This window comes from Paucidesulfovibrio longus DSM 6739 (assembly GCF_000420485.1).
In the GTDB taxonomy this organism is placed as follows: Bacteria; Desulfobacterota; Desulfovibrionia; order Desulfovibrionales; family Desulfovibrionaceae; genus Paucidesulfovibrio; species Paucidesulfovibrio longus.
On record NZ_ATVA01000015.1, the window covers coordinates 56079 to 171421 of the forward strand.

At 64.3% G+C, this 115343-nt stretch carries 103 protein-coding genes and 2 tRNA genes (2 of these 105 cut by a window edge); 58 read left to right on the forward strand and 47 right to left on the reverse strand.

Annotated features, from left to right (window positions below; translation table 11 throughout):
* Window positions 1-1083: the 3' portion of a carbon starvation CstA family protein gene (locus tag G452_RS0111325; protein ID WP_022662376.1), read on the forward strand. Its footprint begins 339 nt before the window's first position; the window shows 1083 of its 1422 coding nt (coding positions 340-1422); its start codon lies beyond the left edge, outside the window; the stop codon is at window positions 1081-1083.
* Between the two features lie 92 nt (window positions 1084-1175).
* On the opposite strand, the gene G452_RS0111330 is transcribed toward G452_RS0111325, so the two are convergent.
* Genes G452_RS0111330 through aroL form a run of 5 tightly spaced genes read right to left on the reverse strand, consistent with a single transcriptional unit; the run spans window position 1176 to window position 5737 of the window.
* Window positions 1176-2039, reverse strand: coding sequence for an SDR family oxidoreductase (locus G452_RS0111330; RefSeq protein WP_211213496.1), 864 nt, complete (start codon window positions 2037-2039; stop codon window positions 1176-1178).
* A 27-nt stretch (window positions 2040-2066) separates the two neighbouring features.
* Window positions 2067-3137, reverse strand: coding sequence for a chorismate synthase (gene aroC, locus G452_RS0111335; RefSeq protein WP_022662378.1), 1071 nt, complete (start codon window positions 3135-3137; stop codon window positions 2067-2069).
* A 3-nt stretch (window positions 3138-3140) separates the two neighbouring features.
* On the reverse strand, window positions 3141-3797 hold the full coding sequence (locus tag G452_RS0111340; protein WP_022662379.1) for a potassium channel family protein: 657 nt from the start codon (window positions 3795-3797) through the stop codon (window positions 3141-3143).
* A gap of 12 nt (window positions 3798-3809) precedes the next feature.
* Window positions 3810-5177, reverse strand: a complete 1368-nt coding sequence (locus G452_RS0111345) for a TrkH family potassium uptake protein (RefSeq protein ID WP_022662380.1) — start codon at window positions 5175-5177, stop codon at window positions 3810-3812.
* A 44-nt stretch (window positions 5178-5221) separates the two neighbouring features.
* Complete coding sequence (aroL, locus tag G452_RS0111350; protein WP_027189203.1) at window positions 5222-5737, reverse strand: shikimate kinase AroL; 516 nt, start codon at window positions 5735-5737, stop codon at window positions 5222-5224.
* 108 nt (window positions 5738-5845) lie between these two features.
* On the opposite strand from aroL, the gene G452_RS0111355 reads away from it, so the two are divergent.
* A complete protein-coding gene (locus G452_RS0111355) occupies window positions 5846-6853 on the forward strand; it encodes a DUF933 domain-containing protein (RefSeq protein WP_022662382.1) in 1008 nt (335 codons plus the stop codon).
* 170 nt (window positions 6854-7023) lie between these two features.
* On the opposite strand, the gene G452_RS21850 is transcribed toward G452_RS0111355, so the two are convergent.
* The 5 genes from G452_RS21850 to G452_RS0111380 are packed head-to-tail and all read right to left on the reverse strand — an operon-like array spanning window position 7024 to window position 11851.
* Window positions 7024-7824 carry an ABC transporter permease gene (locus tag G452_RS21850; RefSeq protein WP_235619613.1) on the reverse strand — a complete coding sequence of 267 codons (801 nt, stop codon included), beginning with the start codon at window positions 7822-7824 and terminating at the stop codon, window positions 7024-7026.
* Window positions 7821-8708: an ABC transporter permease gene (locus tag G452_RS21855; protein WP_027189205.1), complete on the reverse strand. Its 888-nt coding sequence runs from the start codon at window positions 8706-8708 to the stop codon at window positions 7821-7823. The genes G452_RS21850 and G452_RS21855 overlap by 4 nt, the downstream gene beginning before the upstream one ends.
* Entirely contained in the window at window positions 8695-9909 is a 1215-nt protein-coding gene (locus tag G452_RS0111370; RefSeq protein WP_022662383.1) for an ABC transporter substrate-binding protein, read from the reverse strand. Before G452_RS0111370 ends, G452_RS21855 begins: the two co-directional genes overlap by 14 nt.
* Window positions 9906-10892 (reverse strand): ABC transporter ATP-binding protein, encoded by a 987-nt coding sequence (locus G452_RS19230; RefSeq protein ID WP_022662384.1) that lies wholly within the window; start codon window positions 10890-10892, stop codon window positions 9906-9908. Before G452_RS19230 ends, G452_RS0111370 begins: the two co-directional genes overlap by 4 nt.
* Entirely contained in the window at window positions 10877-11851 is a 975-nt protein-coding gene (locus tag G452_RS0111380) for an aminoglycoside phosphotransferase family protein (protein ID WP_235619614.1), read from the reverse strand. The genes G452_RS19230 and G452_RS0111380 overlap by 16 nt, the downstream gene beginning before the upstream one ends.
* 156 nt (window positions 11852-12007) lie before the next feature.
* Here G452_RS0111380 and G452_RS0111385 point away from each other — a divergent pair, with 156 nt between their 5' ends.
* The gene (locus tag G452_RS0111385; protein WP_022662386.1) at window positions 12008-12217 is read left to right on the forward strand and encodes a ferredoxin; all 210 of its coding nucleotides are present in this window, start codon (window positions 12008-12010) and stop codon (window positions 12215-12217) included.
* Window positions 12218-12615: 398 nt separating this feature from the next.
* Here the strand turns inward: G452_RS0111385 and G452_RS21140 are convergent, their stop codons facing one another.
* On the reverse strand, window positions 12616-13167 hold the full coding sequence (locus tag G452_RS21140; RefSeq protein ID WP_022662387.1) for an HU family DNA-binding protein: 552 nt from the start codon (window positions 13165-13167) through the stop codon (window positions 12616-12618).
* Between the two features lie 610 nt (window positions 13168-13777).
* Between G452_RS21140 and G452_RS0111395 the strand changes: the two genes are divergently transcribed.
* A complete protein-coding gene (locus G452_RS0111395; protein WP_022662388.1) occupies window positions 13778-15256 on the forward strand; it encodes a cation transporter in 1479 nt (492 codons plus the stop codon).
* Between the two features lie 162 nt (window positions 15257-15418).
* Here the strand turns inward: G452_RS0111395 and G452_RS0111400 are convergent, their stop codons facing one another.
* The 17 genes from G452_RS0111400 to G452_RS0111480 form a co-directional block, all read right to left on the reverse strand.
* Window positions 15419-16180 (reverse strand): 4Fe-4S double cluster binding domain-containing protein, encoded by a 762-nt coding sequence (locus G452_RS0111400; RefSeq protein WP_022662389.1) that lies wholly within the window; start codon window positions 16178-16180, stop codon window positions 15419-15421.
* Window positions 16181-16191: 11 nt separating this feature from the next.
* A complete protein-coding gene (locus G452_RS0111405) occupies window positions 16192-16758 on the reverse strand; it encodes a type I restriction enzyme HsdR N-terminal domain-containing protein (RefSeq protein WP_022662390.1) in 567 nt (188 codons plus the stop codon).
* Window positions 16759-16863: 105 nt separating this feature from the next.
* Window positions 16864-18291: an NADH-quinone oxidoreductase subunit N gene (locus G452_RS0111410; RefSeq protein WP_022662391.1), complete on the reverse strand. Its 1428-nt coding sequence runs from the start codon at window positions 18289-18291 to the stop codon at window positions 16864-16866.
* Window positions 18292-18303: 12 nt separating this feature from the next.
* The gene (locus G452_RS0111415) at window positions 18304-19842 is read right to left on the reverse strand and encodes a complex I subunit 4 family protein (RefSeq protein WP_022662392.1); all 1539 of its coding nucleotides are present in this window, start codon (window positions 19840-19842) and stop codon (window positions 18304-18306) included.
* A 26-nt stretch (window positions 19843-19868) separates the two neighbouring features.
* Window positions 19869-21656: a Na(+)/H(+) antiporter subunit D gene (locus G452_RS0111420; RefSeq protein ID WP_022662393.1), complete on the reverse strand. Its 1788-nt coding sequence runs from the start codon at window positions 21654-21656 to the stop codon at window positions 19869-19871.
* Window positions 21640-21909, reverse strand: a complete 270-nt coding sequence (locus tag G452_RS0111425; protein ID WP_022662394.1) for a hypothetical protein — start codon at window positions 21907-21909, stop codon at window positions 21640-21642. The genes G452_RS0111420 and G452_RS0111425 overlap by 17 nt, the downstream gene beginning before the upstream one ends.
* A 9-nt stretch (window positions 21910-21918) precedes the next feature.
* Complete coding sequence (locus G452_RS0111430) at window positions 21919-23409, reverse strand: monovalent cation/H+ antiporter subunit D family protein (RefSeq protein ID WP_022662395.1); 1491 nt, start codon at window positions 23407-23409, stop codon at window positions 21919-21921.
* 2 nt (window positions 23410-23411) lie between these two features.
* A complete protein-coding gene (gene nuoK / locus G452_RS0111435) occupies window positions 23412-23720 on the reverse strand; it encodes an NADH-quinone oxidoreductase subunit NuoK (RefSeq protein ID WP_022662396.1) in 309 nt (102 codons plus the stop codon).
* A complete protein-coding gene (locus tag G452_RS0111440; protein ID WP_022662397.1) occupies window positions 23717-24226 on the reverse strand; it encodes an NADH-quinone oxidoreductase subunit J family protein in 510 nt (169 codons plus the stop codon). Before G452_RS0111440 ends, nuoK begins: the two co-directional genes overlap by 4 nt.
* A 6-nt stretch (window positions 24227-24232) precedes the next feature.
* Entirely contained in the window at window positions 24233-24823 is a 591-nt protein-coding gene (locus tag G452_RS0111445) for a 4Fe-4S binding protein (RefSeq protein ID WP_022662398.1), read from the reverse strand.
* Between the two features lie 18 nt (window positions 24824-24841).
* On the reverse strand, window positions 24842-25813 hold the full coding sequence (nuoH, locus tag G452_RS0111450) for an NADH-quinone oxidoreductase subunit NuoH (protein WP_027189208.1): 972 nt from the start codon (window positions 25811-25813) through the stop codon (window positions 24842-24844).
* 9 nt (window positions 25814-25822) lie between these two features.
* Window positions 25823-26995: an NADH-quinone oxidoreductase subunit D gene (locus G452_RS0111455; protein WP_027189209.1), complete on the reverse strand. Its 1173-nt coding sequence runs from the start codon at window positions 26993-26995 to the stop codon at window positions 25823-25825.
* Window positions 26996-27014: 19 nt separating this feature from the next.
* Window positions 27015-27548, reverse strand: a complete 534-nt coding sequence (locus G452_RS0111460) for an NADH-quinone oxidoreductase subunit C (protein ID WP_022662401.1) — start codon at window positions 27546-27548, stop codon at window positions 27015-27017.
* A 1-nt stretch (window position 27549) separates the two neighbouring features.
* Window positions 27550-28104: an NADH-quinone oxidoreductase subunit B gene (locus tag G452_RS0111465; RefSeq protein ID WP_022662402.1), complete on the reverse strand. Its 555-nt coding sequence runs from the start codon at window positions 28102-28104 to the stop codon at window positions 27550-27552.
* Window positions 28080-28460 (reverse strand): NADH-quinone oxidoreductase subunit A, encoded by a 381-nt coding sequence (locus G452_RS0111470; RefSeq protein ID WP_022662403.1) that lies wholly within the window; start codon window positions 28458-28460, stop codon window positions 28080-28082. Before G452_RS0111470 ends, G452_RS0111465 begins: the two co-directional genes overlap by 25 nt.
* A gap of 196 nt (window positions 28461-28656) precedes the next feature.
* Entirely contained in the window at window positions 28657-29979 is a 1323-nt protein-coding gene (locus G452_RS0111475; RefSeq protein ID WP_022662404.1) for a GGDEF domain-containing response regulator, read from the reverse strand.
* Window positions 29976-30698, reverse strand: a complete 723-nt coding sequence (locus G452_RS0111480) for a 2-phosphosulfolactate phosphatase (protein ID WP_022662405.1) — start codon at window positions 30696-30698, stop codon at window positions 29976-29978. The genes G452_RS0111475 and G452_RS0111480 overlap by 4 nt, the downstream gene beginning before the upstream one ends.
* A 133-nt stretch (window positions 30699-30831) precedes the next feature.
* On the opposite strand from G452_RS0111480, the gene G452_RS0111485 reads away from it, so the two are divergent.
* Together G452_RS0111485 and G452_RS0111490 are read left to right on the forward strand one after the other, a co-directional pair.
* Window positions 30832-31785: a UDP-glucuronic acid decarboxylase family protein gene (locus G452_RS0111485; protein ID WP_022662406.1), complete on the forward strand. Its 954-nt coding sequence runs from the start codon at window positions 30832-30834 to the stop codon at window positions 31783-31785.
* A complete protein-coding gene (locus G452_RS0111490; protein WP_027189213.1) occupies window positions 31782-32333 on the forward strand; it encodes a D-glycero-alpha-D-manno-heptose-1,7-bisphosphate 7-phosphatase in 552 nt (183 codons plus the stop codon). Before G452_RS0111485 ends, G452_RS0111490 begins: the two co-directional genes overlap by 4 nt.
* A 13-nt stretch (window positions 32334-32346) precedes the next feature.
* On the opposite strand, the gene G452_RS0111495 is transcribed toward G452_RS0111490, so the two are convergent.
* On the reverse strand, window positions 32347-32769 hold the full coding sequence (locus G452_RS0111495; protein ID WP_022662408.1) for a PaaI family thioesterase: 423 nt from the start codon (window positions 32767-32769) through the stop codon (window positions 32347-32349).
* Window positions 32756-33892, reverse strand: coding sequence for a glycosyltransferase family 4 protein (locus tag G452_RS0111500; protein WP_022662409.1), 1137 nt, complete (start codon window positions 33890-33892; stop codon window positions 32756-32758). The genes G452_RS0111495 and G452_RS0111500 overlap by 14 nt, the downstream gene beginning before the upstream one ends.
* A 131-nt stretch (window positions 33893-34023) precedes the next feature.
* Between G452_RS0111500 and G452_RS0111505 the strand changes: the two genes are divergently transcribed.
* The 3 genes from G452_RS0111505 to G452_RS0111515 are packed head-to-tail and all read left to right on the forward strand — an operon-like array spanning window position 34024 to window position 36301.
* The gene (locus G452_RS0111505) at window positions 34024-34665 is read left to right on the forward strand and encodes a carbonic anhydrase (protein ID WP_022662410.1); all 642 of its coding nucleotides are present in this window, start codon (window positions 34024-34026) and stop codon (window positions 34663-34665) included.
* Window positions 34629-35630, forward strand: a complete 1002-nt coding sequence (locus tag G452_RS19240) for a DUF1848 domain-containing protein (protein WP_235619615.1) — start codon at window positions 34629-34631, stop codon at window positions 35628-35630. The genes G452_RS0111505 and G452_RS19240 overlap by 37 nt, the downstream gene beginning before the upstream one ends.
* 41 nt (window positions 35631-35671) lie before the next feature.
* Window positions 35672-36301, forward strand: a complete 630-nt coding sequence (locus tag G452_RS0111515; protein WP_022662412.1) for a phosphatase PAP2 family protein — start codon at window positions 35672-35674, stop codon at window positions 36299-36301.
* A gap of 3 nt (window positions 36302-36304) precedes the next feature.
* On the opposite strand, the gene G452_RS19245 is transcribed toward G452_RS0111515, so the two are convergent.
* From G452_RS19245 to G452_RS0111530, 3 genes are read right to left on the reverse strand one after another with little or no spacing between them, the layout of a single operon-like run.
* On the reverse strand, window positions 36305-37018 hold the full coding sequence (locus G452_RS19245; protein ID WP_022662413.1) for a TVP38/TMEM64 family protein: 714 nt from the start codon (window positions 37016-37018) through the stop codon (window positions 36305-36307).
* On the reverse strand, window positions 37015-37305 hold the full coding sequence (locus G452_RS19250; RefSeq protein ID WP_022662414.1) for a lipid-A-disaccharide synthase N-terminal domain-containing protein: 291 nt from the start codon (window positions 37303-37305) through the stop codon (window positions 37015-37017). Before G452_RS19250 ends, G452_RS19245 begins: the two co-directional genes overlap by 4 nt.
* Before the next feature lie 2 nt (window positions 37306-37307).
* On the reverse strand, window positions 37308-38033 hold the full coding sequence (locus tag G452_RS0111530) for a glycosyltransferase family 2 protein (protein WP_027189214.1): 726 nt from the start codon (window positions 38031-38033) through the stop codon (window positions 37308-37310).
* 250 nt (window positions 38034-38283) lie between these two features.
* Between G452_RS0111530 and G452_RS0111535 the strand changes: the two genes are divergently transcribed.
* The 4 genes from G452_RS0111535 (at window position 38284) to G452_RS0111550 (ending at window position 40671) form a co-directional block, all read left to right on the forward strand.
* A tRNA-Met gene (locus G452_RS0111535) sits at window positions 38284-38360 on the forward strand.
* 222 nt (window positions 38361-38582) lie between these two features.
* Window positions 38583-38659: transfer RNA gene (locus G452_RS0111540), tRNA-Met, on the forward strand.
* Between the two features lie 144 nt (window positions 38660-38803).
* Entirely contained in the window at window positions 38804-40480 is a 1677-nt protein-coding gene (locus tag G452_RS19255) for an MBL fold metallo-hydrolase (RefSeq protein WP_022662416.1), read from the forward strand.
* Window positions 40477-40671, forward strand: a complete 195-nt coding sequence (locus tag G452_RS0111550; protein WP_022662417.1) for a YwbE family protein — start codon at window positions 40477-40479, stop codon at window positions 40669-40671. Before G452_RS19255 ends, G452_RS0111550 begins: the two co-directional genes overlap by 4 nt.
* A gap of 47 nt (window positions 40672-40718) precedes the next feature.
* On the opposite strand, the gene G452_RS0111555 is transcribed toward G452_RS0111550, so the two are convergent.
* The gene (locus G452_RS0111555) at window positions 40719-41843 is read right to left on the reverse strand and encodes a LeuA family protein (RefSeq protein WP_022662418.1); all 1125 of its coding nucleotides are present in this window, start codon (window positions 41841-41843) and stop codon (window positions 40719-40721) included.
* 317 nt (window positions 41844-42160) lie between these two features.
* Here G452_RS0111555 and nifH point away from each other — a divergent pair, with 317 nt between their 5' ends.
* The 12 genes from nifH (at window position 42161) to G452_RS0111615 (ending at window position 53397) form a co-directional block, all read left to right on the forward strand.
* Window positions 42161-42988 carry a nitrogenase iron protein gene (gene nifH / locus G452_RS0111560; protein WP_022662419.1) on the forward strand — a complete coding sequence of 276 codons (828 nt, stop codon included), beginning with the start codon at window positions 42161-42163 and terminating at the stop codon, window positions 42986-42988.
* A gap of 61 nt (window positions 42989-43049) precedes the next feature.
* Window positions 43050-43400 (forward strand): P-II family nitrogen regulator, encoded by a 351-nt coding sequence (locus G452_RS0111565; protein ID WP_022662420.1) that lies wholly within the window; start codon window positions 43050-43052, stop codon window positions 43398-43400.
* Window positions 43397-43771: a P-II family nitrogen regulator gene (locus G452_RS0111570; protein ID WP_022662421.1), complete on the forward strand. Its 375-nt coding sequence runs from the start codon at window positions 43397-43399 to the stop codon at window positions 43769-43771. The genes G452_RS0111565 and G452_RS0111570 overlap by 4 nt, the downstream gene beginning before the upstream one ends.
* 18 nt (window positions 43772-43789) lie before the next feature.
* A complete protein-coding gene (gene nifD / locus G452_RS0111575) occupies window positions 43790-45430 on the forward strand; it encodes a nitrogenase molybdenum-iron protein alpha chain (protein ID WP_022662422.1) in 1641 nt (546 codons plus the stop codon).
* 47 nt (window positions 45431-45477) lie between these two features.
* Window positions 45478-46857 carry a nitrogenase molybdenum-iron protein subunit beta gene (gene nifK, locus G452_RS0111580; protein ID WP_022662423.1) on the forward strand — a complete coding sequence of 460 codons (1380 nt, stop codon included), beginning with the start codon at window positions 45478-45480 and terminating at the stop codon, window positions 46855-46857.
* Window positions 46858-46922: 65 nt separating this feature from the next.
* Window positions 46923-48155 (forward strand): NifB/NifX family molybdenum-iron cluster-binding protein, encoded by a 1233-nt coding sequence (locus tag G452_RS0111585; RefSeq protein WP_022662424.1) that lies wholly within the window; start codon window positions 46923-46925, stop codon window positions 48153-48155.
* A gap of 60 nt (window positions 48156-48215) precedes the next feature.
* Window positions 48216-48518 (forward strand): (2Fe-2S) ferredoxin domain-containing protein, encoded by a 303-nt coding sequence (locus G452_RS0111590; protein ID WP_027189215.1) that lies wholly within the window; start codon window positions 48216-48218, stop codon window positions 48516-48518.
* A gap of 12 nt (window positions 48519-48530) precedes the next feature.
* Entirely contained in the window at window positions 48531-49043 is a 513-nt protein-coding gene (locus tag G452_RS19260) for a GNAT family N-acetyltransferase (protein ID WP_022662426.1), read from the forward strand.
* The gene (nifE, locus tag G452_RS0111600) at window positions 49040-50422 is read left to right on the forward strand and encodes a nitrogenase iron-molybdenum cofactor biosynthesis protein NifE (RefSeq protein ID WP_022662427.1); all 1383 of its coding nucleotides are present in this window, start codon (window positions 49040-49042) and stop codon (window positions 50420-50422) included. Before G452_RS19260 ends, nifE begins: the two co-directional genes overlap by 4 nt.
* Window positions 50419-51777: a nitrogenase component 1 gene (locus tag G452_RS0111605; protein ID WP_022662428.1), complete on the forward strand. Its 1359-nt coding sequence runs from the start codon at window positions 50419-50421 to the stop codon at window positions 51775-51777. The genes nifE and G452_RS0111605 overlap by 4 nt, the downstream gene beginning before the upstream one ends.
* Window positions 51778-51789: 12 nt before the next feature.
* A complete protein-coding gene (locus tag G452_RS0111610) occupies window positions 51790-53067 on the forward strand; it encodes a radical SAM protein (protein ID WP_022662429.1) in 1278 nt (425 codons plus the stop codon).
* A 78-nt stretch (window positions 53068-53145) separates the two neighbouring features.
* On the forward strand, window positions 53146-53397 hold the full coding sequence (locus G452_RS0111615; protein WP_022662430.1) for a hypothetical protein: 252 nt from the start codon (window positions 53146-53148) through the stop codon (window positions 53395-53397).
* Between the two features lie 115 nt (window positions 53398-53512).
* On the opposite strand, the gene nifA is transcribed toward G452_RS0111615, so the two are convergent.
* The gene (gene nifA, locus G452_RS0111620) at window positions 53513-55099 is read right to left on the reverse strand and encodes a nif-specific transcriptional activator NifA (RefSeq protein WP_022662431.1); all 1587 of its coding nucleotides are present in this window, start codon (window positions 55097-55099) and stop codon (window positions 53513-53515) included.
* A 562-nt stretch (window positions 55100-55661) separates the two neighbouring features.
* Between nifA and G452_RS20675 the strand changes: the two genes are divergently transcribed.
* Entirely contained in the window at window positions 55662-57704 is a 2043-nt protein-coding gene (locus G452_RS20675; protein WP_162141304.1) for a sensor histidine kinase, read from the forward strand.
* 23 nt (window positions 57705-57727) lie between these two features.
* Here G452_RS20675 and G452_RS0111630 read toward each other — a convergent pair whose 3' ends face one another.
* Window positions 57728-58783 (reverse strand): TOBE domain-containing protein, encoded by a 1056-nt coding sequence (locus tag G452_RS0111630; RefSeq protein WP_022662433.1) that lies wholly within the window; start codon window positions 58781-58783, stop codon window positions 57728-57730.
* Window positions 58784-58939: 156 nt separating this feature from the next.
* On the opposite strand from G452_RS0111630, the gene modA reads away from it, so the two are divergent.
* The 15 genes from modA to G452_RS0111705 all read left to right on the forward strand — a co-directional run bounded on the left by modA (window position 58940) and on the right by G452_RS0111705 (window position 75913).
* Entirely contained in the window at window positions 58940-59674 is a 735-nt protein-coding gene (gene modA / locus G452_RS0111635; protein WP_022662434.1) for a molybdate ABC transporter substrate-binding protein, read from the forward strand.
* 4 nt (window positions 59675-59678) lie between these two features.
* Entirely contained in the window at window positions 59679-60335 is a 657-nt protein-coding gene (gene modB, locus G452_RS0111640) for a molybdate ABC transporter permease subunit (RefSeq protein WP_022662435.1), read from the forward strand.
* On the forward strand, window positions 60332-61021 hold the full coding sequence (locus tag G452_RS0111645) for an ATP-binding cassette domain-containing protein (RefSeq protein WP_022662436.1): 690 nt from the start codon (window positions 60332-60334) through the stop codon (window positions 61019-61021). Before modB ends, G452_RS0111645 begins: the two co-directional genes overlap by 4 nt.
* A gap of 382 nt (window positions 61022-61403) precedes the next feature.
* Window positions 61404-62423 carry a molybdopterin-binding protein gene (locus G452_RS0111650; RefSeq protein WP_022662437.1) on the forward strand — a complete coding sequence of 340 codons (1020 nt, stop codon included), beginning with the start codon at window positions 61404-61406 and terminating at the stop codon, window positions 62421-62423.
* Window positions 62424-62496: 73 nt separating this feature from the next.
* The gene (locus G452_RS0111655; protein ID WP_022662438.1) at window positions 62497-65220 is read left to right on the forward strand and encodes a molybdopterin-dependent aldehyde oxidoreductase; all 2724 of its coding nucleotides are present in this window, start codon (window positions 62497-62499) and stop codon (window positions 65218-65220) included.
* An 81-nt stretch (window positions 65221-65301) separates the two neighbouring features.
* Complete coding sequence (locus G452_RS0111660; protein ID WP_022662439.1) at window positions 65302-67590, forward strand: pyridine nucleotide-disulfide oxidoreductase/dicluster-binding protein; 2289 nt, start codon at window positions 65302-65304, stop codon at window positions 67588-67590.
* A complete protein-coding gene (locus G452_RS0111665) occupies window positions 67587-67802 on the forward strand; it encodes a DVU_1557 family redox protein (protein WP_022662440.1) in 216 nt (71 codons plus the stop codon). Before G452_RS0111660 ends, G452_RS0111665 begins: the two co-directional genes overlap by 4 nt.
* Window positions 67802-68494 carry a DVU_1556 family methyltransferase gene (trsM, locus tag G452_RS19270; protein ID WP_022662441.1) on the forward strand — a complete coding sequence of 231 codons (693 nt, stop codon included), beginning with the start codon at window positions 67802-67804 and terminating at the stop codon, window positions 68492-68494. The genes G452_RS0111665 and trsM overlap by 1 nt, the downstream gene beginning before the upstream one ends.
* The gene (locus tag G452_RS0111675; protein WP_022662442.1) at window positions 68487-68951 is read left to right on the forward strand and encodes a DVU_1555 family C-GCAxxG-C-C protein; all 465 of its coding nucleotides are present in this window, start codon (window positions 68487-68489) and stop codon (window positions 68949-68951) included. Before trsM ends, G452_RS0111675 begins: the two co-directional genes overlap by 8 nt.
* Window positions 68944-70350 (forward strand): radical SAM (seleno)protein TrsS, encoded by a 1407-nt coding sequence (trsS, locus tag G452_RS0111680; protein WP_022662443.1) that lies wholly within the window; start codon window positions 68944-68946, stop codon window positions 70348-70350. Before G452_RS0111675 ends, trsS begins: the two co-directional genes overlap by 8 nt.
* Window positions 70331-71716, forward strand: a complete 1386-nt coding sequence (locus tag G452_RS19275; RefSeq protein WP_022662444.1) for a DVU_1553 family AMP-dependent CoA ligase — start codon at window positions 70331-70333, stop codon at window positions 71714-71716. The genes trsS and G452_RS19275 overlap by 20 nt, the downstream gene beginning before the upstream one ends.
* The gene (locus G452_RS0111690) at window positions 71713-72843 is read left to right on the forward strand and encodes an XdhC family aldehyde oxidoreductase maturation factor (protein ID WP_022662445.1); all 1131 of its coding nucleotides are present in this window, start codon (window positions 71713-71715) and stop codon (window positions 72841-72843) included. The genes G452_RS19275 and G452_RS0111690 overlap by 4 nt, the downstream gene beginning before the upstream one ends.
* Window positions 72840-73967, forward strand: coding sequence for a DVU_1551 family NTP transferase (locus G452_RS0111695; protein ID WP_022662446.1), 1128 nt, complete (start codon window positions 72840-72842; stop codon window positions 73965-73967). Before G452_RS0111690 ends, G452_RS0111695 begins: the two co-directional genes overlap by 4 nt.
* Window positions 73964-74653, forward strand: coding sequence for a histidine phosphatase family protein (locus G452_RS19280; protein WP_022662447.1), 690 nt, complete (start codon window positions 73964-73966; stop codon window positions 74651-74653). Before G452_RS0111695 ends, G452_RS19280 begins: the two co-directional genes overlap by 4 nt.
* Window positions 74654-75013: 360 nt before the next feature.
* Window positions 75014-75913: a CBS domain-containing protein gene (locus G452_RS0111705; protein WP_022662448.1), complete on the forward strand. Its 900-nt coding sequence runs from the start codon at window positions 75014-75016 to the stop codon at window positions 75911-75913.
* A gap of 328 nt (window positions 75914-76241) precedes the next feature.
* Here G452_RS0111705 and G452_RS0111710 read toward each other — a convergent pair whose 3' ends face one another.
* From G452_RS0111710 to G452_RS0111745, 8 genes are read right to left on the reverse strand one after another with little or no spacing between them, the layout of a single operon-like run.
* On the reverse strand, window positions 76242-77333 hold the full coding sequence (locus G452_RS0111710) for an FAD:protein FMN transferase (protein ID WP_022662449.1): 1092 nt from the start codon (window positions 77331-77333) through the stop codon (window positions 76242-76244).
* Between the two features lie 18 nt (window positions 77334-77351).
* Window positions 77352-79466: an RnfABCDGE type electron transport complex subunit B gene (locus G452_RS0111715; RefSeq protein WP_022662450.1), complete on the reverse strand. Its 2115-nt coding sequence runs from the start codon at window positions 79464-79466 to the stop codon at window positions 77352-77354.
* Between the two features lie 47 nt (window positions 79467-79513).
* Complete coding sequence (locus G452_RS0111720; RefSeq protein WP_022662451.1) at window positions 79514-80089, reverse strand: electron transport complex protein RnfA; 576 nt, start codon at window positions 80087-80089, stop codon at window positions 79514-79516.
* 24 nt (window positions 80090-80113) lie between these two features.
* Window positions 80114-80842, reverse strand: a complete 729-nt coding sequence (gene rsxE, locus G452_RS19285; protein ID WP_022662452.1) for an electron transport complex subunit RsxE — start codon at window positions 80840-80842, stop codon at window positions 80114-80116.
* A gap of 9 nt (window positions 80843-80851) precedes the next feature.
* Window positions 80852-81433 carry an RnfABCDGE type electron transport complex subunit G gene (gene rnfG / locus G452_RS0111730; protein WP_022662453.1) on the reverse strand — a complete coding sequence of 194 codons (582 nt, stop codon included), beginning with the start codon at window positions 81431-81433 and terminating at the stop codon, window positions 80852-80854.
* A complete protein-coding gene (locus G452_RS0111735; protein ID WP_022662454.1) occupies window positions 81426-82418 on the reverse strand; it encodes an RnfABCDGE type electron transport complex subunit D in 993 nt (330 codons plus the stop codon). Before G452_RS0111735 ends, rnfG begins: the two co-directional genes overlap by 8 nt.
* 40 nt (window positions 82419-82458) lie before the next feature.
* Window positions 82459-83613 carry a 4Fe-4S dicluster domain-containing protein gene (locus tag G452_RS0111740; protein ID WP_027189219.1) on the reverse strand — a complete coding sequence of 385 codons (1155 nt, stop codon included), beginning with the start codon at window positions 83611-83613 and terminating at the stop codon, window positions 82459-82461.
* Window positions 83614-83618: 5 nt separating this feature from the next.
* A complete protein-coding gene (locus G452_RS0111745) occupies window positions 83619-84098 on the reverse strand; it encodes a cytochrome c3 family protein (RefSeq protein ID WP_022662456.1) in 480 nt (159 codons plus the stop codon).
* 82 nt (window positions 84099-84180) lie between these two features.
* Here G452_RS0111745 and G452_RS21515 point away from each other — a divergent pair, with 82 nt between their 5' ends.
* The 4 genes from G452_RS21515 to G452_RS0111760 all read left to right on the forward strand — a co-directional run bounded on the left by G452_RS21515 (window position 84181) and on the right by G452_RS0111760 (window position 90039).
* A complete protein-coding gene (locus tag G452_RS21515; protein WP_155887687.1) occupies window positions 84181-84510 on the forward strand; it encodes a hypothetical protein in 330 nt (109 codons plus the stop codon).
* A gap of 42 nt (window positions 84511-84552) precedes the next feature.
* Window positions 84553-85746: a FecR family protein gene (locus tag G452_RS20680; RefSeq protein ID WP_022662457.1), complete on the forward strand. Its 1194-nt coding sequence runs from the start codon at window positions 84553-84555 to the stop codon at window positions 85744-85746.
* Between the two features lie 149 nt (window positions 85747-85895).
* Entirely contained in the window at window positions 85896-88592 is a 2697-nt protein-coding gene (locus tag G452_RS19295) for a hybrid sensor histidine kinase/response regulator (RefSeq protein WP_022662458.1), read from the forward strand.
* Between the two features lie 4 nt (window positions 88593-88596).
* Window positions 88597-90039 carry a sigma-54-dependent transcriptional regulator gene (locus G452_RS0111760; protein ID WP_022662459.1) on the forward strand — a complete coding sequence of 481 codons (1443 nt, stop codon included), beginning with the start codon at window positions 88597-88599 and terminating at the stop codon, window positions 90037-90039.
* Between the two features lie 85 nt (window positions 90040-90124).
* Here G452_RS0111760 and G452_RS19300 read toward each other — a convergent pair whose 3' ends face one another.
* Window positions 90125-91969, reverse strand: a complete 1845-nt coding sequence (locus G452_RS19300) for a methyl-accepting chemotaxis protein (protein ID WP_162141305.1) — start codon at window positions 91967-91969, stop codon at window positions 90125-90127.
* Window positions 91970-92479: 510 nt separating this feature from the next.
* Here G452_RS19300 and nifJ point away from each other — a divergent pair.
* From nifJ to G452_RS20685, 12 genes are all read left to right on the forward strand, one after another.
* The gene (gene nifJ / locus G452_RS0111770) at window positions 92480-96091 is read left to right on the forward strand and encodes a pyruvate:ferredoxin (flavodoxin) oxidoreductase (RefSeq protein WP_022662461.1); all 3612 of its coding nucleotides are present in this window, start codon (window positions 92480-92482) and stop codon (window positions 96089-96091) included.
* A gap of 252 nt (window positions 96092-96343) precedes the next feature.
* Complete coding sequence (locus G452_RS0111775) at window positions 96344-98056, forward strand: L-lactate permease (RefSeq protein ID WP_022662462.1); 1713 nt, start codon at window positions 96344-96346, stop codon at window positions 98054-98056.
* A 98-nt stretch (window positions 98057-98154) separates the two neighbouring features.
* The gene (locus tag G452_RS0111780; protein WP_022662463.1) at window positions 98155-99540 is read left to right on the forward strand and encodes an FAD-binding oxidoreductase; all 1386 of its coding nucleotides are present in this window, start codon (window positions 98155-98157) and stop codon (window positions 99538-99540) included.
* A 10-nt stretch (window positions 99541-99550) separates the two neighbouring features.
* Entirely contained in the window at window positions 99551-100849 is a 1299-nt protein-coding gene (locus G452_RS0111785) for a (Fe-S)-binding protein (protein WP_022662464.1), read from the forward strand.
* Between the two features lie 24 nt (window positions 100850-100873).
* The gene (gene pta / locus G452_RS0111790) at window positions 100874-102982 is read left to right on the forward strand and encodes a phosphate acetyltransferase (protein WP_022662465.1); all 2109 of its coding nucleotides are present in this window, start codon (window positions 100874-100876) and stop codon (window positions 102980-102982) included.
* Between the two features lie 8 nt (window positions 102983-102990).
* Window positions 102991-104205: an acetate kinase gene (locus G452_RS0111795; protein ID WP_022662466.1), complete on the forward strand. Its 1215-nt coding sequence runs from the start codon at window positions 102991-102993 to the stop codon at window positions 104203-104205.
* A gap of 18 nt (window positions 104206-104223) precedes the next feature.
* Window positions 104224-104841: a LutC/YkgG family protein gene (locus tag G452_RS0111800; protein ID WP_022662467.1), complete on the forward strand. Its 618-nt coding sequence runs from the start codon at window positions 104224-104226 to the stop codon at window positions 104839-104841.
* Between the two features lie 2 nt (window positions 104842-104843).
* Window positions 104844-106997 (forward strand): L-lactate dehydrogenase (quinone) large subunit LdhH, encoded by a 2154-nt coding sequence (ldhH, locus tag G452_RS0111805; protein ID WP_022662468.1) that lies wholly within the window; start codon window positions 104844-104846, stop codon window positions 106995-106997.
* 94 nt (window positions 106998-107091) lie between these two features.
* Window positions 107092-108108, forward strand: coding sequence for an alpha-hydroxy-acid oxidizing protein (locus G452_RS0111810; RefSeq protein ID WP_022662469.1), 1017 nt, complete (start codon window positions 107092-107094; stop codon window positions 108106-108108).
* A 65-nt stretch (window positions 108109-108173) separates the two neighbouring features.
* Entirely contained in the window at window positions 108174-108476 is a 303-nt protein-coding gene (locus G452_RS0111815; RefSeq protein ID WP_022662470.1) for a Dabb family protein, read from the forward strand.
* 143 nt (window positions 108477-108619) lie between these two features.
* The gene (locus G452_RS0111820) at window positions 108620-108988 is read left to right on the forward strand and encodes a hypothetical protein (protein ID WP_022662471.1); all 369 of its coding nucleotides are present in this window, start codon (window positions 108620-108622) and stop codon (window positions 108986-108988) included.
* A 176-nt stretch (window positions 108989-109164) separates the two neighbouring features.
* On the forward strand, window positions 109165-113046 hold the full coding sequence (locus G452_RS20685) for a class I adenylate cyclase (protein ID WP_155887689.1): 3882 nt from the start codon (window positions 109165-109167) through the stop codon (window positions 113044-113046).
* Window positions 113047-113071: 25 nt separating this feature from the next.
* On the opposite strand, the gene G452_RS0111830 is transcribed toward G452_RS20685, so the two are convergent.
* Both G452_RS0111830 and G452_RS0111835 read right to left on the reverse strand, forming a co-directional pair.
* Window positions 113072-113941 carry a DNA polymerase III subunit delta' gene (locus G452_RS0111830; RefSeq protein WP_022662473.1) on the reverse strand — a complete coding sequence of 290 codons (870 nt, stop codon included), beginning with the start codon at window positions 113939-113941 and terminating at the stop codon, window positions 113072-113074.
* Between the two features lie 3 nt (window positions 113942-113944).
* A complete protein-coding gene (locus G452_RS0111835) occupies window positions 113945-115225 on the reverse strand; it encodes an adenylosuccinate synthase (protein WP_022662474.1) in 1281 nt (426 codons plus the stop codon).
* An 85-nt stretch (window positions 115226-115310) separates the two neighbouring features.
* On the opposite strand from G452_RS0111835, the gene G452_RS19310 reads away from it, so the two are divergent.
* Window positions 115311-115343: the beginning of an MltF family protein gene (locus G452_RS19310; RefSeq protein ID WP_022662475.1), read on the forward strand. 1479 nt of this gene lie beyond the right edge of the window; 33 of the gene's 1512 nt are visible here — the first part of the coding sequence; the start codon lies at window positions 115311-115313; its stop codon lies off the right edge, out of view.

The window sequence follows — 115343 nt, forward strand, 5'->3', positions numbered from 1 at the left end:
GTGGTCGGCGAATACATGGGCATGTCCGCCCGCCAGGTCATGCGGATCTTCTCCTTCGTGCTGCTGATGCTCGTGGGCGTGGTCTTCGTGCTCAGCCCGGCCAAGCTGCTCAACGGCATCACCGGCATCGACACCCCGATCCTGGTGGCGGTCATCTTCGCCTACTACTTCCTGGCCACGATCCTGCCCATCGACAAGATCATCGGCCGCATCTACCCGCTGCTCGGCCTGCTGCTGCTGAGCATGACCACGGCCCTGGCCGTGGCGCTGTTCGTCAGCCCCCACGCCATCCTGCCGACCCTGGACTTCGCCACCAACTTCCACCCGGCGGACAAGCCCATCTGGCCCCTGCTGTTCATCACCATCTCCTGCTCTGCCCTTTCCGGCTTCCATTCCACCCAGTCGCCGCTCATGGCCCGCTGCGTCAAGAACGAACGGGAAGGCCGCTCCGTGTTCTACGGCTCCATGATCATCGAGGGCATCATCGGCCTGATCTGGTGCACCCTGGGCCTGTCCTTCTACGACAACCCCCAGGCCCTCCAGGCCGTGATCAGCGCCGGATCCCCGGCAGCCGTGGTCGCGGAGGTGTCCAACTCGCTGCTCGGCGCGGTCGGCGGCACCCTGGCCATCATCGCGGTCATCGTCCTGCCCATCACCAGCGGCGACACCGCGTTCCGCTCCACCCGGCTGATCGTGGCCGAGACCTTCAAGATGGAACAGAGCAAGGCTTCCAAGCGTCTTTTGATCGCCGTGCCCCTGTTCGTCCTGGGCTACATCATCTCCACCCAGAACTTCTCGACCATCTGGCGCTACTTCGGCTTCGCCAACCAGAGCCTGGCCGCCCTGGTCCTGTGGACCTCCGCGGTGTATCTGGCCCAGCGCGGCAAGCTGCACTGGATCGCCACGGTTCCCGCGACCTTCATGACCGCGGTCTGCGTGGCCTTCATCGCCAGCGCCCAGATCGGCTTCAACCTGGACTTCACCACTTCCACGGTCATCGGCGTGGTCTTTGCCGCGGCGTCCTTCATCCTCTTCATGGTCAAGTACGCCCACGGCGGAAAGCTCGCGTCCGACAACGCCTGACGCTGCTCCGCACCGAATTCCGAAAACGAAAAGGGCCGGCATGATGCCGGCCCTTTCTCTTTTCCGTTTCCGGACAGCAGGCAGGAGCAAGATCAGGAGGCTTCGCGCCCGAGCGTTGCGGCGCGTTCGCGATAATGCGCGGCCAGCGTCCAGCTGCCGAAGGTCGGCGCGACCATGTCCCGGCTGAAGACCGTGAGGAAGAACTCCAGAGGTCCGTACACGGAGAGCGGCGTCAGGCGGCGCAGCAGCCAGAGCAGCGGAGGAACGAGCCAAAGGGGCAGGAAGGAAATGCGCACGGGCTTGCCCAGTGCGGCGAACGCGGCCCCGGCCATCTCGTCGTGGCGCAGAACCTCCGGCCCGCCCACGGTCCGTTCGGGTTCGGCGTCCCGCAGCTGGCGCACGCAGGCCTCGGCCAGATCCGAACCATGCACCGGGTTGGCCCGGAAGCTCCCGTCGCCGAAGAGCCAGACCCGCCCGCACCCGGCCAGCCGCAGCAGGTCGTCCATGTCCGAGAAAAACCCCGTCGGTCGGACCACGCAGCCCTGAATCGGGGCGGCGCGCAGCTCCTCCACGAAGCGCTCCTTGGCGGCTGTGATGGCCAGATGCCGCAGGCGGTCGCCGTGCAGCACCGAAACATAGAGGAAACGCTTTGCTCCGGCCCGCAACGCCTCGTCCAGCAGGTTGCGGTTGCCCCGGTAATCCACGTCCATGTAGGTCAGGCCGTCCTTCTGCCGGGTGATGCCCACGCTGCTGAAGATCCAGTCCACGCCGTCGCAGACCCCTTGCAGGGTTTCAGGCCGGGTGACCTCGGCCACGACCCGCTCGTCCGAAACCTCCCGCAGCAGATCGGCCTGCTCCGGGGTGCGGACGAGCACCCGAACGCGGTAGCCCTGCCGGTGCAGCTCCCGGACGACGTGCCCGCCGAGATAGCCGCTCGCCCCAGCCACCAGCACCATTTCAGCACGCCCGGCCATGACCGGGCCTTACCGCTCGCGCCCGAGCCGCCGATCCAGCAGCAGCAGGTCGGCCAGGACCAGGGCGGCCATGGCCTTGAGCACGGGGACGATGCGGGGAATGGCCGCGATGTCGTGCCGCCCGCCGATCTGAATCGTGGTCTCGCTTCCGTCGGTGGTCACGGTCCGCTGCTGCAGCGCGATGGAGGGAATGGGTTTGACCGCCGCCCGGACGACCACGTCCTGGCCGGAAGAAATACCGCCGAGCACGCCGCCCGCGTTGTTGGAAAGAAATCCGTCCGGGGTCATGGGGTCGTTGTTCTCGGAACCGAGCATGCGCGCCGCGGCGAAGCCCGCGCCGATCTCCACGCCCTTGACCGCGCCCACGCTCATGAGCGCCCCGGCCAGCCGCGCGTCGAGCTTGCCGAACACGGGTTCGCCCAGGCCCGGCGGCAATCCCACGGCCCGCACCTCGACCACGCCGCCCAGGGTGTCGCCCCGCTTCTTGACCTCCAGCACCCGCTCCTCCCAACGCTCGGCGTCGCGGGGGCCGGCGGCGAAGAACGGACGCTCCTGGGCTTCGATCCAGTCGCGGGGATCGTCGAGCCGGGCCGGAATGCCTCCGAGTTCCACGGTGTAGGCATGCACGGCGATGCCCTCGGCCAGGAGGAGCTGCTGGGCAACGGCGCCGCCCGCAACGCGCGACACGGTTTCCCGGCCGGAAGAGCGGCCGCCGCCGCGATAGTCGCGCAGGCCGAACTTGGCCTGGAATCCGAAATCCGCATGCCCAGGCCGGAACACGTCCTTGATCTTGGAATAGTCCCGCGAACGCTGGTCCTCGTTGGCGATGTGGAAGCCGATGGGCGTTCCCGTGGTCACGCCCTCGAACACGCCCGAAAGCAGCCGCACGGAGTCGGACTCCTTGCGCGCCGTGGAGGCCGGGCCTTGGCCGGGCTTGCGCCGGTCCAGTTCGGCCTGGATCGCGGCCTCGTCCAGGGGGATGCCCGCCGGGCAGCCGTCGATGACCCCGCCCAGGCCGGGACCGTGGGATTCGCCGTAGGTGGTCAGCCGGAAGATCTCGCCGAAAGTATTGCCGCTCATCGCTTACCCCGTCACCTTGATGACGTCCTCGGCATCGCCGAGAACCACGAGTACGTCGCCCTTGTTCAAGGGTTCGTCGGCGCTGGGCACGAAGCTGAACCGCCGTTCCCCGACACGCTTCCAGGCCACGACCTGGGCGCGGCGGCTGGCCGGCAGCTGAAGCTCGCGCAGCGTCTTGCCGCTCCACTTCTCCACCACGACCTCGCGCACGAGCACGCCCTCGCCCAGGGCGAGGTAGTCGAGCAGGCCGGGCACGGCCAGTCTGTGGGCCAATTGGCGGGCCACGAACTGCTCCGGAAAGACGACGAAGTCCACGCCGAGACGCTTGAGCACCTTCTCGTGCTCGGGGCTCACGGCCTTGACCCAGATGTTGTCCACGCCGAGATCCTGAAGGTTCAGGGCCACCAGGATGCTGGCCTCCATGGAACGGCCGATGGACACGACCACGTAGTCGAAATCCTTGAAGCCCAGTTGTTCCAGGGCCTTCTTGTCCGTTCCGTCGGCCTGGAAGACCTGGGTCAGCTTTTCCTGGGCATGGCGCACCCGGCCGCCGTCCATGTCCACGCCGACCACGTCGTGCCCCAGCTCCGCCAGGGCCTCGCCCAGCGAGAACCCGAACTTGCCGAGCCCCACGATGCCGACTTCGATTCGCTTGCTCATGGCGTCTCCCCCCTACCCCAGGGGCAGGTCTTTCTCAGGAATTTGATAGCGGGGCAGCTCCTGCCAGCTCGCCAGGGCCGACAGCAGCCAGATCGGGCCGAGACGGCCGACCATCATCAGGAGAATGCCCACGGTCCGCCCCACCGGCGAGAGCGTGCCGGTCATGCCCGTCGTCAGGCCAACGGTGCCGAATGCGGACATGGCCTCGAACATGGTTTCCAGAAATATGCCGCGGGCCTGGTCGTGGGGGGCGTCTCCGCCCTCCGTGATGTTCAGGGCCAGGGTCGCCGCGCAGACCAGCACTCCGGCCAGGACAACCAGGGTGAAGGCCCGGCTCATGGCCTGGCGGTCCAGGGCGAAGCGTCCCACGCGGACCTGCTCGCCGCCCCGGAACTGCGTGACGATGAACCCCCACATCACGCGGGCCGTGGTCGTCTTCACGCCTCCCGCGCAGGAACCGGGCGAGCCGCCCACGAACATCAAGCCGATCATGAACAGCAGGGAGACGTTGGTCATGCCCCCGATGTCCACGGTATTGAACCCGGCGGTGCGGCAGGAAACGGACTGGAAAAGCGCAGAAAGCAGAGCCTCGCTCCAGGAGCCGACCTGATAGCCGCCCATTTCCTCAGCTGCGAAGATGGCCACGGTGCCCGCCGCCACCAGGAAAAGACTGGTGGAAAGCACGATGCCCGTGTGCCAGGAAAGACGCGGCTTGGCCGTGATCCGGCCGCGCAGCGCGATGCGCTTGCGGATGTAGATCGAGCAGTCGTGCAGGACGTAGAATCCGAGGCCGCCCAGGGTGATCAAAATGATGAAGGCCAAGTTCACGCCCCAGTTGGTGCGCCACTGCATCAAGCTGTCCTGGTACAGTCCGAACCCCGCGTTGCAGAAGGCGGAAACGGAATGGAACAGCGCGGACCAGGGGCCGAAGCCCACGGGATCGAGAGCATAAAGCGTCAGCGCCCCCACGGATTCCACGAACAGCGTGCCGATGACCACGCGCACCAGGAACTGCGAAAGCTTGAAGGAGGGATCGTGCAGCAGGGTCTTGCTCACGGCCAGACGGTCCGTGAGGGAGACGCGGCGGCCCAGCAGAAAGAAGACCAGGCTGGAATAGGTCATCACGCCCAGTCCGCCGAGCTGGATGAGCACGAGAATCACGCCCTGGCCGAAGGTCGTGAAGTACGAGCCCGTATCCACCACCACGAGCCCCGTGACGCAGACCGCCGAGGTGGCCGTGAAGAGCGCGTCGAGACGGCTCAAGGGGGCAACGCCGGGCATTCGGGCCGTATCCAGGTGCAGGAGAAAACCGCCCACCAGAATGGCCACGATGAAAAACCATACGGGCAGCCAAAAGGGCGTGAGCAATTTGGAGCGCATAACGGCTTGTACTCTCCGTTCCGTGAAAGCTCAACCCGAAGGGGTCAGCTTCCGGAACGAGCCGCGGCCAGGGCGAGGTCCAGCAGGGTGTCCGGATCCGAGTCCGCGTTCAGAACGGCAGACGCGCACTCGCGGTAGAGCTTTTCGCGCGCGGCCAGCACCTCGGACACCTCTTCCAGGAGCCCTTTTCCCGTCAGGGATGGGCGCTGCGCCTCTTTGGGATCGGCGGCAAGACGCGCGGCCAGCACTTCGGCGGGGGCGTGCAGATAGACGCACAGGCCGGAGCGAAGCATCCCGCGATTTCGCGGACGCAGGACAATGCCCCCGCCGCAGGCGACCACCAGGGGCGGCATTGCCCCGGCGCGCTCCAGCGCCTCGGTTTCGCGGTCGCGAAAGGCGTCCCAGCCCTCGGCCGCGACATACTCGGCGATGGGCATGCCCACCGACTCGACCACGAGCTCGTCCGTGTCCGTGAATCCGCAGCCCAGCCGGGCGGCCAACAGACGCCCCAGAGTGGTCTTCCCGCTGGCTCTGCCGCCGATGAGATAGACGTGGCGCATCACGCCGCCTCCCGGTTTTCCCGCCCGGCAGCGGGGCTTTGCTTCCGCACGGGAATCATGTAGAACCGCCCTGCTTTCGCACAACGCATCAGTACGAGGATTTCAGACATGAAGACCGCAATATTCGGTTTCGCGGGCGCAGGCAAGACCGACCTCTTCGCCGCCCTGGCGGGCAAGGCCGCCCTTTCCGGCAACCGGGCCATGGTCAAGGTGCCGGAGCCCCGGCTCGACCCGCTCATCGAGCTTTTCAACGCCCGCAAGGTGACATACAGCGAGATCGAGTACCTGGACATTCCCGGCGGCGGGGGCAAGGGAACCGGCCTGGGCGAGCGCGTGCTCAGCGAAATCCGCTCCTACGACTGCCTGCTGGCGGTGCTCGACGCCTTTTCCGGCCTGAACGATCCCAAGGCCCAGTGGCAGGCCATCGAGGCGGACATGATCGTTTCGGACATGGCCGTCATCGAGAAGAAGCTGGAGCGCATGGTTCTGGACAAGAAGAAGAACGCGCCCGGCTACGACCCCAAACAGGAAGCCCTGCTCAAGAAGGCCCTGGAAACCCTGGAAAACGAAACGCCCTTGCGCGGCATCGAGGAATTCGACGTTCCGGAGCTGCGCGGCTTCGCCTTTCTTTCCGGCAAACCGATCCTGTACGTCTGGAACGGCAGCGAGTCCAACTACACCGATCTCTCCCTGCCCGAGGACCAGCCCGGCCAGAAGCATCTCGCCGTGGCCGCCAAGCTGGAGCGCGAATTGGCGGAGATCGAAGACCCCGAAGAGCGGCAGATGTTCCTGGACGACCTGGGAATCACGGAAACCGCCCTGGACAAGATCATCGCCAAGACCTACGAGCTGCTCGGACTGATCTCGTTCCTCACGGCCGGGGAAAAGGAAGTCCGCTCCTGGCCCGTCCGCAAGGGAGCCAAGGCTCCGGAGGCCGCTGGCGTGATCCACTCCGACTTCGAGAAGGGCTTCATCCGGGCCGAGGTCATCGCATACGCCGATTTCCTGGAGCACGGCACCTTCAAGGCCTGCAAGGACAAGGGACTGGCCCGCCTCGAAGGCAAGGAATACGTGGTCAAGGACGGCGACATCGTGGAGTTCCGCTTCAACGTCTAGCCGTCTCCTGCGCCGGATTCGCAAAAGCCCCGGAACAACCGTGTTCCGGGGCTTTTACTTTTTCCGCGCCTTGAGCCCGATGTTCCGTCCAGGCACCTGCGCCGCCGCGCCGGCCGGGCCTGGGCACCGCGCCTTTGCACGCGCATCCGGGACTGCCGCCCTCTTCCGCCTCAGGCCAGCCCGCGCGCCCGGTAGCGGGCCGTCACGGCCAGCTCCACCAGGACAAAAAGGCCCAGTGGGACCAGCAGGAACAGCAGGGTCAGGACCGAGGCCACGCTGCGGTCCGAGGAGGTCAGCAGCGGGAAGAGATAGCCCGTGAACGAGGGCACCCGGCCGCCGCCGATGAGAAAAACGAGAAAATACTCGGAAAAGGCCACCAGGAAGACCACGGTTCCTCCGGCCACGGCGCCGGGCACTAGCAGCGGGAAATCCACCCGCCAAAAACGCGTCCAGACCCCGGCTCCGAGATTGCGCGCGCAGAGATCGTATTCCTCCCCGAAGCTCTGGTATCCCGCGACGAGCGCCCGAAGCATGTACGGGTAGCTGAAGGTCGTCAGGGCCAAAACCACGCCGGGCAGGGTGTCGGCCAGTCCGATCTTGAGAAAGGCGAAATGCACTCCCATGGAAAAGGTCATGGCCGGAGCCAGGGCCGGAGCCAGGAGCAGCCCTTCCACCAGAGGCTTGCAGGCGAAGCGGCGGCGGGCGAGATGGTGGGCCGGGGCAAGGCAGAGCGCGAAGCTCAGCAGCACCGTAAGCAGCGAATAGACCATGGAGGAACCGAGATGCCGCGCAATCGGCCAGGCCTGGGAAACGACGTATTGCATGGCGCGGGGGTCCGTTTCCCGTGGGAAAAGGCTCGGATAGCTCCAGCCGGGAGCGAGGACGTATCCTGCCAGCACCAGCAAAGGGAAGAGCGCGACCAGCGTCAGCCCCGCGAAGTACAGCACGGCACGCGCGGATTCCCTCCTCACAGCTTGCGCTCCCCGGCCTGGAGGCGCGCGGCCACGCGCACGTAGACGGCTATGAATGCCACGGAAAACAGGAACATGCAGACCAGTATGGCCATGGCCGTGGGTCGGTTTGCGAGATCGCGCTTGAAGTAGAGATTGTAGACCTCGATGGAAAGCATGCCCGGGTCGCTCTGCCCGAGCAGAAAGGGGATGTCGAACGCGCCGAAGGCGTAGAGGGTCAGGATGATGAACGCGGTGTGCATCACGGGCTGGAGGTGCGGCAGGATCACCCGGCGGAAGACCTGCCACTCCCCGGCCCCGAACATGCGCGCCGTTTCCACCAGTCGCGGGTCCATGCGCCGGAGCGCGGCCAGGGAAAGGAGCATCACGAACGGCGTGCCTTTGTAGACATACGCCAGGATCATGCCCACGCCCCCCGTATAGAGCGGCACCGGGAAGTCGTCCGGAACAGCGAGAAGGCCCACGGCGTGCAGCGCCGAAGAGAGCCAACCGCTGCGGCTGAACATGACCAGCACGATGAAGCCCACGGCGACATGGGGCAGGATCAGGGGCACCTTGTAGACGACGCCCGCACGTTGCAGGCCGCGCGGCAGCTTCCAGAACACATAGGCGAGGGCCGAGCCGATGCAGACAGGGAGCAGCCCGGAAAGCAGGCCGACCCAGAGCGACAGCCCGAAGGAACGCAAAAAGTGCGGTTCGAGAAGCCGGGCGTAGGCGTCGAGCGCTCCGCCGTCGTGGGGAAACGGCAGGCCGTATCCCAGGGACTGCATCACGGCCACGCCGAATCCGCCGAGAAAAAGCAGGCCGAACGGCAGGGCAAGGGGCGACAGCTTCAGCAGCGTGCGCCCCCACCCCGCCCGGCATTCCGGCTCAATGCAGGACATGCTCCTCCCAGCCCGCCTCCAATGCCTCCAGATATTCCGAAGGAATTTCCGGGACGACCGCACTGGTGAGCACGTCCGTGGGCAGCGTGGCCGCGCCCAGGTTCACGGCTTCGAACTTCGCACGCATCTCCGGGGAAAGCGTGCCCAGGTCGATGGCGGGGAAGTCCCCCCAGTTCGACGGCTCCAGCTTGGAAAGCTGCGCCTCGGGCGACATCAGGAAGTTCGCCAGGAGCATGGCGCCGGGCTTGTTCGCGGCGTTGAAGGGAATGGCCGTGAAATGCAGATTGTAGAGCGCGCCTTCGGCCATGATGAAGGTCCGCACGGACTTGGGATAGGTTCCTTCGAGAATCTTGTTCTGGGCATGCAGGGGGTGGTAGGACATGCCCAGGTCCACTTCGCCGCGCTGGAACAAGGTGTCCAGGGCCGCGCCGTCCTTGGGATATGCTTGGCCCTTTTCCCAGAGATAGGGCTTGATGTCGTTGAGATAGGCCCAGAGCAGCGGCGCATTGTGGTCGAAAAGGGTCTGATTGAAACCGAGCATGTATTGCTCGTAGCCGCCCGTGAGCGCGTAGAACGCCTGCCGCAGGAACGCCGATCCCGTGAAGTCCGGCGGCTGCGGGTAGGTGAAACGGCCCGGATGCTCGCGAACCCAGGCAGGCAGATCCACGAACGTTTCCGGCGGGTCGCTCCGCGCCGTGTCGAATTCGAACACGAACTGAGCCTGCCCCAAAGGAGTTTCATAGCCTTCCACGGGGAAACCGAAATCCATGGAAGCCTGTTCCTTGTCCGCGTGGCTCACGAAATTCGGCAACTGCTCCGCATACGGTCCGAACAGTGCATTCGCGGTCTTGAGCTTCTTGAAATTCTCGCCGTTGACCCAGAGCAGGTCGATGGGGCCGGAAGCTGTTCCTGCCTGCTTTTCCGTGAGCAGCTTGTTCACGAAGACGCCCGCATCCATGGGCACGCGCTCCAGGGTGATGTCGTAGCGGCGTTTCATCTCGTCGGCCACGTACGTATCCACCCATTTGTTCACGTTGGGAAATCCGCCGTACATGTACCAACGCACGGTCGTGCCCCGGCCTGCCTCCTCGATTTCGGGCCACAGCGCCTGCGTCCAATCCTTGTCCTTCGATTCCGGACCGTTGCCGGAACACGAAAACAAAAGCATGGCCAACGAGATCAAAACGACGAGACGTTTCATTGCTGCTCCTTTTTTTCCGGGTCGATGCAATCCGTAATTTCCAGACTGACGCGATCACCGGGCTGCAAGCTTCCGGAGCCGCTGCCCGGTCCGTACGCCATGATTTCGACCCCGGCGACGGCCACCGTGTATTTCATATGATTCCCCGCGAACGCGGCCTTCAGCACCAGAGCCGGACCGGTTTCGTCCGCACGCAGGAGCACGGACTCCGGACGCACGAACACGCCGCCTTCTCCCCCTCCGCGCACAGAGATGCCGATCGCCCGGCGCGCATCAGGCGTCAGCTCGTTGACCGGCCCCAGGAATGCCGCCGCTTCCCGGCTGACGGGCCGCGCATAGACCTCGCCGGGCGTGTCGTACTGCACGAGCCGTCCCTCCAGCAGCAGCCCGATGCGGTCGGACATGACGAAGGCTTCTTCCAGATCGTGGGTTACGCTGATGGTTGTCACACCGAAGGCTTTCTGCGTGTTGCGGATGAATTCCGCCGTGGAGAGCTTGAGATTGCGGTCCAGGTTGGCGAAAGGCTCATCAAGCAGAAGCAGCATGGGGTTCACCACCATGGCCCTGGCGATGGCCACGCGCTGCTTCTGCCCGGCGGAGAGCTGATTGGGGAAATCATTACGTTTCTCCCAAAGCTGAAAATACTCCAGCACGTCCCGGACCTTGGCCCGCACCACCTCGCGCGGAAACTTGCGCACGCGCAGGCCGAACGCGGCATTCTCGAAAACGTTGAGATTCGGAAACAGCAGGTAATCCTGAAACACGAGCAATACGGGCCGTTCCTTGCTCGGTGGCTCCAGGAACTCCAATCGACCCGCGTCCTGACGTTCCAGCCCGGCGATGATCTTCAGCAGGGTGGTTTTGCCCACGCCCGATGGCCCGATGATGGACACGACCTCGCCGCGCTCCACCTGGAAGCTCACATTGCGAAGCACGGGCTGGTCGCCGTACATAAGGCTCAGATCGGCTACGCCAAAAAACATTCCACGCCTTCCAGGTATCGTTTGATGGTGGCGAACGTGTCTTCGTTGCGCAATGCCCGCTCCGCCTCGGCATATTCGTGATAGGCCATGAAGCACCAGGACAACCCGCGCAGAAGGATGGTCTTTTCCAAAATGGCCGTACGATGATCCAAGGCTTCCGGGTCAAGGACTTCCCCGGTTTCCCGCTTCCACTGGCTCGCGTATTCCGCCAGGAAGGCCGCCCGGGCTTCAGGCGTGAAGCGGTAATTCGTCTTCCAGAGGGTCGTCGTGGGAGCGAGAAAATGGCCCAAGTCCTGATGCCTGCTCGAAAGCACGGCTTTTTCCCAGTCCACAAGCCAAGCCCGCTCTCCTTCGACGAGAAAATTGCCCGAATTGACTTCGGTGTTCACGATCACCTGGGGCTCGCCGATGAATTCGCCTTGGGTCGCGGCATGCAGTTCCATGATCTCGGCATGGTACGCAAGAAGTCGCTTGCCGACATCCGGCTTGGCGTGGTTCGGCAAATGACGTCGAATCAGGCCGAGACTCTCTTCCGCGATGTCGCGCACGGGATCCGGCTGGCACACCAGCCCGCCGCATTCCGGAGACTTCGAAAGGACATCCTTCGGAATCTCAACGGAGTGCACTCGCGCGAAGATCCGGGCCGCCTTGTCCGCGTCGCGTTCATATGCAAACGGCCCGCCCGGCAGGTATTCCATGAGCAACGCGCCGCCCCCAAGTCCGCACACCGCCGAGGCCAGGGCCAAAGGCCGCGGGGTGACATCCGATCCAGAAAGCAGATTCAGCACCCTGAATTCATATTCGATCTGATTCGCAAGGCCGAGCTGGCTTCCGTGGTTGATGCGCAGAACCCGTTTCCGGTCCCGTGCAAGCAGCAGCCAGTTCTCATTGTATTCGCCCTGCGCCAGGAAACGCAGGACAACATCTCCGCCCTCATGCGGGAGCCAACCTTCACGCACCAGGCAACGCCGAATCTGCTCTTCCCATTCCATGCCCTGTTTTGCCACATCCCGGCATTGCAGACAATCATTGCGAAAGATATCGGCTTTTTCCGAAACATCGCTTGCGCCGCATAGATGACGGACTTATTTTCAAGGGAAGCAGGAGATACAAACATGTCCGAATCCGAAAGCAAGCGCCACGTGACCCTGAATCTGGAACATTGCCACGGCTGCATGGGCTGCGTTGAGATGTGTCCGGAAGTCGTCGGCTGGAACGATGCCAACGACCGCCCATATCTGAAGCGCCTGGACGTGACGGAAGAAGAAATCCGGGAAGCCATGGCCTGTTGTCCCAAGGATTGTTTCGAATCCGAAGAGGACTAGACCAGACCTCCTGCGGACTTCGCGCGGGGTCGTTTATCCGGACCAATGCCCCACGCGGTGATTCCGGACCGCGTGACCGCGGGACATCCCTCGAAGCCACGGATTGTTCCAGACGCCCTGCGGTCGTCAGTGTCCTGCGGCCTTGGCCCGGCTTATTTGGGGCTCATCCGGCTCAAGCGCATCACTGCGGGAGGCGGCGCCAGCGAGCGCGGGAACCCGGAGCCAAACGAAAGTCCACGCGGGCGAAAACATGGCCCGCGTGGAAGACACCGCGCTCGTTACGAAAGGGCGCGCTCTTCGCTCCAGGCCGGCGCGCCGCAAGCGATACGACCTGGGCGTGTGTCGATCCGAGAAAACAGGACCGCTTCCCGAAAGCGGTCGCTCAAGCCGAACAAGCCCTAAAAATGCTTCATGGCCTTTTCCCAGGCGTCCTTCAGCTCGCCAAAGGCCTTGCCAAGACCATCCTTGACGTCCACCCAAGCCTTGCCGCTGGAGTCGGAAGCCTTCTTGATCTGCTCGCTGACGTTCTCGTACATGGCTTGGGCCTTGTAGAGGTATTGCTTGGCGTCCTTGCCGAGCTGGTCGGCATTCTTGATCTTGGATTCGATCTTGCCCCTCAAGTCGCCCGCCAGAAGGCAGATATCCTTGAACTTGAGCCAGTCCGGACCGAAATGGCAGGAGGCGGCTTTCTTCAATTCGCTGCCCGGTGAAAACTTGGCCACCCGGCGAGCCTCAATCAGCAAGGGTTCCCCGGTCTGGGGGTTGCGTCCGGTGCGGGCTTTTCTTTCCGAGGTTGAAAACGTGCCGAATCCCCTGAGGGGAACGGTGCCGCCCGCTGCCAACTCATCCTTGATGGATTCCAATACGACGTCGATCACCTTGTCGCCCTGGGCGACCGAATCCAGCCCGGCCCTCGCGGCCAGGGCTTTGGCCAATTCCTGCTTGGTCATGGTATCCTCCTAGGGAAATTGAAAACGACGATACCTCAAAACGATGACATGTGACAATGCGTGCCGGGAACAACGCCCTGCGAACGCTGATTTCAAATTCCATGATCATGTATGCAACAAGCTGATTTAACTGAATCGACATCGGAATATTTCCAACATGCCCTTCAGAGCCATATTTCCAAGACTCAAACCCACAAACATTCGCTTGAAAATGCGTTTCTCCGCATCAAGATCTTACCTCCGCGCAATGCCGCGCCCCTCCATGCTGCTGTACTTGGATTTTCATTCGTAGTATGTGGCGCTGCTCGCCTGTGCTCCAGGCAGCCCCCTTTGACCGTCCGTCCACCTTCCCAGAATCCGGTGCACGACGAATCTCGATTTGCGCAGTTGACCTTTCCTATCTCCGTTTGATTCAGAAGTATCTTTGCATTGGCCTAGTACACGTGAGCGGAACACCACTGAGACCCGATACTGGGTCAGTGCTGAAGCAAAACAGCCTCCATGCACGGAATGTTTGGCGCATTTCGGATCAAGCTAGATTCTTCGCCGTTTTCTCGCATTGTCAATTTCATGAGGCTTAACAATTCTCAAAATCAGGAATATTCGTCATATGCAAACGAATTCATATACTGAGCACGCGAAAGAAAACCTACCGTTACAGTTCAAGGTGTTGAAGCTGTCGCTGCTTATTGACGTATTTTCCTGTCTTCCTGTCGTAGCGATAGCCATACTTTCAAACTCGATGATACTTTTTACTGATATTTATGATTATTCATACAATATCATTTCCGGAATCATCTCTGTCACCATTGTCAACAAATTGATCAAAGGAAAGATCACATCTTACGACTATGGATCCGGGAAACTGGAAAGCATGGGCTCTCTCGTCATCTCCGCATTGGTGATCATGGGCTTGATCTCAACAGCGGCACTATCAATACACCGCATTTATTATCCGCAGAGCTTGAATATTGATTTTTCGCTGATCGGCTTTGCAATCAATTTTATCGCCTTGATCATCAACATCATCTTATGGCTAAGAGTGCAAAAAATAGCCGCAGTCTCAAATTCGCCGATAATGAAATCTCAATGGAGACTGCACCGCGCGAATGCAATTGTTAATATGTTTGTATTTATATCATTGCTTGCAGCAATATTGTTCCGAGATTTTTCTTGGGGTTTTATTATAGACCCTGTCTGCGCCATATTGTTGGTCTTTGCTGCTGGATATGCTTTTGTAGGTCTGATCAAGGAAAGCCTGAACGACCTCCTGGACAAAACCCTTGATGAAGACCTGCAGATGAAAATTCTCAGGAGATTAGCGGAACACCATGACTGGTACGATTCTTTTCACAGTGTAAAATCCAGGAAATCAGGCAAGAAGATAATTATCGACATTACGCTTGGCTTCACACCTGCCAAGACAGCGGGAGAGATGTTTGAACTGACTGGAAGACTCAAAGAAAAACTTGAAAACGACATACCTGACAGCGAAGTGCAGATCATCTCGCGGATCGACAAAGAGTTTGATGAGACAAATATTGCGAGAAAGTCATTAAGCAAAATACGGATTCTACCAATCACGGAAGCCGACCTTACGGACTCCATGGAGTTGGCCAGAAGATATCTTCCATCAGACAATCCTGAATTGATTCTAAATGTGCTGAAGGAAAGCTGCATGCTTGGCACCAACAGTGAAGAACTCTTGAAAGAGAACATAGTGAACCCACGCTACTGGGTAGCATTGAGCGACGACAAATTAATTGGTTTTTCTGGATACTATTTCTATTCCCATGAGCCTGATTCCGTGTGGGCGGGTTGGGCCACTGTTGATCTGCGCCTTGGCCTGCTTTCGGCAAGGGCTGCCAACAACCTGTTTACAAAAGTCGCTTACGAAGCAAGAAAAACAGGAAGAAAATACATAAGACTCTGCACAAGCGCCTTACCTGAAGAAGCCATGGCAAACAAAATACATTCCAAGTTTGGCTTTGAGATCTATAAAACAGACATTGACTGGGACGGAGTTGAGCTGCTTTACAAGCAAGCCGAAACAGAATCTGTCTTTGAAAAATTCCAGAAGAATGCTTGAAGAGAGTAATACAGAATTTTAACCAGCTCCGATCCATCTGTCGGGCTGCGACCGACAAGCGCCAGCTTCGCGGACCGGACTCTCTCCCACAAGTTCGACAGCAAACCCGCAAGGCTCCCAAGGCCTTGGAAGTGCGTGGCGTCGAGCATCATCCCGCTGGACTCATCCAGCTTGTGCCGAGGCCTTTTTCGGTCGGCCCCACGGGCAGGCCCGGATGCATACCCCGCAGATGGGGTGCTCGATATGTTCGAGCTTTTTGTTTTCGACCATGACGCGCTGCTTGCAGCGTTCGAAGAACAAGGCTTCTTCGCGGCGTTGGTAATGGCTCTCGGTGTTCACGTTGCGGATGGCTCCGACAGGGCAAGCGTCGGCACAGGCGCTGCACCCCGCGCAACGGTTCCTCAAAGGCTCATCCGCGACAAAAGGCGCATTCGTCAGGATGCTGACCAACCGGATTCGCGGGCCGTACTCCGGGCTGACCGTCAGCAGGCTTTTGCCCTGCCAGCCCACCCCCGCGGCCACGGCCACGGCTTTATGCGAGACGGCTCCCCGCAACTCCGAGGCATCCACTGTTTTGGATGCCGGGATGGGCAGCGCCGACCAGCCCCTCTCCTGAAGCCAGAAGGCCGAACGGGCGGCAAGACCGTCGAGCATGGCGTTCACGACCTGATAATGCTCATGGTAGAGCGGCGTGGGCACGTCCTCGATCATGTCCAGCACCGCGTCGGAAAGGTGCAGTGCCAGGCTCACGGCGCGGGGATACGCCCCCCACAGCCCTTCGGGCCGGGTCGGCAATCCGTGCAGCCGCGCAGTATCGGCAATCCCCACCAAATGAGCGCCCATATTCCGGGCCGCATCCTTGAACTGCGAAGTCAACTGTTCCGACATCGACAACCTCAAAGCAAATGGGATCTCGCGACGCATTGAGCGTATCTTCAGCTTTTTTGGAACGGGCCGCAGCATTCGCTGCTGCAACAGCTGTCCAGAAGAAAGCCGTTGTATGCATGAAAAATACGTTCCAACTTGGACCGCTGGTCCGGGCTGAGCGGCGTCCTGTCCGCCTTTTCCGCTGCGCGCTGCAACTCTTCCCAGCGGGGCACGGCCCGCATCCCCTCTTCCAATACTTCTCCGCTCGCCGGATCAATGAGTGCGGCGTCCCGGCTGTCCGTGGCCAATGCCAGAGGAGCGGGTCCGTTGTCGATGAGCCTTGCGGCCACGGCGGTTTCCCGGACAAAGCTGCCGACGCAGCCCGAGCAGAAGACTACCACGAGGAGCGGTCTGCCCGCGTCATCGTAGGCCACGAGGTCGAGATTGCGGTTGAACCTCTCCCCGTCCACTTCGTAGCTGAAAGGCACCTTGGCCCGCAGCCGTTCGCGCGGGTAGCCGAGCTCCTCCACGAGAAGACGGGCCAAAGCCTGCCGGAATTCCTCGTAGGTGGTTTCCTCGATTTCCTCTCCGGTCAGATAATCCCGCAACGTGTTGCCGAGACTGACTTCATGCATGAGTACCTCCTTGGCGGCCCGTGCCGTCCAAGTACGAAATAACACGGCAGAAAAAAAAGGGGAACTTCCGCGGAAGTTCCCCCTGGAATGCTGTTCGCCGACAGGCTACGGCACGAGGGCCTTGCCCGCCTGGATGGCGATGTTGAAGACCGGGCCGGGCACCAGGCCGAAGATGAAGACCACGGCGGCGAGCAGGCCCGCTCCGGCAACGCTGAACGCGCTGGTGTCGGGCAGGGGCATGTCGTCGTCGGCTTCATGAGTGTAGGCGTGGCGCACGAGGCTCAGGTAGTAGTAGATGGCGATGGCGCTGTTCGCGGCCAGGACGATGACCAGCCAGTTGTAGCCGTTGTCCCAGGCGGCCGTGATCAGGAAGAACTTGCCCATGAAGCCCATGGTCGGCGGCAGGCCCACCAGGGCGAAGGCGCCCACGGCCAGCGAGAGAGCCAGGGCCGGAGAACGCTTATAGAGGCCGTTCAGATCGTCGAGCCGCAGGTTGCGGCCATCCACGGCCACTCGGCTGACGACCCAGAAGCAAAGCAGGTTCATCAGGATGTAGGCCAGGGCGTAGAACGCGGCGGCGGAAAGGCCCTGAGCCGTGCCCGCGACAAGACCGACCATGACGTAGCCCGCATGAGCCACGGAAGAGAAGCCGAGCAAGCGCTTGATGTCCGTCTGGGCCAGGGCCGAGAGGTTGCCGAAGGTCATGGAGATGGCACCGAGCACCGCGAGAAGGGTCGTGATCTCCATGCCGGGCTTGAGCAGCACGGCAAGACGGATGAGCACCACCACCGCGCCGAGCTTGGGCAGCGTGGCCACATACGCGGCGGTCTCGTTGCTGGAGCCTTGGTACACGTCCGGACACCAGAAGTGGAACGGGAACAGGGCCAGCTTGTAGAACATGCCTGCCAGGAACATGGACAGCCCCGCCACGGCCATGGGATTGGCCGCGAAGCTCCAGTCCATCTTGGCCATTTCGGAGATGTAGCTGCTGTGCGCTCCGGCGAGCACGTAGGAGAAGCCGAACAGGGCGATGGCCGTGGCCACCGCGCCGAAGAGGATGTACTTGATGCCCGCCTCGGCGGCTCTCTTGTCCGTGGCCCGCAGCGGAATGATCGCATAGAGGCTGTAGGAGGAGAGTTCCAGGGCGAGATAGATGGTGATGAGTTCCACGGCCGAGGAGATGATCATCAGGCCGAAGGCGGACAGGGCCAGGAACAGGAAGTAGTCCGCGCGCTGGCCTTCCTCCAACGTCGGCTGGCGGGTGGCGTTGACCACCGCCACGAAGAAGCCGAAGGCGATGGCTCCCTTGAAGAACTGGGACATGGAATCCACATTGTAGACCCCATAGAACATCAGTCCCTGCGGCGACCAGAACGAGATGATGGTCACCAGCACGCCGAGGCCGGCGAAAAAGGGCAGCCATTTCTCAACGGGCGGTTCCCAGTCCCTGCTGCCCAGGCTGAAGATGAACAGCGCCGTGATGAGCAACAGCAGGTACAATTCCGGGACGATAGCGATCAGGTTGAAATTCACGTTCGCAACTCCCTAGTTCTTCACCGGTTCCGCGGTCCCGAAGAGATCGCGGGCGGCCAGTTGCAACGGTTGTTCTTCTTCCACCTGCACGATCTGGGATCTCTTCTGGAAGTCGTCGAGCAGCTTCTCGATGGAAGGATCGATGAGCTTGAAGAAGATGCCGGGTTGCAGGCCTATGTAAAGCACGAACACGGCCGGGATGGTCAGGAAGACCCACTCGCGGGAGCTGAGATCCTTCCAGGTCTTGGCGCTGCTCGGACGGCCCCAGGCCATCTTCAGCGAGACGCGGAACATGTACGCCGCGCCGAGAAGCGCGCCGGGCACGATGCACGCGCCGAGCCAGGGGTTCGCGGTGAACGTGCCCACAAATACGAGCAGTTCGCCCACGAAGCCGTTGGTGCCGGGGAATCCGAGAGAGGCCAGGGCGAAAAGCCCCCAGAAGAACATGAAGGCGGGTAGATACTTGCCAAGCCCCATGTTGTCCTTGATCTCACGGCTGTGGCTCCGTTCGTAGACGGCGCCGATCATCATAAACATCGCGCCGGTGACGATGCCGTGGTTGAGCATCTGGAACAGCGCGCCTTCGACCCCCCTCAGGTTGAAGAGGAAGATGCCGAGGGTCACGAAGCCCATGTGCCCCACCGAGGAGTACGCCACCAGTTTCTTGATGTCCGTCTGTCCGAGAGCGACCGCACCGCCGTAGAGAATCGAAGCGATGGAGATGCCGATCATCAGCGGCGCGAAGTATTCGCTGGCCGCCGGGGTCAGGGGCAGACAGAAGCGCAGGAAGCCGTACGTTCCCATTTTCAGCAACACGGCCGCCAGGATCACGGAACCGGCCGAGGGGGCCTGCACGTGGGCCGCGGGAAGCCATGTGTGGAACGGGAACATGGGCACCTTGATGGCGAAGGCGAGCGCCATGGCCAGGAAGCACCAGAACTGGAACCGGAAGCTGAAGTTCATGGTCATCAGCTCCGGAATCGAGAAGGTGCCGCCCGCCACCCGGAAGGCCACGATGGCCACCAGCAGCATGACCGAGCCCGTCAGGGTGTAGAGGAAGAACTTGATCGAGGCATAGCGGCGCTCGTCGCCGCCCCAGACCGCGATCAGCAGGTACATGGGTACCAGCATCGCCTCCCAGAAGACGTAGAACAGGACCAGATCGAGCGCGCTGAACACGCCGATGCAGGCGCTGGTCATGAACAGGAGGCAGAAGTGGAACTCTTTGATTCGTTTACCGATGTAGGTCCAGGAACACATCACGCAGAGCGGCAGCACGGCGATGGTCAGCAGCACCATGAGGTAGCTGATGCCGTCGATGCCGATGTGGTATTCCAGACCCCACTCGCCCACCCAGGGAATCCGCTCGACGAACTGGAACTCGGATGAGAAGTTGAACCAGTAGAGCGGGATGGCCAGGATCAGCTCCACTATGGAAGCGATCATGGTGTACATCCTCACGGCTGCGTCGCCGCGAATGATGAACAGACCCGCCGCCGCCAAGAGCGGGAACACTATCAATGTGGTCAGAACCGGATAGCCGAAGTCCAAAGCGCGTCTCCGTTAGTTTTTCCGGTCTAGGCGAGGTACCAGACCAGAGCGAACACACACAGCGCCAGAATGGCGGCCAGCCCAAGGTAATCCTGCAAGCGGCCTGTCTGCACCCTGGCGCCAAGCTTGCCGACGTTCATGACCGAATAGGCCGACCCGTCCACGACGGTGTCGATGCCCTTGCGGTCGAACCAGGCGGAGCCTGAAGCGAGTCCCAACAGCCCGGCAAGACCGCCGACACGATAGACCTCGGTCCAGCGGTCGTCGATCCAGGCCAGGGGACGGCAGACCAGCCACAATACCAACTTCCCGATGAGACGATAGAAATAATCGAAATCGAGATTGAGCTGCTTGTGCGGAGTGATGATCTTCCTGCAGAAGTAGAACGCCAGACCCGAAAAGCCGAGAATCAGCAGGGACTGAAGCACATGCCAGGTGGTCCAGGGCACGTACATTTCCTCCACCGCGAAGGGCAGGTAGGCGTACAGCATCTGCGGATAGACGCCCTGGGCGATACACAGAGCGCCGCCCATGCTCATGGCCAGATACATGTTCCAGGGGATGGGCTTGAGCGTGCGGTCGCTGAGCTTCTTCCCGCCCCAGAAGGCGAAATACGGAAGCTTGATGCCCACCGAGATGAACGTGCCCACCGCAGCGATCTCCATGCCCGCAGCCAGCCAGGGGCGATGCGCCTCGGCCGCGCCGGTGATGGTCATGGTCTTGGAAATGAATCCGTTGAACAGCGGCCAGCCGGAGATGGACAGAGCCGCGATCATATAAAGCAGCATGACCCAGGGCAGCTTGCCGACCAGGCCGCCGAGCTCGTCGAGCTTCTGGGTTCCGGTCGCGTAAAGCAGGCAGCCGACGCCCATGAAGAGCAGGCCCTTGTACAGGATGTGCGCATAGGCGTGGGCGCAGGCGCCGTTCAGCGTCATGGCCGTGCCGATGCCGATGCCCGCCACCATGTACCCGACCTGGGATACGATGTGGTAGGACAGAATCCTGCGGGCGTTATTTTCCATGCAGGCGTAAAGCACGCCGTACACCGCCATGCAGGTACCCGCCACAGCCAGGATCTCCCAGCCCGCGAAGCCTCGGCAAAGCACGTAGACCGCGGTCTTGGTGGTGAAGGCACTCATGAACACCGAGCCGGTCACCGTGCCGCGGGGATAGGCGTCCGGCAGCCAAGCGTGCAGGGGAACCACCGCCGAGTTCACGCAGAAGCCCGCGAGAATCAGCCAGTGGTAGAAATGCGCATTGGCCGGGTTGATGTACTCGAAGGCGAAGGAACCCGTGGCCTGATACTGGAAGAGCAGCCCGGCCAGCAGGAACAGGCCGCCGACCGTATGGTACAGGAAGTACCGGAAGCCTGCGCGGGTGGAGGCTTCGTTGCGGGCCAGCCAGATCAGGAAGGTCGAGCCGATGCTCATCAGCTCCCAGAACACGAAGAGCGTCAGGTAGTCGCCCGAAAAGACGCAGCCGAGGCCGCCCGCCACATAGAGCGCGGCGCAGGCGTGCTGCATCTTGTCTTTGACGTGCAATGCGTAGGTGAACCCGATCAGCGAGACGATGGAAAAGACCTGGGCGAAGATGATGGACAGTTTGTCCACCCTGCCGAGGACGAGCGTCTCACCCATCCAGTTCAACGTGCCGTAGACTCCCGGCTGCATGGCGAAGACCGAATAGACGGCGATGAGCGGCGGCAGAAGCAGCAGCCAGCGCCAGTATTTCGAATCTCCCTTGAAAAAGGGCAACGCCAGGGCCAGGGCCAGAAACCCTAACGATGGATGGATGAAACTAGTCGCCTGAATCATAGAATTCCTCGTTCCGAGCGATGAAGGGCTGAACGATTTTCTTCATGACGATAACCATGGCCAGACCGAACACGAGCCCGAAGCCAGCCCAGAACCCCGTATACTTGTCGATCACGAAATGCGGCTCATGCGTGTTCCAGATGAAGTTGAGGCCGACGAGGACCGCGAGGATCACGTACATGATCGTCCGGAAGGTACTCCCCTTCTCCCTCAGCTTCTCGAAGAAAGCGCCGAGCGGTGTGAGTTCCGCCATTACAGCCCCCTAGAAGATGCCGTTGCCGAGCACCTTAATGAAGTTCAGGAACGTCTCCGGGAACAAGCCCAGGAAGACCGAGATCAACGCCGTGGTGAAGAGCGGAATGACCATGGTCTTGGACGGTTCGGAATACTGCTCCAAATTTGCACCGGGCAGCGGCTTGAAGAAGAAGGCCCGGATCAGAATGGGTACGAAGTATCCGGCGTTCAGCGCCGTGGAAAGCAGGAGAGCCACCAGCAGCACGGTCTGGTGCGCGGTGAGCGCGCCGTTGACCAGGTACCACTTGGAGACGAACCCGCAGACGGGCGGCATGCCGATCATGGACAGCGAGGCGATACCGAAGGCCGCGAAGGTCCAGGGCATGCGCCAGCCGTATCCGTTCATTTGGCTGATCTTCTTGTTGTGCGTGGCCACATAGATGGCGCCCGCGCAGAAGAACAAGGTAATCTTGGAGAAGGCATGGTGCGGGATGTGCATGATGCCGCCCTGCACCGCCATGGGGGTGAGCATGCAGACGCCGACCACGACGTAGCTGAGCTGCGAGACCGTGGAATAGGCCAGTCGCGCCTTGAGGTCGTCTTTCGTCAGTGCGATGAGCGATGCCACCACGATGGTGAAGGCCGCGAGGTAGGCCGTCGGGATGCCCAGGAAGAGCGAGTTCATGGTCTCCAGACCGAACCCCGAAAGGACGATGCGGCAGACCGAGAACACACCGGCCTTCACAACCGCCACCGCGTGGAGCAACGCCGAAACGGGCGTGGGCGCGACCATGGCCGAAGGCAGCCAGTTGTGGAACGGCATCAGCGCGGCCTTGGCCAGACCCGCGATGTACAGGGCGTAGGTCACGGTCACGAGGTAGGGATGATCCGCCACCACCTGGGCCGGGAACATGCCCGTGACGATGTTGCCGAGCTGGAAGTCCAGCGTGCCGCAAAGCACGTAGGTCAGAACCATTGCCGGCAGCAGGAACAGCTTCGACGTACCCATCAAATAGACCAGGTACTTCCTCGCTCCCGTGAAGGCCTCTTCGTCCTCGTGGTGCGCGACCAGAGGATACGTGAAGACCGTGATGACCTCGTAGAAGAGGTAGAGCGTGAAGACGTTGGCCGAGAAGCTGACGCCAAGAGCGCCGAAGATGGCAATGGCGAAGCAGAAGTAGTAGCGGGTCTGGGCGTGTTCGTTCAGACCGCGCATGTAACCGATGTTGTAGCTTGTGGCGAACATCCAGAGGAAGGAGGCGATCAGGGCGAAGATGATGCCCAGGCCGTCCAGGCAGAAGCTCACCGAGATGCCCGGCATGATGGTGAACAGCTTGTAGTACAGGATCTGGCCGTTCAAGATCGCCGGCACGAACGAAAGGTTCGCCAGGAAGGTCACGGCGCCGGCGATCAGGGAGACCGCCTCGCGCTTGTAGATGTCCTTCCTGAAAAGCCAGATGAAGTACGGCGCGAGCAGTGTCACCGCCAGGGGCAGAAGCAGGCGTGCGCTCTCAGTCATAGCTAATCCTTCAGCGTGGAAACTTCACGGGTTTTGGTGGTCCCGAATCTCTTGGCTACCACCACGATGATGGACAGCACCAGCGTGGCCTCCGCCGCAGCGAGGCCCATGACCAGAAGCGTGCCCAGCTGGCCCAGAACGGCGTCCGCCTCGGTAAGCTGGGAGGCGGCCACGATGGACAGTCCCGCCCCGTTGAGCATCAGCTCCACGGAGATCAGCATGCCGACCAGACTTCTGCGCTGGACGATGCCGAACAGGCCCAGGCAGAGGAGCAGGAGCGCAACCAGTTGATAGAGTGTCAGCGGACTCATTTCTTCCCCCTCTTCTCCAAGGCGAGCAGCACGGCTCCGGACATGGCCACGAGCAGAACCACGGAGATCAGCTCGAAGGCCAGGAAGTAGGATTCAAGCAGACCGTGCCCGAGCTGCTGGATGGTCACGTCGGCCGGGGTCGTCAGACTTGCCGGCGGCTTGTTCATGATCAGCCAGGAGAGCACGCCGCCCACGGACATGATCGCGCCGAGGGCGTAGAGGTGTTGCCGGATGGGCGATCCCTCGCTCTCGTCGCCGCGCCCGTGCGCGTCGGTGAGCATGACCGCGAAAAAGATCAGCACGGCCACCGCGCCCACATAGATGAGCAGCTGCATGAACGCCATGAACGGAGTTCCCAGGAGCATGTACATGCCCGCCACGCCTATGAGCGTGCTGATCAGACCGATCAGGGCGCGCACCAGGCTGCTGCTGCCCACCGCCACGATCCCGCCGCCCAGGATGATGAGCGCGTAGATCCAGAATGCGATTTTAGCCATCAGTTCCATAGTGCCTTACGCCTCTTTGCTTGCCGCTTCGGCCGTCTCGGCCTTGGGGGCCGTCCCGGACGCCTTGGCGGCGTTTTCCGCCTGTCGCTCAAGTCTTTTCAGCAGGTCGAGCTTGAAATCCTTCCTGCTGGTGCCGACAAAATAGATATTGTGGGAATACTGAAGCGATCCAACCGGGCAATTCTCGATACAGGTGCCGCAAAGGCTGCACAGGCTGTAGTCGTAGAGAAACTTGGCCGGTTCCTTGGGAGCCTTGGGCTTCTTGACCTCTTCGCCGCGTGCTTCGGCTTCCTTCATGGCCTGCTCCTCTTCGGGAGTGGGCTTGGGAGCCTTGGCCTTGACCACCGTCAGACAGCCGCTCGGACAGTTGGTCACGCACATCATGCAGCCGATGCACTTGGGCTTCGCCGGATTCTTCGGCTTGGGCACGAGTTCCACATGGCCGCCGAAGGTCTGTTCCACTTCCGGGTCCACGGTCTGGCGCGGGTAGTGCACCGTCACCGTGGGCTGGAGGAAGTACTTTCCCGTGACCTTGAGGCCCACGAAGAGGCTCCAGAGGTCTTTGACGCTTTGGAAGATATCTTTCACTGCGCTCATAATCTCTACCGCACTCCCCTAGAACACCTTCATGAAGAAAGCGGTTCCCAAAAGGTTCAGGGTGGCCAGTGGCAGGAGCCACTTCCAGTTGATATTCAGCAGCTGGACAAAGGTGACGCGGGGGTAGGTCCACCGGATCCACATGATGAACAGGACGATAGCGTAGACCTTCGGGATGAACCACCACCAGCCGTCCGAGCCGAAAGGCCCCTGGAAGCCGCCGAGGAAGAGGACCGCGGCAACGCTGGAGACCACGACCATGTAGCCGTATTCCGCCAGGAAAAAGAGGCCGAAGCCCATGCCCGAATACTCGGTATGGAAGCCCGCGGTCAGTTCCGACTCCGCTTCGGGCAGGTCGAACGGGGCGCGGTTGGTCTCGCCCACGGCGCTGATGATGAAGATGATGAAAGCCAGGGGCTGATAGACCAGGTTCCACTGCCAGGGCCAGGGCCCCTGCCCATCGGTGATCGCCACGAAGTCGAGCGAGCCGGTCATGAAGGCGATGGCCAGGACCGAAAGCAGCAGCGGGATTTCATAGGCCACGGACTGCGCCACGGCGCGGCCGGCGCCCAGCAGGCCGTATTTGTTGTTGGAGGCCCAGCCCGCGAGAAGCAGGGCAAGCACGTTGAAGCCCGCAAAGGCCAGGATCAAGAGCACTCCCAGGTCGACCTGCATGCCCGTAAGGGTCGGGCCGTACGGAAGCACCAGGAAAAGCAGCATCACCGGCAGCATGGACAGGATCGGTGCCATCCAATACAGGATCGGGTCCGCTCCGCTGGGCATCAGCAACTGTTTGCACATCAGCTTGACGCCGTCGAAGAGCGCCTGGATGATGCCGTGGGGACCGGCCTCGAACGGACCGGGACGACGCTGGATGAAGCCGGCGACTTTCCGCTCCAGGTAGACCAGCACCAGTGCGTTGATGCCGACCCAGGCCAGCGTGATGACCAGTGCGATGATCAAATGCAAGAGTTGGGGATGAATACTCATTCGCGCTCCCTACCTGTCGATTTCCGGAATGATCAGGTCCAGGCTGCCGAGAACCGCCACGGCGTCCGCAAGCAACATGCCCTGGGACGCTTCGGCGAAGCAGCTCAGATTCGAGAACCCCGGCGCGCGCAGCTTGACGCGGTACGGGGTTTTGCTGCCGTCGCTGGCCACGTAGAATCCGACCTTGCCGCGCGCGCCTTCCACGGCGAAGTAGGCTTCGCCGGCGGGCATCTTGGCGGTCGGCTTGGGCGCTCCCTTGACGAGGAACGGTCCCTCGACGCCGGACAGCTGCTCCAGAGCCTGTTCGATGATGTTGCAGCTCTGCTCCATTTCTTCCATGCGCACCAGATACCGGCCCATGGAGCAGGCAGTGGTCTGGGTCGGCACCTTGAAGTCGAAGCGGTCGTAAATGCCGAAGGGTTCGGAAACCCGCAGGTCGTAGGCAAGGCCCGCGCCGCGTGCGACAGGGCCAGTGGCTCCGTAGCGGGCGACCATGTCCTGGTCGATGATGCCGATGTCCTCGACGCGCTTTCTGAGGATGATGTTGTCCGTGACCAGATCCTTGTACATGGGCAGACGCTGGCGGAAGCGGGCGATGAAGGCCTTGGTGCCTTCGATGAATTTCTCGTCCAGGTCCGCGGAGACGCCGCCGAAGCGGAAGTAGGAATAGGTCAGGCGCGAAGCGGTGGGCCGCTGAAGCAGGTCAAGCAGCATTTCGCGGTCATCGAACGCGTACATGATCGGAGTGAACGCGCCGAGGTCCAGAATGTAGGCGCCCCACCAAAGCAGATGCGAGGTGAGGCGGTTCATTTCATGGGTGATCACGCGGATGTATTCGGCGCGCTCCGGAACTTCGATGCCGGCGAGTTTTTCCACGGCGCCGCAGTAGGCCCAGTTCCACGAGAGCGGATGGCCGTAGTCCACGCGCCCCAGGTTGGGCATGAACTGGCCCCAGGCCTTTGTCTCGCCCATTTTTTCGTGCATGCGGTGCAGGTAACCGAATACGGGCTCCGCGCGCAGGATGTATTCGCCGTCGAGTTCGAGAACGACCCGAAGCACGCCGTGGGTGGACGGGTGCTGCGGTCCGAGGTTCAAAATCAGGGAGTCGGGCCGGGCTTTCTTGGCGAAATTCCTGGTGTAGAAGTCGCCGCCGACCTGTTCCATATCAGGGTAACGTGTCATGGCTCAATCCTTCCGTTGCCTAGCCCGCAGTGGGGGCTTCTTCCGCGGGCTCGTCCGCAAACAGGGCCTTGATCGCATCGGTGCAGACCTCGGGCTCGCCCAGGGACATGACCGACTTCAAGGCGAGACGCCTCTTGTCGTCCTTGAGCAGCGGCGGATCAATGCGTTGATCGTCTTCCGCGGGCAGCAGAAGCGGGATGAGGTTCTCGTGGCCCTCGAAGTTCACGCCGTGAAAATCGTAGGTCTCCCGCTCATGCCAGTCCGCGCCCTGGAAGATGTCGGAGATGGTCGGAACGCTGGGATTTTCCCGCGAAACGAGCACCTTCAGGGTGATCCGACCGGGACGGGACATCTTGTCGAAATGGTAGAGAAGGAGAATGCCGTCCGTGGTGTCCAGGGCGAGCACGTCCTCGATGTGCCAGGCGTCCTCGCGCAGCCGCTGCACGGCCTTGCGCAACACGGCAGGCTTGAGGAACACGACCCACTCTTGCCCCGTGGCGGCGAAATCGGCCTTGACTTTGCACTCCAGAGGGAGGCCGTCGAACAGATTCATGTTAGCCCTCCTCCTTCAAAGCGGGAACAGGCCACCAGCGCTTGCCGCCGGTCATCTTCTTCTGAAGCTCGAAGAGCCCTTCGAGCAGTCCCTCGGGGCGCGGCGGGCAACCGGGAACGTAGACGTCCACCGGAATCAGCGTGTCCACGCCTTCTACGAGGTTGTAGGCATCCTTGAACTTGAAGGGGCCGCCGGAAATGGCGCAGTTGCCCATGGCGATGACGTATTTGGGAGCCGGCATCTGCTCGTAGAGCCGAACGATGGAGGGAGCCATCTTCTTTGTCACCGTTCCCGCGACGATCATCAGGTCGGATTGCCGGGGCGAAGGACGAAAGACCTCCGCACCGAAGCGGGCGAGGTCGAAGCGGGCCATGCCCGTGCTCATCATTTCGATGGCGCAGCAGGCCAGGCCGAATGTCATGGGCCACACGGACATGGCGCGGCAGACATTGAGGATCTTGTCGACGAGCTGAATCTGTACCAGCGCAGGTTCGACGGTCCCCAGGGTTTTCCTCAGGGTGCCCGTTTCTTCTACTGGTTGATGCGACGCGGCCATGTAAACACCCCTTTAGCCCAGAAGTACACGATGGAAACGGCCAGAACGAAGAGGAAGATGAACACCTTGACGAACGGCAGCCAGCCTTCGGTGGAACCGTAGACCGTCGCCACCGGGAACAGGTAGAGCACGTCCACGTCGAACGCCAAAAAGATCAAGGCGTAGCAGTAGTAGGAAATTCCCCATTTGACCCAGGAGCTTCCGTAGGGCTTCATGCCGCATTCGAAAGACATCCCCAGATCGCCTCCCTTGGCCTTGGGCCCGAGCAGAACGGCCAGGATAAGCGGGCCGACCGCAAACAGAAGCCCGCCGAGCAGAAACAGCACTATGGCGAGATGCAACCAACTGAAGACCATACGTGAACCTCTAACCCCTTGGTTTGCGCGGCGGCCCGGAACCGCCCGGACACACGCCACCTACACGGAATGGTGCTTTTTTTTGCCTCATAACCCAAGTCACGTCAAGAACTTCGTGAAATATTTCATGTAGTGCAGCGATATTCCAGGCCTGGCCTACATCGCGGCGCGGACACGAAAATCCACACCAAAAAGGTCATGATTCTCCGTCGCAATCGACGGAGCACAGGCTTTTCCCAGCCCGTTTGGCGGAATACATGGCGGAATCCGCCTTGCTGAGCAATTCTTCCGGTTCCACGGCATCGTCCGGAAAAAGGCTGATGCCGAGCGTAGCCCCCACAACATGCCGGTCGCCCTTGATCTCGAACGGCTTTTCCAGCGCCGCCAGCAGGTCGCGCGCCACCTTTTCGGCGCTGGCCATGTCGTCCACCGCGGAAAGGAGCACACCGAATTCATCCCCTCCCAGGCGGGCAAGCGTGTCGGAAGAACGAACGCGCCGCTTGAAGCGGTCGGCGACGCCGCGCAAGACCTCGTCTCCGGCCTGATGCCCGTAGCCGTCGTTGACCTTCTTGAAATCGTTGAGATCGATGAAGATCACGGCGACCTTGTGGCCGTAGCGCCGCGCGCTTTCCAAGAAATGCTCCAGGCGGTCGAAAAAGAGGGTCCGGTTGGGAACGTCCGTGAGGTCGTCGAAGTGCGCCTTCCGGTGCAGGTTGATTTCGCAGAGCTTACGCTGGGTGATGTCCTCGATGACCCCCTCCACGAGGATGGGCCCGGAGCCGCGAACCAGTCTTGAACTTTCGGAGAGCCAGACGATTTCCCCGTCCTGCCGCCGAACCTGGAATTCCCAATTGGAAATGTAGCCCTCTTCCTGAAGGATGGACAGGTAGCGCTCGCGCTGCTCCTGATCGACGGCTATATTCTTGAACAATTCCGGAATATTCAACAGCTCGCCGGGCGACGAGTACCCCAGCAGGCGGGCCAGGGCGGGATTGGCGTCGGTCACGGTGCCGTCGAAGCGCATCTGAAAGATTCCTTCCACGGCCTTGACGAAAAACGTGCGGTATTTTTCCTCGGCCTGCCCCAGGGCCTCGGCCGCCTGCTTGCGTCGGTGGATTTCGTGCTCAAGGCGCAGCTTCTGGCGATGCAGGTCCAGGAAGACCTTGACCTTGCTGCGCAGCATGTAGGGATCAACGGGGCGGAAAAGATAATCCACGGCACCGGCCTCATAGCCGAGCTTGACCGAAGCCTCGTCCTGGAAGATGGACGTCACGAAGATGACCGGCACGTGCCGCCCGCGGTCCAGGGCCTTGATGGCCCGGCAGGTGTCGTAGCCGTCCATGCCTGGCATCTGGATGTCCAGCAGGATCAAGGCGAAATCGTGATTCTTGACCAGTTCCACGGCTTCGTGCCCGTTCTCGGCCATGCGCACCTTGCAGTCGTCCTGCTTGAGGAGCTGCTCCAGGAGGACGAGGTTCATGGGCGTGTCGTCAACGATGAGAATTTCCAGCAGGTTCAAGCCGCGCCTCCTTGTGGTGCGTTGGCCGCATCGCAGCGGCGCTCAACCCGGAACACTCCCTGCCCGTCCGGAACGGCGTCCAGGGCGAAGTCGAAACGGTCAAGATCGGTGCAGAAGTCGAAATCCTGTTCCGGTGCGTCCGCACGGGCGGAGTCGAAGAACACCGAGGCCGAAGGCAGGTTGCGCAAATATTTGCGCAGCGCCTCGTAGCTGTTCGGATACCCCTCCACCGCATTCTTCAGGAACATTGCGCACATGGTATCTTCCAGGCTGCGGACTTCGCCCCGGTCGCCGGGCGCCAGAAGCAGCACTTCGGGCGCGGGGCTATTTTCCAGAACGTCTACCACAGCCGCGGCGCCGATAAAAGAGCCCAGGAGCACCCGCTTCGCATTTTCTACGGCGTGAACCGCGGGCGTGCCCGCATCCGTGGCCAGCACCACGGTGCGCGCGGCCAGGTTCTGTTGCAGCATGATGGTGGGAGAGTTGGGAAAATCGAATCCGGCGGGCATGCGGCCGTCGCGTTCTCCGACAAGAATCCAGTCGGGATGGTCACCCCGAAGTGCGAGCGCCTGTTCCGCGTCGCGGGCGAGGAGGACTTCCTTCGCTCCCGCGTCCAGGGCGGCGTATGCGCTGGCCCAGGCTCGAAACACGTCGACAACCACGACGAGTTCGCACTCATACGGGCCGCCGACCAGGGTTTCGGCAATGGACAAACGCATGCAATCCTCCGGTTTGACCGGAAGATATTTCACATTTTCAAGAGGCAGTAAAGAGGGGGCCGCAATTCTTGATTAATGCACCAAGAGGTCGTATCCAGACAATGAAAGCGACAATTTGCCCAACGGAGTATCCATGCACTGCCGCAAACGCGTTCTCGTCACCGGCGGAGCCGGCTTTCTCGGCTCCCACCTCTGCGAATCCCTGCTCGCCGAAGGCCACGAAGTTCTCTGCGTGGACAACTATTACACGGGCGGCAAGGGAAACATCCTGCATTTGATGGACAATCCGCGTTTCGAGCTGCTGCGTCACGACGTGACCTTCCCGCTCTATGTGGAGGTCGACGAAATCTACAGCATGGCCTGCCCGGCCTCGCCGATCCACTACCAGCACGATCCGGTGCAGACCACCAAGACCTCGGTGCACGGCTCCATCAACATGCTCGGGCTGGCCAAGCGCATCAAGGCCAAGATCCTGCTGGCCTCCACCTCGGAAGTCTACGGCGACCCCGGCGTGCATCCCCAGACCGAAGACTACTGGGGCAACGTCAACCCCATCGGCCCGCGCGCCTGCTACGACGAGGGCAAGCGCTGCGCGGAAACGCTCTTTTTCGACTATCGCCGCCAGCACGGCCTGCGCATCCGCGTGGCGCGCATCTTCAACACCTACGGTCCGCGCATGGCCGTGAACGACGGACGCGTGGTCTCCAACTTCATCGTCCAGGCCCTGCGTAACGAGCCTATCACCGTCTATGGCGACGGCTCCCAGACCCGCTCGTTCTGCTACGTGGACGATCTCGTGCGGGGGCTGCGCGCCTTCATGGACATGGAAGAAGACTTCCCCGGCCCCATGAACCTCGGCAATCCCGTGGAATCGAGCATCCTGGAAATAGCCGAGCGCATTGTCCGCCTTACCGGCTCGACCTCGCGCATCGAACTGCGCCCCCTGCCGGAGAACGATCCCACCCGCCGCTGCCCCGACATCGGCCTGGCCAAGTCCAGGATCGGCTGGGAACCGGGCGTGCTGCTGGAAGACGGGCTCAAGGAAACCATCGCCTACTTCCGGCGCGCGCTGGAGTGCAGGCCATGAGCGCATTGATTCTGCTCGACCGCGACGGCACCCTGATCAAGGAAAAAAATTATCTGTCCGACCCGGACGAGGTGGAGCTGCTGCCCGGCGCGGCCCAGGGGCTGCTCCGGCTCAAGAGCCTGGGCTGCAAGCTGGCCGTGGTCAGCAACCAGTCCGGCGTGGGAAGGGGCTTTTTCACCCCGGAAGACGTGGCGCGCTGCAACGCCCGGCTGGCCGAGCTGCTGGCTGCGGAAGGCGTGGAGCTGGACGCGGTGTATTTCTGCCCGCACGGGCCGGACGAAGCCTGCGAGTGCCGCAAACCGTCGCCCGGCATGGGCTGGCAGGCCTGCAAGGATTTGGGATTGCCGCCGGAAAAGACCTTCGTCATCGGCGACAAGCCCTGCGACGTGGACCTCGGAACGCGTCTCGGAGCGCGCAGCGTGCTGGTTTCCACCGGCTACGGCGCGGAATCCCTGGCCGCCTGCCGTCCGGATTTCGCCTCCAGCGACCTCATGGAGGCGGCGGACTGGATCGCCGTCCAGCTCAAGGCCGACGCCCGCAAGAAGTGATCGCCCGCCGGGCTCAGGTCCGCTCGCCCCTGCGCACGTTGTAGACCCCCCGGCCTTCCACCAGGGGCGTTTCCGGATCGTCCGCGGCGAAGACCGTCACGGAGGCGTTGCCCACCCGGTTGCCCATCAACCGGACGCAGGCCTCGGCCAGAAGATCGCCGGGCGGCGCCGGGCGCAGGTAGTCCACGCGCAGGTCGATGGTGGCCACCCGGTCGCCGGGCTCGCCCGAAGCCCAGACGGCGATCCCGCCGCAGGTGTCCACCAGGGTGGAGAGCAACCCGCCGTGCAGGGCCGGACGCCGGGCGTCGCCGATGAATTCCGGGCGAAAGGGCAGCCTCAGCCGGGCGTAGCCCTCGCGGATTTCTTCCACGCGCAGCCCCAGCAGCACATGAAAGGGAATCTCGTTCAGGTGCCGCTTGAACTCATCGTTCGTCATGCGCTTTCCTTTCCAGAAGATCGTTGACCAGCGCCACCCAGGCGTCCATGCCGCTTTGCGCCCGATCCGGCCAGACGAATTCGCCGGGAGCGGGACCGTTCGCCACCCGCGCGGCGAGATGGGCCAGGGCCTTGGAATCCGCCGGATCGTCGAGCACGTTCTCCGGCGGCAAAAATGCCGCGCTGCCGTTGCAGGCGCTGGAAATGACGCGCAGTCCCGAAGCCAGGGCTTCCATGATCGCGTTGGAACAGGCATCGTAAAACGTGGGCAGCACGAAGAGATCGCCCGTGGCGTAGAAGGAGGGCATGTCCTCCACGCGCCCCAGGAAGCGGACGCGCCCCTCCACGCCGAGCTTCCTCGCGAGTTTGACCCAGCGCCCGGCTCCGCGCCCTCCGGCCACATGCAAAACGTAGCGTTCCGGAAGCAGGGCCAGGGCCTCGAGCAGGGTCCGCACTCCCTTGAGCATGAAATTGGTTCCGGCCGTGAGCAGCAGCACCTGATCCGGCCCGACCCCGGCCTCCCGGCGCAAAGCCAGCCGCCTCTCCGCGTCCGGAGGAGAAAAACGATCCAAATCCGGACGATTGTAGATCACCGGAAGCTGCTCTGCCCGCAGGAAGGGGTGAGCCTCCAGCATCCACTGCCGGGTCAGCTCGGAATTGGCCACGAGCACGGGCGTGGTCCGGGCCTGGACGCGCTCGATCCACCAGCCCGCCCAATTGGCGAGACTGAGTCGGCGGCGCAGCGCCTTGAAGGCCCGCTGCGGCCCGGCGGGCCAGGCGCGTCCTGAAAGCGCCCAGAAAACGGGCAGCGGACCGCCGCCCTGACGAAAAACGTCCTGCCGCAAGGTCTTGCCCAGGCCCACGGCAAGGTCGTAGCGCCCCTGCTTGCGGGCACGCTCGGCAGCCAGGGCGAACCAGACCACCTTGAGCCACTTGAACGGCCCGAACCGGCCCACGACCACGGGACGCACCCCTGCGGGCGGTTCCACCTCGGCGCGCGCGCAGATGAAGTCGACGGCATGTCCGGCACGCCCCAAGGCCTCGGCCAGACGGTATCCGAAGCCTTCCGCGCCGCCGTAACGGGAAAAACGCGGCATCATTACCGCGATACGGGCTTGTTTCATAGGCGGACACATTGACAGGCGAACGCGGCAAAGGCAAGCGCGGGACCAGCCGCCATGTCTTGCCTTCCGGAAATACAGAAGGTATTCAACCGGCACGCGCCCACTTCAGGCCGCGCCAACCCAAAGAAGCCATGCACGACATCACCAAGTTCCTGACCGGATTCAAGCGCTTTCAGAAGGAGTGCCTCTGCAACGGCGGGGCGCTCCTGGAGCAGCTCAGCCAGGGCCAGAGCCCCAAGGTGTTGATGATCGCCTGTTGCGATTCGCGGGTGGACCCCGCCCTGCTTACGGACTCCAACCTGGGCGAGCTGTTCATCATCCGCAACATCGCCAACATCGCGCCGCCCTACCAGCCCGGCGGCGGCTACCACGGCGTCAGCTCGGCCATCGAATACGCGGTGCGCCACCTCAAGGTGGACCACATCATCGTGCTGGGCCACCGCCAATGCGGCGGCATCAAGGCCCTGCTCGACGGCTGCGGCCCCAACGACGAATTCATCGACGACTGGGTCAGCATCCTGGAACCTGCGAGGCAACTGGCCATGACCACCTATGCGGGCGCCGAGCCCTCGGAGCGCGAACGCGTCTGCGAACAGGCCTCGGTGCTCGTCTCCCTGCGCAACCTGCTGACCTTTCCCTGGATCAAGAAGCGCGTGGACGCCAAGACCCTGACCCTGCACGGCTGGTATTTCGACCTGGAAACCGGGGAGCTGCAAAGCTACCTCTCCACGACGGAATGCTTCGAACCGCTGGTCACCGTCTGCGAGGACTGAGCCGCCACGGCCAGGGCATGATCATCTCCGCCAGCCGCCGCACGGACCTGCCCGCGCTGTATGCGCCCTGGCTGCTCAACCGGGCGCGCGCGGGCTGGTGCGCCGTGCCCAATCCCTTCAATCCGCGCCAGGTGGCCCGCGTTTCCCTGCGGCCGGAAGACGTGGACGCCCTGATCTTCTGGTCGCGCTGGCCCGCTCCGCTGACCGCCCGCCTGGGCGAGCTGGAATCCCTCGGCCTCGCCCGCTCCCTGTTTCTGATCACCCTGCTCGACTCGCCCCGCGTGCTGGAACCCCGGCAGCCGCCCCTGCGCAAACGCATCGAAGCCTTTTGCGAACTCGCGGAACGCATAGGACCGGAGCGCGTGGTCTGGCGCTACGACCCCATCGTGATCTCCGATCCGACCTCCGAAGACTGGCATGCGCGGACGTTTGCCCGGCTGGCCGAGGCCCTGCGCGGAAAAACGCGCCGCTGCATCGTCAGCTTCCTGGAGATCTACAAAAAATTGCGGCCCCGCCTGCGGGGGCTGCGCGGGCAAGGGCTGAACGTCGAAGAGCGCCCGCAAGCCAGTGCGCCTGAGCTTCTGCCCCGGCTGGCCGCGATCGCCGCCCGGAACGGCATGCGCCTGCAAACCTGCGCCCAGTCCGAGGACTGGACCGAACTCGGCGCGCCCCCTGGAGCCTGCGTGGACCCCATCCTGCTCAACGAGCTGTTCGGGCTCGGCCTGCCCACGCGCGCGGACCCGCACCAGCGCGCCCACTGCCTTTGCGCTCCGTCGCGCGACATCGGCATGTACGACTCCTGCACCTTCGGCTGCGCCTATTGCTATGCCACCCGCGACGTTGCGCGCTCCCGCGCCAACCGGGCCGCCCACGACCCGCTGTCGCCCTCGCTGCTCGGCCGATTCGAGCCGCCCGCTTCGCAGGCCGCCCTGCCCGGCCTGGACCGGAGCGGCTCCCGCAGCTGAACGATCTTGCCCCTGGCGCGGCAGCGGGATATGGTCCCGCCATGTACTTCGACACTCCGGGATTCGATCTCCAGCTCTTCCGGCTCATCAACCAGCAAGGCCACTTCGCCGTCCTGAACTGGCTGATGATCACGCTTTCCTCAAAAACGGCGCTCTTCGCGCTCTTCGTCCCCGCGCTGCTGCTCGCGGTGCGCCGCTGCGGCAAACGCCAGCTCGTGCTCTTCGCCGTGCTCCTGCTGGGCATGGGCATCACGGACATGAGCACCTCGGCTGTCAAAAGCCAGGTGCAGCGCGTGCGCCCCTTGAACAGCCAGCCGGGAACCTATTGCTACGAGGACGGAGCCTGGGTGCGGCGGCCGCCGGACTTCCAGCCCACCAAAACCGCCGGAACGTCCTACCCCTCCGGCCACGCGGCCAACACCATGTGCCTCGCGCTGCTCGCGCTCCGGCTCTGGCCGAGGATGCGTCCGTCGCTGCGCGGCGCGCTCCTGGCCTTGCCTCTGCTGGTGGGATATTCGAGAGTCTACCTCGGCAAGCACTATCCGACGGACGTGCTCGCGGGCTGGCTGTTCGGGATGGTCATTGCCGTTCTTGTCGGCCTGGCCTGGAAGGAATGGGGAGAGAAGCGCTTTCCCGGCTTGCAGGCGAATTGCCGCAGCCGGGACGAATAGCCGTCAGACGGATTCGCCGCCGGGCATCTCGCCTGCGGCGGCCTTGTATTTGCGGTAGATGGAGATTCCGAGCCAGGCCGAAGCCGCGAGCAGCACCACGCTCGTGCCCACGGAAAGAATCAGGCCCAGACGGGACTCGGCGTTCATGCCCGAGCCGAACAGCGCGAAGACCAGACTCTGGGGCAGATAGCCCAGGGTGGAACCCAGCACGAACGGTCCGAGCGGGATGCTGCTGACCCCTGCCGCAAGGTTCGTCAGCAGGTTGCTGCCCACGGGGATCAGCCGGATGGTCAGCGCCGTGCGGAAGGGACTGTAGCGCAGGAAGGCGTCCGCCTTGGCCAGGCGCTTGCCGAGCAGCCGGGTTACGGATTGGCGGCCGAGCACGCGGGCGTACCCCGCGCAGAGCAGGCAGCCGAGTCCGCTGGCCAGGGTGCCGAGCAGCGTGCCGTAGACCCCGCCGAACGCCACTCCCGCCAGGAAGCAGACCAGCTGCCGGGGCAACCCCGCCGCCGTGAACAGCGCGCCGACGCCCAAATAGATGATGACGGAAAGCGGCCCGTTGCCGAGGACATGTTCGCTGAACCAGTCCGCGTCGCGAAGCCTGTCGGCCATTCCCGTGCTGCGCGCCAGCCAGACCAGGACGCCCAGCCCCGCAAGCATCGCCGCACCCTTGAGGGCCGCCTTGAGCCCGCCGCGCTCCGCGCTGTTCTCGCTCATCCGTTCTCTTCCTTGTTCGCTGACCGTCGCCAAAGCAGTCCCAGCGCCAGGGCGCATCCCTGGCCGAGCACAAAGACGGCGTCGTATTGAACCCAGCCGTAGACCAATCCGCAGATCGCTCCGGCGGCGAAACTCCAGAACCACACTCCGCCGGCCGAGCGGGCGGCTCGTCCGGTCCGCAAGCGGACCGCGGCCAGACGCGCTCCCCAGGCTCCCTGCCCCAGACAGGCCAGGGCCAGCAGCCACCAAAAGGGCGGAGGAGTGAGCCCGGTCGGGGAAAGGAGCATCGTCAGATGTTGCTGTCCTTGACCTGATAGCGCACGGTCCGCTTGAGCAGCCAGCGCACCCCGAAAAGATCGTAGGCCCCGGCCACGGCGCGGTCCCAGGTGCCGTATTTGGACTGGCCCTGGTGCCGGGGACGGTGGTTGACCTTGACCTCTTCGATGCGCGCGCCCTGGGCCAGCATCAGCGGAGGCAGGTAACGATGCATGTTCTTGAAGCGCGGAAGCCGCAGGAGCATGTCGCGGCGCATGACCTTGAGCGAGCAGCCCGTGTCGCGCACGGTGTCGCGGGTGATGCGGCGGCGGATGGCGTTGCCGACGCGCGAGGCCCAGCGCTTGGCCCAGGTGTCCTTGCGCTTGGCGCGCCAGCCGATGATCATGTCGTAGCCTTCGGCATACTTGGCGAGCATGGCCGGAATGTCCGCCGGGTCGTTCTGCAGGTCCGCGTCCAGCGTCACGACCACGTCGTGCCGGGCCGCGTCGAACCCGGCGCAAAAGGCCGCGGACTGGCCCTGGTTTTGCGCAAAGGCGAGATATCGCAATTCGCTGTGGCGCTCGGCGAGTTCGCGGATGATTTCCAGGCTCGCATCGGAGCTGCCGTCGTCCACGAAGACCACTTCCCAATCCAGTTCCTGCGGGGCCAGGGCCGCCCGGATTTCGGCGAAGAGGCGCTCAAGGTTGCCCTCTTCATTATATATGGGCACCACGAGAGAGATGGCTTTTGTTGCTGACATGTCCGAGGGGATAAGGAAAAACACGGCGGAAGTAAATAGAACCGATTCGGGTCGCTCCGTGCGCCGGGCTGATGCCGCGCCGTCAGGAAACGCGGAGCCGCCAGGATTCCCGGCTCTGCGCACCTGCGTGCGGAAAACAAGGGCGCGATTTGCGCCGAAAGCAACAAGCCTTTTTTCGAGTTTCGAAAAAACATTGCCGCATAAGCTTGACATACGCACGCCTGGAGGCCTATACGCACCTCTCACGTGACGCGGGGTGGAGCAGTACGGTAGCTCGTCGGGCTCATAACCCGAAGGTCGTAGGTTCAAATCCTGCCCCCGCTACCAAGAACTCAAAAGCCCGCAACCGAAATGGTTGCGGGCTTTTTTGCGTCCGCGCTTCCCGCGGCACCTCCGCAATCCGGCACTCGCCCGCGAATCCGTCGCGATTGCTCTCCAAAATTCGGATCACTCGTTTTCGACATGCGCTTCCGGAAATCTCGCCGGGTTATTTTTCGGATCATTGGTTGACATCCGCACGACCGGGGCCTATACACTCCTCTCACGTGACGCGGGGTGGAGCAGTACGGTAGCTCGTCGGGCTCATAACCCGAAGGTCAGAGGTTCAAATCCTCTCCCCGCTACCACCGAAATGACAAGGGCTTAGGAGCAAATCCTGAGCCCTTTTTCATTCCCCGGCCCTGCGGGACGTCTCTGCGCCGCAACTTTTGACTTCCGGACGCGCAGCTCCTACATGGACTTTCGACACGAGTCGGCAGGGAGAATATCGCATGAGCACCGCCAAAACCACCGAAACCATCCAGGACGCGGACCAGGAACTGCGCCTCGCGCGCACCCCTGCGGGACGCTGGCGGCTGGCCGCCCGGCCCCGGCTGCTGGACCGCCCCGGCGAGCTGGCCGATCTGGCCGCCTTTCTGGCCGCGAACAACGCCAACATTCTGCGCTTCTTCTACAACCGTTCCGAGAATCCCCGGCTCGTCCGCATCGAGGTCGATTGCGCCTCGGCCACGGAATGCGGCGCGCTCGCGGACCAGTTGCAGCGCATGGACAGGCTGCCCACGGACGACAAGGAGCCGGAAGGCGATCCGAACCTGCCCGAAGTGCGGACCATCATGGACCAAGCCGGGCTGCTCGGGATCAAGGCGACGCTGGAGGACCGCCCCGGCAGCCTCGCGGACCTGGCCGAGGTGCTGCGCAACCACGACGCCAACGTGATCCACATGGCCTACGACGGGGACGCGGCTCCGGGCCTCGTGGAAATCGCCCTGGCGGCCGGCTCTCCCGAACAGATTTCCCTCCTGCTGGCGGAGCTGAACCGCAGCGGCCTGCACTTCCACGTGCAGTGGCAGGGGGCGGACGGCGGCCCCATGGACAGGGTCATCGGCCTTTCGGCCATCGAGCAGTTTCTTTTCCGGCTGCGGACGATCCTGCCGCCGGACAAATTGGACAGGCTCAAGGCGCTCATGGAATCCTCGGACGAGATGGGCCGCGCCTTGCTCGACTTCCGCAGGGAATCCGGCGAAAATCCCGAAGCCATGGCCGTGTCCGAAGTCTTCAGCAACATCCTGCACCTGGCCGCCGCTTCCATCGGCAAGACCGGCCCGCGCTTCTCCATGCGCCTGACCGGACCCCTGCGCCTCAGCCGCGAGGTGGTCCTCTACATGCTGGCCTGCCCCACAGGGGCCAACGGCTACCTGCTGCGCACCCGCGACGAGGACGTGCTCGTGGACACGGGCTACGGCCTCTACTACCCGGACGCCCGCGACTGGCTCGCGGCGCACGGTTTCGACCCGGCACGCATCCGGCGGGTCTACGTCACGCACCCGGACGCGGACCACGCGGGCTGGGCCGCGCCTCTGCAGGAAGAGTTCGGCGCGCGGGTCTTCATGCACCCGGACGCCGAGGAGGTCTTCCGCCACGGCAACCGCGCCCACAACACGGGCACCCGTCTTCAGGCCCTGAACGTCTCCTTCACCAGGCTGATCACGAAGCTGACGGACCTGCGTGCTCCGGCGCGGATCACGCACTTCACTCCCCTGGTCGGCGCGCCCGCCGAATTCGGCGGATTTCCGACCATGGGCGGTTTCCGCGTGGGCGACCTGGATTTCCTGGTCCTGGAAAGCATGGGCGGCCACGTGGCCGGGCAGGTCTTCTTCCTGGTTCCGAAACAGGCCCTGCTCTTCTGCGGGGACTACCTCATCGACGTGGCCAGCCTCTCGGAACGGGACAAGCAGACCCTTTCCATCCCCAAATATCTGATGACCAGCACCAACTCGGACAGCCGCGTGTTCAGCCGGGAAATGGCCCTGCTGCGGCGGATGATGCTCGACCTGCGCCGGGACATGGGCACGGACGGCGCGAGCGCACGGATATTCTCCGGCCACGGCGGGCTCTACACCGTGGACGAGGCGGGCTGGACCGACCAAACCGAGGAGGAAGGCGCATGAACGTCCCGGCACGCAAGGACATCCGGCCCGGACTGCACGTGGCCATCGTGCTCAAGCAGGACCAGCGCAGCGGAAAGCTCACGGAAGGAATCGTCCGCGATCTCTTGACCAAATCCCCGACGCATCCGCACGGCATCAAGGTCCGTCTGGAGGACGGGCAGGTGGGCCGAGTCAAGGCGCTTCTGGACTGACGAACCTGGGACAATCCCTCAAAGGCCACCGGCGGCGAAAAAAACGATCACATGATCTTGCGCTTGCGTCCCAGCACCCCTGGCAGCTCTTCAGGCCGCAGGGGCCGCCCCAGCGCCGAGGCGGCCTTGCGGATACGCTCCGTGGCCTCGGACAGGGAAGACTCGTCCAGTTCCAGTCCCAGCTCCCTGCTCAGCGCGCGCACCGCGCCCTTGCCGCTCTTGCCGCCCAGGGCCAGCTCGCGCTCCGCGCCCACGGCTTCGGGCGGATACGGCTCGAAAAGACTCGTGTCCTTGCCCAGCCCGTGCACGTGCAGCCCGCTCTCGCACCGAAAAATATCCCGCCCCACAACGGCCTTGGTCCGCGCCACCTCGATCCGGGCCGCGCTGGAGATCAGCCCGCAGGCCCTCCGCAACACGGCCACGTCGTACCGTGCCACACGGCGACGGAGCGCGAGGTAGGCGGCGAGTTCCTCCGTGGAAGCGACCCCGGCCCGCTCGCCCACGCCCAGCAAGGACACGTCGGCCTGATCCGCCCCGCTGTCCAGGGCGGCCAGAGCATTGGCCGTAGCCATGCCGAAGTCGTCGTGACAGTGCACCGCGAGGCGAACTCCCGCCTTCTCCGCATCCAGCGCCCGGCGCACCGCGCCCACGAGCCGCGCCGTTTCCAGCGGCCCCGCGTGCCCCACGGTATCGGACACCCGCACCCGCGCGGCTCCATATCGCGCGGCGGTTTGCGCCGCCTGCGCCACAAAGCCCGCATCCGCCCGGCTGGCGTCCTCCAGCCCCAAGGACACCTGCGGCACGCCCAGTTCCGCGGAGGCGTCCAGGATCCGCCGAATGCGCGCCAGCGCCTGGCTGCGGGTCCAGCCCAGGCGGCGGGTCAGGTGCAGATCCGATACGGGCACGCCCACGTTGACGACGTGCGCGCCGAGCAGCGCGGCCCGGGCCAGGCAATCCTTGCGGCAAGGGGACCAGACCCCCAGCCGGAGACCGGGCAGAGCAACGCGGGCCCAGACCAATAAATCGGCCAGTCCGTCGCGGCCCACGCAGCCCGCCTCGGCCTCCTCCACTCCCGCCTCCGCGAGGTGAAGCAGAATCCGCCGCCTGAGAGGGGGATCATAATAGGCGCCGTAGAGCTGCTCGCCTTCGCGAAGCGTGGTGTCGATCAGCAAGGGGTCTTCTCCTCGTTGGGGGGTATTCCTGCCTCTGCCGTGGCAATTTGAATGCCAGCTTTGTCCGCCTCGTCAACTCGCCAAGATCGCAGAATATTTTTCTGCAACTCCAGCCGCCCAGCCCTGCTACGTTTTTGTCGTCTCCTACGATTTGGTCTTGTAGCCAGTGTCGCCTGCCCTTGGTTTCCGCCCGCTCCGGAGAGGAGCAGGCCAGCAGCTTAATCCAAGTATTTCAACTTGCTAAATGCACAAATTCGCCACTGGCACGCCCTTTGCCCTTACCATGCCAGCTAACGAAACCAACCCGGAGGTAACTCATGCGAAAGGTAGCCATTTACGGAAAGGGCGGCATCGGCAAGTCCACCACGACCCAGAACACGGTGGCGGGTCTTGCGGAAATGGGACGCAAAGTCATGGTCGTGGGCTGCGACCCCAAGGCCGACTCCACCCGTCTGCTGCTCGGCGGACTGGCCCAGAAGTCCGTTCTCGACACCCTGCGCGAGGAAGGCGAAGACGTGGAACTGGCCGACATCCGCAAGCCCGGCTACGGCGGCACCTGGTGCGTCGAGTCCGGCGGACCGGAACCCGGCGTGGGCTGCGCAGGCCGAGGCATCATCACTTCCATCAACATGCTCGAATCCCTGGGAGCGTATGAGGAATCCGAGGGACTCGACTACGCCTTCTACGACGTTCTCGGCGACGTGGTCTGCGGCGGCTTCGCCATGCCCATCCGCGACGGCAAGGCCGAGGAGATCTACATCGTCTGTTCCGGCGAGATGATGGCCATGTACGCGGCCAACAACATCTGCAAGGGCATCATGAAGTACGCCCAGTCCGGCGGCGTGCGCCTCGGCGGCCTGATCTGCAACTCCCGAAACGTGGACAACGAGAAGGAGATGATCCAGGAGCTGGCCAAGAAGATCGGCACCCAGATGATCTACTTCGTGCCGCGCGACAACGACGTGCAGCGCGCCGAGATCAACCGCAAGACGGTCATCGAGTGGAACGGCGAAGTGCCCCAGGCCGATGCCTACCGCGGCCTGGCCAAGGCCATCGACGAAAACGAGATGTTCGTGATCCCCAAGCCCCTGGAAATCGACGACCTGGAGCAGCTCCTGCTCGACTACGGCCTGCTCAACGCCTAAGGCCCGGTCCGTTTCCATATCCCGTTCAGCACGCTTCAATTCAAGCACGAGGAGAAAACTCATGATGATCATGGTCAGGGCCATTGTCCGGCCCGAACGAGCGGACGACGTTCTCGCGGCCCTCATGGACGCAGGTTTTCCGGCCGTCACCAAATATTCCGTGGCGGGCCGCGGCAAGCAGCGCGGCATCAAGATCGGCGAGGTCACCTACGACGAGATCCCCAAGACCATGCTCATGAGCGTGGTCAAGGCGGCGGACAAGGACTTCGTCATCGAGACGATCATGAACGCTGCGCGCTCCGGCAAGAAGGGCGCTTTCGGCGACGGCAAGATCTTCGTCAGCGACGTCGGCGATGTCTACACCATCAGCTCCGGCGTCAAGGAGTCCGCCGAAGAGGAGGCCACGGCATGAAGGAAGTGATCGCCGTCGTGCGCATGGAGAAGATGAACCGCACCAAGAAGGCCCTGACCGAGGCCGGGGTGGACGCGTTCTTCGCTCACGAGTGCCAGGGCCGCGGCAAGGGCTTCGTCAACCCCAAGGTGCTCGAAGGCGCCGGGGAAGGATTCGAGGAGGCCGCCGCCCTGCTGGGCGAGAAGGGCAAGCTCTATCCCAAGAGAATGATCACCGTGGTCCTGCCGGACGACGAGGTGGACGACGTGGTCAAGACCATCATCGAAGTGAACCGGACGGGCAAGCCCGGCGACGGCAAGATTTTCGTCCTGCCCGTTGCGGACGCCGTCCGTGTCCGCACCGCCGAACGCGGTGCCAAGTCCATCGCCTAACCCCACGGAGCAACGAGAATGGCCAAGACCAAGCACCGGCTCGTCAAGTGGGAGCCCACCGCGATCAAGGAGGAGCTGCTCAGCAAGTATCCTCCCAAGGTGGCCCGCAAGCGCGCCAAGCAGATACTCATCAACGAGGCTCAGGAAAACGAGACGCCGGAAATCCAGGCCAACGTCCGGACCATTCCCGGCATCATCACCATGCGCGGCTGCACCTACGCCGGCTGCAAGGGCGTCATCCTCGGCCCCACCCGCGACATCGTGAACATCACCCACGGCCCCATCGGCTGCGGTTTCTACTCCTGGCTGACCCGCCGCAACCAGACCGACGCCACGGCCGAGGGCGCGGAAAACTACATGCCCTACTGCTTCTCCACGGACATGCAGGACCAGGACATCATCTTCGGCGGCGAAAAGAAGCTGGAAAAGGCCATCCAGGAGGCCTACGACACCTTCCATCCCAAGGCCATCGCCATCTTCGCCACCTGTCCCGTGGGGCTCATCGGCGACGACATCCACGCCGTGGCCAAGAAGATGAAGGAGAAGTTCGGCGACTGCAACGTCTTCGCCTTCTCCTGCGAAGGGTACAAGGGCGTCAGCCAGTCCGCCGGCCACCACATCGCCAACAACCAGATCTTCAAGCACGTTGTCGGCGAAAACGACGCGGACAAGCCCGGCGAGTACAAGATCAACCTGCTCGGCGAGTACAACATCGGCGGCGACGGCTTCGAGATCGACCGCATCCTCAAGAAGTGCGGCATCAGCAACATCGCCACCTTCTCGGGCAACTCCACCTACGACCAGTTCGCCTCCGCCCACGTCGCCGATCTGAACTGCGTCATGTGCCACCGTTCCATCAACTACGTGGCCGACATGCTGGAAACCAAGTTCGGCATTCCCTGGATCAAGGTCAACTTCATCGGCGCCGAGGCCACGGCCAAGTCGCTGCGCAAGATCGCCCAGTACTTCGGCGACAAGAAGCTGATCGAAAAGGTCGAGGCGGTCATCGCCGAGGAAATGCCCCTGGTGGACGCCGTGCGCGACGACGTGCGCACCCGGACCGAAGGCAAGACCGCCATGCTCTTCGTGGGCGGCTCCCGCGCCCACCACTACCAGGAGCTCTTCGCCGAGATCGGCATGAAGACCCTTTCCGCGGGCTATGAATTCGCCCACCGCGACGACTACGAAGGCCGCGAAGTCATCCCCGACCTCAAGGTGGACGCGGACAGCCGCAACATCGAAGAGATCGAGGTCAACGCCGACCCCGAGCGCTACAGCCCGCGCAAGCCCGCGGAGGAAATCGCGAAGCTGGAAGCCGCCGGATACAAGTTCAAGCACTACGACGGCATGATCCCGGAAATGGACAAGGGCACCATCGTCATCGACGACCTGAACCAGTACGAGGCCGAAAAGCTCGTGGAACTGCTCCATCCCGACATCTTCTGCGCGGGCATCAAGGAAAAGTTCTCAATCCAGAAGCTCGGCGTGCCCATGAAGCAGCTGCACAGCTACGACTCCGGCGGACCCTACGCGGGCTTCAGCGGCGCGATCAACTTCTACAAGGAGATCGACCGTCTCGTGAACAGCAGGGTCTGGAGCTACATGAAGGCTCCCTGGCAGGAAAACCCCGAACTCTCGGCAACCTACGTCTGGGAGTAGTCGGTCCGTCCCTGATCCGGGCAAGAACCTACTGAAAGGAACAGAGCATGACCTTACTGAGACATACCCCCAAGGAAATCACCGAGCGCAGCGCCTTGACCATCAACCCGGCCAAGACCTGCCAGCCCATCGGGGCCATGTACGCCGCGCTCGGCATCCACGGCTGCCTGCCGCACAGCCACGGCTCCCAGGGCTGCTGCGCCTACCACCGCAGCGCCCTGACCCGGCACTACAAGGAGCCCGTCTCCGCCGCCACCAGCTCCTTCACCGAAGGCGCGTCCGTGTTCGGCGGCCAGGCCAACCTGTTGCAGGCCATCGAGAACATCTTCACGGTCTATGAGCCCGAAATCATCGCCGTGCACACCACCTGCCTTTCCGAAACCATCGGCGACGACCTGAACCAGATTCGGGACAAGGCGCAGAAGGAAGGCAAGATCCCCGCAGGCAAGCACGTCATCGGCGCATCCACCCCTTCCTACGTCGGCTCCCACGTGACCGGCTTCTCCAACATGGTCAAGAGCGCCGTTGCCCAGCTTGCCGAATCCACGGGCCACAAGAACGGCAAGGTCAACATCCTGCCGGGCTGGGTCGAGCCTTCGGACATGGAAGAGATCAAGCGCCTGGCCACTCTCGTGGGCGTGGATTCCATCCTCCTGCCGGACACCTCCGGCGTGCTCAACGGCCCGCTCTCCGGCGAATACAAGATGTTCCCGGAAGGCGGCACCACGGTCGAGGAAATCAAGGCCACGGGCGACGCCATCGGCACGCTGGCCCTGGGCGAGTGGTGCTCCGCCGACGCGGCGCGCCTGCTCGACTCCCAGTTCAAGGTGCCCTGCAAGGTGCTGGACATGCCCTTCGGCCTCAAGGCCACGGACCGCTTCATCGACGCGCTCCGCACCGTGGCGGGAGTGTCCGTGCCGAACGAGATCAACACGGAACGCGGACAGCTCGTGGACCTGATCTCGGACATGCACCAGTACTTCTACCACAAGAAGGTCGCGCTGGTGGGCGATCCGGACCAGCTCATCGCCATGACGGAGTTCCTGGTCTCCATCGACATGCTGCCCGTGCACATCGTCACCGGCACGCCGGGCAAGGCCTTTGAACGCCGCATCAGGGAGATCACCAAGGAGCTGCCCTGCGAGGTCAACGTCAAGGCCAAGGGCGACATGTTCCTGCTGCACCAGTGGATCAAGAACGAGCCCGTGGACCTGCTCCTGGGCAACACCTACTGCAAGTACATCGCCCGCGACGAGGACATCCCCTTCGTCCGCTTCGGCTTCCCGATCCTGGACCGCGTGGGGCACCAGTACTTCCCCTCCGTGGGCTACAAGGGCGGCCTGCGCCTGCTGGAAAAGATCCTCGGCGTGCTGCTCGACAGGAAGGACCGCGACGATCCCGAAGAAACCTTCGAACTCGTCCTGTAATACCCCCGGCGCGGCGGGGCTTCACACCTCAACCCCGCCGCGCCCATACCTGAACTGGAGACGCCATGCACCTCGACGCACACGATTCCGCCCACCCCTGCTTCGGCCCGACCCCGCGCGAAGCCGTGCTCCGGGTGCACCTTCCCGTGGCTCCGCGCAGCAACCTGCGCCTGCGCTTCGGTTCGCCGCGGCCCGCCGCAACGGCTCCGGCCATCCTGCCCGGCGAGGCCCTGGCCTGGCTGGAAGACGTGGCGGCCTGCGGTGAGCCCGTGGGCATGGTCGGCATCACCGGTCCCGGAGAACCCCTGGCCACCCCCGAAACCACGCTGGAAACCCTGCGCCTCGCCCGCGCCAAATTTCCCGGCCTCTCCCTCTGCCTGACCACGAACGGGCTGGTCGGCCGAGGTCCGGACGACAAGGCTCCGAATCTGGAAGCGCTGGCGGCCGAGCTCAAGGAGCTGCGCCTCTCCCATGCGACCCTGCTCGTGGACGCGGTGCGCCCGGAAGTGGCCGAAAAGCTCTACGCCTGGATTCGCCCCGGCCAGCGGACCATGCCCCTTGCCCGCGCCGCCGCCGCGCTCGTGGACGCCCAGCGGCAGCTCCTGCTCGCCCTGGTGCGCGCCGGAATCACCGTCAAGATCAACACCACGGTCTACACCGGGCTCAACGCCGGACACGTGGAGGAAATCGCCCGCACCACGGCGGCGCTGGGCGCCTCCATCATGAACATCCTGCCCTGCCCGGCTCCGGCCGAGACGCCGGACGAGAGCGCAACGGACGCGGAAGCGCCCTGCCCGCCGGGCAGCGAGCTGCTGGCCATGGTCCGCGACCGCGCGGCCCGGCACCTGCCGCTGATGACGGCCTTCGAGGAATGCGGCGACGCCAGCCTGGAAGCCCCGAACGGGCACAGCGCCCCGGCCTCGGCCATCCTGCCCCGGCCCAGCGCCGAGCGCCCCAACGTGGCCGTCTGCAGCGCCTCCGGCATGGAGGTGGACCTGCACCTGGGACAGGCTCCGCAATTTCTCATCTACGGACGCCGGGAGGGCCTTCCCGTCCTGCTCGGCACGCGCACTGCCCCCGAACCCGGCAGCGGAAGCGCGCGCTGGGAAAAAGTCGCGGAACTTCTGCCCGACTGTTTCGCCCTGCTGGCGGCAGGCGCGGGGGAAAGCCCGCGCAAGAGTCTGGCCGCCAAGGGGCTCAAGGTGCTGCTCGCCGAGGACGGCGCGGGCATCGACTCCGCCGTGGACCTGCTCTTCGGCGGCGGCAAGAAGCCCGGCTGCGGCAAGAAGCGCGCCTGACATTTCGCGAGAACACGCCGCCCAGCGGCGACATCCACCAGCACACACAAGGAGATGAACATGGCCATTCCCGAAAGACTGATCCTCATCTGTCAGAGCTTCCGCGCCGGCGGCGACCCCAAGGGCATCTGCCACAAGCAGACCGACGGCTTCCTCCAATACATGGAAGAAGAAATCCTGGACCGCGGCCTGGACATCCAGATCACGGCCACGGGCTGCCTCAAGCAGTGCGAATCCGGCCCCATCGTGGTGGTCCAGCCGGACAACTGGTGGTTCAAGGGCGTTGACAGCGAAGCCGCCATCGACGCCATCCTGGACGGCATCGAAGACGGCGAGCCCGCCGCCGACTATCTGATCTCCTAAAGGACGCTCCCCATGCCCGCACGCCTCGCCGCCATGCCCCGCACGCAAAGCCCGCGCGTTCGCCCCGCACGCCCCGGCGACATCGACGCCTTCTGCGGGCTGCTCGCCGCGCTCTTCGACATCGAAGCGGACTTCGCCTTCGACGCGGCCCGCGCCCGCAAGGCTTTCGGCCTGCTGCTCGCGGAAGAGCGCGCCTGCGTGCTCACGGCGCTGCACGACGGCGAGGTGGCGGGCATGTGTTCCGGCCAGATCGTCATTTCCACTTCCGAAGGCGGTCCTTCCGTCGTGGTGGAGGACGTGGTGGTCCGGGAAGACGCCCGCGGACTCGGACTGGGCAGGGAGCTGCTGCGCGCCGTGGAGCGCTGGGGGCTGGAACGGGGAGCCACCCGGCTTCAGCTCCTGGCCGACCGCGACAACTCCGCCGGACTGGATTTCTACGACCATCTCGGCTGGCGACGCACCAGTCTCATCTGCCTTCGCAGGCACCCGGCCTCCGAAGAGACTCTCCAAGGAGAACGCGCATGACCACTTCGATCTTCGAGGAACGCAAGGACCAGATCCACCGCACCGGGCAGGGGCCATTCGAACTGGCCTGCAACCGCGACTCCCTTGCGGGCGCCGTCAGCCAGCGGGCCTGCGTGTTCTGCGGCTCCCGCGTGGTGCTCTACCCCATCGCCGACGCCCTGCACCTCGTGCACGGCCCCATCGGCTGCGCCGCCTATACCTGGGACATCCGGGGCGCGCTCTCCAGCGGTCCGGAGCTGCATCGGCTCTCCTTTTCCACGGACCTGCGCGAAAAGGACGTCATCTTCGGCGGCGAACCCAAACTGACAGCCGCCCTGGACGAACTCATCGACCGCCACCAGCCCAAGGCCGCCTTCGTCTATTCCACCTGCATCGTGGGACTCATCGGCGACGACCTCAAGGCCGTGTGCAAGTCCATGAGCGAAAAGAAAGGCATCCCCGTGCTCCCTGTCCAGTCCGAAGGATTCAAGGGCAACAAGCGCGAAGGCTACCTCGCGGCCTGCAAGGCCATGTTCGAGCTGGTCGGGACCAAGGACGATCCGGAGATACCGCCCGTGTCCGTGAACATCTTCGGCGACTTCAACCTCGCCGGGGAAATCTGGATCATCCGCGAATATCTGGAACGCATGGGCGTCAGCGTCATCGCCAACGTCACGGGCGACGGCCGGGTGGACGACATCCGCCGCTGCCACGGCGCGGCCCTGAATCTCGTGCAGTGTTCCGGCGCGACCCTCGACCTCGCCAAGATGATGGAGGAAAAGTACGGCATTCCCTACCTCCGCGTCTCCTACCTCGGCGTCGAGGACATGGCCCAGGCGCTCTACGACGTGGCCGACCACTTCGCGGACAAGGATCCCGACATCGTCGCGCGCACGGGCGCGCTGGTGCGGGAGGAGCTGGCCAACCTGCTCCCGGAGCTGAAGAAGCTCCGGGCCGATCTGGAAGGCAAGCGCGCGGCCATCTACGTGGGCGGCGCGTTCAAGGCCTTCTCGCTGATCAAGGCTTTCCGCCACCTCGGCATGCGCGTCTGCATCGTGGGCTCCCAGACCGGAACCCGCGAGGACTACGAAGAACTGGCCGCCATCACCGATCCCGGCACCATCATCGTGGACGACGCCAACCCGCTCGAACTCTCGGCCTTCATCAAGGAAAAGGACGTGGACGTGTTCGTGGGCGGCGTCAAGGAACGCCCCATCGCCTTCAAGCTCGGCGTGGGCTTCTGCGACCACAACCATGAACGCAAGATCGCCCTGGAAGGTTTCGTGGGCATGCTCAACTTCGCCCGCGAAATCCACGCTTCGGCCATGAGCCCGGTCTGGCGCTTCGTGCCTCGCCGCGCAAAGGCCCTCTGCAACGCCCCCAAGGAGGCAGGAGCATGAGCACCACCACTCCCTACGTTTCCACGACCAACGCCTGCAAGCTCTGCACGCCGCTCGGCGCCTGCATGGCCTTCAAGGGCATCGAGGGAGCCGTCCCCTTCCTGCACGGCTCCCAGGGCTGCGCCACCTACATGCGCCGCTACATCATCAGCCATTTCCGGGAGCCCGTGGACATCGCCTCCTCGGCCCTGGGCGAAAAGCACGCTGTCTACGGCGGCGGCCCCAACCTCAAGAAGGGCATCCTGAACGTGATGCAGAAATACGGTGCCAAGCTCGTGGGAGTGGCCACCACCTGCCTGACGGAAACCATCGGCGACGACGTTCCCATGATCGTCGAAGAATTTCGCAAGGAGTTCGGCGACCTGGACCTGCCGGAGATCGTCAGCGTGTCCACGCCGAGCTTTGCGGGCACGCACATGGAAGGATTTCACGCGGCGGTGCGGGCCGTGGCCGAGCAGTTGGCCGGAGAGAGCGTTCCGCATCACGGCGGCCTGAACCTCTTCCCCGGCATGGTTTCCCCGGCGGACACGCGCCACCTGCGCGACATCTGCGACGACCACGGTCTTGCGGCCTGCATCCTGCCGGACGTTTCAGAGACGCTCGACGGTCCGGCACTGCTGGACTATGAGCGCATCCCCAGCGGAGGAACGCCCCTCGCCGACATCAAGGCCATGCCCGGAGCGGCGGCCAGCATCGAGTTCGGACACTCCCTGCCGGGTCGGCGCACCGCCGGAACCTTTTTGAAGAAAACTCACGGCGTGCCCTGCTTCCAGCTCCCCCTGCCCATCGGCCTGCGCGGCAGCGACGCCTTTTTCGCCGCCCTCGGAGAGATCAGCGGCAAAGAGCCGCACCCCAGGCATGAACGCGACCGGGGCCGGCTCGTGGACGCCTTCGTGGACGGCCACAAGTACATTTTCGGCAAGCGCGCCGTCGTCTACGGCGAAGAGGATCTCGTGGCCGGACTCGTGGAATTCCTTTCGGAAATCGGCGTGCATGTCGTTCTCGCGGCCACCGGCTCGGAAAAGACCGGGCTGCCGTCGAGCATCCGCAAAACCTGCGACGAGCTGGGGCTGAAGATGCCCGAGGTGCGCGAAGGAGCGGACTTCCACGAAATAGCGGAGCTGGCCGAACAGCTCGAGCCCGACCTCGTGGTCGGCCACTCCAAGGGCTACCGCTCCGCGCGCAAATGGAACGTGCCCCTGGTTCGCGTGGGCTTCCCCATCCACGACCGCTTCGGGGGCCAGCGCCTGCGCATTCTCGGCTACCAGGGCGCGCAGGAACTCTTCGACCGCATCGTCAACGCCGTCCTGGAAAAGAACCAGTCCGACAGCCCCGTGGGCTACGGCTACCTTTAGGAGGAAGAATCCATGTCCGCATCGCCACGCATCGCTTCCGACAGGCACCCCTGCTTCAACAAGAATTCCTCCGGCTCCTGCGGCAGGGTCCACCTGCCCGTGGCCCCGAAGTGCAACATCAAGTGCAACTACTGCAACCGCAAGTACGACTGCGTGAACGAGTCGCGTCCTGGCGTGACCAGCGCCGTGCTGAGGCCGCACCAGGCGCTGGAATACATGCACAAGGTTCTGGAAGCCGAGCCGCGCATCACCGTGGCGGGCATCGCCGGACCGGGCGACCCCATGGCCAACGCGGAGGAGACGCTGGAAACCATGCGGCTGCTCAAGGAGCATTACCCGCAACTGCTCTTCTGCCTGTCTTCCAACGGTCTGGGCATGCCCGCCCATCTCGACGACCTGGCCTCGCTGGGCGTGAGCCACGCCACCGTGACCCTGAACGCGGTGGACCCGGAAATCGGCGCGCGGATCTACGGCTTCGTCCGGGACGGCAAGGTGGTCTACCGGGGCCGCGACGCCGCCGAACTGCTGCTCTCCCGCCAGCTTGAGGCCATCGCGGGACTCAAGGCGCGCGGTCTCGCCGTCAAGGTCAACACCATCGTCATTCCCGGCGTCAACGAGGAGCATGTGGTCGAGGTGGCCAAGGTCGCGGAACGGCTCGGTGCGGACCTGCAAAACCTCATCCCCATGCACCCCAACGAGGGAACCCCGTTCGGACACCTGACCGAGACTCCGGGCGACGTGATCAAATCCCTGCGCGCCCAGGCCGGAGCGCACGTGGAGCAGATGACCCACTGCCGCCGCTGCCGCGCCGACGCCGTGGGCCTTCTGAACAAGGATCTCTCCGGCTCGTGCGCCGGACTGCTGATGACCTGCTCCAAGCTGGCCCCGGCCTTGAACACGCGCAGGCCGCATGTCGCCGTGGCCACCCGCGAGGGCATGCTCGTGAACCAGCATCTCGGCGAGGCCACCTCGCTCCAGATCTGGACGGACAAGGGCGGAAGCTACGAACTCGTGGAAGAACGCGCCACTCCGCCCGCCGGGTGCGGACCGACCCGCTGGGAAGCGCTGGCCGACCTGCTCTGCGACTGCAACGCACTGCTTACCGCGGCCTTGGGCGAGACGCCCCGCAAGATTCTCTCCGCGCGCGGCATCGTCCCCGTGGAGGCAGGCGGATTCATCCAGCACGCCCTGGAGACCGTCTACACCGGCGGCGACACGGCAACGCTGAAGACGCCCCGGCGCAAGGCCGCGGCCTGCGGATGCTCCGGCGGTGGCGGCGGCTGCGGCTGATCAAGCGTGTTTCAGGGCCGCCGGAAGCGTGCTGACGTTTCCGGCGGCCCCAAACCATAACCGACAAGGAGTCTGCCCATGCGCAAGGAAACCCTCGAAAAAGTATTTGAATACGCTTCCATGCCCGTGCACGGAACCCTCTCGCGCAAGCTGCGCAAGGGGCTGCGCGTGCAGGTCAACGACGGACCGCTGCATGAAGGGGCGACCATTTTCCTGGGAGACGAATTCGTGCGCATCACCGAGGACAAATCCGGCGAAATCGTGAACACCTACTACGACTGGACCTCCGTATCCTCGGTGCGCACCTACGCCACTCCCGACAACAAATAGACCGCAACCCGCTCCGTATTCATTCAAAAACGGCGGTCCATCCGGGGCCGCCGTTTCCTGCTTCGCCAGACCGGTTCCGGCCTGCGCCCCGTCCGGCGTCCGAACGCCGGATCCGTCAGTCCTTCCTGGCCCTGGCCCGCTCGGCCGCCACCATCTCGTCGAGCCCGAACTTGCGGACGCGGTAGCCCATCTGGCGGGCGGTCAGTCCCAGGTCGCGCGCGGCCTTGTACTGCACCCAGCCGTTGCGGCGCAACGCGGCCAGCACTTCCTGCCGCTCGGTCTGCTCCAGGGTGGCGCGCGGTGGGACGGACGGGCCATGCGCGGAGGCGTCGCTTCCGGCATGCGCATCCGGAAGGGGCGCAACGGATTCGGCGGAAAGGTAGTTCTCCACGGCTCCCCTCTCGATGCGTTCCTCGTCGGCCATGATCGCCAGGCGCTCGATGAGGTTTTCCATCTCGCGCACGTTGCCGGGCCAGCCGTACCGGCAGAGGCGTTCCAAAGCCTGGGGCGAGAGGGACAACCTGCGGCCGTATTCCCGCTCCATCTTGTCCAGGAAATGATTGAGGAGTCCGGGGATGTCCTCCATGCGCTCGCGCAGCGGCGGCACGCGGATGGGAAACACGGAAAGGCGATAATAGAGGTCCGTGCGGAAATCGCCGAGTTCGGCCATGGCGCCGAGATCCTTGTTCGTGGCCGCGACGATGCGCACGTCCACCTGCCGCGTGCGGTTGGAGCCGAGCCGCTCGAACTCGCGCTCCTGGATGACCCGCAGCAGCTTGGCCTGGATGCCCAGGGGCAGCTCCCCGATCTCGTCCAGAAAGATGCTGCCCCGGTGCGCTTCCTCGAAACGCCCCGGCTTGGCCCCGGCCGCTCCTGTAAACGCGCCGCGTTCGTACCCGAACAGCTCGGATTCGAGGAGGTTTTCCGGAATGGCCGCGCAGTTGACCTTGACGAAGGGGAAATCCTTCCTGTCCGAAAGCCCGTGGATGATCTTGGCGATGAGCGTCTTGCCCACGCCGGACTCGCCCAGCAGCAGCACCGTGGCCCGCGTGGGGGCGACGCGGCCCATCTGGCGCTCCACGTCCTGCATGGCCAGGCTGTGCCCGACGATGTAGGGGCCTTTGCGCTCGCGGCTGATCTGCGAACGCAGGGAAAGATTCTCGCGGCGCAGGCGCTCCTCCCGGTCGAGCACCTTCTGGTTCAGGCTCATGAATTGGCCGATGAGCGTGGCCACGACCGTGAGGAAACTGATGTCCTCGTGCCAGTCCACATCGTCGCCGAAGAGGCGGTCCACGTTGAGCACGCCCACGGGATGGGAATTGACGAGAATGGGAACTCCCAGAAAAGAGACTCGATCCTTTTCTATGGTTCGGGCCTTTGTTTTGTCCAAAAACAGTGGCTCTTTCGTGATGTCCGGCACGTAATACGGCTCCGCCGTCTGAAAGATCCGCCCGGTCACGCCTTCATCAAGCCGGTAGACCCCTCTCCGACGCTCCTCGGAACTCAGGCCGTGGGACGCGCTGATGGCGAGATTCCCGGTTGTCCGGTCGTACAGCGTCACGGTGGCGCGCTTCATGCTCAATGTTTCTGAAAGTATTCCAAGAACATTGACGAGAGCGCTCTCGAGATCGAGCGCCTTGTCGATGATCTCGCAGATGGCGGAGAGCACGGTAAGCTGAAGTCCTGCGATTTCTCTGGGCATACGTGGACCTAGCAATCTTCGTTCCACCGCCTTCGCACATTCATGCACTCCAACATCCTGAAATATCGCTGTATTTAATTTTCCCCATTTCGCTAATTTTACAATTTTGAAATTCTATGATTTGAATTGACACTATGCCATGCTTAAAAATTACAAAAAAGTTATCAAAATCAATTCCACACGCGAGCAAAGACGAGACTGCAACTGTGACGAATCATAATGCCGTAAGCTTTGACGAGCACAATCACGCCATGTAAAATGCAGGACAACGATCACGACGAGACCAGTTTCACCGAAACAGACCGGGCATATCATGCAGCCAAGCCGCAGGCATTCCGCAGTATTTCTTTGCACGGACGCATGCTGCATCTTTTTTGTTCTGCTTTTCTTTATCGTTGCGGCCATATCTCCAGCATTCATCTTCGCATCCGATGGCCAGGCCCAATCGCAGACGCGCTCCCATCCCGACATTCTGGTTCTGCTCTCCTACCATCAGGGTTACGCCTGGACCGACAACGAGGTGCGTGGGATTCTCGACGTCCTGGGAACGAACGGGTCAACCGTGGACATCAATTTTCAATACATGGACACGAAGCGCAGTTCTCCCGAATCCGTCTTCCCCGCGATGGAAACGCTGCTCAAGGCCCGCTACGCAGACAACCAACCGACAGCCATCATCGCCTGCGACGACAATGCCCTGGACTTCCTGCTCGCCCGGAGGGACTCCCTTTTCCCCTCCGTTCCCATCGTCTTCTGCGGCATCAACAACTTCTCGCCGGAAAGGCTGCGCGGCGTTCACGGCATCACGGGCGTGGCCGAAGACTTCGACCTGCGCAGCACCATCGACATGGCCCTCCGGCTCCAGCCCGGCGTCCGCCGGATCGTTTCCGTCAGCGACGGCACGCCTTCCAGCAGGGCCAACCTCGAACGCCTCCGGTTCCTCTCCTCCGAATACCGGCAACAGGGTCTGTCCTTCGAAGAGCTGGCCGACCTCCCGGAAGCGGAACTCCGCATGCGCCTCGCCCAACTGAATCCCGACAGCATCGTGCTGCACCTGAACTACTTCCGCTCGCCGGAGGGCAAGACCTACACGCCGCAGGAGAGCATCCGGCTCGTGGCGGACGCCGCCCCGGTTCCCATCTATTCCTGCTGGGCCTGGTACCTCGGTCACGGCATCGTGGGCGGCAGGCTCGCCAGCGGATTCACCCAGGGCAAAGCCGCCGCTGAAATGATCGCCCGCATCCTGGAAGGCACCCCCGCGGACGTCATCCCGATCCTCAAGGACAGCCCCAACGCCTGGATGTTCGACGCGAAGCAATTGTCGCGCTTCAATCTCGACAGGGAAAAGCTGCCCCCGGACAGCGTGCTCATCAACGACTATTCCGGGTTCTTCGAGCGCCACCGCTCCCTGGTGCTCGGCGCGGGCCTGGTGGTGCTGCTCCTCAGCGGGACCATCCTCCTCCTGACCATGAACATCCTGGCCCGCCGCCGCGCGGAGTACAATCTCAAGGAAAGCGAACAGCGCTACCGCGCGCTTTACGAAGAAGCCACGGTGGGCATCATCATCTTCGATGAGGCGCTCCAAATACTGGAAGCCAACCCGTTGCTCCGGCGCAACCTGGGCTACAGCGACGAAGAGCTGCGCGGCAGGGTGCTGACGGAGTTCATTCACAGCGACGATCTCGCCCAACTGCCGGTCCAGGTCGGCTCCCTGTTGCAGGGAAACATCGTCCGCACGCAACGGCGGATGCGGCGCAAGGACGGCGTGTATCTCTCGTTCGAAATCAGCGCGCGCCGCCTGGGGCCGGGCTTCATTCAAGGCGTGTATCACGACGTGACGGCGCGGGTGGACGCGGAACAGGAACTCCAGCGGGCCAAGGAATACGCCGAGGCCACGAGCCGCTCCAAATCGACCTTCCTGGCCAACATGAGCCACGAGCTGCGCACGCCGCTGACCACGACCAAAGGCATGCTCGAATTGCTGCGCGCCAAGTCGCCGCGCGAGGACCAGCAACGCTACATTCAGCACGCGCTGGACTCCTGCGACAGCCTGACGCTGCTTCTCAGCGACATTCTCGACCTGTCCAGGGTGGAGGCGGGCCGCATCGAGCTGCAACTGGAACCATTCTCCCTGGGAGAGTTGCTGGCCTCCATACGCCTCAACCACGGCAGCGCGGCAAGCAAAAAGGGCCTGAGACTGGACATCCGCAGCCAGCCGGACCTTTCGGATCGACTTGTGGGCGACCCTGTCCGCCTGCGGCAGGTGCTCGTGAATCTGGTGGGCAACGCGGTCAAATACACGGACAAGGGCACGGTGTCCCTTTCGGTCGAAAGGCTCGGCGCGCTGCGGCAGGGCGAGGAGCGGCTGCTGTTCACGGTCAGCGACACGGGCATCGGCATCCCGGACGAGCTGCTCCCGACCATGTTCGAAGCCTTCACCCAGGCCGAAACCTCGAACGCGCGGAAATATCAGGGCGCGGGACTGGGGCTTCAGATCGTCAAGCGCCTGGTGCAGCTCATGGGCGGAGTGCTTTGCGTGGTCAGCGAGCAGGGCCGAGGCACGCAGGTGCATCTCAGCCTCCGGCTGGGGCTGCCGCAGGAATAGACGCCCCAAGGCAGGGGCGCCGCTCAGACCGTGTTCAGGACCACGGACAGGGACTTGAAGCGGAACTCGACCATCTCTCCCTTCGCAAGGGCCAGCTCCCCGGCGCTGCCGGTGGACAGCAGGGCGCAGACGTTTTCGCCGTCCTGGGTTTGCCCGGATATCTCCGTGATGACTTCCGTGCCGCGCAGCGAGGTGATTTCCGCCACCACCCGGTTGCGCACGGCGCTGCGCGCGGACGCTCCGACCCGATAGACGTTCACGAGCGGCGCCTTGATCGTGGCCACCACGGGCACTCCCGGCTCCAATTGCAGGGAGACCGAGCTTTCCTGGGTGATCAACGCGCAGAGGCGGCGGCCTGTCCGGGTCTCCATGACCACTTCGGCCATGACCCCGTCACGGACCACCTCGACCACGCTGCCGATGAAGGTGTTGCGCGCGCTGGTGCGTCCCTGGATGTCGCGCAGGGCCAGCCGCCGCACGAGAGTGGCAGCGGCCCCTCCGGAATAATGCTGAAAAACCGCTGTGAGGTCCGCGGAGGACTGGCCGAGGATGTCGCGGACCACGGCCAGGGGAACCCCGCTGCGCAGCAATTCCACGGCGCGGGTATTGCGCAGGATGCGCGGCGAGGAAAGCTCGCGCGGGAAGCCGCACTCCTCGGCGCGGGCATAGAAGACGCGGCGCACGTATCCGGGATCGAGCCGAAAAAAACGCCCTTCCAGTCCGGAAAATTCCGGGGATTGCAGCATCAGCCGCAGGTCGCGGCAAAGCTCCGCCGGAAGCGGCACGTCGCGCCTTGCCCGGTCCTTGCCGAGCAATACCGAGCCGCGCAGGGTGTCGATGTCCAGCAGCTCGTCCAGGCCGAGAGCCTCGCCAAGCCGCGCGCCCGTGTGCCTCAGCAGCAGAAAGACCATGCGCAGCCGCTCGCGCGAACGGCGGCTGGCCGGAGTCCGCGCAGCGTCGCGCCATGCCGTGAAGGCCCGTTCCAGGGACTCCGCCTGCTCCGCGGAGAGGTGGCGCACCTCCTTGGGCACGGTGAAGGTTTCGCTCGCGGGAAGCCGCATGCTGCCAGAATCGGACATGACTCGTTCTACCTCGCTCCCTTCCGGTCTTCAAAGCGGTCACGCATACGGGAATTTGCGTGACCGCGTTGCGGCATGGCCCAAAGCCTTCTATTCCTTGCGACAGTCCGATGGTAGTCGCACGCATCCAACAATGCAAACCTCTGTGAGGCACCCATGAAACGAATTTCGCTGCTGCTCTTCGCGGCCTTGCTCCTCCTGCCGCTGCCCGCCTTTGCCGCGGATCTCTTCATCGCCCAGGCCGCCAACTTCATGCCCGCCATGAAGGAGATCATCCCCATGTTCGAGGCCAAGACGGGCCTGAGCGTCGAGGCCACCTACACCTCCACGGGCAAGCTCTACGGCCAGATCACCAACGGCGCGCCCTTCGACCTCTTCCTGGCGGCGGACGAAAAGCGCCCGGCCAAGCTCTTCGCCGACGGCCAGAGCGAGGAACCCTTTGTCTACGCCAAGGGCCAGGTCGTGCTCTGGAGCATGAACCCCGAACTCTGCAAGGGTTCCTGGCAGGACGCCGTGCAGGCCGAAACCACACGCAAGCTCGCCATCGCCAACACGGAAACCGCACCCTACGGCACCTCCGCCATGAAGGCGCTCCAGGCCGCAGGACTCTGGGACAGCGCGCAGCCCAAGCTGGTCTTCGGCCAGTCCATTGCCCAGGCCTTTCAGTTCGCCTCCACCGGAGCGGCCGACGCGGGCTTCTGCGCCTATTCCTCGGTCTTCACCGAAGAAGGCGGCAAAGGTTGTTTTCTGGCCGTTCCCGAAGCCCCGGAAGTCATCCAGGCCGCCTGCGTGCTGAAGAGCGCCCCGCACCCGGACGCCGCCGCCGAATTCGTGAAATTCCTGGGCACCCCCGAAGTCGCCGCCGTCAAGGCCAAGTACGGATACAAGTAGGCTCATGGACTGGACCCCTCTTCTTCTGTCCGCCAAGCTGGCGCTGCTGACCACCCTGCTCATCCCGGTGGCGGCAGCGCCGCTGGCCTATGTCCTGGCTTTTTTCCGCTTTCCCGGAAAGAGCGTGCTGGACGCCTTCGTGACCCTGCCCATGGTGCTTCCGCCCACGGTGCTCGGCTTCGGCCTGCTGATCATCTTCGGGCCTCAGGCCTGCCTGGGAGGGGCCTGGGAAGGGCTCTTCGGCGAACGGCTGGTCTTCAGCTTCGCCGGCGTTCTCATCGCCTCGCTGATCTTCAATCTGCCTTTCGCGGTCCAGCCCATGCGCGCCTCCTTCGAGAAGCTGGACTCCCGCCTGCTGGAAAGCTCGGCCATTCTCGGCCTTTCGCGCACCGCCGCCTTTTTCCGTGTGGTCCTGCCCAACTGCCTCGGCGGCCTCGCGGCCGCCTCCATCCTCGTCTTCGCCCACAGCCTGGGCGAATTCGGCGTCATACTCATGGTCGGCGGCTCCATACCCGGCGAAACCAAGGTCGCCTCCATCGCCATTTTCGAGGCGGTGGAAGCCCTGCGGTACGAAGATGCGTTCCGCATGTCCGCACTGCTCGTGCCTGTAAGCTTCGTGGTCCTGCTCATCATCAACAAGATCAATGCGAGGAAGCCTTGACCCTGGAAGTGAATCTGCGCAAGAAATTGCCCCATTTCGAACTGGACGTGAAGCTTTGCTGCCCGTCCGGCTGCCTGACGGCCATTGTCGGACCGTCCGGCGCGGGCAAGACCACGCTCGTCCGGCTCATGGCCGGGCTGGAACGGCCGGACCAGGGACGCATCAGCCTGAACGGAACGGCCTGGGTAGACACCGGGAAGCGGATCTTCCTCAAGCCCCAGAAGCGCAAATTGGGGCTCGTCTTCCAGGATTACTGCCTTTTCCCGCACCTGAGCGTGCGCAGGAACGTGGCCTTCGCGGCCAACGACGACGCCAGGGTGGACGAACTGCTGACCCTCTTCGGAATCCGGCATCTCCAGGACCGCAAGCCGCAGAACATCTCCGGCGGGGAACGCCAGCGCGCCGCCTTCTGCCAAGCCCTGGCCCGCGAGCCGTCGCTGCTGCTGCTGGACGAGCCCTTTTCCGCTCTGGACGCCGCCACCCGCGAAACCCTGCGCTGCGAGCTGCGCGATCTGAAGACAACCCTGGACATCCCCATCATTCACGTGACGCACGACCTGGGCGAGGCCCGTTTCCTGGCGGATGCGATCCTCCCCGTGGTCAACGGCCGGATCACCCCGGACTGGTTGGAACGCCAATACGCCCCCTGCATGTGCGGCGCTGACGGCGACGCCCCGTTGAACTAGCCCCCTCCCCACAGGCAACGCCCCGGTTCCCCGCCGCTCTCTTCGGCAGGAAACCGGGGCGTCGTCATTTCCCTCCCCCACGTCCGGCGGCGCATGCGCATGGCGTCCGCAGCGACCTGTTAAAATTAACACAATTCTTTGGTGTCAAAATTCATTTTCAAATCTCTCATTGACCTATTATGTCTCGTGGTGCATGTTTTCTCCATTCATACTGGACGTGTCGTTCCTTCGGCCGATCAGCCCGAACCGCCCGGATAGTTCGACGCGGAGCTTCCGCAGCGGATGATTCGTTTCCGTCTTCAGGGCGGACAAAGGCTTGCCATCAGGAGGAACAACCCAAATTGAAGTCGCCCCGCACTCCACGCGCACCCGGAGAACTCGCATGATCCACAGCCTCCCCGTTGAACAGGCAGTCGGCAAAGTGCTCTGCCACGACATGACCCGCATCGTACCGGGCGAATGCAAAGGCCCGGCCTTCCGGAAAGGCCACATCATCACCGAGCAGGACATCCCGGCATTGCTGCAGATCGGCAAGGAACACATCTACGTGCTTCAGCTCGAGCAGGGCCAGCTCCACGAGGACGAGGCCGCCCGGCGCATCGCCGCCGCAGCCGCCGGCCCCGGACTGAGCCTTTCCGAAGTCAGCGAGGGGCGCGTCAACTTCATCGCGGAGCCCGGCCTGCTCGCCATCGACGTGGACGCCCTGGAACGCATCAATTCCATTGAAGAAATCGCCCTGGCCACCCTGCATACCGGCCAGCAGATCACCTCGCCCCGCCCCGTTGCCGGGACGCGCGTCGTTCCGCTGGTGGTGGACGAGGCCAAGATCGAACAGGTGGAGGCCATCTGCGCGGAATGTTGGCCCGTCATCCAGGTCAAGCCGTTCGCGCGGCTCGACGTCGGCGTGGTCACCACGGGCAGCGAGGTCTACGAAGGCCGCATCCAGGACAAGTTCGGCCCTGTGGTGCGCAGGAAATTCGAACAGCTCGGCTCGCGCGTCATGGGCCAGACCTTTTCCAGCGACGACCCGGCCATGACCAGGGACGCGATCCTGGATTTCATCCGGCGCGGCGCGCAAATGGTCGTGGTCACGGGCGGCATGTCCGTGGACCCGGACGACCAGACCCCCACCAGCATCCGGGCCACGGGCGCGGACGTGGTGACCTACGGTTCGCCGACCTTTCCGGGCGTCATGTTCATGCTCGCCTACAAGGACGGCGTGCCCGTTCTCGGGCTGCCCGGCTGCGTGATGTACTACCGGGCCAGCATCTTCGACTTGGTGGTTCCCCGGCTTCTGGCCGGAGAAAAACTGACCCGGAGCGACATCGTGCGCCTGGGTCACGGCGGATTCTGCGCCGGGTGCGACCAGTGCCGCTACCCGGTCTGTCCTTTCGGCAAATAGCTTTCGGATCCCCCTGCCTTGCGCGGGGGGTGAGGATAGATGGCAACATCAACGTGCGTACAAGGAGGATTCCATGATCAAACGCACTCTCAACGTCAACGGTGTGGACCGCATGGTCATTGCCGCCCCGACGGCTTCCCTGGCCACGGTCCTGCGCGAAAACCTGGGGCTCACCAGCGTCAAGGTCGGCTGCGACCAGGGCCAGTGCGGCGCCTGCACCGTGTACATGGACGGCAAGCTGGTGCGCTCCTGCACCCGTAAGTTCAGCAAGGTCGACAACGGCGCAAACATCCTGACCCTGGAAGGCATCGGCACCCCCGACTGCCTGCATCCGATCCAGATCGCCTGGATGGCCTACGGCGCGGCCCAGTGCGGCTTCTGTTCGCCCGGCTTCATCGTCTCCACCTACGCGCTGCTGGAAGACAATCCCGAACCCACCCGCGAAGAAATCCGCGACTGGTTCCAGAAACACCGCAACGCCTGCCGCTGCACGGGCTACAAGCCCCTGGTGGACGCCGTCATGGCCGCCGCCGAGGTGCTGCGCGGCGAAAAGGATCTCGACGACCTGATCTTCGAGATTCCCGAAGACGGCCGCATCTGGGGCACCAAGTTCCCGCGCCCCTCGGCCATCGCCAAGGTCACGGGCACCTGGGACTTCGGCGCGGACCTGGGCATTCGCCTGCCGCAGGGCAGCCTGCGCTGCGCCCTGGTCCAGGCGGAAGTCTCCCACGCCAAGATCCTGGGCATCGACACCAGCGAAGCCGAAAAGATGCCGGGCGTCTTCAAGGTCGTGACCCACAAGGACATCAAGGGCAAGAACCGCATCACCGGCCTGATCACCTTCCCGACCAACCTCGGCGACGGCTGGGACCGCCCGATTCTCTGCGACGAAAAGATCTTCCAGTACGGCGACGCCATCGCCATCGTCTGCGCGGACACGGACGAGCACGCCAAGGCCGCAGCGGCCAAGGTCAAGGTCGATCTGGAACAGCTCCCCGAATACATGAGCGCGCCCGCGGCCATGGCCGACGACGCCATCGAGATCCATCCGGGCACGCCCAACGTCTACTACACACAGAAGGTCGCCAAGGGCGCGGAAACCGGACCCATCTTCGACAAGGCCGACGTGGTCGTGGAAGGCAACTACTACACCCAGCGCCAGCCGCACATGCCCATCGAGCCGGACGTCGGGTTCGCCTACCAGGATGAGAACGGCAAGCTCTTCATCCACTCCAAGTCCATCGGCCTGCACCTGCACCTGTACATGATCGCGCCGGGCCTCGGCGTGGAGCCGGAAAACCTGGCCCTGGTCCAGAACCCCACGGGCGGCACCTTCGGCTACAAGTTCAGCCCGACCATGGAAGCGCTCGTGGGCGCGGCCGCCCTGGCCACCGGACGTCCCGTGTACCTGAACTACACCTGGTACCAGCAGCAGACCTACACCGGAAAGCGCTCGCCCTTCATCACCTGGCTGCGCTACGCCGCCACCAAGGAAGGCAAGCTCCTGGCCATGGAAACCGACTGGACCGTGGACCACGGCCCCTACTCCGAGTTCGGCGACCTGCTGACCCTGCGCGGCGCCCAGTACATCGGCGCGGGCTACGACATTCCGGCCATCCGCGGCGAAGGCCGCACCGTCTGCACCAACCACGCCTGGGGCGCGGCCTTCCGCGGCTACGGCGCGCCGGAGAGCGAGTTCCCCTCCGAGGTGCTCATGGACGAGCTGGCCGAAAAGCTCGGCATGGACCCCTTCGACCTGCGCTTCAAGAACGTCTACCGCAAGGGCTCGACCACTCCCACCGGCCAGGATCCCGAAGTCTACTCCCTGCCCGAGATGATGGAAAAGCTGAAGCCCAAGTACGAGGAAGCCAAGAAGCTGGCCGCCGCCAAATCCACCCCGGAGATCAAGCGCGGAGTCGGCATCTCCGTCGGCGTGTACGGCGCGGGCCTCGACGGCCCGGACAGCTCCGAAGTGGACGCCGAGCTGAACGCGGACGGCACCGTGACCATCTACTCCTGCTGGGAGGACCACGGCCAGGGCGCGGACATGGGCGTTCTGGGCACTGCCCACGAGGCGCTGCGTCCCCTGAACCTGGAGCCGGAAGACATCCTGCTGGTCATGAACGACACCAGCCTGGCCCCGAACTCCGGCCCGGCCGGCGGCAGCCGCTCCCAGGTCATGGCCGGACAGGCGACCATCAACGCCTGCCAGCAGCTGGTCAAGGCCATGAAGAAGGCCGACGGTTCCTTCCGCAGCTATGACGAAATGGTCGCGGAGAAACTGCCCCTGCGCTACAACGGCAAGTGGACCGCCCCGGCCAGCAACTGCGACGAAAACGGCCAGGGCAATCCCTTCTGCTGCTACATGTACGGCGTGTTCCTGTCCGAGGTGGCCGTCGAGCTCGCCACCGGCAAGACCACGGTGGAAGGCATGACCGTCGTGGCCGACATCGGCGTGGTCAACAACATCCTCGTGGTGGACGGCCAGATCTACGGCGGCGTGGCCCAGGGCATCGGCCTGGCCCTCTCCGAAGACTACGAGGACATCAAGAAGCACTCCACCATGGTGGGGGCGGGTTTCCCGTACATCAAGCAGATTCCGGACAAGTTCGAGATCATCTATGTGCAGACCCCGCGCCCGGACGGCCCCTTCGGCGCTTCCGGCGTCGGCGAGATGCCGCTGACCGCGCCTCATGCCGCGGTCATCAACGCCATCTACAACGCCTGCGGCGTTCGCATCCGCGAGCTGCCCGCACTGCCCGAGAAGGTTCTCGCCGGACTGAAGGCCAAGTCCTGATCGCGTAAGACAACCAGGGCGGCGGTTCCGGCATCCGTCGGGGCCGCCGCCCCTCATTTTCAGCCGGGTTCAGGAGGACGCATGGATCAGCAATCGTTGCACGCCTGGGAAGCGAAATGCATCCAGGAGGAAGCCCCCCGCTGCACCGCGGCCTGCCCGCTGCACGTGGACGCCCGCAAGCTCTGCGAGCTCACGGCCAAAGGACGCTGGAACGACGCCTGGGCGCTGCTCGCCCGGACCATGCCCTTGCCCTCTGTGCTCGCGCGCATCTGCGACGCGCCCTGCGAATCCGCCTGTCTGCGCGCGGAGCGCGGCGGCGCGGTCCGCATCGGCGCGCTGGAGCGCTTCTGCGCCCGGATTGCCGACCGCACGCCTCCGCTGCGGCCTCTGCCGTCCAAGAACAAGAACGTGGCCGTGCTCGGCGCCGGACTCGCCGGGCTCAGCGCGGCCTGGGAACTCGCGCGCAAGGGATTTGGAGTGACGGTCTTGGGCGCGCCGCCCCAAGGGCTGCTCGCGACCATTTCGGAGCAGGCCCTGCCCGCAGAAATCCTCGCCGCCGATCTCGAACGATTGCGGAAGCTCGGCGCGCTGTTTTCCGACGCTCCCGGTCAGGGAACGGACCTGCCCGCCCTGCTCAAGGAGAACGCCGCCCTGTTCCTGGACCCGGAAGTCTGGCCGCGTTCCCGGCACGGGCTCGGCCAATCCGACGATCTGACCCTGGGCACGGACCAGCCCGGCATCTTTTCCGGCGACCTGCCGGAGGCGTCCGCGCTCTCGCCCGTGCTTCTGGCCAGCCTGGGCCGCCGGGCCGCCAATTCCATGGAACGCTTCGCCCAGGGGGCCTCCCTTGCGGCCGGACGCGAAAAGGACGGCCCCTACGAAAGCCGCCTCTACACCAACATTTCCGAAATCGCCCCGCTCCCGTCCTCGCTTCCGGCGGACGAGGCGAGCCGCGACGAAACGGCAATCAAGGCCGAGGCAACACGCTGCCTGCACTGCGAGTGCCTGGAATGCGTGAAGAACTGCGCCTACCTGGAGCATTATGGTTCCTATCCCAAGGTCTATGCCCGGCGCATCTTCAACAACGCCTCCATGGTCATGGGCACGCGCCAGGCCAACACCCTCGTCAACTCCTGCATGGACTGCGGCCTTTGCGAAGCGCTCTGCCCCGGCGATTTCGACATGGGCGCGCTCTGCCTGGAGGCCCGCCGCGACCTGGTGGGCATCGGCAAGATGCCGCCTTCGGCGCATGAGTTCGCCCTGCGCGACATGGCCTTTGCGAACGGCGAGAAATGCCGTCTGGCCAAGCCCGCACCCGGCAAATCCAGCGCCTCCCTGCTGTTCTTCCCCGGCTGCCAGCTCACCGCCTCGGACCCGCAGGCCGTGAAACGAGCCTATGAATGGCTGCTGTCCGCACGGCCCGACGCCGGGCTGCATCTGGCCTGCTGCGGCGCGCCCGCGCTTTGGGCCGGGCAAACCGGAAAACACGAGGCCGCCCTGGCCGTGCTGCGCGAGGAATGGACCGGCCTGGGCTCCCCGGAGGTCGTCGCGGCCTGCCCCACCTGCCTGAAGACGCTCTCCGAAGCCCTGCCCGATGCCCGCATCCGTTCTTTCTGGGGCTTCGTGCGCGAACTGGGATTGCCGGACAACCCCCTATCACCGCAGCGCCCCCTGGCCGTGCACGACCCCTGCGGTTCCCGCGAGGACGCCGGGCTGCACGAGGACATCCGCGCGCTTCTGGCCCTGCTGGACGTGCGGGCCGTGGAGCCGAAGCTGACCCGCGACCTGACCGAATGCTGCGGGTACGGCGGCCTGCTCTGCGAGGTGGACCCGGCCCTGGCCGACACCGTGGCCAAGCGCAGGGGCAGGGCCGTCGAAGAGGACTTCGCCACCTACTGCGCCATGTGCCGCGACCGCCTGGCCCGCACGGGCAAGCGCATCCTGCATCTCTTCGACCTGCTTTTCCCCGGCGGGGAGGACGCGGACCCGGCGGCCCGGCCCGCGCCCGGATATTCCGCACGCCGGGAAAACCGCGCCCGGCTGAAGCAAAGCCTGCTCGCCTCGCTCTGGAAGGAGGAGTCGCCCGCGCCGGAACCTTTCGAGAACATCGCCGTACGCTTTGCCGAAGGCGTGGCCGAGCGCCTGGACGAGCGCCGCATCCTGCTCGGCGACGTGCAAAAGACCCTGCTCGCGGCGCAGCAAAGCGGAAAACGATTCGCCAACGCGGAAAACGGCCATTTCCTGGTCCGCCACCGTCCCGTAAGCGTGACCTACTGGGTGGAATACAGCCCTGAGGGAGAATATTTTCTGGTGCACAACGCCTGGAGCCACCGCATGCGCGTGGCCGGGCTCGAAGGAGGGGACCGATGAGCACCATTCGCGTACCCGAAGCCGCCGCAGCCGGCTGGCGCTGCGAATCCTGCGGGGAGGAGCTGCGCCCCGCCAGCGTGAATCTCGAATACCTGGGCAGCCGTTTCAACGTGGAACTGCCCGCCTGCCCGTCCTGCGGCATGGTCCTCATCCCCGAAGCCCTGGCGCGCGGCAAGATGAACGAGGTGGAGCGGCTCCTGGAGGACAAATAATGCCGTTGTCGGCCAGCGACCGCTGCCCTGCGCCGCTCTGGGTCAGGCCCGACGCCCGCCCGGCCCTGGGCGAGACGCTTCGCCCCGGCGGGTTCGCGCTCACGGACGCCGCTGCCGAGGCACTGGGCCTGCGGCCCGGCATGGCCGTCCTCGACGCGGGCTGCGGCACGGGAGCCACGGTGCGCCGCCTGCGCCGACGCTTCGGCGCGCTCGCCCTTGGAATCGACCTCTCCCCCGATCCGCCGGAACCCCCTGCTCATGGTTCGCCGCTCCTGAAAGGCAGCATCGACGCCCTTCCCTTTGGCGATGGTCGGTTCGACGCCGTGTTCTGCGAATGCGTGCTCTCGCTCCAGCACGATCCGGCCCGCGTGCTTGCGGAATTCCATCGAACGCTCGCGCCAGGCGGAGGTCTGGCCCTTTCCGACCTGTATCTTCCCGGCCCGGACTCTGCCTGCCCGACGCGGACGAACGCTCCCGTGTCCTGCTCCGGGGGGGCGCTGCCGGGAACGAACCTGCTCTCCCTGGTCCGCGCGGCAGGATTTCGAGTGGAACGTTTCGAGGACCACAGCGTCCTGCTGCGCGACCTGGCCGCGAAGCTGGCCTGGACAGGCTGCGCGCCCAACTGCGAACACACCAGAAGCACCGGATATTTTCTGCTGTTGGCCCGAAAACCGGAGGAGAAAAATGCTTGACGATCTCGAACTGAATCTGCTGCGCCTGTCCGGCGCGGGGTATTGTTGCAGCCAGATCATGCTGCTGCTCGGCCTGGAGGAAATGGGCCGCTCCAATCCCGATCTTGTCCGCGCCGCCGCCGGGCTCTGCCACGGCATGGGCGATTGCGCCGGTCCCTGCGGCGTGCTCACGGGCGGAGCCTGCCTGCTCGGCCTGCACGCGGGCAAGGGCCGGGACGACGAGGAAGCGGACGAAAGGCTCGCCCTGCTGCTTTCGGAACTGACGGACTGGTTCCGGGATACCGCCACCTCGGAATTCGGCGGCACGGCCTGCTCCCAGATCATCGGCACGGAATGCGGAAAGCCCGATCCGCAGCGCTGCGGCGGGTTGCTGGCCCGCACCTACGCGCGCATCCGCGAGATTCTGGCGGAAAACGGCCTGGACCCGACCCAGGGACGGGACTTGCCGGATGACTGAGGAACTGCCCCGCAGCGTCTGCCCGGTCTGCCTGCGCCCGATCCCGGCCCGGCTTGAGCGGAACGGGAACGAGTATTTCCTCTCCAAGACCTGTCCGGAACACGGTCCCTTTCGCAGCGTGGTCTGGCGGGGCGCTCCCGCGCTCCGGCAATGGTCCAGGGAGAAGATCCCCTCGTTTCCCAAGGCCCCGGCCACGCAAGCCCTGCGCGGCTGCCCTTTGGACTGCGGGCTTTGCCCGGAACACGGCCAGCACACCTGCACCGCGGTGCTGGAAATCACCTGGCGCTGCGACCTCGGCTGCCCGGTCTGCTTCGCCTCGGCCGGAGGAGCGGAATCACTCCGTCCGGACCTGACCCCGGCGGATGTGGAGCGGCTCCTGCGGGGAATCATGCGCGCTTCCGGCCTGTGCAACATCCAGTTTTCCGGCGGGGAACCCTCCCTGCATCCGGAGCTGCCCTCTTTCATCCAAGAAGCCAAAAAGCTCGGATTCCCCTTTGTCCAGCTCAACACCAACGGCCTGCGCGCCGCCCGCGAGCCGGACTTCGCCCTGCGCCTCGCCGAAGCGGGCCTGGATTCGGTTTTCCTGCAATTCGACTCGACGCGCGAAGCCCCCTACCAAATGCTGCGGGGCCGCCCCCTGCTGGCCGAAAAACTTCTGGCCGTGGAACGCTTCACCGCCGCCGGGTTGGGGGTCGTGCTCGTGCCCACCGTGGTTCCGGGCGTGAACGACGGCGATCTCGGCGATCTGCTGCGGCTGGCCGCCCGCCTTTCGCCCGGCGTGCGCGGCATCCACTTCCAGCCCGTGAGTTATTTCGGCAGATTTCCCGCACCGCCGAGGGATGCCCAGCGCATCACCCTGCCGGAAATCATGCGCGGCCTGGAACGCCAGACCGCAGAACAGGGAACGGCAAAGGTCCGCGCCCAGGACTTTCAGCCTCCGGGATGCGAACATTCGCGCTGCTCGTTCCACGCCAATTATCTCGTGGAAGAGAGCGGCGGCCTGCGACTGCTCTCGGCCCAGAACGGCTGCGGCTGCGCGAACACGAACACTTCCGACTCAGGCCCGGCCCCCGTTCTCGCCCGCATCGGCGCGGATCAGGCCAAGGCTTTCGTGGGCCGCCAATGGGCCGCGCCCACGCCCCGGCCGATCACAACCGAGCCGGGATCCACCCCGGACGACCTGGACCGTTTCCTGGCCCGCGCCGCAACGCACATTCTCGCAGTGTCGGGCATGGCTTTCCAGGACGCCTGGACCCTGGACCTGGAACGGCTCCGGGGCTGCTGCATCCACGTGGCCGCTCCGGACGGACGGCTGGTTCCCTTCTGCGCCTACAATCTCACCGCAACCGACGGCACGCCGCTCTACCGGAAGACCAAAGATGAACACGCCCTGGCTTGACCTCTGGCTCCAGGCCAGCCTTTGCCCGGACGAAACGCTCTCCGCCGAGGCGTTGCTGGAGCGGCAGATGGCCCTCGTTCGCAGCACGCTCGCACATGCCGCCGCAAACAGCCCGTATTACCGCGGGCGGCTACGCGACGTTTCCATCGGTGCGATCCGGACGCCGCTGGACATGGCCCGACTGCCCCGAACCGGGCCGGACGACCTGCGCGCGCAGCCGGACGCCTTCCTGGCCGCCTCGCAAGATGAGGTAGCCCGCGTAATCAGCGTGCCCACCTCCGGCACCAGCGGTCCGGGCAAGCGCGTGTTCTACACCCCCGGCGATCTCGAACGCATCATCCGCTTCTTCGGGTTCGGCATGCGCAACATGCTGCAACCGGACGAAACCGCGCTGGTGCTCCTGCCCGGCGAGCGGCCGGGCAGCGTCGGCGTCCTGCTGGGCAAGGCCCTGGACACCTTCGGCGCAAGGGCGGTTGTTCTCTCTCCGGATCAAGCCTTTGGCGGGCCGCTGGGCGAGCCCGACCGGGCAATGCAGACGCTTTTGGGAAAAGACGTCCGCTGCATCGTGGGCGCGCCGGCGCACCTCAATGCGCTTGCCGCGCACTGGACCGCCATGGGAAGAAAACCCGGCATCCTCCGCTCCGCTCTGCTCTGCTGGGACGCGGTCCCGGACAGCGTGGTCCAAAATGTCCAGCGCGCCTTCGGCTGCCGGACCTTTCAGCACTGGGGCATGGTGGAAACGGGTCTGGGAGGGGCCGTGAACTGCGACCAGGGCCAGGGACTCCACCTCCGCGAAGCGGACATCTTCGTGGAAATCGCGGATCCGGACAGCGGCGCTCCCCTCGCAGACGGCGAATGGGGCGAGATCACCGTCACGACGCTCAGCCGACGGGCCATGCCCCTGATCCGCTACCGCACCGGGGACCGCGGCTGCATCCTGCCGGGCCGCTGCCAATGCGGCAGCCCCCTGCGCCGCCTGGACCCGCGCATCCGCCGCCTGCATGACAAGCTGCCGCTGCCGGGAGGAACCAGCATGAACGCCGCCCTCCTCGGAGAGCGCCTCTACGCCGTGCCCGGACTCGCGGACTTTCAGGCTCGGCTCGAATGCGATACGGAAAACAGGGCGGATGACGCCCCGGACCGCTTGGTGATCGAAATCAGCGGCCCGGCATACGGCGGTGCGGCCCCGGCCATGATCCAGGCCGCCGAAGACGCCCTCGCCGCCCTGCCCGCTTTGGCCGCGGCAACGAAGCATGGCCTGCGCATCGAAATACGCGCGACAGGTCGAAGCGGTCCCTTGTCCACAGGGTTGGAAAAGCGCGCCCTGCGCGGCGCGGCAAACCATCATCCCAGGGAAACGACATGAATAGATTTCTGCGCAGCGTGCACGATCTGCTGGACCAGGGCGAGGACTTGGTGCTCGCCACCATCGTGGCTTCCTCCGGCTCCACGCCGCGCTCCTCCGGCGCGAAAATGGCCGTGCGCCGGCCCGGCCTGGCCGGAGAGCGCATCATCGGCACCGTGGGCGGCGGAGTAACCGAGGCCTGGGCCATCCGCGACGCGGAAACGCTTTTCGGAACCGAGCCGGGCTCCGCGCTGCTGCGCGAGCTGAACCTCAACCGCGACCTGGCCGCAGGCACGGACATGATCTGCGGCGGTCGGTTCACGCTTCTGCTCGAATACGTCACGCCGCGCAGTCCGGGCGCCGCAGCCCTGATCCGAATGGACGAGGCGCTCCGCAAGGGCATTCCGGGCCTGCTGCTCTTTCGCCTGGAAATGGACGATTCGGACATGGCGGTGGGGCATACGCTGCTGCCGCTGTCCGGCAACACGATCCCCGGCAAGACAGCGGCGGATGCGGATTCCGCCCTGGGCGCGACCCTGGCCGAGCTGAACCAATTGCGAAGCGCGGCCCTGGCCCGGAACGTCGCCGGAATCTACGACATCGACGGGAAACGCTTCATCGCCGAACCCGTGCTGCCGCCCGCCCCGGTATTCCTCTACGGCGCGGGGCACGTTTCCCGCTGCACCGCGCAGGTCGCGGCCTTGACGGGATTCCGCACCGTGGTTCTCGACGACCGCTCGGATTTCGCCAATGCGGAACGCTTTCCCGACGCGGACGGCATCGTGGTCCTGGACTCCTTCGAAAACGCGGGCATGGACGGTGGCTCCGCCGGCAACCGGGAACCCGTCGGGCCGGACGCCTTTGTGGTCATCCTCACGCGCGGCCACGCGCACGACAAGACCGTGCTGGCCCAGGCACTGCGCACTCCCGCGAAATACATCGGCATGATCGGCAGCCGCAAGAAGCGCGACGACGTGTATGCGGCGCTGCGCAAGGAAGGCTTTTCGGAAACGGACATCGCCCGTTGCCGCTGTCCTATCGGCATTTCCATCGGCGCGCAGACTCCGGAAGAAATCGCCCTGAGCATCGCGGCCGAACTGGTGGCCTGCCGCGCCGGAAAATCCGACCCGCGCCCGACATCGGCATGACCAACGTCGTCGCCATCATTCTCGCCGCGGGGTACTCCTCGCGCATGGACGGGTTCAAGCCGCTCCTGCCCCTGGCGGGCGAGCCTGCGCTGAGCCGGGTGGTGCGGACCTTCCAGGAGGCGGGAGTCCAGGAGATCAGTGTCGTCGCCGGGCACAGGCAACAGGAGATCGCCTCGCTCTGCGCGGAGCTGAATGTCCGGGTGACCATGAACCCCGATTTCGCGGACGGCATGTTCAGCTCGGTGCGCGCCGGAGTACGCGAGCTGCCGCCGGAGGCGGACGGCTTCTTCCTTCTGCCCGTGGACATCTCCCTGATACGCCCGGCCACGCTTCGCCGCCTGATCCTGGACTTCGCCGAAAACCGGGCCTTGGTCACGCATCCCGTCTTTGCCGGGGAACCGGGCCACCCCCCGCTTCTGGCGCGCGAGCTGCGCCAGCCGATTCTGCGGCACTCCGGCGAGGGAGGATTGCGGGCCGTTTTGGCAGACTATGAGCAAGAAGCTCGATGGTTGAACGTGGCGGACCAGGGCGTGCTCCTGGACATGGACCTGCCCTGCGACTATGCGGCGCTCCAGAAACGCGCCGTGATCGGCTTTCCTCTCGACGCCGAATGCGAAGCCCTTTTCGAAATCTGCGGCACGCCAATTCCCGCGCGGGAGCATAGCCGCGTGGTGGCCCAGGTGGCGGAGCGAATGACCGAGGCTCTGAACCACGTCCGGCCCGCAGGGGAACGCCTCGACCTGGCCCTGGTCCGCAGCGCTGGGCTGACGCACGACCTGGCCAAGGGACGCCCCCGGCACGCCCAGGAAGGAGCCGGGCTCCTGCGCGAGCACGGATTCGATGCCGTCGCGGACATTGTTGTCGATCATCCGGACCTGCATCTTGCGGATGCGGCCCCGATCACCGAGCGTGAAATCGTTTTCCTGGCCGACAAATTCGTGCAGGGAACGCGCATCGTGCCGATCGTGGATCGATATCTCGCCAAGCTGGAACGCTATCGCGACGAGCCCCAGGCAGCGGCGGCCGTTCGTGAAAGATTAATACGCGCGGAAGGCATTTTGCTGCGTTTCTGCGCCGAGGCCCATGTCCGCCTTCCCGATCTTCTGCTGGAAACGCCGGAATGATCGCCCTCATCCGCCACGCCGCCGCCGAAGGAGCCGAGGGACGCTACATCGGCGACACGGACCTGCCGCTCTCCGCCACGGGCCGCGCCCAGGCGCGGGACATGGCCGAAGCATTTTGCGCTGCATGCAATAGCGCGCCCCCATCCTGCGGACGCCCGGACAGCCTTCCTGCCCGCACCCTTGCCGCCCTCTATGTCTCCCCGCTGACCCGCGCGAGGCATACCGCCGCCCCTCTGGCCGAAGCATTGGGCATCGTTCCGGAAATTCTCGACGACCTGCGCGAGATACACCTCGGCCAGTGGGAAGGGCTCGACAGGGACCATGTGCGCGCCACCCGCTCCGAAGAATTCGCGGCGCGGGGCCGCGACTTCGCCGGGTTCCGCCCGCCCGGCGGCGAATCGTTCGCCGATCTCGCCCTGCGTGCCGGAAAGGCGCTGCGCCGCATGGCCTGCGGGCCGCTGCCCTGCGCCGCAGTGACCCACGCGGGCATTATCCGCGTCCTGCTTTGCCGCGCGCAGGGACTCCCCCTGAACGAAATATTCCATTTCCATCCACGCCACACGGGCTGGACCCTGCTTGAATTCGCGTCCCCGTGTCGGTCCGGTTCCCTTGATCCGCACCTGGCGGCCCAAAACCTTTCGGCAGCCGATGCAGCCACGCTGCTGCGCGGATCATCCCGTCCCTGACCTCCCGAACAGCCCCTCTTCCCGCTCTGGACAAGGCCGCACGCCGCATTCAGGCTTGCGAGCTTTTCCCCTCTCCCGCGATTCATTGCGCGAAAGCCGCGCGATGCACCTCGATACGATCCCGCATATTTGGTTGCTATCCACTCGCATATACAGACTAATTTGAATGGCACACCGATTGCTTTTCTTTTGGGCAAGTCCGGACGCTGGATTCCGGCAAAACGGCAAGCATTTCAATTTCGCCGCGCCGAAGGAACAGGATGGTGGATGCCTCCCCGTCCGGGAACCGCTCGACGGACCGGCCCCATGACCGGAGCGGTCCTCCAAAGGTGCGGCAACAGCGGCTCAAGGAGAACAACCATGATGAAGATTCGCGTACTGCTTGTGGATGACGACGACCGCTTCCGGAGCAACATGGCCCGCCTGCTTGAAATGAAGGGATTCGAAATCATCTCGGCGGACAACGCGGTCAAGGCGCTGGAGATGACGGACCAGGATCCGGACGTGGTGGTCAGCGATTTCCAGATGCCGAACATGAACGGCAATGAATTCGTGGAAGCCTTCAAGGAGCGCCGCCCCACGACGCAGGTCATCATGCTCACGGGCTACGGCTCCATCAAGAGCGCCATCGACGCCTATTGCGACGGCGCGTTCGACTATCTGACCAAGCCCTGCGACATCAACTATCTCGCATCGCGCATCACCGACGCCTACAAGTCCGCCTATGAAGGCTGGCACGCCGAAATCAGCGCCGAAGACCTGATGATTCCGCTCAGCGAATATACCACGGTGCGCGAAGACGAAACCGTGCTGCGAGCCGTGCAGAAGCTGCGGGAGCACAACGAACGCGTCATCCCCACGGACGCGACCTCGGACAAGGGCCATCGCTCGATCATCGTGCTGAACGCCCAGGGCGAGCCCGTGGGCTACCTGACCATCCGCGACCTGATCACCGCGCTCTACAAGGCCCACATCAGCGCGCAGCCCGAATCCAAGGAAACGACGCGCTTCTCCCGCTTCTTCTGGGACGGCGTGTTCACACGGCAGGTCGAGGATCTGCTCGACGTGCAGATCAAGGACGTCATGAGCGCGCACACCGAGCGCGTCGAAGCCAACGCCACCCTCATCGAGGTGGCCGAGCGGATGTTCTCCCACAACCTCCAGCGCCTTCTCGTTGAAGAAGACGGCAAGGTCGTGGGCATCATCCGCGACCACGAACTCTACGCGGAAATAGATCGTATCGCCAAGTCCAGCTCATAGAGGACGCGGCGTACCATTGCGGAAGCGGGGGCAAGCACCACCTCCCCGCGACCAAGAGACGATACGAAGCCAAAGGACGAAACCAGGCCAAGGCTTCAACCCTCCTCCCCCCCCAGCCCCGGCAGGAGCGCCCACTCCCGCCGGGGCACACTTTTCCCTTTGCCGTCAGGACATCGCCGCAGCTCCGTCGGCCGCACTGCGCCGCGTTTCCCTGCGTCCTTCCCCACCCGCCCGGCCTCAGTTGCCATAAAAGGCAAAAAAGAAGGGCTCCGGCGGCAGAGCCGGAGCCCCGGGGGAAGGGGGAGGGGTATCGAACGATCAGGTCAACTCAGGTACGGCATTCCAGCGTATTCCAACGCGCGGATTTCAACGCCGCCCCGGACTGCCCGAGAATCAGGCATTCCCTGCCGGGAAGGCTGTCGGCCAAGGCAAGCCCTGCGTGGGGCGACGAAGCGAAGAGCGCGGTGGCCAGACAGTCCGCCCCCATGACCGTTGGCGCGGCCACGGACACGGACAGGACCTGCCCCGGGCAGATGCCGGAATCGGGGCGCACGATGTGGTGCCGCCCCGGTCCCCAGGTCTGTTCATAGGCTCCGGAGGTGGCCACGGCCATGTCGCGCAGCTCGATGACGGAAGGCGTGGTCTCGTGTCCGCGCGGGTCTTCCAGGGCGATGCGCCAGCCCCGCTCCGGGGTCGGCCTTCCCGAAGCGCGGATGTCGCCGCCCGCATTGATGAGATGATCCCGCACGCCCAGCCTGGCCATGACTTCCGAAGCCCGGTCCACGACATAGCCCTTGCCGATGCCGTCCAGGGTCAGGGCCATGCCCGTGCGCCCCAGCGTCAGGTTCCGGCCCGCGACGCGCACGTGCACCGCGCCCACCAGGTCCAGGGCCTCGCGCATTGCGGCGGCGTCCGGCTCGTGCGGGCCTGCCGCGCGCAGCAGGTCCACCAGCGGGGCCACGCTGGGATCGAAAACGCCGTCCGTCAGGCGATGCACAGCCAGGGCCCGCTCCACCACGGCGACCAGTTCCGGTTCCGCCCCGTTCAGGCTGCCGAAGCGATTCAGGTGCGACAGCGGGGTTCCGGAATCATGGCGGTTGAGAATGGCGGAGAGGCGCAGTATTTCGGCGTACGCGGCCTCAATGGCGGTTTCGGCCTTGTCCCGGCTTGCGTCCACCGCGGTGATGTTCACGAAGGTGCCGAGAAGAAAGCGGCACGCTTCCAGCCGGTGCGGCCGGACTTTTCCGACGAACTCCACGGCAGCGGCCCGCGCCCCCAGCAGGGGATCCAGAAGGGGCGTCAGGGTCAGCCCGGCGCCGAGCATGGTGCCGTAGCGCAGAAAACTGCGCCGGGTCAGGCGGCGGTTTCCGTCCCGGCGGCGAGCCACGCCCGCGCCGCAATCATAGCTGTAGGTCTTCATGTCCGTCCTCATGCAGCCTTAGTTTTCGACTGCCTGTTCATAAGGAGTCACGTCCCTGTCCTCGGCGAATTCCGAGCCCGCTTCCGCGTCGTAGCAGGTAAAGCCGCAACGCAGGCAACGGCTGGCCTCCTTGACGGCCTCGCGGTCGCCGATGCCTCTGCGCACTTCCAGGGCGAAACGCTCCAGCCGGGCCTTAACGGGCACCTCCGAGGGCTGCACCTTGGGGATGCGCCAGCGCACGCGCATGCCCTTGAGCAGGGATTCGGGCACGACCCGTTCCTGCGGCAGGGTGGGCATGGGCACGTCGCCCGTGGTCACGAAGTTGTGGATCGACCGCGCGGCGCGACGTCCGTCGGCCACGGCTTCCATGACGATGGAGCGCCCCCGGCGCAGCTCGCCGCCCACGAAGACGTGCGGCAGGTTGGTGCGCATGGTCATGTCGTCGCCGATGATGGTGCCCTGCTTGGTCAAGCGGAACGGTCCGAGGCCGCGCTTGTCCAGATAGGGGCTGAGATCGGGCACGCGGTCCGTGGCGACCACGAAGAGATCCGCCTCCAGCCGCGCCTCGGTGCCGGGCACGGGACGCGGCTCGCCCGCGGCCTTCTTCTCGTCGGGATACTCCGTGCGCACATAGCGCACGGCAACGGCGCGGCCTGATTCATCCAGCTCGAAACTCTGGGGCATGGTTTGGACGAGGATTTCGGCTCCGATTTCCTCGGCCTTCTCGATTTCGTACTTGTTCGCGGCCATTTTGCGCGGAATGTGCCGCGTGAGCACGCTGGTCCGCTCCGCGCCGAGACGAACCAGGCTCCGGGCGATATCCATGGCCGAGTTGGTGCCGCCGACGACCACGGCGCGCCTGCCCTTGAGGTTGGTCCAGCGCGAGCCGACGCCCGTGAGGAAATCAACCCCACCCACGATGTTTCTGGCGTCGTCTCCCGGAATATAGAGACGGGGATTGCGCCAGGCGCCCGTGGCCAGGAACACGGCCTCATAGCCCTGGCTTTCCAGATCGCCGAGGTCGAAATCCTTGCCGAAGGTCATATAGGTGCGCACTTCCACGCCCAGTTCCAGGATGCCCTGGATTTCCCAGTCCACCACGTTGCGCGGCAGCCGGAACTCGGGGATGGCGTAGCGAAGCATGCCGCCGAGCGCCGAATGGGACTCGAAGATCACGGGATGGTGCCCCAGGCGGCGCAAGAAATAGGCGCAGGAAAGCCCGGCCGGGCCGCCGCCCACGATGGCCACCTTGCGGCCCGTTTCCGGAGCCACGTGAATGGGGATGCGCCCCGTGTTCATCTCCCAGTCGGCAACGTAGCGCTCCAGCGCGTTGATGCCCACGCCCTCGTCCACGATCTTGCGGCGGCAGATGTCCTCGCAGGGATGCGGACAGATGCGGCCCACGATCAGGGGCAGCGGGTTGCGGTTCTTGAGGGTCAGCAGTGCGCCGTGCAGATCGCCGGTCTTGACCTGCTGGACGAAGGTGCGCACGTCGAGCTGCACCGGGCACTTCTGCATGCAGGGCGCAAGGCAGTCCACGAGCTTGTTCACGTGCAGCAGGCTTGCGGAAAAGCTGGTGATGCGGATCGCGCCCGTGGGACAGACCTCGGCGCACTTGCCGCAGGAGCGGCACAGGGCCTTGTTGACCACGGGCAGATTGTCCCGGCCGAGGCGAACGGCATCGAAGGGACAGGCGCGCACGCAGGAGCCCATGCCGATGCAGCCGAGTCCGCAGCTTTTCTCCCCGCCGTAAAGCATGGCCTCCGCCCGGCAGTCGCGCACGCCCTCATAGGCGAACATGCGCTTGGCCCGGTCGCCGCCGGAGCAGATCAAAGCGGCCACCTGCGGCTCGCGGTAATCGACGCTCAGGCCCATGACCCTGGCGATGGCCGCGGCCGTGTCCATGCCGCCGGCCACGCAGATCTCCGGGGGAGCCTCGCCCGCCACGACCGCGGCCGCGGCCGCGGAGCAGCCTGGCAGCCCGCAGCCGCCGCAGTTGGCTCCGGGAAGGCAGGCCTCCACCTCGGCCACGCGCGGATCCTCCTCCACGTGAAAGACGCGGGAAGCCGCGGCCAGCAGCACGGCGGCCACGAAACTCAAGCCGAAAACAATGGCGACAGAGGAAGCGATCATATCTTCTCCGTTGAACTCATTTCCACTTCAGGCGCATGCGCCGGACTTCAGCCGCCCATGCCCCGGAAGGCATAAAACGCCAGGGACATCACTCCGGCCGTGACCAGGGCGATGGGCGTGCCGCGAAAGACCCGGGGGATGGGGGCCGTGTCGAACCGCTCGCGAATGGCCGCCATGAGCACCAGTGCCAACAGGAAGCCCGCTCCGGAGGCCAGGGAATAGACCACGCCCCGGACAAAGGGCAGATCGTTGCGCTGCACCAGGATGGCCACGCCGAGCACGGCGCAGTTGGTGGTGATCAGCGGCAGATAGATGCCCAGGGAGGCATAGAGCGGCGGCACGAACTTGCGCAGGAACATCTCCACCAGCTGCACCAGCGAGGCGATGACCAGAATGAAGACGATGGTCTGGAGATAGTCCACGCCGTTCGGCAGGAGCAGCAGGTGCTGGATGGGCCAGGTCAGGGCCGTGGCCATGGTCATGACGAAGACCACGGCTCCGCCCATGCCGAGAGCCACCCCGATGGCCTTGGACGTGCCCATGAACGGGCAGGATCCCAGGTATTGCACCAGCACGATGTTGCTGATGAACACGGCGGTGATGATGAGCAGGAAGTAATCCATGTGCGGTTCTCCTTGCGTGGCGGGCTAATCAGCGCTGCCGTTGGTGCCGTTGGCCGGACTTTCTGCGTCTTCCTCCACGATGGCCAGATGCGCCGCGCCCGGCGAAGAGCACGAGGCGATGGCTTCCACGGCGCGCGGCGGCGGACCTTCGTGACGGCGGCTGTACCAGCCGCTGAAGGCGTTCATGCCCGCCAGGATCAAGCCCAGGCAGAGGAACGCGCCCGGCGCCTGGACCATGATGCTGAACGGCGCGAACGTATCCCAGGCCACCTGCGCGCCGAACACCGTGCCGTTGCCGAACAGCTCGCGGATGCACCCCAGAACGGTCAGGGACATGGTGAACCCAAGGCCCATGCCGAGCGCGTCGGCCACGGAGGCGAGCACGGGATTCTTGGACGCGAAGGCCTCGGCCCGTCCAAGGATGATGCAGTTGACCACGATGAGCGGCACGAAGATTCCGAGCTTCTGGTAGAGCGGATAGGCATAGGCCTGCATCAGCAGCTCCACCGTGACCACCAGGGAGGCCGCGATGAGGATGAAGCAGGCGATGCGCACCTTGGACGGGATCAGGTTGCGCAGGAGCGAAACGAGCAGGTTCGAGAGCGTGAGCACGAAGACCACGGCCAGCCCCATGCCCAGCCCGTTCTCCGCGGAAGAGGTCACGGCCAGGGTGGGGCACAGGCCCAGGACCACGCGGAACGGGGGCAGCTCCTTCCAGAGCCCCTTGACGAATTCCTTCCAGATGCGGTGCATGGCTTCTCCTCAGCCGTTCCAGGCGGCGCGGGCCTTTTCCTTCAGCCCGGGATAGAGTTCGGCGGCCTTCCCGACCGCATTCACCGTGCCCGCCGAGGAGAAGGTCGCCCCGGAAACGGCGTCGATGTCGCCGTTGTCCTTCTTCAACCCCAGGCCCGTGAGCGGGTGGTCCTCGAACTGCTCGTAAAATCCTGGCACAAAGACCCTCGTGCCCACTCCCGGCGTTTCGGACTGGGTGGTCACGCCCACGGCCGACACCGTGTCCGCGTCCAGGTCGAAGGCGACCATCACGCCGATGTTGCCCGAATAACCGGGGGCAAAGGTCTCGAACGCGAGGCTCGTCAACCTCCCGCCACGAAAACCGGGGAACACGGTGATCTCGCCGCCGTCCTCAAGGGACAGCTTGCGGCGGTCCTTGATGGGATCGTTCTCCACGCCCGCCAGCACGCCCAGGAGCGCCGGTCCCTGCACGTAGGTCAGCACCTGTTCCTCGATGTCCGCGCGGGTGGCCTGCTTGAGCGCGGCCAGGCCGTAGCCGGAGATCGTGCCTATGAGCGAGAGCACCAGCACCATCTTGATCAGTTCACGCATGGATCTTCCTCCTCGCGCCAAAGGGCCGGGGCCGGATGCGGTCAAGAAGAGGGGTCAGCAGGTTGGCCAGCAACACCGCCAGGGGAGCGCCGTCCAGGAACACGCCGTAGGTCCGGATGAGCACGGTCAGCGTCCCGGCCACGAGGCCGAACAGGATCATGGGCAGCCGTCCGCAGGGCGACGATCCTGGATCCGTGGCCAGGAAGAAGGCGGCGAGCATCACCGATCCCGTGACCAGATGAAACTGCGGCGCGGCGAAGCGCGGCGGATCGATCTGCCAGAGCACCCCGGAGGTCAGCGCCACGCCGAGCAGGAAGGCCAACGGGATGAACGGCTTGACCACGCCGCGCACCAGGAGCCAAAGCCCGCCCAGCAGCAGCGCAGCCACCTGCGACGCGCCCACGGCGCCGATCTGTCCGCCGAGGAAAAGCTCCAGCAGGTCGAACTGCTCCAGGCCGGATACGCCGAAATATTTCAGCGTAGCCAAGGGCTCGTTCATGGGCAGCGCGGCCAGGGCCAGGTCCACGTCCATGAACTGCGGCCAGGAGGCCTTGCAGACGGCCCAGCCCAGGGCAGGCGCGCAAAACGGATTGGACCCCTGGCCGCCGAAAAGCGTCTGCCCCAGGGCCACGGAGACGAATCCGCCCACAAAGGCGAGCCACCAGGGCGCACCGCTCGGCAGAAGCAGGGCGAAGAGCAGCCCGGTGTAAAAGGCGTTCCAGTTGTCCAGCTGCATGGGCTGCCTGCGCAGCCGGGACATGAGCGCCTCGCAGGCCACGGCCGCGGCGCAGGCCATGCCCACGACCTCCGCCGCGCCCAGACCGAAGCGCCAGGATGCCAGCAGAACGGCGGGCGCCAGGGCCAGAACGCGCTCCAGGTTCATGCCCCGGATGGTCCGCCCGCAGCGCCAGTGGGAAGGCGGGCCCACGGTGAGCCGGATGGCGATGTCCGCATGGGGCTTGATGATGGCGGCTTGTTTGATCATGAAGGGTTCACCTCGGATTGAATGTCCGGAATGCCGGGCGTCAACGTGTCCAGCCCGCGGTCAGCCGATCGGTTTCGGTCCGCAGCTGCTGCCTGGCGAAACGGAGGTAATGCTGCATTGGCCGCAGGGCCGGGCACCAATAGGAGCAAAGCCCGCACTCCATGCAGGCGTCGAGCCCCTGCTCCCGCGCCTGCTGGAACATGCCGTACTCCGCGAAGCGCGCGATGATGTTCGGCTGGAGCCGCGCCGGGCAGTGCAGAACGCACTCGCCGCAGTTGATGCAGGGACGGTCCTCCATGGCCGGGAAAGCGTCCTTGGGAATCACGTTCAAGGCGTAGACGCCTTTTTCCAGGCCGTGCTCCACGTTGAAGACCGTGTAGCCCGTGAGCGGCCCGGAGAGCACGAGACGGTCGCCGGGGTGAATCTCCACTCCGGCAAAATCAAGGATATCCACAATGGGCGTGCCGATGCGCGCGCAATAGGCGGTTCCGGCCAGCGTAAACACGGTCTCATCGATGGCACGGCCCGTTTCCACGACCCGACCGATCTGCCAGAGCTTGTGCACGCTGAAGACCGCCACGCCGTCGGACTGTTCCCGCCCGGTCACGGCCTTGATGACCAGCGGGGCCAGACTGTTGGGGTATTCGGGACGCATGCGCACATCGGAGCAGCCTTCCAGCGAATAGCCTCCGTCGCCCGTGACCAGCACGCATCGACGCGGATTCACGGCCTTGCGCACCAGCGAAAGCCCCCGGCGCACGGTTTCGTTTTCGTCGCGCAGGAGCTGCTCGGCTACGTTCACGCCGGGCTGCGGATTCAGGCCGTTGACGATCAGGAGTTCGGCCTCGCGGAAACGCTCCACGCTGATGCCCAGATCGCGCATGGCCTGATTGAGTTCCTCGCCTGGGCTCAGGGAGCGCACGTCCACGGGGTCGGCGGCCTCGTCCTTCTTGTCCTTTTTGATGGAAAGATAGGCGAAGTCGATTTTGCTGACCTTGCCCGCAATGGGCGCATTGGCCGCTCCTCCGGCGGTTCTTGGGTGCGCGGCCAGCGCCTCGCCCCGCTTCACGGCCTTCCCGCGCTCCGCGCGGATGTCGTAGCCGCAGACGAACAGGCTCACCTCTTCGGGTTCCGGAATCTCGACGACCTTGCCGGACAGCTCCGCTCGGAGCGAAAACACGTTGTTTTCAAGCATGATGATCACATCCCCGCATGGCAGGATTTGCACGATCCGTCGCCGGCTGGTCCGCTCATGCTTTCATGGCAGCCCATGCACTGGCCGTGGAACGCCTCGGTGCGCACCGGAATCCAGCTTGTGTCCGGCTTTTCTTCCGCCGCGACGCCTCCGGTAGGGTCACCATCGTGGCAACGCAGGCACTGCGCCTTGTCCGCGAACCGTTGCTGGTGCGACGCAGCCCAGGCCGCATCAAAAGCCGACGGATGGCAGTCGCCGCAGGGAACAGGATGCTCCGGATCCCCTTCGTCGTGATGGCAGTCGGCGCAATCCAGGCCGTAATCCTGCGCGTGGACCTGATGGGCGAAGACGACGCGCCCGCCGGTGTTGTCCAGCAACACGCGGGCAGGCGGTCCGTCCGCCGGGGCGGGCAGGATGTAGCCCGCCGCCGAGACCAGGAAGAGCGCCCCGGTCACGCCCAGGACGGCAATCAGATGTTTGTTCAATTGTCCTTCCTCTCAGCGTTGGCTCGGATTGGCTCATTCGGCGCGCGGCCGCGTGAGCGTTGCCCCCCATTGAGCAGAGAGCATGCCAATGGAACGCGGCGTGCGCGATTCACGACCTGCGCATGACGACAAAAGGTCATGCATCATTTCTTTTTTGTTTGATTTTTTTAGAACGTCGAAGATGATGCGGAAACGCGCGAATTCATCGCAATTGCCCATTTCAGAACTTCACGGCGCGATCATTGCTCGTTGCGACAATCTCGCGGAGAGCGTCATTTCAGGTAGTTACAAAACCATTGGAGTGAAGTGGCGATTCCCGGCGGGAAAACGTCTTTATCATGCATGGACTGCGGCGCACACTGATTCAGACTTTGAATTCGTGGACAGCTTCAGTTATCTTTTCAACAATTGATAAATTGGATATGCTTCCGGATACGGGAAAGAGGGCATCAATATGAAAGCAATATTTCTCAGCTTCGCGCTTCTGCTGTCTCTGCTGCCATGCGGGGCCGCGGCTGCCGAAGAACCGGCGGGATATGTCCAAAGCGTTGAGGGAAGAGCCCTGGCGGTCAACGACACTCCGGAGATCGCCGCACGCTTCGGCGGCAGCGGAGCGAGAAGGCTCACCGTGGAAGCGCCGCTGTACCAAAGCGACGTGCTGCTCACCGATGAAAACTCCAAAGTCCAGTTCATGCTCATGGATGGAACGATCTTCACCATGGCGCCGGACACCAGGCTCGACCTCGCGGAGTTCGCCTACAGCGAGGAAGGGGAGGACGGCGCTCTCCAGGCCGACATCCTGAGCGGAGCCTGCCAGTTCGTCACCGGGCAGATCGTCAACCGAAACCCCTTCTTCTTCCGCATCCAAGCTCCCATGGCGACCATCGGCATCCGGGGCACGGAAGCCGCCGTGGCCGTCTCCCTGGCCAACGAGGCGGAAATCCGGTCCCGCACCCGCGGTCTCATCGCCCAGGCGGCGGCCACGCTCGCGGTTCCCGGCGGGCGGGTATCCGCGCAATTCGCACAGAACGTCCGCGCGGTGTTCAACGCCGCCAAACCTTCGCGGGTCGACGTGGCCCACATGGACGGCCTGAAGACCCGAAGCGTCATGGTCACCGACCATTTCAACCGCAACCAGTTCGTGGACCGCGGACAGGAAGTGTCCGTGGCCGCCCAAAAAGGCGTTTCAAGTCCCTCCCGCATGCAATTCCGCCAGGAATTCACCAAGACGCTCGTGGACAAAAAGGCACCGACCCCTTCCAACGTCAGCGAAAGCGCCGCATCCGCGAGCAAGGGCAATTCCGACAACTCCAACGGCAAGTCGGGCGATTCCAACGGCAAGGCGGGCAACTCCTCCGACGCGCCTGGCAAGTCGGGCATGTCTCACGGCAAGTCCGCCGATGCTCCCGGACAGTCCGGCAGCTCCCCTGGCAATTCCGGAAACAGCAATGCGGGCGGCAACTCCGGCGGAGGCAACTCCGGCGGCGGAAACTCCGGCGGCGGAAACTCCGGCGGAGGCGGCGGAGGCGGCGGCGGAAACGGCGGCGGAAACGGCGGTGGAAACGGTGGCGGAAACGGCGGCGGCAATGGCGGCGGCAACGGCGGAGGCAACGGCGGAGGCAACGGCGGAGGCAACGGGAAGAAGTAGCCGATTCGCCCATCAAAACCGCCCCCCTGGCCCGGACTTGCCTTTCCGTGCGGGATGACTACCTCATGGCAGCGGCGCGAGCGCGCGTCCATTGAAATGCCCCTCGCACCTTGACGTGGACGCGTCTCGTCGGTTAGCCGCAGAACACCATGAAAGAATCCTCGCGCTCTTCGCATACGCCCTGTTCAACGCCCTGCCGCCTGCTTGTCCTGGCGATCCTGGCTGCCTTCGTGTTGGCGCTGCCGGTTCCGGCTCAGCAGGCCCTGGCCAAGGGCAACAAGAAACGCGTTCTCTTCCTGAATTCCTATCAGAACGGATACGCGTGGTCCGACGACATCCTCGACGGAGTGCGCAAGCAGTTCGCGGAAAGCGGGCTGACCGTCGATCTCCAGATCGAATACATGGACACCAAGCGCTACGCGCCGGAAGCCGTGGAAGACGCCCTGCACGCCTACTTCAAGGCCAAGTTCGTCAACGACAGCTTCGACGCCGTCATCGCCTCGGACAACACGGCCCTGAGCTTTCTGACCAAGTATCGGGACGAGCTGTTTCCCGGCGCGCCGGTGGTCTTTTGCGGCATCAACTATTTCAATCCGAAGACGGTCACGGATCGCAAGCATTTCACCGGCATCACGGAAAACCCGGATGTCGCCGCGACCCTGAATCTGGCCCTGAAAATCCGTCCCGGACTCAAGCACATCGTGGTCATCAGCGACAAGTCCGTGACGTCCCAAGCCATTACCAACCAGGTTCGCGAGCAGGCACAGCAGTTCGAGGGCAGGCTCAAGTTCGACTACTGGGAGACGCAGACCCTGGCCGAAACCCTGGCCAACGTGGAGAAACTCGGACCGCAGTCCGCCCTCTTCCTGACCCCCTTCTACAAGGGCGCGCACGGCGAGCTGTACACGGTGGAGGAAGTGCTCTCCATTCTGCACGCCCACTCCAACGTCATGATCTTCAGCTCCTGGCGCTTCCTGCTGGGATACGGCATCGTGGGCGGCAAGCTGCTCTCGGGCACGGAGATGGGCCGGGCCGCGGCGCGCATGGCCGAACGCATCCTCGCCGGCGAAAGCCCGGCGAACATCCCGGTGCAGCATACGCTCGAAAACCCCTACGCCTTCGACTACAACGTACTCAAACGCTTCGACATCCCCCTGGACTCGCTCCCGGAGGGCAGCGAGATCATCAACGAGCCGGACATCTTCTACCGCATCGAGCCCAAGTTCTTCTGGACCATTCTCGGCTCGATCCTCGTGCTCTCGGTCATCCTGGTGCTGCTGGCCTTCAACATCCTGCGCCGCCGCCGGGTCGAGCGCGAAATCAAGGCCCAGCTCTCGTTCCAGGAAATCCTGATGAACACCCTGCCCCTCCTGATCTGCTGGAAGGACAAGCGGCAGCGGTATCTCGGCGCGAACATGTCCTTTGCCCGCTTCTTCAACCTCGCCAGCCCCGAGGACGTCCTGGGCGAGCGCGACGAGGACATCTTCAAAGGCGGCCGACTGATCCGGCAGCTCGCCAACTGGGACCGCCAGGTGCTTCAGACCGGGCAGCCGCTTCTGGGCCAGAGCCTGCGGGTTGCCAACGACGAGGGCGACAGCGTCTGGCTGGACATCAACAAGGTTCCCCTGCCCGACGAGAAGGGCAAGGTCATGGGCACCCTGAGCACGGCCGAGGACGTGACCCGCAAGGTCAACCTCGAACGGCAGCTGCTCCAGTCCCAGAAGATGGAGGCCATCGGCACGCTCGCAGGCGGCATTGCCCACGATTTCAACAACATTCTCACCAGCATCATCAACTCCACGGAACTGGCCATCAGCGACGTGGAGGAAGAGAGCATGACCCACAAGGATCTGGCCCGCGTGCTCAAGGCCGCCGACCGGGGCTCGCGCGTGGTCAAGCAGATTCTCGCCTTCAGCCGCCCCTCCCAGGAAGGATTCCTCATCGCGGACATCGCCGAGACCATCAACGAGGCGGTGGAGCTGATGAAGGCGTCCCTGCCGCGCAACATCGTGGTACGCACGAGCATCGAGGCCAACGACACCCACATCTGGGCCGATCCGACCCAGATCCATCAGGTTGTCATGAACCTCTGCACCAACGCCTTCCAGGCCCTGCGACCCAAGGGCGGCGTTCTGGAACTGGGGCTGACCCGCACCTACGTCGAGGGGGACAAGGCCGAACTGCTGAACATTCCGTCGGGGCATTACCTCAAGCTCTGGGTCTGCGACGACGGACCCGGCATTCCTGTGGAAATCGTGGACAAGATCTTCGATCCCTTCTTCACCACCAAAGGCAAAGCCGAAGGCACCGGCCTCGGACTGGCCGTCGTCCACGGCATTGCCAAGGCGCACCGGGGCGGGGTGCGCGTCAGCTCCGTGCCCTGGCAGCGCACCTGCTTCGAAATCTACCTGCCCTGCACGGGCAGCGACGGCCAGCTGCTGATCGCCGGGCGGCGCGGGGCCTTTCGCGGAGACGAGCGGCTGCTCTTCGTGGAGGACGACCAGGACCAGCTCGACACCGTGCCGCGCCTGCTGGAACAGCTCGGCTACCGCGTCACGGCCATGCGCGATCCGGACGAGGCTCTGGAAACACTGCGCCTGAACGTCGGCGGCTTCGACGTTCTGATCACGGACTACGACATGCCCGGCACCAACGGGCTGCAACTCGCGGAGAAAGCCGTGGAAGTCAACCCCAACCTGCCCGTCATACTCATTTCCGGACGCAAGGACGCCCTCCAGCAGGCTGCGGATTCCCCCGCCATCCGCCGGGCGCTGCTCAAGCCCTATAATCAGGTTTCCCTGTCCGAAGCCATCCGGCACACTCTTGACGAACGCGGGGAGGAATGACCACATGGCCCGGATACTGATCATCGACGACGACCACGACGTCTGCGGCACCATCGAAAGCCTGGCCACCCGGCTGGGCCACGACAGCGAAAGCGCCCACACCCTGGAAAGGGGCATGGGCAAGCTGCGCGCGGGCGGCTTCGACGTGGTCTTCCTGGACATCCGCTTGCCCGACGGCAACGGGCTCGACCGCCTGCCGGAAGTCAAGTCCATGCCGGACAGCCCGGAAGTCATCATCCTCACGGGAAAAGGCGATGCGGACGGCGCGGAACTGGCCATCCAGGGAGGCGTCTGGGATTACCTGCTCAAGCCCTCCCCGGTGAAGGAAATCACCCTCACCCTGGGCCGCGCGCTCAAGTACCGGGACGAGAAGCGCAGCCGCACCAATCTCGTGGCCCTGAACCTGGAAAACGTGGTCGGCCGCAGCCAGGCCATGCGCGCCTGCTTCGACCTCGTGGCCCAGGCCTGCCAGTCCGATTCCAACGTGCTCATCACGGGCGAGACGGGAACGGGCAAGGAGCTTTTCGCGCGGACCATCCACGAAAACAGCGCCCGGCCCGACGGCGAATTCGTGGTCGTGGACTGCGCCTCGCTCACGGAAAACCTCGTGGAAAGCACGCTCTTCGGTCACAAGAAAGGGGCGTTCACCGGCGCGGACCGCGACAGCATCGGCCTCGTCAAGCTGGCGGACAAGGGCACGCTCTTCCTGGACGAGGTCGGCGAAATGCCGCTCTCGCTCCAGAAATCATTTTTGCGCGTGCTCCAGGAACGCCGCTTCCGTCCCGTGGGCGAGGCCCGCGAAGTGCACAGCGACTTCCGGCTCATTTCCGCCACCAACCGCGACCTGCAAACCCTCGTGGACGAGCAGCGCTTCCGCAGCGACCTCTTCTTCCGGCTCAAGACAGTGCAGATCCGCCTGCCCCCCCTGCGGGAACGGCGCGAGGACATCAAGCCCCTGGCCATGCACTTCGTGGATCAACTCTGCGATCGGTACGACGCGCCCATCAAGGGCTTCGGCTCGGAATTCTTCAGCGTGCTCGAAACTTACGATTGGCCCGGCAACGTCCGCGAACTGGGCAACGTCCTGGAGCGAGCCTTCATCGCGGCCGGAGCGGAGCGCACCATCTACGCCATGCACCTGCCCCAGGAACTGCGCATCAAGGTCGCCAAGGTCCAGATCGACGAACGCGCCCGCCGGCCGGAAACCCGGGCCCAGGCCCAGGCGCAGGCCGAATCCCGAGCCGCCTCGCCGTTTCTCTCCAGCCCGGACCTGGATGGAAAGCTGCCCGCGCTGAAGGATTTCAAAGAGATGGCCGAGAAGCACTATCTTGAGGCGCTGGTCTCGCGCGAAGACGGGGACATCAAGAACATCCTGGCCACTTCCGGGCTCTCGCGCTCGCATTTTTACGCGCTGCTGAAAAAGCACGACATCAAGCACCAGGATTGAGGGCGGAGCCACAATGAAACAGGGCCGAAGCGCGGACTTCCCGCGCTTCGGCCCCGTCATGCCGTGCCGTCTCGATTCCTGCGGTCTAATATCTGGACAGGCCGTGCGAGCCGGGCCCCAGGGCGGCCCGGCGCTTGCGCCCGCCCACTTCGGACTCGTCCCTGCCGCCGTCCTGCCCATACTCGTCCGCAAAGTCGATGCAGTCGTCAGCGGATTCCAACGCGGGCTGGGCACCTCCGTCTTCCTTGAGCCGGAACTTTTCCAGGGCGTGACGCAGATGCGCGCTCTGGCTGGAGAGCTGCTCCGCGGCCGAGGCGGTTTCCTCGGCGTTGGCCGTGTTGGTCTGGGTCACGGTGTCGATCTGGGAAAGGGCGTCGCCCACCTGGGAAATGCCCTCGGCCTGCTCGCTGGACGCGGAAGCGATCTCCTGCACCAGCTCCGTGACCGTGCCCGCGCCCTGCACGATGCGTTCGAGAGATTCGGAAGTCAGCTGCGCCAGTTCCGCACCGTGCTCCACGCGGCTGATGGTGTCCTCGATGAGGCCCGACGTTTCCTCGGCGGCCTTGGCGCTGCGCGAGGCCAGGTTGCGGACCTCTTCCGCAACCACGGCGAAGCCCTTGCCGTGCTTGCCAGCACGCGCGGCCTCCACTGCGGCGTTCAGGGCCAGCAGATTGGTCTGAAAGGCGATCTCGTCGATGACCTTGATGATCCGGGCGATGCTCTGCCCGGCGTTCTTGATTCCTTCCATGGCCTCCAGCATCCGGGACATGTCCGTTGCGCCCCGGCCTGCCTGTTCCTGCTGCTGCCGCGCGATCTCGCTGGCCTTGGAGGCGTTTTCGGCGTTGGTCCGGGTCCGCGAGCCCATTTCCGTCATGGAACTGGTGATCTGCTCCAGAGAAGCGGCCTGCTCGGTCGCCCCCTGGGAGAGGGACTGGCTCGAATCCGAGACTTCCGAGGAGCCCGCCGCGATCTGGATGCTGGCCTCGCGCACCTCGCCAAGGAGCTGGCGCAGATTGCGCGTCATCTCCTGCAACGCCTTGCCCAGGGAGTCGCGCTCGGAGCAGAGCACCACGTCCCCGGTCAGGTCGCGCCCGGCGATGCGCCCGGCCAGGGCAGCCTTGCCGCGCAGCGACGCGGCCATGCTGTTGAAGGCGCGCTGGAGCACGGCGGGTTCGTCGCGTCCCTCGGCCTTGAGCGACACGTCCAGGTCGCCCGCGGCGATGGACTCTGCCAGGGCGGCGCATTCGGATACGGGCTTCACGATGCTTACGACGATCATCCAGAAAAGCGGAAGGAGCACGAACAGGAGCAGCACCACGACCACGCTGAGAACCCACGTCAGGGAATTGTTGGCATGATCGGAAATGATCGACGCGATGCGTTCCTTCTCGGCCTGGACGTTGTCCGTATAGACGCCCGTCCCGATCCAGACGTCCGTGCCCGGAATCATCTCGGCGTAGGAAAGCTTGGGCACGTCGCCCGCGCCCGGCTTGGGCCAGATGTATTCGATGAAGCCGCCGCCGGCCATGGCCAGCTTGTGCAGTTCGGTCACGAGCTGCACGCCGTTCGGATCCTTGAGGTCGCCCAGATCCTTGCCCTGGAGTTCCTTCTTGGGCGGCAGGGCCACGTTCACGGTTCCGCGGTAGATGAAGAAATAGCCGGAATCGTCATCCTCGAATCGGATGTTGTCCACCGCTGCGCGCAACAGCTCCACCCGGGCGGATTCTCCCGGCACGTCCTTGACGAGGTCGCCCAGCGCCACAGCCAGGGAATGCGTCGAGACCTGAAGCTTCTGCTTCTGGCCGTCGAGCATGGCCTCGTCGGAAGCCTTGACGCCCATGTCTTTTATCATGTTCGCATTGTTATGGAACGCAAAAATAACACCGCCCAGAAACAGGACGATGAGCCCCAGCAGGAAAAATAATCGCATGCGAATGCTAAAACGGCGTAACATCATATACCCTCGCGTCTCTTTCGGTTCGGAATGTCGTACTGCAATGCAGATAACGTACCGAATCCACTTTCGAGGAGAAAGCTTCCACTCTCTTTGCATTTAACACGTCCTGACGCGTATGAAAAGAGTTGCCCGCTTCCGGAAGACAACGTCGAAGCCCCCCTGAGCGCGACCTGGAAGTCCGAAAAAAAAGACACCCGGCTTCAACCATTGACGGCGACCTGATCCGGATATCGTCCTCAAGGCCCCGGTACGGGCGGGTTTGATCCCGGCCCTATGCGAACGGCAGGAGAATGGCTGTCTGTTTTTTCAGACCAACGAGCTCGCCCGGCCAGGGGCGGAGCAAGGAGAAGACAACGCAAGAAGCAGCAATAATTGAGCTATAACACAAAAACAAAGGCTGGCACGCTTCTTGATCTTTAGGGCGTAGCCATTACATGGCGGGTCCGCCCGCCGGAATGCGGAAACAATGGAAAGGAGAATTCAATGGCCAAGCAAATGAAAACCATGGATGGCAACACCGCCGCCGCTCATGTGGCATACGCCATGAGCGAGGTGGCCGCCATCTACCCCATCACCCCGTCCTCGACCATGGGTGAGATTGCCGACGAGTGGGCTGCCCAGGGCCGCAAGAACATCTTCGGGCAGTCGGTTCTGGTTCGCCAGCTCCAGTCCGAAGCGGGCGCGGCAGGCGCGGTGCACGGCTCCCTGGCTGCGGGCGCCCTGACCAGCACCTTCACCGCCTCCCAGGGCCTTTTGTTGATGATCCCCAACATGTACAAGATTTCCGGCGAACTGCTGCCCGGCGTGTTCCACGTCACGGCGCGCGCCCTCGCCGCCCACGCGCTGTCCATCTTCGGCGACCACGCCGACGTCATGGCCGCCCGCCAGACCGGGTTCGCCATGCTCGCCTCGGGTTCGGTCCAGGAGGTCATGGACCTCGCCCTGGTGGCCCACCTCGCCGCCATCGAATCCCGCGTGCCTTTCCTGCATTTCTTCGACGGATTCCGGACCTCCCACGAAATCCAGAAGATCGAGATCATCGACTACGCCGACATGGCCAAGCTCGTGGACATGGAAATGGTCGAGGCCTTCCGCGCCGGAGCCATGAACCCTGAGCACCCGCACATCCGCGGCACCGCCCAGAACCCGGACATCTACTTCCAGGCCCGCGAAGCCGCCAACCCCTTCTACGCCGCCCTGCCCGGCATCGTGCAGTCCTGCATGAAGAAGGTCGAGAGCATCACCGGCCGCGCCTACAATCTCTTCGACTACGTCGGCGCTCCCGATGCGGAGCACGTGGTCGTGTCCATGGGCTCCTCCTGCGAAGCCATCGAGGAGACCGTGAACCACCTCGTGGCCCAGGGACGCAAGGTCGGCCTGGTCAAGGTCCGCCTGTACCGCCCCTTTGTCGAGGAAGCCTTCCTGGCCGCCCTGCCCGCCAGCGCCGCCAAGGTCACCGTGCTCGACCGCACCAAGGAGCCCGGCGCTTCCGGCGACCCGCTGTTCCTGGACGTGCGCGCCGCCCTGGCCGAGGCCGGACGCAACTGCGTGGTCCTGGCCGGACGCTACGGACTCGGCTCCAAGGAATTCAACGCCCCGATGATCAAGGCCGTCTACGACAACATGGAAAGCGCAACCAAGAAGCGCTTCACCGTGGGCATCAACGACGACGTGACCGGCCTTTCCCTGCCTGTGTCCGAAAAACTGGACACCACCCCCAAGGGCACTGTCCAGTGCAAGTTCTGGGGCCTCGGCGCCGACGGCACCGTGGGCGCGAACAAGCAGGCCATCAAGATCATCGGCGACAACACCGACCTCTACGCCCAGGGATACTTCGCCTACGACTCCAAGAAGTCCGGCGGCATCACCGTTTCCCACCTGCGCTTCGGCGAAAAGCCCATCCAGTCCACCTACCTCGTGGACAGCGCCGACTACATCGCCTGCCACAACCCCAGCTACGTGCGGCTCTACGACGTGCTTGAGGGCATCAAGGACGGCGGCTCCTTCGTGCTGAACTGTTCCTGGTCCCTGGAGGACATGGAAGAGAAGCTGCCCGCGGCCATGCGCCGGACCATCGCCGAGAAGAAGCTCAAGTTCTACACCATCGACGCCGTGGCCCTGGCCGGCAAGGTGGGCCTGGGCGGACGCATCAACATGGTCATGCAGACCGCCTTCTTCAAGGTGGCGGACGTGATCCCCTTCGAGAAGGCCGTGGCCCTGCTCAAGGAAGGCATCCAGAAGGCCTACGGCAAGAAGGGCGAGAAGATCGTCAAGATGAACAACGACGCCGTGGACCTGGCCACCGAGGCCCTCAAGGCCGTGGACTACCCCGCCTCCTGGGCCGACGCGCAGGACGAGGCCCCGGTCGTCAAGAGCGAGCCCGACTTCGTCAAGAACGTCATGCGCCCGATCCTGGGCCAGAAGGGCGACACCCTGCCCGTGTCCGCGTTCGAGCCGGACGGCCTCTTCCCGCTGGCGACCTCCAAGTACGAGAAGCGCGGCGTGGCCATCATGGTTCCGGAATGGAACATCGACAACTGCATCCAGTGCAACCAGTGCGCCTTTGTCTGCCCCCACTCCGCCCTGCGCCCGGTGCTGGCCGATGAGGCCGAGATGAAGAAGGCTCCGGCCTCCTTCGCCGCCCAGGACGCCAAAGGCAAGGACTTCAAGGGCCTCAAGTACCGCCTCCAGGTCAATGTCATGGACTGCCTGGGCTGCGGCAACTGCGCCGACATCTGCCCGGCCAAGGAAAAGGCCCTGGTGATGAAGCCCATCGCCACCCAGGCCGACGCCCAGGCCGATAACTTCGCCTTCTCCGAGACCGTCTCCTACAAGACGGACCTGACCCGCCGCGACACGGTCAAGGGCAGCCAGCTCCAGCAGAGCCTCATGGAATTCTCCGGCGCCTGCTCCGGCTGCGGCGAAACCCCGTACGTCAAGCTGCTTACCCAGCTCTTCGGCGAGCGCATGATCGTGGCCAACGCCACGGGCTGCTCGTCCATCTGGGGCGCCTCCGCCCCGACCACGCCCTACTGCGTGAACAAGGACGGACACGGTCCGGCCTGGGGCAACTCCCTGTTCGAAGACGCCGCCGAATTCGGCTTCGGCATGCAGATCGCCGTGGCCCAGCGCCGCGCGCGCCTCTCCAGCCTGGTGGCCCAGGCCGCCGAGAGCGCCGAAGGCGAGCTCAAGGCCGCGCTGAACGGCTGGCTCGAAGGCAAGGACGACGCCGAGAAGTCCCGCGAGTTCGGCGACAAGCTCAAGGCGCTCCTGGCCGGAACCACGGACCCGGCCCTGGCCGAGATCGCGGCCATGAGCGACCTGTTCACCAAGAAGTCCTTCTGGATCTTCGGCGGCGACGGCTGGGCCTACGACATCGGCTACGGCGGACTGGACCACGTGCTGGCCTCCGGCGAGGACATCAACGTCCTGGTCATGGACACCGAGGTCTACTCCAACACCGGCGGCCAGTCCTCCAAGGCCACCCCGCTCGGCTCCATCGCCAAGTTCGCGGCCTCCGGCAAGAAGACCGGCAAGAAGGATCTCGGCCAGATGGCCATGACCTACGGCTACGTCTACGTCGCCAGCATCTCCATGGGCGCGGACAAGGCCCAGACCCTCAAGGCCATCAAGGAAGCCGAGGCCTACCCCGGTCCTTCCCTGATCATCGCCTACGCGCCCTGCATCAACCAGGGCATCCGCAAGGGCATGGGAAAGTCCCAGCTCGAGGGCAAGCTGGCGGTGGATTGCGGCTACTGGCCGCTCTTCCGCTTCAACCCGCAGCTGGCCGACGAGCGCAAGAACCCGTTCGTGCTCGAATCCAAGAGCCCGGACGGCTCCATTCAGGAATTCCTCTCCGGTGAAAACCGTTACGCTCTCCTGGAGCGGACATTCCCCGGCGAGTCCAAGCGTCTGCGCGAGCAGATCGAACACGACTACGCCATGCGCTACGAGCGTCTCAAGCGCATGGCCGAGGCCAAGCCCGTCAACGACGGCGAACTGGCCGAACCGGAAGCCTGCGAAACCCTCGCCACGGCTGAGCACGCCCGCCCCGGCGGCGGCGAGCCCTGCGACGACGGTCGCGCCGGCAAGTAGTACCTCCTCTCCCCTCTCTCAGGACGCCGCCCCGTGCAGTGCGGGGCGGCGTTCGCCGGGGAGAACGAGATAACGCCAATGCGCGGACCCAGCGCTCCAATGGGTACGTTCGGCGCCGCTCCTGCGGCCCGGATCGATCGGCAAGTGATTTGAGGAAACGGGCGGCGCGCGAAATTCCGTCCCCGCGCATCGCCCCGCTCCCACCCGGGAGCACTGCATGAACGACCCTAATCGCATTTGGAGGGGGAACACATGTCTATCGAAGTTCTGGCTCTGGTCGCAGTAATTCCCATTGTCCTCGCCTTGGTGCTCATGGTCGGCCTGCGCTGGCCCGCCACCAAAGCCATGCCCGTGGCCTGGCTCGCCTGTGCGCTCGGCGCCATCCTGGCCTGGCAGCTTCCCGTCGGCTACGTCGCCGCCCTGACCATTCAGGGATTCATCACCGCCATCGGCATCCTGATCATCGTCTTCGGCGCCATCCTGATTCTCTATACGCTGCAACACAGCGGCGGCATGGAGACCATTCAGCACGGCATGCAGAACATCTCGCGCGACCGCCGCGTGCAGGCCATCATCATCGGCTACCTGTTCGCGGCCTTCATCGAAGGCGCCGCGGGCTTCGGCACCCCTGCCGCTCTGGCCGCTCCGCTGCTGCTCAGCCTGGGCTTCCCGCCCCTGGCCGCCGCGGTCATCTGCCTGGTGTTCAACTCCTTCCCCGTCACCTTCGGCGCGGTCGGCACCCCGGTCGTGCTCGGCCTGAAGTTTCTCAAGGGCCTTGTGGAAGCCGCTGTCGGCGCGAACATCCCCGGCCTGAACTTCGCCAACATGGACCAGTTCAACATGGTCATCGGCCAGTGGGCCACCCTGATGCACGTGGGCATGATCTTCATCCTCCCCGTGTTCATGCTCGGCTTCATCACCCGTTACTTCGGTCCCAAGCGTTCCTGGGTGGACGGCTTCAAGGCCTGGAAGTTCTGCCTCTTCGCCGCCGTCGCCTTCACCATCCCCTACATGGCCTTCGCCTGGCTGGTCGGCCCGGAATTCCCGTCCCTGATCGGCGGTCTCGTCGGCCTGGGCGTGGTCGTTGCCGGCGCCAAGGCCGGTTTCTGCGTGCCCAAGGAATCCTGGGACTTCGGCCCCAGCGCCAACTGGGATCCGGAATGGACCGGCGAAATCAAGGGCTCCGACACCTGCGAATTCAAGTGCCACATGAGCCAGTTCCGCGCCTGGCTGCCGTACGTGCTCATCGGCCTGATCCTGGTCATCACCCGCATCCCCGAACTGGGCCTCAAGGGCTTCCTCGCCGCCCAGAAGCTGTCCTTTGACGGCATCCTCGGCTACGAGAGCGTCGGCGCTTCCATCGCCTACCTCTACCTGCCCGGCACCATTCCCTTCGTGCTGGTCGCCCTGCTGACCGTGCTGCTGCACGGCATGAAGGGTTCCGAGGTCAAGACCGCCTGGACCCAGTCCATCGCCAAGATGAAGAACCCGACCATCGCCCTGTTCGCGGCCGTGGCCCTGGTTTCCATCTTCCGCGGTTCCGGCATCGCCGACGCCGCCCTGAACCCCAACGGCTACCCCTCCATGCCTCTGGCCATGGCCCAGGCGGTCGCCGGACTCGTGGGCAGCGCCTGGCCCATGTTCGCCTCCTACGTGGGCGGCCTCGGCGCCTTCATCACCGGCTCGAACACCGTGTCCGACCTGCTCTTCGCCGAGTTCCAGTGGGGCATGGCTTCGACCCTGAACCTGCCGCACCAGATCATCGTGGCCGCGCAGGCCGTCGGCGGCGCCATGGGCAACATGATCTGCATCCACAACATCGTGGCGGTCTGCGCCGTGGTCGGCCTCTCCGGCAAGGAAGGCACCATCCTGCGCCGCACCGTGTGGCCCTTCCTGCTCTACGGCGTGGTGGTCGGCATCGTCGCCACCCTGCTCAGCTACGTTTTCGTCCCGCACCTGTTCTAATCGGGCCAAACGGTATAAGCTGAGCCAAACAGGTAGATAACAACGGCCCGGGGACCGGCAGCCCCGGCCTCCGGGCCGAACTATTTCAGGAGACCAACATGTCCGCCAATGCTGCACTGATCAAGGAATTCGAGACTCTTCTCGGCAAGGAGAACGTGCTCACTTCCGAGACTGATCTCCACTCCTATTCCTACGACGCCGCCGTGCTCGACTCCAAAACCCCGGCCCTGGTCCTGCGCCCGACCAACAGCGAAGCGCTGGGCAAAGCCGTGGCCCTCTGCAACGAGAATGAACTCAAGATCACGGTCCGCGGTGCCGGAACCAACCTTTCCGGCGGCACCATTCCCCATCCGGGAGGCGTGGTCATCCTGACCAACGCCCTGAACAAGATCCTCGAAATCAACGAACAGGATCTCTACGCCCGCGTCCAGCCCGGCGTGGTCACGGCCCAGTTCGCGGCCGAGGTCGCCTCCCGCGGCCTGTTCTACCCGCCGGATCCGGGCTCTCAGGCCGTCTCCACCCTCGGCGGCAACGTGGCCGAGAACGCCGGCGGCCTGCGCGGCCTCAAGTACGGCGTGACCAAGGACTACGTCATGGGCGTGGACTTCTTCGACGTGGACGGACAGCTGGTCAAATCCGGCTCCCGCACCGTCAAATGCGTCACCGGCTACAACCTCACCGGCCTGATGGTCGCCTCCGAGGGTACCCTGGGCGTGTTCGAATCCATCACCCTCAAGCTGATTCCGCCCGTTCCCGCCGCCAAGTCCATGATGGCCGTGTTCCCGTCCATGAACGCCGCCGCCGACACCGTGGCCGCCATCATCGCCGCCAAGATCGTGCCCGCCACCCTGGAGCTGATGGACAACTTCACCATCCGCACCGTGGAGAACTTCCGCAAGGCCGGCCTGCCCGTGGACGCCGAGGCCCTGCTGCTCATCGAGGTGGACGGCCACCCGGCCCAGGTCGCCGAGGAAGCCGAAAAGGTCGAGGCCATCTGCAAGGCCAACAAGGCCACCTCCGTGACCGTGGCCCAGGACGCGGCCCAGCGCGACAAGGTCTGGCAGGCCCGCCGCGACGCGCTGCCCGCCCTGGCCAAGCTGCGCCCCACCTGCGTGCTCGAGGACGCCACCGTGCCCCGCTCCAAGATCCCGGCCATGATCGACGCCCTCGGCGCCATCAGCAAGAAGTACGACCTGACCATCGGCACCTTCGGCCACGCGGGCGACGGCAACCTGCACCCGACCATCCTCACGGACAAGCGCGATACCCACGAGTGGGAGCGCGTTGAAAAAGCCATCGACGAGATCTTCGAGAAGGCCCTCGGCCTCGGCGGCACGCTTTCCGGCGAGCACGGCATCGGCATGGCCAAGTCCAAGTACCTTGCGAAGGAGACCTCCAAGGCCACCCTCGAATACTCCCGCAAGATGAAGTCCGTCCTCGACCCCAAGGGCATCCTCAATCCCGGCAAGATCATCGGCTGGTAAGGGGGACAACATGGCTGAAATCAAGAAACTCGTGACCATGCTCAAGGAGCTGGACGACCAGCTCGTGAACTGCATGAAGTGCGGCATGTGTCAGGCCGTCTGCCCGATCTTCAAGCGCACCGGCCGTGAGGCCGACGTGACGCGCGGCAAGCTCGCCCTCGTCGAGGGGCTTGCCGGGGAGATCCTCAAGGACGCCGACGGCGTCAATGAAGCCCTCAACCGCTGCCTGCTCTGCGGAACCTGCCAGGCCAACTGCCCCAGCGGCGTCCAGGTCGTGGACATCTTCCTCAAGGCCCGCGCGATCATGACCGGCTACTTCGGCCTTTCCCCGGCCAAGAAGCTGATCTTCCGCCGCCTTTTGGCCCATCCCGGCCTGTTCAACCTGCTCACCGGCATGGCCAGCAAGTTCCAGGGCATGTTCATCAAGCCCGCGGACCAGATCATCGGCTCGTCCTGCGCGCGCTTCAACGCGCCCGTGGTCGGCGACCGCCACTTCAAGGGACTGGCCCAAAAGCCGCTGCGCAAGATCGTGTCCTCCCTGGACGAGCCCGCTGGCAAAAGCGGTCTGCGCGTGGCCTTCTTCCCCGGCTGCGTCGTGGACAAGATGTACCCCGACGTGGGCACCGCTTCGCTCAAGGCCTTGCGCCACCACGGCGTGGGCGTGTTCCTGCCTTCCGGGCAGGCCTGCTGCGGCATCCCGGCCCTCTCCAGCGGCGACCGCGCCACCTTCGAGAGCCTGGTCCGCCAGAACCTCGCCAAGTTCCGCGCGGGCCAGTTCGACTACCTGCTGACCCCCTGCGCCACCTGCACCTCGACCATCAAGGAACTCTGGCCGACGATGTACAAGGGCGCGGATGCGGACGTGCAGGCGCTCAAGGAGCTGGCCGAAAAGACCATGGACATCAGCCAGTTCCTGGTCGACGTGATCGGCGTCGATGTGCAGGCCGCCTCGTCCAAGGCTCCGAAGGTCACCTACCACGACCCCTGCCACCTCAAGAACTCCCTCGGCGTCACGGCCCAGCCCCGCAAGGTGCTCAAGGCCAACCCCGCCTACCAGTTCGTGGAGATGGCCGAGGCCGGGGTCTGCTGCGGCTGCGGCGGCAGCTTCAACATCAATCATTATGAAATGTCCAAGGCAATCGGCACCCGCAAGGCCGAGAACGTGATCGCCTCCGGAGCCGACGTGGCCGCAACGTCCTGCCCCGCCTGCATGATGCAGCTGACGGACATGCTTTCCCGTCAGGGCAAGGGCGTGCGCGTCAAGCACGTCATCGAATGCTATGCGGAGATGATCAGTTCGGCCGATTAACCGAACAACCAAGGAAACCAATCCATGTCCAAGAACCTGTATGTCACCGCCACCGGGCCGCGAAGCGGCAAGTCCGCCATTGCGCTCGGCCTGATGCAACTGCTGTCCGGCCATCTGCGCAAGGTCGCCATCTTCCGGCCCATCATTCAGGCCACTCAGGGCAAGGATCACGACATCAGCCTGATCCTCTCCCGCTTCAACATCAATCAGGACTACGAACGCGCCTACGGCTTCACCCTGAGCGAGGCGCGGGAGAGGATCGGGGCCGGGCAGTATGCCCAGCTCCTGGAAGACATCCTGGAGAAATACAAGGAACTCGAAGCGCAGTACGACTTCGTGCTCTGCGAAGGCACCGACTTCCAGGGCCAGGATCCGGCCTTCGAGTTCGATCTCAACGCGGACATCGCCGCCAACCTCGGCGCGCCCGCGGTCCTGGTCTGCAACGGCAACGGGGGCCAGTCCACCACGGACATCACCCGCTCCGCCCAGCTCAACGTCGAAGCCCTGGAAGAGAAGGGCGTGGACGTGACCGCCTGCATCGTGAACAAGGTCAAGGCGACCACGGACGTGCAGGAGATCATCAAGAACATCCGCTGCGTGGCCCGCTGCGACGAGCCTCTGCTCGTCTACGCGATTCCCGAGGTGGACGCCCTGGGCAAGCCCACCGTGGGCGACGTGGGCAAGTGGCTGAACGCGAAACCGCTCTTCGGCGAGGACGGCCTGGACAACCTGGCCCAGTCCTACATCATCGCGGCCATGCACATCAGCCACTTCCTGGAATACCTGGAGCCGGGCGGACTGATCATCACCCCCGGCGACCGTTCGGACATCATCCTCTCCAGCCTGGCTTCCCGGCTTTCCTCCAACTACCCGGACATCTCCGGCATCGTGCTCACAGGCGGTCTGGAGCCCTCGGAGAGCGTGAAGAAACTGATCATGGGATGGACCGGCGTTCCCGTGCCCGTCCTTTCCGTGGGCGACTCCACCTTCCCCACCACCCAGCGGCTCAGCGAGCTGTACGGGCGCATCGACCCCGAGGATGACAAGCGCATCGCCACGGCCCTCGGCGTGTTCGAGCAGCACGTCGAGCTGGACGAGCTGCGCAACCGGCTGGTCAGCCGCCGTTCGAGCAGGGTCACCCCCAAGATGTTCGAATACGGACTGGTGGAGAAGGCCCGCGCCCACAAGCAGCGCATCGTGCTGCCCGAAGGTTCGGGAGAGCGCATCCTGCGGGCTGCGGACATCCTGCTGCGGCGCGGCGTGGCCGACATCACCCTGCTCGGCCGGCCGGACGAGATCCGCAGCAAGGCGTCCCGCATGAGCCTGGACATCTCCGGGGCGGAGGTCATCCTCCCGGAACAGGCCGAGATGTTCGAACACTACGCGCAAACCTACTACGAACTGCGCAAGCACAAGGGCCTGCGCGAGGTGGACGCCCGCGACCGGATGCTCGATCCGACCTACTTCGCCACCATGATGGTGCACAAGGGGCAGGCCGACGGCATGGTTTCCGGTTCCGTGACCACCACGGCCGCCACGATCCGGCCCGCCTTCGAGTTCGTGAAGACCAAGCCCGGAGCGTCCATCGTCTCCAGCGTGTTCTTCATGTGCCTGAAGGACAAGGTGCTCGTGTACGGCGACTGCGCCGTGAACCCGAACCCGGACGCCCGCCAGCTTGCCGAAATTGCCGTCAACTCCGCGGAAACCGCGCGCATCTTCGGCGTGGAACCCCGCGTGGCCATGCTTTCCTACTCCACGGGCTCGTCCGGCAAGGGCGCGGACGTGGAAAAGGTCATCGAAGCCACGGCCCTGGCCAAGGAGCTTGCTCCGCACCTGCTCATCGAAGGCCCGCTGCAATACGACGCGGCCATCGACGAGGAAGTGGCCAAGACCAAGCTGCCCTTCAGCGAAGTGGCGGGCAAGGCCACCGTGTTCATCTTCCCGGACCTGAACACCGGCAACAACACCTATAAGGCCGTGCAGCGCGCCTCCGGCGCCGTGGCCATCGGCCCCGTTCTCCAGGGCCTGAACAAGCCCGTGAACGACCTTTCGCGCGGCTGCACCGTGCCCGACATCGTCAACACCGTGGCCATCACCGCCATCCAGGCGCAGGCCGAAAAAGGACTTCTGTAGGCAACGCTATGAAGATACTCGTGATCAACGCCGGAAGCTCGTCCATCAAGTACCAGATGCTGGACATGACCGACGAGGCGGTTCTCGCCTCCGGGCTCGTGGAACGCATCGGCGAGCCCACGGGCAAGCTCGTGTACAAGGCCTTCCCGGACTCGGACCAGGAGAGCAAGACCGTTCTGGAACAGCCCATCCCCGACCATGAGACGGGAATGAAGCTGGTCATCGAACTGCTCACCGACGCCGACAAGGGAGTGATCAAGGACATCTCCGAGATCACGGCCGTGGGCCACCGCATCGTGCACGGCGGAGACAAGTTCCACGCGCCCTCCCTGGTGGACGACGTGGTGGAACAGGCCATCGAGGACACCGCGCCCATGGCCCCGCTGCACAACATGGCCCACCTCGCAGGCATCCGCACGGCCAAGGCGCTCTTCCCCGGCGTGCCCCAGGTGGTCGTCTTCGACACGGCCTTCCACCAGACCATGCCGCCTGAAGCGTACATGTACGCCCTGCCCTACGAAATGTACGAAAAGCAGCGCGTGCGCCGCTACGGGTTCCACGGAACCTCCCACAAGTACGTTTCCGGCGAGGCGGCCAGGCTCATGGGCAAGGCCCCGGAAGAGTGCAACGTGATCACGCTGCACCTCGGCAACGGCTGCTCCATGAGCGCCGTCAAGGGCGGCGAGTGCGTGGACACCTCCATGGGCCTGACTCCGCTGGCCGGCCTGATCATGGGCACCCGCTGCGGCGACGTGGACCCGGCGGTCTACGCCTTCCTGGAGCGGTCCCAGGGGCTGACCCTCTCGGAGATCGACTCGATCATGAACAAGCGTTCCGGCCTGCTGGGCATCTGCGGCATGAACGACATGCGCGACATCCACGCGGCCATCGAGAAGGGCGACGAGAAGGCCGCCCTGGCCCTGAACATGGTCACCTACCGCAACCGCCAGTACATCGGCTCCTACATGGCCAGCCTGGGCGGCAAGGTGGACGCCATCGTGTTCACGGCGGGCATCGGCGAGAACGACGACATCGTCCGCGCCAAGACCGTCGAGGGCCTGGAAGCAATGGGCATCAAGCTCGATCCCGCCAAGAACGCGGGCCGCGCCACGGAGCCCAAGGCCGTGCACGCCGCTGACAGCCGCGTGCAGATCTGGGTCATTCCCACCAACGAAGAACTGGAAATCGCGCGCCAGACCCGCGACCTCGTCGCCGGAGCCTGAGCGCCGAAAGGATACGCCATGAGCGAACGAATCGAGCTTTTCAAGGAAAAGGCCAAGCTGGTCTCAGCTCTGGTTTCCGAAGTCGCCAGCATGGGCGAGGCGTTTGAATACGCCATGGACCTCTGCGAGAAAAAGGAAGCCTGCCAGCTCCTCATGTCCGGCTGCGGCGAAGCCGTCTCCGACCCGGCCAAGGATCTTTGCGACGCCAAGCAGCGCAAGGTCGTGGCCGCCCCGAATCTCTCGGAAGAGGACTTCGCCAAGCTCCAGGCCCTCTGCGCGGCCAAGGACTTCGACTGCATCCGCGAAGGCATGCGGAAACACCTCGCGGGCATCGACATCGGCGTGACCGTCTGTCAGGGCGGCATCGCCGAGACCGGCTCGCTGATGCTGGAGTCCAGCGACGAGGAAGTCCGCCTGGCGACCATGGTCGCCGAGTACCACGTCGCCGTGCTGCCGAAATCCGCCATCCAGGCCACGTCCTACGACCTGGAGAGCGAACTGGCCAAGCGGCTTGGAAACGGTCCGAGCTACACCGCCCTGATCACGGGCGCGTCGCGCACCGCGGATATCGAGCGCGTCCTCGCGCTGGGCGTGCACGGCCCGCTTGAACTGCACATCCTGCTTCTGGAGGGCTAGCCATGCAGAGCGCAAAAGATCTCAAGGAATACCGCGCCGAGCTGCGCGAGTCCCTGGACAACGAGTTTCTCCGCAAGACCCTGGACACCTTTGCGGTGGCCTACCGCGCGGGTCGCGCCAACGCCTTCAAGGGCATCGACGTGAAGACCCTGATCGCGGAGATCGCCCAATCCAAGGACGAGGCCGCGGCCCGCATGGACGAACTCTTCGAGGAGTTCAAGAAGAAGGCCGAGGCCGTGGGCGTCACGGTGCACCTGGCCAAGGACGGCGACGAGGCCAACCGGATCATCGGCGAAATCGCCCAGAAGTCCGGCTGCAAGAAGATCGTCAAGTCCAAGTCCATGACCGCCGAGGAAACCCTGCTCAACCACCATCTCGAAGACATCGGGCTGGAGGTCACCGAGACGGACCTGGGCGAATGGATCATCCAGCTGCGGCACGAAGGGCCGACCCACATGGTCATGCCCGCCATCCACCTTTCCCGCTATCAGGTGGCCGACCTCTTCGGCGACGTCACCGGCAAGAAGCAGGAATCGGACATCGAGAAGCTGGTCAAGGTCGCCCGCCGCGAACTGCGCCGCAAGTACGCCGAAGCCGACATGGGCATCTCCGGCGCGAACTTCTGCGTGGCCGAGACCGGCACCATCGGCATCGTCACCAACGAGGGCAACGCCCGCCTGGTGACCACCCTGCCGCGCGTGCACGTCGCCCTGGCGGGCCTGGACAAGCTGACCCCGACCCTGCACGACGCCCTGCGCGTGATCAAGGCCCTGCCCAAGAACGCCACGGGCCAGGCCATCACTTCCTACGTGACCTGGATCACCGGGGCCAACGAGTGCAAGGCCGCGCCCGACGGCAAGAAGGAAATGCACGTCGTCTTCCTGGACAACGGCCGCCGCGCCCTGGCCAAGGATCCGATCTTCAAGGAAGTGCTGCGCTGCGTGCGCTGCGGCGCCTGCGCCAACGTCTGTCCGGTCTACCGCCTCGTGGGCGGACACAAGATGGGCCACATCTACATCGGCGCCATCGGCCTGATCCTGACCTACTTCTTCCATGGCCGGGACAAGGCCCGCAACCTGGTGCAGAACTGCATCAACTGCGGCGCGTGCGAGGACATCTGCGCGGGCGGCATCCACCTGCCCCGCCTGATCAAGGAAATCCACGCCCGCATCCAGGATGAGGAGGGCCATCCCCTCAAGTCCGTGCTGCTCGGCAAGGTGCTCGCCAACCGCAAGCTCTTCCACCGCCTGCTCAAGGCCGCCCGCTGGGCCCAGGCTCCGGTCAAGGAAAAGAACGGCTACCTGCGCCACCTGCCCATGGTCTTTTCCAAGGAACAGGACTTCCGCGCCCTGCCCGCCATCGCGGACAAGGCCTTCCGCGACCTCTGGCCGCACCTGAAGCCCGAAGTCGCCAACCCCAAGCACACGGTCGCGCTCTTCTCCGGCTGCGTGCAGGACTTCGTCTACCCCGACCAGCTCGCGGCGGCCATGCGTTCCTTCGAGGGACGCGACGTGGCCGTGGACTTCCCCATGGACCAGTCCTGCTGCGGCCTGCCCGCCCAGATGATGGGCGAGACCAAGGCGGCGCGCGACGTGGCCAGGCAGAACATCCGCGCCTTCGAGGAAGGCGGCGCCCAATACGTGCTCTGCTCCTGCGCCTCCTGCGCCTCGCAGCTCAAGCACGCCTACCCCAAGCTGCTCGAAGGCGACAAGGTCTGGGAACCGCGCGCCAGGGCCTTTGCCGAAAAGGTCATCGACTACAGCTCCTTCATGCACGACGTGCTCAAGGTCGAGCCCAAGCAGTTCCAGGACAAGGGCCGCAAGGTCACCTACCACGCGCCCTGCCACCTCTGCCGGGGCCTGGGCGTCAAGGAGGCCCCCCGCGAGCTGATGCGGACCGCCGGCCTTGACTACCAGCCGTGCAATGAGGAAGAAGTGTGTTGCGGCTTCGGCGGAACCTTCTCCATGAAATTCCCGGAGTTGTCCGCCCAGCTGCTGAGCAAGAAGCTGGCCGACGCCGAAGCCACCGGAGCCGAAGAGCTGCTCACGGACTGCCCCGGCTGCATCATGCAGCTGCGCGGCGGCGTGGAGGCCGCAGGACTGTCCATCAAGGTCCGGCACATCGCCGAGGCCGTGGCGGAACAACGCAAGAAATAGCCACCTCCTCCTTATCCCTTACGACCGGGCCCCCCGCAGGGGCCCGGCGCACAGGGGCCGGGAGGCGCGAGGCCAAACCCAAGGGAGAATTCGCATGAAAGAGATCCGCAAAGCCGCCAAGGAACGTTTCCAGGGAACCTGCCGCGTCTGCCCCGTTTGCGATGGGCGCGTCTGCGCGGGCGAGGTTCCGGGCATGGGCGGTCTGGGCACGGGCGCTTCCTTCAAGGCCAACGTCGAGGCCCTTGCGCGCTGCCGCTTCAACATGCGCCTGATCCACGGCGTGAGCGAACCCGACACCTCGGTCCAGATTCTCGGCGAGCACCTGGACATCCCCGTGCTGGCCGCGCCCATCGGCGGCGTCTCCTTCAACATGGCCGGAGCCATGAGCGAAGAGGACTACATCGCCGCGAAGCTCCAGGGCTGCCGCGACGGCGGAATCCTGGGCTGTACGGGCGACGGCGTTCCCGAGGTCATCTACAAGAGCGGCTTCGCAGCCATCCGTTCCGTGGGCGGCAAGGGCATCCCCTTCATCAAGCCTTGGGAAGACGACGAACTCTTCGCCAAAATGGACCAGATCGCCGAAACCGGCGCCGAGATCATGGGCATGGACATCGACGCGGCAGGCCTCATCACGCTGCGGCTCATGGGACGTCCCGTTTCGCCGAAGACTCCTGAAAAGCTCAAGGAAATCATCGGCCGCACCCATCTCAAGTTCATCCTCAAGGGCGTGATGACCCCGGACGAGGCGCGCCTTGCCGTGGATTGCGGCGCGGACGCCATCGTGGTCTCCAATCACGGCGGCCGCGTGCTCGACCACACGCCCGGCGTCGCCGAGGTGCTCCCCGCGGTTTCCAGCGCCGTGCGCGGCCAGACCGTGGTGCTCGCGGACGGCGGCGTCCGCACCGGCGGCGACGTGCTCAAGATGCTCGCCCTGGGCGCGGACGCAGTGCTCATCGGCCGCCCCTTCTCCACTGCCACGGTCGGCGGCGGCCGGGAAGGCGTCGCCAAGTACATCGAGACGCTGAAAACGCAGTTTACGCAGGCCATGGTCATGACCGGCACGGCGAACGCAAAGAATGTGGACCGTTCTATTATTTTCGAAAGCAAGTAAAGTTATAGTCATTGACTTCCGCCAAGCAGTGTATATGAATTTAATTACAGGAAAAGGGTAATGGAATGATCAAGCACATCGTGATGTGGAAGCTGAAACCGGAGGCATTGGGAGCCGAGGCGACTGAAAACGCCCAAAAGATGAAGACCATGCTGGAGGCGTTGAAAGGAAAGATCGACGTGCTCAACTACATCGAGGTCAGTCACGACATCAGGGAAGCCGTTCCCGAATGCGACGTCGTGCTCTACTCGGAGTTCGACAGCATGGAAGATCTTGCGACCTATGCGACGCACCCCGCGCATCTGGAATGCGTCGCCTTCATCAAGCAGATCGTCTCCGAGCGCCGGGTACTGGATTACTCGGTCTAAGACCCAAGCCCCCACCCACTTCAACCGCAGCTATCGTTGGACCGGTTCGCCGGTCCAGGTTGCGGCGTGCGCCCGAAAAACGGGCCCGCCGTCAGGATCGTCGGCCAACCCGCAACGATCACGACAACGACGGAGGATACGAAATGACCTGTCACTATAATCCGAACAACAAGCGGATCGTCTGCAAGTGGACCGAGCCCGTCAAGTTCGTCATGAACAAGAAGGAAGGCGTGCTCTCCAAGGTGCGGACCATCAACGTGAACGTGAACAAGGACGGCCGGCTCAAGAGCCGCGACGAGAAGCGCCACGCCGACCACCCCATGTTCCCGATAGTGCGGCAGTTCAGCGACGAACTGCGCAGGATCAATTTCTTCGATGTCGGCCAGAAGCACGCCTGCGAGCATTGCGGCTCCGAAGAAGCCGTAACGCCTTATTTCGACGTCGCGGAACGCCGCCTGACCTGGCGCTGCGCCGACCCGATCCGCTGCTCCCAAGACTCGTCCTCGAGCTAGGCGCTGTCCCGGCCTGTCCGGGCAGGCCCGGGGAATGCCGTGTCGTTCATGCTCGCCCTTCGATCCGGCAAGGTCGAGGCATGGTTTGACTTCGCCAGTGAAAAACTGCAAATTCGGTCCTTAGCTGGACGAATACGCGCGCAACAGCGAGCGCGGACCCAAGACCCGGAAGCGACATGGCCAGACAAGCTTCACCACGAGAGCTGGTGGACGCCCTCAGAGATACCCTCTATCCGGCCAGGCCGGCTGAGGATTTCGACTACGCGAAAAACGTCCGCGAGTTGATACGCGCCCGGACCGCGTTCCGAAACATCCGGGAACACGAAGCGGACTTTGCCGAAGCCGCCATTCATCTTTACAATCTCTGCGCGGCCAAGCGCGGCGAAGTGGCTCTCAAGGCCGCTCTGGGCGGACTGCTTCAGCTCGGTCGGCCCGGCTGGCTGCTCACGCGCCGCCTGCTTCTGCGCCAGAGTCTGCCAGCGGAAACCTGCAAGCTGGTCTTGGAAAATCTGCCCGCGAGCTGCGGCCTCGGACTCTTCCAGGAACTCTGCCGTCCCCCCGTCCGACCGGAAAAGAGCCTGCTCGCCTGGGTCGAGCCGCTTCTCGAGGCGTTCTGCCAGGCCGACATCCCCGAACTCCTGCATTTCCTCGGCAAGGTGGACGAGGCCAACGACCTGGTCTCCCACCCCCTGCGCCAGGCGCTTCTGGCAGGTCCGCTGGGCGACTGGATCAAAGGCAAGCTGGCCACCCGGCTCAGCCAGGATCTCTTCGCCTCCCTCTGCGTCTGCGCCCGGACCCTGGAAAAGCCGGAGACCGCCTCGGAACTGGCCGCACTGATGGCGCGCGGCAAGGCTCCGGTCAACGCGCACAACGTCCGCATGGTTTCCGCTGCCGCCGCGCCGGGCGACGCCAAGGCCATTTCCGCGCTTCAGGGGATCATCAAGTCCGCAGGAGGCGAAACCATCCTGGCCTGCGCGGCGGGTTTGGCCCGGCTGCACTGGGGCAATGCGGGAAAGCTCGCGGCCCTGCTGCAAGCCAAGTACCCGGCGCTCGCCGCGGCGCTGCCCCTCCTGGCCGGGCAGTTTCCGGAGCCCGCCTACCGCCAATACCTCGCGGCCCTGCACGATTCCGAACGCCCCCGCGTCCACGCCGTGGTCTTTCGCGGCGCGGCCCGATTTCAACCCACTTTCGCCGCCACCCGCCTCAAGTCCGCAGCGGAACTGGACGCGTCTTCAAAGCAACGCCTCAAGGAGATGCTTGGAGCCGAGAAAAAGGCCGGACTCGCTGGGCTTCGCCTGAAGTCTCCCCCGACCCCGCGCAACGGCCCGCTCCAACCCGAAGAAACCAAGGGCTTTTTCTCCCGCTTGCTGCCGGACAAAAAAACAACCCTGGCCGATCTGCTGGAGCAGGTCCGCAACCCGCGCGACCAGGCCCTGCCCGGATCGCAACTCCGGGAGACGGCCCTCACCGGACGCACGCTCGCCAATCTTGACCTTTCCGGCGGCCACTTCACGAGCGTTCAGTTCATCCGCTCGACTTTTTCCGGCGTGGATTTTTCCGGCTCGGTTCTCAGCGAAGCCGACCTGACCGGCTGCACATTCACGAACTGCCGTTTCCGCGGGACGCACCTGCACAAATCCGCCATGCTGTCCTGTCAGTTCAACCGCTGCGACTTCAGCGGCACCATCTTCACGGATTGCTCGGTGGAGGAGTGCGATATCGAGCGCAGCTTCTTCACGGCCTGCCTGCTCTCCAACACCCGCATGGAGCGCGCCCGGCTGCGCGGCTGCGCCCTCGGCGACTGCCAATTCCGGGACGGCACGACCGTTTCCGTCCTGCTGGAAGACACGCCCATGACCGGGAACCTCTGGGCCAATTCCAAAATTTTCGGGATGCTCTGGCGCGACTGCACGATCTCTTACGAAACCTTTTTCAACGTCCGCTTCCAGTCCTCCTGCATGACCAGCTCGCGCGCGAACCATTGCCGGGTCGTGGGGTGCACCACGGGCATCGGCTCCCTGGACCTGCTCGAATCGGATCGTCAGGAATTCCTGGCCATGGAAATGGCCGGCAAGGCCCTCGCAGGGAAGGCCGCCTCCCCTCCCGCGCCAACACCCTCCCAGGCCGCCTTTCTCCGGCGTTGCGCCGACCTTTGGGTGCGCCATCGCGACGTGGCCGCACGCGAGGCACACATGCGCCGAAACAACGCGCAGCGCCTGCAATGGTCCGAAGCGAACATGCAGGGAGCGCAATTTCTCACCATCATTCCCTATCTGCTTTCGAGCCAGGTTTTCGAACGAGCCCAAAACCTCGCGGGCACGCCTAATTGCCGCATCGCAGGCTATGTGCCCAGCCTAGAAGCCCTGGATCTCGCGGAGCAGCATTTCCCTGGCCTGCGCAGTTCCTCCCCGGCCGGAGAAGCCCTGGTCATCGAATGCCTCGCCACCATCGGCAGCGTGGGCAGCGTGGCGCAGACAAGCGCTTCGGATGCGGACTTCTGGGTCTGCTACGACGGGGCCACGGCCGCCCCCGGAGCCATAGAGGGACTCAGGAATAAGCTCGACGCGCTCTCCCTCTGGGCCGAGCAGGCCTTCGGGCTCGAAGCCCACTTCTTTCTCATGAGCCTGGAAAACGTGCAGAACAACGACTTCGGGTTCAGCGACAAGGAAAGTTCCGGAACGGCGCAGGCCCTGATGCTCAAGGAGGAATTCTACCGTACCGCCCTGATCGTGGCGGGCCGGATTCCCGGCTGGTGGCTCACGCCGCCCGGAGCGGAGGAAAAAAGCTACCGCGCCCACCTGCGCGCCGCCGTGGCCGATCCCCTGGCCGATCCGGGACGCTTCATGGACGCAGGCCACGCCTCGCGCATCCCTCCGGAGGAATTCTTCGGCGCGGCTCTCTGGCAAATCGTCAAGAGCATCGACAGCCCCTTCAAATCCGTGCTCAAGCTCGGACTGCTCGAAAAATACGCCCGCGAAGGGGGGAGGGGGATGCTTCTCTGCGACCAGATCAAGCGCGACGTGACCCTCAACACGGGCTCCCCCTGCGAGACGGACCCCTACGCGGCCATGTCAGCGCAGGTGCGCGGCCACTATCGCGACGCCAAGGACCGCGAGGCCGTGAACCTGCTCACCGAAGCCCTCGCGCTCAAGGCGGATGTGGCGGACATGCCGCGACTGCTGGAAAGACCCTACACGAAGGAACACCAGGCCCTGCTCTCGTTCCTCTTCGGCGGCGACGGCACCTCCGTGCCCGACGCGGGACGCGCGGAACGCACCTTCTCCCGCGCGTTGGCCCTGGGCGACGCGGTGAGCCGCTTCATGACCACCGCCTACAAACGCATCCGCGCAACGCAAAAAAACGAATCCGGCCCCGCGGTCATCGCGCCGGAAGACCTCACGCGGCTCGGACGCCGCATCTCGGCCATCTTCGCCCAGCGCAAGCACAAGGTCCGCCGCGTGCCCATTCTCGGCATCGGCCGCGGCCACTTCACGGAGCTGCATTTCTCTGCGGAAAAATCTCCCGGCAAGCCGACCATATGGATCGCGCAGGGCAACGCGGGCACCAGAGGGATGACCACATCCCGCCGCAGCGATCTCCTGACCAGGGCCGCCGACCCGGTCTGGATGCTCGCCTGGCTCGTCATCAACGGGCTATATTCCCCCCAGGCCCTGGTGGACGCCGAACGCAGCATCGCCCCGCTTTCCACTCCGGACATACGCAACGTGCTCGACGGGCTGAACGAATTCATGCCGCCCGCGCAGGTCTTCAGCGTGAACCCGCAGGAATACCTGCGCGACGAGCGCATCACCCGCGTATATCTGCTGCCCAATTTCCTGGCGGCGACGGAGGCGGACAAGCTCGTCACCCTTTCCGCGGTGTACTGCACCAACTGGGGAGAGGTCTTCTGCCTTGCCCCGCCCTCGCCGGCCGCCGCGCTCAAGCTCGGGGCCGCAGCCTATCTCAAGAAAGTGCTGCCGCAGCCGCAACCCGTCACGCCGGAAATCAAGGCATACTACCCCAAACGCTCCCAATGCCCGCGCCTCAAGCTGGCCTAGGCAAGCAGGAACGGGGCAAAGCCGCCTAGATCATCCGGGTGGCGAGCCAGTCGAGCACGAGGGAAGGATTCACCGGGCTGGGCCGAGCGGCCAGGGCGGTGCGCGCCTTGTCCAGCGCGAGGTCGAAGCGCCGCAGCCGCGCCGGGCCGAGCGGAGAGAGCTCGCGGGCGAGCGGGATCTCGTGCTTGCCGCTGAGCGCGCCCACAAGAGCGGCCTGAAGCACGAGGAGAATGTTTTCCGCAAGGGCGGCGTCGGGTTTGCCCATGGTCCGGGCGTACCAGTCGCGCCCTGTGCGCCAGAAGTCGATCATGGCCCTGGCCCACTCCAGGGCTTCCGGATCGGGCGGCGCGGCATCGGGCCAGGCCAGGGTCAAGACCCAGCTGCGCGAGATCAAGGTTTCGAGCAGCCGCTCACGCTGGGGCGTGAGCAGCACGAAGGCGTTGCCGGGCCGAGGCTCTTCCAGGGATTTGAGGAGCGAATTGGAGACGTCCGCACTCATGTCGCGCACGTTGGGAAAAACAGTGACGCGCCAGCCGTTGCCGCGCGGCGGCTGGCCCCAGGTGGGCCGGAGCGCGCGCACGGCGCTCACGGAAAGCTGGCTCTTGCCGTCCTCGTAATAGGTCTGGTCGATGAAGAGGAGGTCGTTGAAGACCTTTTCCAGAATCTGCCTGCAAGGCGGGCAGGTCAGGCAGGGCTTGGCCGCGTGGTCGGGGTCGGTGCAGTTGAGCAGCGCGGCATAGTGCAGGGCCAGAGCCCGGCGTTCGTCGTCGGAACCGCCCTCCAGCACGAGGCTTTGGGGCGGTCCCGACGGCGACTCCAGGGCCAGCTTGCGCAGCAGTCCGGCCACGCGCTCCTGCCGCCGCACAAGGGCGTGGTGCTCGGCGCCGGTGCTCATGGGCTAGCCCCGCGTAAAGGTCTGAACCCGGTCCGGCCCCACGGACACGAGTCCCACGGGCACGCCGGAAAGCTCTTCGAGGCGCTCGAGATAGGCCTTGGCCGCGTCGGGCAGGTCGGCCCAGGCGGTCACGCCGGAGATGTCTTCTTCCCAGCCGGACAGGGATTCATAGACAGGCTCCACATGGGCCATGCCGTTCTGCTCCTGGGGCGGATACTCCATGAGTTCGCCGCGATACTTGTAGGCCGTGCAGATCTTGAGTTCCTTGAGGCCGGAAAGCACGTCGAGCTTGGTCACGGCGAGTTCCGTGGGCGTGTTCAGGCGCGCGGACTCCCGGAGAACGACCATGTCCATCCAGCCGCAACGGCGGCGACGGCCCGTGGTGGCTCCGAATTCGCCGCCCTTGTCCTGGAGCCGATTGCCGATTTCATCAAGAAGTTCGGTGGGGAAGGGACCGCCGCCCACACGGGTGGTGTACGCCTTGACAATGGCGATGATCCGATCTAGCTTCCTCGGTCCGCAACCGGAACCCGAGGCGGCATTGCCCGTGACCGTATTGGAAGAGGTCACAAAGGGGTAGGTGCCGTGGTCAATATCCAAATGGGTGCCCTGCGCGCCCTCGAAGAGAACGAACCCCTCGGCCTCGGCCTTCTGGATTGCTCCGGACACGTCCCCAAGATAGGGCTTCATCCGCTCGGCGAGCGGCAGAACGTCCTGGAAGACCCGCTCGGGGTCCAGGGGCTCCACTCCATATAAATGCTCAAACAAAACGTTTTTCTCGTTCAAGGCCAGCTTGATCTTCTCGCGCAGAAGCTCCGGATCGGCGAGGTCTGCGGCACGAACTCCGCAACGATGCATCTTGTCCTCGTAGCAGGGGCCGATGCCGCGTCCGGTGGTGCCGATCTTTCCGGCGTCGTCCAGGGCGTTTTCGCGGCAATTGTCCATGAGCCGATGGTACGGCATTATGATATGGGTCTTTTTGCTGACCATGAGGCGCGCGGGGGAAGTCTCCACGCCCTTCTGAGCCAGCACCTCGATTTCCTTGAGGAAGACCTCAGGATCGAGCACCACGCCGTTGCCGATGAGGCAGGCTTTGCCCGGATGCAGGACACCCGAGGGGATGAGATGCAGGATGCACTTCTCGCCGGCGACGACCAGCGTGTGACCGGCGTTGTTGCCGCCCTGAAAACGGACGATGGCGGCCGCATCCTCGGCGAGCATGTCCACGATCTTGCCCTTGCCCTCGTCTCCCCACTGGGAGCCGAACACTACGACGTTGGCCATTTGTATCTCCTTGGGAATAACGTAAACGCCGGTTTGTGCGAATTGCGCACAAACGGCCTTACTGCCTAAAATAAGGAATCCACGCATGTCAACCGAGACTGCACGAAAATACACGGAA

Bases quoted from the DNA above. Each gene is read 5' to 3' on its own strand.
- nuoK (WP_022662396.1), bottom strand. From the start codon at position 23,720: ATGAGTCCGCTGACACTCTATCAACTGGTTGCGCTCCTGCTCCTCTGC.
- G452_RS0111550 (WP_022662417.1), top strand. From the start codon at position 40,477: ATGAACGTCCCGGCACGCAAGGACATCCGGCCCGGACTGCACGTGGCC.
- G452_RS0111615 (WP_022662430.1), top strand. From the start codon at position 53,146: ATGCGCAAGGAAACCCTCGAAAAAGTATTTGAATACGCTTCCATGCCC.
- G452_RS19300 (WP_162141305.1), bottom strand. From the start codon at position 91,969: ATGCGATTATTTTTCCTGCTGGGGCTCATCGTCCTGTTTCTGGGCGGT.
- G452_RS20680 (WP_022662457.1), top strand. From the start codon at position 84,553: ATGAAAGCAATATTTCTCAGCTTCGCGCTTCTGCTGTCTCTGCTGCCA.
- G452_RS0111780 (WP_022662463.1), top strand. From the start codon at position 98,155: ATGTCCGCCAATGCTGCACTGATCAAGGAATTCGAGACTCTTCTCGGC.
- G452_RS0111480 (WP_022662405.1), bottom strand. From the start codon at position 30,698: ATGCGTTTGTCCATTGCCGAAACCCTGGTCGGCGGCCCGTATGAGTGC.
- G452_RS19255 (WP_022662416.1), top strand. From the start codon at position 38,804: ATGAGCACCGCCAAAACCACCGAAACCATCCAGGACGCGGACCAGGAA.
- G452_RS20685 (WP_155887689.1), top strand. From the start codon at position 109,165: ATGGCCAGACAAGCTTCACCACGAGAGCTGGTGGACGCCCTCAGAGAT.
- G452_RS19240 (WP_235619615.1), top strand. From the start codon at position 34,629: ATGCTTCGAACCGCTGGTCACCGTCTGCGAGGACTGAGCCGCCACGGC.
- G452_RS0111565 (WP_022662420.1), top strand. From the start codon at position 43,050: ATGATGATCATGGTCAGGGCCATTGTCCGGCCCGAACGAGCGGACGAC.
- G452_RS0111655 (WP_022662438.1), top strand. From the start codon at position 62,497: ATGATCAAACGCACTCTCAACGTCAACGGTGTGGACCGCATGGTCATT.
- G452_RS0111515 (WP_022662412.1), top strand. From the start codon at position 35,672: ATGTACTTCGACACTCCGGGATTCGATCTCCAGCTCTTCCGGCTCATC.
- nifE (WP_022662427.1), top strand. From the start codon at position 49,040: ATGACCACTTCGATCTTCGAGGAACGCAAGGACCAGATCCACCGCACC.
- G452_RS0111395 (WP_022662388.1), top strand. From the start codon at position 13,778: ATGCAAACGAATTCATATACTGAGCACGCGAAAGAAAACCTACCGTTA.
- G452_RS0111610 (WP_022662429.1), top strand. From the start codon at position 51,790: ATGTCCGCATCGCCACGCATCGCTTCCGACAGGCACCCCTGCTTCAAC.
- G452_RS0111830 (WP_022662473.1), bottom strand. From the start codon at position 113,941: ATGAGCACCGGCGCCGAGCACCACGCCCTTGTGCGGCGGCAGGAGCGC.
- G452_RS0111715 (WP_022662450.1), bottom strand. From the start codon at position 79,466: ATGATCGCTTCCTCTGTCGCCATTGTTTTCGGCTTGAGTTTCGTGGCC.
- modA (WP_022662434.1), top strand. From the start codon at position 58,940: ATGAAACGAATTTCGCTGCTGCTCTTCGCGGCCTTGCTCCTCCTGCCG.
- G452_RS19260 (WP_022662426.1), top strand. From the start codon at position 48,531: ATGCCCGCACGCCTCGCCGCCATGCCCCGCACGCAAAGCCCGCGCGTT.
- G452_RS0111500 (WP_022662409.1), bottom strand. From the start codon at position 33,892: ATGAAACAAGCCCGTATCGCGGTAATGATGCCGCGTTTTTCCCGTTAC.
- G452_RS0111505 (WP_022662410.1), top strand. From the start codon at position 34,024: ATGCACGACATCACCAAGTTCCTGACCGGATTCAAGCGCTTTCAGAAG.
- aroC (WP_022662378.1), bottom strand. From the start codon at position 3,137: ATGAGCGGCAATACTTTCGGCGAGATCTTCCGGCTGACCACCTACGGC.
- G452_RS19250 (WP_022662414.1), bottom strand. From the start codon at position 37,305: ATGCTCCTTTCCCCGACCGGGCTCACTCCTCCGCCCTTTTGGTGGCTG.
- G452_RS0111420 (WP_022662393.1), bottom strand. From the start codon at position 21,656: ATGATTCAGGCGACTAGTTTCATCCATCCATCGTTAGGGTTTCTGGCC.
- G452_RS0111330 (WP_211213496.1), bottom strand. From the start codon at position 2,039: ATGGTGCTGGTGGCTGGGGCGAGCGGCTATCTCGGCGGGCACGTCGTC.
- rnfG (WP_022662453.1), bottom strand. From the start codon at position 81,433: ATGCGTGAACTGATCAAGATGGTGCTGGTGCTCTCGCTCATAGGCACG.
- nifA (WP_022662431.1), bottom strand. From the start codon at position 55,099: ATGCCCAGAGAAATCGCAGGACTTCAGCTTACCGTGCTCTCCGCCATC.
- G452_RS0111760 (WP_022662459.1), top strand. From the start codon at position 88,597: ATGGCCCGGATACTGATCATCGACGACGACCACGACGTCTGCGGCACC.
- G452_RS0111355 (WP_022662382.1), top strand. From the start codon at position 5,846: ATGAAGACCGCAATATTCGGTTTCGCGGGCGCAGGCAAGACCGACCTC.
- rsxE (WP_022662452.1), bottom strand. From the start codon at position 80,842: ATGCACCGCATCTGGAAGGAATTCGTCAAGGGGCTCTGGAAGGAGCTG.
- G452_RS0111585 (WP_022662424.1), top strand. From the start codon at position 46,923: ATGCACCTCGACGCACACGATTCCGCCCACCCCTGCTTCGGCCCGACC.
- G452_RS0111345 (WP_022662380.1), bottom strand. From the start codon at position 5,177: ATGCGCTCCAAATTGCTCACGCCCTTTTGGCTGCCCGTATGGTTTTTC.
- G452_RS0111405 (WP_022662390.1), bottom strand. From the start codon at position 16,758: ATGCATGAAGTCAGTCTCGGCAACACGTTGCGGGATTATCTGACCGGA.
- nifD (WP_022662422.1), top strand. From the start codon at position 43,790: ATGGCCAAGACCAAGCACCGGCTCGTCAAGTGGGAGCCCACCGCGATC.
- G452_RS0111485 (WP_022662406.1), top strand. From the start codon at position 30,832: ATGCACTGCCGCAAACGCGTTCTCGTCACCGGCGGAGCCGGCTTTCTC.
- modB (WP_022662435.1), top strand. From the start codon at position 59,679: ATGGACTGGACCCCTCTTCTTCTGTCCGCCAAGCTGGCGCTGCTGACC.
- G452_RS0111605 (WP_022662428.1), top strand. From the start codon at position 50,419: ATGAGCACCACCACTCCCTACGTTTCCACGACCAACGCCTGCAAGCTC.
- G452_RS0111785 (WP_022662464.1), top strand. From the start codon at position 99,551: ATGGCTGAAATCAAGAAACTCGTGACCATGCTCAAGGAGCTGGACGAC.
- G452_RS0111705 (WP_022662448.1), top strand. From the start codon at position 75,014: ATGATGAAGATTCGCGTACTGCTTGTGGATGACGACGACCGCTTCCGG.
- G452_RS0111425 (WP_022662394.1), bottom strand. From the start codon at position 21,909: ATGGCGGAACTCACACCGCTCGGCGCTTTCTTCGAGAAGCTGAGGGAG.
- G452_RS0111740 (WP_027189219.1), bottom strand. From the start codon at position 83,613: ATGCTTGAAAACAACGTGTTTTCGCTCCGAGCGGAGCTGTCCGGCAAG.
- trsS (WP_022662443.1), top strand. From the start codon at position 68,944: ATGACTGAGGAACTGCCCCGCAGCGTCTGCCCGGTCTGCCTGCGCCCG.
- nifH (WP_022662419.1), top strand. From the start codon at position 42,161: ATGCGAAAGGTAGCCATTTACGGAAAGGGCGGCATCGGCAAGTCCACC.
- G452_RS0111460 (WP_022662401.1), bottom strand. From the start codon at position 27,548: ATGAATCTGTTCGACGGCCTCCCTCTGGAGTGCAAAGTCAAGGCCGAT.
- G452_RS0111495 (WP_022662408.1), bottom strand. From the start codon at position 32,769: ATGACGAACGATGAGTTCAAGCGGCACCTGAACGAGATTCCCTTTCAT.
- G452_RS0111590 (WP_027189215.1), top strand. From the start codon at position 48,216: ATGGCCATTCCCGAAAGACTGATCCTCATCTGTCAGAGCTTCCGCGCC.
- ldhH (WP_022662468.1), top strand. From the start codon at position 104,844: ATGCAGAGCGCAAAAGATCTCAAGGAATACCGCGCCGAGCTGCGCGAG.
- G452_RS0111675 (WP_022662442.1), top strand. From the start codon at position 68,487: ATGCTTGACGATCTCGAACTGAATCTGCTGCGCCTGTCCGGCGCGGGG.
- G452_RS0111810 (WP_022662469.1), top strand. From the start codon at position 107,092: ATGAAAGAGATCCGCAAAGCCGCCAAGGAACGTTTCCAGGGAACCTGC.
- G452_RS0111385 (WP_022662386.1), top strand. From the start codon at position 12,008: ATGTCCGAATCCGAAAGCAAGCGCCACGTGACCCTGAATCTGGAACAT.
- G452_RS0111835 (WP_022662474.1), bottom strand. From the start codon at position 115,225: ATGGCCAACGTCGTAGTGTTCGGCTCCCAGTGGGGAGACGAGGGCAAG.
- nifK (WP_022662423.1), top strand. From the start codon at position 45,478: ATGACCTTACTGAGACATACCCCCAAGGAAATCACCGAGCGCAGCGCC.
- G452_RS0111720 (WP_022662451.1), bottom strand. From the start codon at position 80,089: ATGGATTACTTCCTGCTCATCATCACCGCCGTGTTCATCAGCAACATC.
- G452_RS21140 (WP_022662387.1), bottom strand. From the start codon at position 13,167: ATGACCAAGCAGGAATTGGCCAAAGCCCTGGCCGCGAGGGCCGGGCTG.
- G452_RS0111445 (WP_022662398.1), bottom strand. From the start codon at position 24,823: ATGAGCGCAGTGAAAGATATCTTCCAAAGCGTCAAAGACCTCTGGAGC.
- G452_RS0111470 (WP_022662403.1), bottom strand. From the start codon at position 28,460: ATGGTCTTCAGTTGGTTGCATCTCGCCATAGTGCTGTTTCTGCTCGGC.
- G452_RS0111815 (WP_022662470.1), top strand. From the start codon at position 108,174: ATGATCAAGCACATCGTGATGTGGAAGCTGAAACCGGAGGCATTGGGA.
- G452_RS0111455 (WP_027189209.1), bottom strand. From the start codon at position 26,995: ATGACACGTTACCCTGATATGGAACAGGTCGGCGGCGACTTCTACACC.
- G452_RS0111690 (WP_022662445.1), top strand. From the start codon at position 71,713: ATGAATAGATTTCTGCGCAGCGTGCACGATCTGCTGGACCAGGGCGAG.
- G452_RS19245 (WP_022662413.1), bottom strand. From the start codon at position 37,018: ATGAGCGAGAACAGCGCGGAGCGCGGCGGGCTCAAGGCGGCCCTCAAG.
- trsM (WP_022662441.1), top strand. From the start codon at position 67,802: ATGCCGTTGTCGGCCAGCGACCGCTGCCCTGCGCCGCTCTGGGTCAGG.
- G452_RS21855 (WP_027189205.1), bottom strand. From the start codon at position 8,708: ATGTCCTGCATTGAGCCGGAATGCCGGGCGGGGTGGGGGCGCACGCTG.
- G452_RS0111400 (WP_022662389.1), bottom strand. From the start codon at position 16,180: ATGCGTCGCGAGATCCCATTTGCTTTGAGGTTGTCGATGTCGGAACAG.
- G452_RS0111530 (WP_027189214.1), bottom strand. From the start codon at position 38,033: ATGTCAGCAACAAAAGCCATCTCTCTCGTGGTGCCCATATATAATGAA.
- G452_RS19295 (WP_022662458.1), top strand. From the start codon at position 85,896: ATGAAAGAATCCTCGCGCTCTTCGCATACGCCCTGTTCAACGCCCTGC.
- G452_RS21515 (WP_155887687.1), top strand. From the start codon at position 84,181: ATGCCAATGGAACGCGGCGTGCGCGATTCACGACCTGCGCATGACGAC.
- aroL (WP_027189203.1), bottom strand. From the start codon at position 5,737: ATGCGCCACGTCTATCTCATCGGCGGCAGAGCCAGCGGGAAGACCACT.
- G452_RS0111735 (WP_022662454.1), bottom strand. From the start codon at position 82,418: ATGATCAAACAAGCCGCCATCATCAAGCCCCATGCGGACATCGCCATC.
- pta (WP_022662465.1), top strand. From the start codon at position 100,874: ATGTCCAAGAACCTGTATGTCACCGCCACCGGGCCGCGAAGCGGCAAG.
- G452_RS0111665 (WP_022662440.1), top strand. From the start codon at position 67,587: ATGAGCACCATTCGCGTACCCGAAGCCGCCGCAGCCGGCTGGCGCTGC.
- G452_RS0111430 (WP_022662395.1), bottom strand. From the start codon at position 23,409: ATGACTGAGAGCGCACGCCTGCTTCTGCCCCTGGCGGTGACACTGCTC.
- G452_RS19230 (WP_022662384.1), bottom strand. From the start codon at position 10,892: ATGTTTTTTGGCGTAGCCGATCTGAGCCTTATGTACGGCGACCAGCCC.
- G452_RS19280 (WP_022662447.1), top strand. From the start codon at position 73,964: ATGATCGCCCTCATCCGCCACGCCGCCGCCGAAGGAGCCGAGGGACGC.
- G452_RS0111660 (WP_022662439.1), top strand. From the start codon at position 65,302: ATGGATCAGCAATCGTTGCACGCCTGGGAAGCGAAATGCATCCAGGAG.
- nifJ (WP_022662461.1), top strand. From the start codon at position 92,480: ATGGCCAAGCAAATGAAAACCATGGATGGCAACACCGCCGCCGCTCAT.
- G452_RS0111630 (WP_022662433.1), bottom strand. From the start codon at position 58,783: ATGTCCGATTCTGGCAGCATGCGGCTTCCCGCGAGCGAAACCTTCACC.
- G452_RS0111440 (WP_022662397.1), bottom strand. From the start codon at position 24,226: ATGGAACTGATGGCTAAAATCGCATTCTGGATCTACGCGCTCATCATC.
- G452_RS0111795 (WP_022662466.1), top strand. From the start codon at position 102,991: ATGAAGATACTCGTGATCAACGCCGGAAGCTCGTCCATCAAGTACCAG.
- G452_RS0111710 (WP_022662449.1), bottom strand. From the start codon at position 77,333: ATGAAGACCTACAGCTATGATTGCGGCGCGGGCGTGGCTCGCCGCCGG.
- G452_RS19275 (WP_022662444.1), top strand. From the start codon at position 70,331: ATGAACACGCCCTGGCTTGACCTCTGGCTCCAGGCCAGCCTTTGCCCG.
- G452_RS0111820 (WP_022662471.1), top strand. From the start codon at position 108,620: ATGACCTGTCACTATAATCCGAACAACAAGCGGATCGTCTGCAAGTGG.
- nuoH (WP_027189208.1), bottom strand. From the start codon at position 25,813: ATGAGTATTCATCCCCAACTCTTGCATTTGATCATCGCACTGGTCATC.
- G452_RS0111490 (WP_027189213.1), top strand. From the start codon at position 31,782: ATGAGCGCATTGATTCTGCTCGACCGCGACGGCACCCTGATCAAGGAA.
- G452_RS0111695 (WP_022662446.1), top strand. From the start codon at position 72,840: ATGACCAACGTCGTCGCCATCATTCTCGCCGCGGGGTACTCCTCGCGC.
- G452_RS0111650 (WP_022662437.1), top strand. From the start codon at position 61,404: ATGATCCACAGCCTCCCCGTTGAACAGGCAGTCGGCAAAGTGCTCTGC.
- G452_RS0111370 (WP_022662383.1), bottom strand. From the start codon at position 9,909: ATGAAACGTCTCGTCGTTTTGATCTCGTTGGCCATGCTTTTGTTTTCG.
- G452_RS0111800 (WP_022662467.1), top strand. From the start codon at position 104,224: ATGAGCGAACGAATCGAGCTTTTCAAGGAAAAGGCCAAGCTGGTCTCA.
- G452_RS0111340 (WP_022662379.1), bottom strand. From the start codon at position 3,797: ATGAGCAAGCGAATCGAAGTCGGCATCGTGGGGCTCGGCAAGTTCGGG.
- G452_RS0111775 (WP_022662462.1), top strand. From the start codon at position 96,344: ATGTCTATCGAAGTTCTGGCTCTGGTCGCAGTAATTCCCATTGTCCTC.
- G452_RS0111465 (WP_022662402.1), bottom strand. From the start codon at position 28,104: ATGGCCGCGTCGCATCAACCAGTAGAAGAAACGGGCACCCTGAGGAAA.
- G452_RS0111570 (WP_022662421.1), top strand. From the start codon at position 43,397: ATGAAGGAAGTGATCGCCGTCGTGCGCATGGAGAAGATGAACCGCACC.